This window comes from Croceitalea marina, assembly GCF_042684265.1.
Classification (GTDB): domain Bacteria; phylum Bacteroidota; class Bacteroidia; order Flavobacteriales; family Flavobacteriaceae; genus Croceitalea; species Croceitalea marina.
In genome coordinates this window covers 115,343-219,743 of record NZ_JBHULB010000082.1, presented here as the reverse complement: position 1 = coordinate 219,743, position 104,401 = coordinate 115,343, and the positions used below count along the sequence as shown (strand labels likewise).

At 35.8% G+C, this 104,401-nt stretch carries 107 protein-coding genes and 1 tRNA gene (1 of these 108 only partly in view); 58 read left to right on the top strand and 50 right to left on the bottom strand.

The window, feature by feature from the left end:
* Window positions 1-181: 181 nt before the first annotated feature.
* From ACFSQJ_RS18785 to ACFSQJ_RS18740, 10 genes are all read right to left on the bottom strand, one after another.
* Entirely contained in the window at window positions 182-937 is a 756-nt protein-coding gene (locus tag ACFSQJ_RS18785; RefSeq protein WP_377768453.1) for a hypothetical protein, read from the bottom strand.
* Window positions 938-1,139: 202 nt separating this feature from the next.
* Entirely contained in the window at window positions 1,140-1,991 is an 852-nt protein-coding gene (lgt, locus tag ACFSQJ_RS18780) for a prolipoprotein diacylglyceryl transferase (RefSeq protein WP_377768451.1), read from the bottom strand.
* A gap of 180 nt (window positions 1,992-2,171) precedes the next feature.
* Window positions 2,172-3,116: a hypothetical protein gene (locus ACFSQJ_RS18775; protein WP_377768450.1), complete on the bottom strand. Its 945-nt coding sequence runs from the start codon at window positions 3,114-3,116 to the stop codon at window positions 2,172-2,174.
* Window positions 3,117-3,261: 145 nt separating this feature from the next.
* On the bottom strand, window positions 3,262-3,822 hold the full coding sequence (gene hemG, locus ACFSQJ_RS18770; protein ID WP_377768449.1) for a menaquinone-dependent protoporphyrinogen IX dehydrogenase: 561 nt from the start codon (window positions 3,820-3,822) through the stop codon (window positions 3,262-3,264).
* Window positions 3,819-4,472, bottom strand: coding sequence for an NAD(P)-dependent oxidoreductase (locus ACFSQJ_RS18765; protein WP_377768448.1), 654 nt, complete (start codon window positions 4,470-4,472; stop codon window positions 3,819-3,821). The genes hemG and ACFSQJ_RS18765 overlap by 4 nt, the downstream gene beginning before the upstream one ends.
* A 615-nt stretch (window positions 4,473-5,087) precedes the next feature.
* Entirely contained in the window at window positions 5,088-5,771 is a 684-nt protein-coding gene (locus ACFSQJ_RS18760; RefSeq protein ID WP_377768447.1) for an HNH endonuclease, read from the bottom strand.
* 294 nt (window positions 5,772-6,065) lie between these two features.
* Window positions 6,066-6,431 carry a hypothetical protein gene (locus tag ACFSQJ_RS18755; protein ID WP_449257572.1) on the bottom strand — a complete coding sequence of 122 codons (366 nt, stop codon included), beginning with the start codon at window positions 6,429-6,431 and terminating at the stop codon, window positions 6,066-6,068.
* Window positions 6,395-6,925 (bottom strand): MerC domain-containing protein, encoded by a 531-nt coding sequence (locus ACFSQJ_RS18750; RefSeq protein WP_377768446.1) that lies wholly within the window; start codon window positions 6,923-6,925, stop codon window positions 6,395-6,397. The genes ACFSQJ_RS18755 and ACFSQJ_RS18750 overlap by 37 nt, the downstream gene beginning before the upstream one ends.
* A 12-nt stretch (window positions 6,926-6,937) precedes the next feature.
* Entirely contained in the window at window positions 6,938-7,705 is a 768-nt protein-coding gene (locus ACFSQJ_RS18745) for a hypothetical protein (RefSeq protein ID WP_377768445.1), read from the bottom strand.
* Window positions 7,706-7,737: 32 nt separating this feature from the next.
* Entirely contained in the window at window positions 7,738-8,118 is a 381-nt protein-coding gene (locus ACFSQJ_RS18740) for an ArsR/SmtB family transcription factor (RefSeq protein ID WP_377768443.1), read from the bottom strand.
* Between the two features lie 350 nt (window positions 8,119-8,468).
* Between ACFSQJ_RS18740 and ACFSQJ_RS18735 the strand changes: the two genes are divergently transcribed.
* Window positions 8,469-9,536: a tyrosine-type recombinase/integrase gene (locus ACFSQJ_RS18735; protein ID WP_377768442.1), complete on the top strand. Its 1,068-nt coding sequence runs from the start codon at window positions 8,469-8,471 to the stop codon at window positions 9,534-9,536.
* On the opposite strand, the gene ACFSQJ_RS18730 is transcribed toward ACFSQJ_RS18735, so the two are convergent.
* Window positions 9,537-11,810, bottom strand: coding sequence for a TonB-dependent receptor (locus tag ACFSQJ_RS18730; protein WP_377768441.1), 2,274 nt, complete (start codon window positions 11,808-11,810; stop codon window positions 9,537-9,539). It lies immediately after the preceding gene.
* Between the two features lie 168 nt (window positions 11,811-11,978).
* Between ACFSQJ_RS18730 and ACFSQJ_RS18725 the strand changes: the two genes are divergently transcribed.
* From ACFSQJ_RS18725 to ACFSQJ_RS18715, 3 genes are read left to right on the top strand one after another with little or no spacing between them, the layout of a single operon-like run.
* The gene (locus ACFSQJ_RS18725) at window positions 11,979-12,635 is read left to right on the top strand and encodes a metal-dependent transcriptional regulator (protein ID WP_377768439.1); all 657 of its coding nucleotides are present in this window, start codon (window positions 11,979-11,981) and stop codon (window positions 12,633-12,635) included.
* Window positions 12,635-13,456: a ZIP family metal transporter gene (locus ACFSQJ_RS18720; RefSeq protein ID WP_377768438.1), complete on the top strand. Its 822-nt coding sequence runs from the start codon at window positions 12,635-12,637 to the stop codon at window positions 13,454-13,456. The genes ACFSQJ_RS18725 and ACFSQJ_RS18720 overlap by 1 nt, the downstream gene beginning before the upstream one ends.
* Before the next feature lie 24 nt (window positions 13,457-13,480).
* Window positions 13,481-13,990: a nuclear transport factor 2 family protein gene (locus ACFSQJ_RS18715; protein WP_377768437.1), complete on the top strand. Its 510-nt coding sequence runs from the start codon at window positions 13,481-13,483 to the stop codon at window positions 13,988-13,990.
* Here the strand turns inward: ACFSQJ_RS18715 and ACFSQJ_RS18710 are convergent.
* From ACFSQJ_RS18710 to ACFSQJ_RS18690, 5 genes are all read right to left on the bottom strand, one after another.
* A complete protein-coding gene (locus ACFSQJ_RS18710) occupies window positions 13,979-14,455 on the bottom strand; it encodes a hypothetical protein (RefSeq protein WP_377768436.1) in 477 nt (158 codons plus the stop codon). The genes ACFSQJ_RS18715 and ACFSQJ_RS18710 overlap by 12 nt on opposite strands.
* A gap of 136 nt (window positions 14,456-14,591) precedes the next feature.
* Window positions 14,592-15,350, bottom strand: a complete 759-nt coding sequence (locus ACFSQJ_RS18705) for an SDR family NAD(P)-dependent oxidoreductase (RefSeq protein WP_377768435.1) — start codon at window positions 15,348-15,350, stop codon at window positions 14,592-14,594.
* Window positions 15,340-16,080: a DUF6090 family protein gene (locus ACFSQJ_RS18700; RefSeq protein ID WP_377768434.1), complete on the bottom strand. Its 741-nt coding sequence runs from the start codon at window positions 16,078-16,080 to the stop codon at window positions 15,340-15,342. The genes ACFSQJ_RS18705 and ACFSQJ_RS18700 overlap by 11 nt, the downstream gene beginning before the upstream one ends.
* 19 nt (window positions 16,081-16,099) lie before the next feature.
* Window positions 16,100-17,653, bottom strand: a complete 1,554-nt coding sequence (locus ACFSQJ_RS18695) for an NAD(P)/FAD-dependent oxidoreductase (RefSeq protein ID WP_377768432.1) — start codon at window positions 17,651-17,653, stop codon at window positions 16,100-16,102.
* A gap of 258 nt (window positions 17,654-17,911) precedes the next feature.
* The gene (locus ACFSQJ_RS18690) at window positions 17,912-18,259 is read right to left on the bottom strand and encodes a hypothetical protein (RefSeq protein ID WP_377768431.1); all 348 of its coding nucleotides are present in this window, start codon (window positions 18,257-18,259) and stop codon (window positions 17,912-17,914) included.
* A gap of 112 nt (window positions 18,260-18,371) precedes the next feature.
* On the opposite strand from ACFSQJ_RS18690, the gene ACFSQJ_RS18685 reads away from it, so the two are divergent.
* The 4 genes from ACFSQJ_RS18685 (at window position 18,372) to ACFSQJ_RS18670 (ending at window position 22,064) form a co-directional block, all read left to right on the top strand.
* Entirely contained in the window at window positions 18,372-20,420 is a 2,049-nt protein-coding gene (locus ACFSQJ_RS18685) for a S9 family peptidase (protein WP_377768430.1), read from the top strand.
* On the top strand, window positions 20,404-20,829 hold the full coding sequence (locus tag ACFSQJ_RS18680; RefSeq protein ID WP_377768429.1) for a hypothetical protein: 426 nt from the start codon (window positions 20,404-20,406) through the stop codon (window positions 20,827-20,829). The genes ACFSQJ_RS18685 and ACFSQJ_RS18680 overlap by 17 nt, the downstream gene beginning before the upstream one ends.
* Window positions 20,830-21,017: 188 nt before the next feature.
* A complete protein-coding gene (locus tag ACFSQJ_RS18675) occupies window positions 21,018-21,425 on the top strand; it encodes a DUF2141 domain-containing protein (RefSeq protein ID WP_377768428.1) in 408 nt (135 codons plus the stop codon).
* A gap of 126 nt (window positions 21,426-21,551) precedes the next feature.
* Complete coding sequence (locus ACFSQJ_RS18670) at window positions 21,552-22,064, top strand: hypothetical protein (RefSeq protein ID WP_377768426.1); 513 nt, start codon at window positions 21,552-21,554, stop codon at window positions 22,062-22,064.
* A gap of 52 nt (window positions 22,065-22,116) precedes the next feature.
* On the opposite strand, the gene ACFSQJ_RS18665 is transcribed toward ACFSQJ_RS18670, so the two are convergent.
* From ACFSQJ_RS18665 to ACFSQJ_RS18640, 6 genes are all read right to left on the bottom strand, one after another.
* On the bottom strand, window positions 22,117-22,827 hold the full coding sequence (locus ACFSQJ_RS18665; protein WP_377768425.1) for a hypothetical protein: 711 nt from the start codon (window positions 22,825-22,827) through the stop codon (window positions 22,117-22,119).
* A 45-nt stretch (window positions 22,828-22,872) separates the two neighbouring features.
* Window positions 22,873-23,625 (bottom strand): DUF4097 family beta strand repeat-containing protein, encoded by a 753-nt coding sequence (locus ACFSQJ_RS18660; RefSeq protein WP_377768424.1) that lies wholly within the window; start codon window positions 23,623-23,625, stop codon window positions 22,873-22,875.
* Window positions 23,626-23,668: 43 nt separating this feature from the next.
* The gene (locus ACFSQJ_RS18655; RefSeq protein WP_377768423.1) at window positions 23,669-24,463 is read right to left on the bottom strand and encodes a zf-HC2 domain-containing protein; all 795 of its coding nucleotides are present in this window, start codon (window positions 24,461-24,463) and stop codon (window positions 23,669-23,671) included.
* A 3-nt stretch (window positions 24,464-24,466) separates the two neighbouring features.
* The gene (locus ACFSQJ_RS18650) at window positions 24,467-24,991 is read right to left on the bottom strand and encodes an RNA polymerase sigma factor (protein ID WP_377768422.1); all 525 of its coding nucleotides are present in this window, start codon (window positions 24,989-24,991) and stop codon (window positions 24,467-24,469) included.
* Window positions 24,992-25,249: 258 nt separating this feature from the next.
* Window positions 25,250-27,403, bottom strand: coding sequence for a ferrous iron transport protein B (feoB, locus tag ACFSQJ_RS18645; protein ID WP_377768421.1), 2,154 nt, complete (start codon window positions 27,401-27,403; stop codon window positions 25,250-25,252).
* Complete coding sequence (locus ACFSQJ_RS18640; RefSeq protein ID WP_377768420.1) at window positions 27,400-27,639, bottom strand: FeoA family protein; 240 nt, start codon at window positions 27,637-27,639, stop codon at window positions 27,400-27,402. Before ACFSQJ_RS18640 ends, feoB begins: the two co-directional genes overlap by 4 nt.
* Window positions 27,640-27,841: 202 nt before the next feature.
* Between ACFSQJ_RS18640 and ACFSQJ_RS18635 the strand changes: the two genes are divergently transcribed.
* Entirely contained in the window at window positions 27,842-28,942 is a 1,101-nt protein-coding gene (locus ACFSQJ_RS18635) for a hypothetical protein (RefSeq protein ID WP_377768419.1), read from the top strand.
* 14 nt (window positions 28,943-28,956) lie between these two features.
* Window positions 28,957-30,618, top strand: a complete 1,662-nt coding sequence (locus ACFSQJ_RS18630) for a hypothetical protein (protein ID WP_377768418.1) — start codon at window positions 28,957-28,959, stop codon at window positions 30,616-30,618.
* A gap of 76 nt (window positions 30,619-30,694) precedes the next feature.
* Here the strand turns inward: ACFSQJ_RS18630 and ACFSQJ_RS18625 are convergent, their stop codons facing one another.
* Entirely contained in the window at window positions 30,695-31,363 is a 669-nt protein-coding gene (locus tag ACFSQJ_RS18625) for an SCO family protein (protein WP_377768417.1), read from the bottom strand.
* A 158-nt stretch (window positions 31,364-31,521) separates the two neighbouring features.
* Between ACFSQJ_RS18625 and rseP the strand changes: the two genes are divergently transcribed.
* The 28 genes from rseP (at window position 31,522) to ACFSQJ_RS18485 (ending at window position 55,665) form a co-directional block, all read left to right on the top strand.
* On the top strand, window positions 31,522-32,838 hold the full coding sequence (rseP, locus tag ACFSQJ_RS18620; RefSeq protein ID WP_377768416.1) for an RIP metalloprotease RseP: 1,317 nt from the start codon (window positions 31,522-31,524) through the stop codon (window positions 32,836-32,838).
* A 137-nt stretch (window positions 32,839-32,975) separates the two neighbouring features.
* Window positions 32,976-33,260 carry a GIY-YIG nuclease family protein gene (locus ACFSQJ_RS18615; RefSeq protein ID WP_377768415.1) on the top strand — a complete coding sequence of 95 codons (285 nt, stop codon included), beginning with the start codon at window positions 32,976-32,978 and terminating at the stop codon, window positions 33,258-33,260.
* Between the two features lie 6 nt (window positions 33,261-33,266).
* Window positions 33,267-33,340 (top strand) — tRNA-Asn (locus tag ACFSQJ_RS18610).
* Window positions 33,341-33,903: 563 nt separating this feature from the next.
* Window positions 33,904-34,149 (top strand): helix-turn-helix transcriptional regulator, encoded by a 246-nt coding sequence (locus tag ACFSQJ_RS18605; protein WP_377768414.1) that lies wholly within the window; start codon window positions 33,904-33,906, stop codon window positions 34,147-34,149.
* 60 nt (window positions 34,150-34,209) lie between these two features.
* Window positions 34,210-35,415 carry a primase-helicase family protein gene (locus ACFSQJ_RS18600; RefSeq protein WP_377768413.1) on the top strand — a complete coding sequence of 402 codons (1,206 nt, stop codon included), beginning with the start codon at window positions 34,210-34,212 and terminating at the stop codon, window positions 35,413-35,415.
* A gap of 208 nt (window positions 35,416-35,623) precedes the next feature.
* On the top strand, window positions 35,624-36,583 hold the full coding sequence (locus ACFSQJ_RS18595; RefSeq protein ID WP_377768412.1) for a toprim domain-containing protein: 960 nt from the start codon (window positions 35,624-35,626) through the stop codon (window positions 36,581-36,583).
* On the top strand, window positions 36,580-36,876 hold the full coding sequence (gene mbpA, locus ACFSQJ_RS18590; protein ID WP_377768410.1) for a mobilization protein MbpA: 297 nt from the start codon (window positions 36,580-36,582) through the stop codon (window positions 36,874-36,876). The genes ACFSQJ_RS18595 and mbpA (ACFSQJ_RS18590) overlap by 4 nt, the downstream gene beginning before the upstream one ends.
* Window positions 36,873-37,742: a relaxase/mobilization nuclease domain-containing protein gene (locus tag ACFSQJ_RS18585; protein ID WP_377768408.1), complete on the top strand. Its 870-nt coding sequence runs from the start codon at window positions 36,873-36,875 to the stop codon at window positions 37,740-37,742. Before mbpA (ACFSQJ_RS18590) ends, ACFSQJ_RS18585 begins: the two co-directional genes overlap by 4 nt.
* A gap of 11 nt (window positions 37,743-37,753) precedes the next feature.
* On the top strand, window positions 37,754-38,227 hold the full coding sequence (locus ACFSQJ_RS18580; RefSeq protein WP_377768407.1) for a DUF6730 family protein: 474 nt from the start codon (window positions 37,754-37,756) through the stop codon (window positions 38,225-38,227).
* A gap of 182 nt (window positions 38,228-38,409) precedes the next feature.
* On the top strand, window positions 38,410-39,924 hold the full coding sequence (locus ACFSQJ_RS18575) for a PcfJ domain-containing protein (protein ID WP_377768405.1): 1,515 nt from the start codon (window positions 38,410-38,412) through the stop codon (window positions 39,922-39,924).
* Between the two features lie 82 nt (window positions 39,925-40,006).
* A complete protein-coding gene (locus ACFSQJ_RS18570) occupies window positions 40,007-40,840 on the top strand; it encodes a M48 family metallopeptidase (RefSeq protein ID WP_377768404.1) in 834 nt (277 codons plus the stop codon).
* Between the two features lie 5 nt (window positions 40,841-40,845).
* On the top strand, window positions 40,846-43,155 hold the full coding sequence (locus ACFSQJ_RS18565; protein WP_377768402.1) for an FHA domain-containing protein: 2,310 nt from the start codon (window positions 40,846-40,848) through the stop codon (window positions 43,153-43,155).
* A gap of 11 nt (window positions 43,156-43,166) precedes the next feature.
* A complete protein-coding gene (locus ACFSQJ_RS18560) occupies window positions 43,167-44,021 on the top strand; it encodes a hypothetical protein (protein ID WP_377768401.1) in 855 nt (284 codons plus the stop codon).
* A gap of 22 nt (window positions 44,022-44,043) precedes the next feature.
* Window positions 44,044-44,595 carry an RNA polymerase sigma factor gene (locus ACFSQJ_RS18555; RefSeq protein WP_377768400.1) on the top strand — a complete coding sequence of 184 codons (552 nt, stop codon included), beginning with the start codon at window positions 44,044-44,046 and terminating at the stop codon, window positions 44,593-44,595.
* Window positions 44,596-44,598: 3 nt separating this feature from the next.
* On the top strand, window positions 44,599-45,813 hold the full coding sequence (locus ACFSQJ_RS18550; protein WP_377768399.1) for a hypothetical protein: 1,215 nt from the start codon (window positions 44,599-44,601) through the stop codon (window positions 45,811-45,813).
* A 311-nt stretch (window positions 45,814-46,124) separates the two neighbouring features.
* Entirely contained in the window at window positions 46,125-46,787 is a 663-nt protein-coding gene (locus ACFSQJ_RS18545) for a hypothetical protein (protein ID WP_377768397.1), read from the top strand.
* A complete protein-coding gene (locus ACFSQJ_RS18540; protein ID WP_377768396.1) occupies window positions 46,771-47,181 on the top strand; it encodes a hypothetical protein in 411 nt (136 codons plus the stop codon). Before ACFSQJ_RS18545 ends, ACFSQJ_RS18540 begins: the two co-directional genes overlap by 17 nt.
* A 12-nt stretch (window positions 47,182-47,193) precedes the next feature.
* Window positions 47,194-47,601 carry a hypothetical protein gene (locus ACFSQJ_RS18535; RefSeq protein ID WP_377768394.1) on the top strand — a complete coding sequence of 136 codons (408 nt, stop codon included), beginning with the start codon at window positions 47,194-47,196 and terminating at the stop codon, window positions 47,599-47,601.
* Window positions 47,602-47,612: 11 nt separating this feature from the next.
* Window positions 47,613-48,299 carry a hypothetical protein gene (locus ACFSQJ_RS18530; protein ID WP_377768393.1) on the top strand — a complete coding sequence of 229 codons (687 nt, stop codon included), beginning with the start codon at window positions 47,613-47,615 and terminating at the stop codon, window positions 48,297-48,299.
* Window positions 48,283-48,663, top strand: a complete 381-nt coding sequence (locus tag ACFSQJ_RS18525) for a hypothetical protein (protein WP_377768392.1) — start codon at window positions 48,283-48,285, stop codon at window positions 48,661-48,663. The genes ACFSQJ_RS18530 and ACFSQJ_RS18525 overlap by 17 nt, the downstream gene beginning before the upstream one ends.
* A 197-nt stretch (window positions 48,664-48,860) precedes the next feature.
* Window positions 48,861-51,719: a serine/threonine-protein kinase gene (locus tag ACFSQJ_RS18520; protein WP_377768391.1), complete on the top strand. Its 2,859-nt coding sequence runs from the start codon at window positions 48,861-48,863 to the stop codon at window positions 51,717-51,719.
* A 9-nt stretch (window positions 51,720-51,728) separates the two neighbouring features.
* A complete protein-coding gene (locus tag ACFSQJ_RS18515) occupies window positions 51,729-51,881 on the top strand; it encodes a hypothetical protein (protein WP_377768389.1) in 153 nt (50 codons plus the stop codon).
* Between the two features lie 121 nt (window positions 51,882-52,002).
* Window positions 52,003-52,512, top strand: coding sequence for a hypothetical protein (locus ACFSQJ_RS18510; RefSeq protein WP_377768388.1), 510 nt, complete (start codon window positions 52,003-52,005; stop codon window positions 52,510-52,512).
* Window positions 52,513-52,535: 23 nt separating this feature from the next.
* Window positions 52,536-53,072, top strand: a complete 537-nt coding sequence (locus tag ACFSQJ_RS18505; RefSeq protein WP_377768386.1) for a hypothetical protein — start codon at window positions 52,536-52,538, stop codon at window positions 53,070-53,072.
* 32 nt (window positions 53,073-53,104) lie between these two features.
* Window positions 53,105-53,557: a hypothetical protein gene (locus ACFSQJ_RS18500; RefSeq protein ID WP_377768385.1), complete on the top strand. Its 453-nt coding sequence runs from the start codon at window positions 53,105-53,107 to the stop codon at window positions 53,555-53,557.
* A 3-nt stretch (window positions 53,558-53,560) separates the two neighbouring features.
* A complete protein-coding gene (locus ACFSQJ_RS18495) occupies window positions 53,561-54,091 on the top strand; it encodes an STM3941 family protein (protein ID WP_377768384.1) in 531 nt (176 codons plus the stop codon).
* Window positions 54,091-54,867 (top strand): PP2C family protein-serine/threonine phosphatase, encoded by a 777-nt coding sequence (locus tag ACFSQJ_RS18490; RefSeq protein WP_377768383.1) that lies wholly within the window; start codon window positions 54,091-54,093, stop codon window positions 54,865-54,867. The genes ACFSQJ_RS18495 and ACFSQJ_RS18490 overlap by 1 nt, the downstream gene beginning before the upstream one ends.
* A gap of 27 nt (window positions 54,868-54,894) precedes the next feature.
* Window positions 54,895-55,665: a tetratricopeptide repeat protein gene (locus ACFSQJ_RS18485; RefSeq protein ID WP_377768382.1), complete on the top strand. Its 771-nt coding sequence runs from the start codon at window positions 54,895-54,897 to the stop codon at window positions 55,663-55,665.
* Between the two features lie 10 nt (window positions 55,666-55,675).
* On the opposite strand, the gene ACFSQJ_RS18480 is transcribed toward ACFSQJ_RS18485, so the two are convergent.
* A complete protein-coding gene (locus ACFSQJ_RS18480) occupies window positions 55,676-56,896 on the bottom strand; it encodes a site-specific integrase (RefSeq protein ID WP_377768381.1) in 1,221 nt (406 codons plus the stop codon).
* Between the two features lie 408 nt (window positions 56,897-57,304).
* Between ACFSQJ_RS18480 and ACFSQJ_RS18475 the strand changes: the two genes are divergently transcribed.
* The 7 genes from ACFSQJ_RS18475 to ACFSQJ_RS18445 all read left to right on the top strand — a co-directional run bounded on the left by ACFSQJ_RS18475 (window position 57,305) and on the right by ACFSQJ_RS18445 (window position 61,370).
* Window positions 57,305-57,961 carry a hypothetical protein gene (locus ACFSQJ_RS18475; protein WP_377768380.1) on the top strand — a complete coding sequence of 219 codons (657 nt, stop codon included), beginning with the start codon at window positions 57,305-57,307 and terminating at the stop codon, window positions 57,959-57,961.
* A gap of 136 nt (window positions 57,962-58,097) precedes the next feature.
* Entirely contained in the window at window positions 58,098-58,409 is a 312-nt protein-coding gene (locus tag ACFSQJ_RS18470) for a DNA-binding protein (protein ID WP_377768379.1), read from the top strand.
* 8 nt (window positions 58,410-58,417) lie between these two features.
* The gene (locus ACFSQJ_RS18465; protein ID WP_377768378.1) at window positions 58,418-58,870 is read left to right on the top strand and encodes a helix-turn-helix domain-containing protein; all 453 of its coding nucleotides are present in this window, start codon (window positions 58,418-58,420) and stop codon (window positions 58,868-58,870) included.
* A 5-nt stretch (window positions 58,871-58,875) separates the two neighbouring features.
* The gene (locus ACFSQJ_RS18460; RefSeq protein WP_377768377.1) at window positions 58,876-59,538 is read left to right on the top strand and encodes a hypothetical protein; all 663 of its coding nucleotides are present in this window, start codon (window positions 58,876-58,878) and stop codon (window positions 59,536-59,538) included.
* Window positions 59,539-59,727: 189 nt separating this feature from the next.
* A complete protein-coding gene (gene mbpA, locus ACFSQJ_RS18455) occupies window positions 59,728-60,024 on the top strand; it encodes a mobilization protein MbpA (RefSeq protein WP_377768376.1) in 297 nt (98 codons plus the stop codon).
* Window positions 60,021-60,890 (top strand): relaxase/mobilization nuclease domain-containing protein, encoded by an 870-nt coding sequence (locus ACFSQJ_RS18450; protein WP_377768375.1) that lies wholly within the window; start codon window positions 60,021-60,023, stop codon window positions 60,888-60,890. The genes mbpA (ACFSQJ_RS18455) and ACFSQJ_RS18450 overlap by 4 nt, the downstream gene beginning before the upstream one ends.
* 12 nt (window positions 60,891-60,902) lie before the next feature.
* Entirely contained in the window at window positions 60,903-61,370 is a 468-nt protein-coding gene (locus ACFSQJ_RS18445; RefSeq protein WP_377768374.1) for a DUF6730 family protein, read from the top strand.
* A gap of 191 nt (window positions 61,371-61,561) precedes the next feature.
* On the opposite strand, the gene pckA is transcribed toward ACFSQJ_RS18445, so the two are convergent.
* The 5 genes from pckA to ACFSQJ_RS18420 all read right to left on the bottom strand — a co-directional run bounded on the left by pckA (window position 61,562) and on the right by ACFSQJ_RS18420 (window position 70,100).
* A complete protein-coding gene (pckA, locus tag ACFSQJ_RS18440; protein WP_377768373.1) occupies window positions 61,562-63,175 on the bottom strand; it encodes a phosphoenolpyruvate carboxykinase (ATP) in 1,614 nt (537 codons plus the stop codon).
* A gap of 134 nt (window positions 63,176-63,309) precedes the next feature.
* Window positions 63,310-64,797 carry an SLC13 family permease gene (locus ACFSQJ_RS18435; protein WP_377768372.1) on the bottom strand — a complete coding sequence of 496 codons (1,488 nt, stop codon included), beginning with the start codon at window positions 64,795-64,797 and terminating at the stop codon, window positions 63,310-63,312.
* Between the two features lies 1 nt (window position 64,798).
* Window positions 64,799-65,704: an AEC family transporter gene (locus ACFSQJ_RS18430; RefSeq protein WP_377768371.1), complete on the bottom strand. Its 906-nt coding sequence runs from the start codon at window positions 65,702-65,704 to the stop codon at window positions 64,799-64,801.
* A gap of 77 nt (window positions 65,705-65,781) precedes the next feature.
* Entirely contained in the window at window positions 65,782-68,841 is a 3,060-nt protein-coding gene (locus tag ACFSQJ_RS18425) for a TonB-dependent receptor domain-containing protein (RefSeq protein WP_377768370.1), read from the bottom strand.
* Between the two features lie 86 nt (window positions 68,842-68,927).
* Window positions 68,928-70,100 (bottom strand): FecR family protein, encoded by a 1,173-nt coding sequence (locus ACFSQJ_RS18420; RefSeq protein ID WP_377768369.1) that lies wholly within the window; start codon window positions 70,098-70,100, stop codon window positions 68,928-68,930.
* A 94-nt stretch (window positions 70,101-70,194) separates the two neighbouring features.
* On the opposite strand from ACFSQJ_RS18420, the gene ACFSQJ_RS18415 reads away from it, so the two are divergent.
* A complete protein-coding gene (locus ACFSQJ_RS18415; protein ID WP_377768368.1) occupies window positions 70,195-70,725 on the top strand; it encodes an RNA polymerase sigma factor in 531 nt (176 codons plus the stop codon).
* A 489-nt stretch (window positions 70,726-71,214) separates the two neighbouring features.
* Here the strand turns inward: ACFSQJ_RS18415 and ACFSQJ_RS18410 are convergent, their stop codons facing one another.
* From ACFSQJ_RS18410 to ACFSQJ_RS18400, 3 genes are all read right to left on the bottom strand, one after another.
* A complete protein-coding gene (locus ACFSQJ_RS18410) occupies window positions 71,215-72,447 on the bottom strand; it encodes a type II toxin-antitoxin system HipA family toxin (RefSeq protein WP_377768367.1) in 1,233 nt (410 codons plus the stop codon).
* The gene (locus ACFSQJ_RS18405; RefSeq protein WP_377768366.1) at window positions 72,447-72,737 is read right to left on the bottom strand and encodes a helix-turn-helix domain-containing protein; all 291 of its coding nucleotides are present in this window, start codon (window positions 72,735-72,737) and stop codon (window positions 72,447-72,449) included. Before ACFSQJ_RS18405 ends, ACFSQJ_RS18410 begins: the two co-directional genes overlap by 1 nt.
* Window positions 72,738-72,818: 81 nt before the next feature.
* The gene (locus ACFSQJ_RS18400) at window positions 72,819-74,030 is read right to left on the bottom strand and encodes a phage integrase SAM-like domain-containing protein (protein WP_377768365.1); all 1,212 of its coding nucleotides are present in this window, start codon (window positions 74,028-74,030) and stop codon (window positions 72,819-72,821) included.
* Window positions 74,031-75,325: 1,295 nt separating this feature from the next.
* Between ACFSQJ_RS18400 and ACFSQJ_RS18395 the strand changes: the two genes are divergently transcribed.
* Window positions 75,326-78,070 carry a CHAT domain-containing protein gene (locus tag ACFSQJ_RS18395; protein WP_377768364.1) on the top strand — a complete coding sequence of 915 codons (2,745 nt, stop codon included), beginning with the start codon at window positions 75,326-75,328 and terminating at the stop codon, window positions 78,068-78,070.
* Between the two features lie 5 nt (window positions 78,071-78,075).
* Here the strand turns inward: ACFSQJ_RS18395 and ACFSQJ_RS18390 are convergent, their stop codons facing one another.
* The 8 genes from ACFSQJ_RS18390 to ACFSQJ_RS18355 form a co-directional block, all read right to left on the bottom strand.
* Window positions 78,076-81,156, bottom strand: coding sequence for a hypothetical protein (locus tag ACFSQJ_RS18390; protein ID WP_377768363.1), 3,081 nt, complete (start codon window positions 81,154-81,156; stop codon window positions 78,076-78,078).
* Window positions 81,156-81,914 carry a hypothetical protein gene (locus ACFSQJ_RS18385; RefSeq protein ID WP_377768362.1) on the bottom strand — a complete coding sequence of 253 codons (759 nt, stop codon included), beginning with the start codon at window positions 81,912-81,914 and terminating at the stop codon, window positions 81,156-81,158. Before ACFSQJ_RS18385 ends, ACFSQJ_RS18390 begins: the two co-directional genes overlap by 1 nt.
* Before the next feature lie 83 nt (window positions 81,915-81,997).
* Window positions 81,998-83,284, bottom strand: coding sequence for a tectonin domain-containing protein (locus ACFSQJ_RS18380; RefSeq protein WP_377768361.1), 1,287 nt, complete (start codon window positions 83,282-83,284; stop codon window positions 81,998-82,000).
* Between the two features lie 14 nt (window positions 83,285-83,298).
* Complete coding sequence (locus tag ACFSQJ_RS18375; RefSeq protein WP_377768360.1) at window positions 83,299-84,192, bottom strand: hypothetical protein; 894 nt, start codon at window positions 84,190-84,192, stop codon at window positions 83,299-83,301.
* Window positions 84,193-84,196: 4 nt separating this feature from the next.
* Entirely contained in the window at window positions 84,197-84,736 is a 540-nt protein-coding gene (locus ACFSQJ_RS18370; protein ID WP_377768359.1) for a hypothetical protein, read from the bottom strand.
* A gap of 27 nt (window positions 84,737-84,763) precedes the next feature.
* Entirely contained in the window at window positions 84,764-85,330 is a 567-nt protein-coding gene (locus tag ACFSQJ_RS18365; RefSeq protein WP_377768358.1) for a hypothetical protein, read from the bottom strand.
* Window positions 85,331-85,334: 4 nt separating this feature from the next.
* A complete protein-coding gene (locus tag ACFSQJ_RS18360) occupies window positions 85,335-85,994 on the bottom strand; it encodes a hypothetical protein (RefSeq protein ID WP_377768357.1) in 660 nt (219 codons plus the stop codon).
* 4 nt (window positions 85,995-85,998) lie between these two features.
* Window positions 85,999-87,348, bottom strand: coding sequence for a hypothetical protein (locus ACFSQJ_RS18355; protein ID WP_377768356.1), 1,350 nt, complete (start codon window positions 87,346-87,348; stop codon window positions 85,999-86,001).
* A gap of 107 nt (window positions 87,349-87,455) precedes the next feature.
* On the opposite strand from ACFSQJ_RS18355, the gene ACFSQJ_RS18350 reads away from it, so the two are divergent.
* A complete protein-coding gene (locus ACFSQJ_RS18350; RefSeq protein ID WP_377768354.1) occupies window positions 87,456-87,986 on the top strand; it encodes an RNA polymerase sigma factor in 531 nt (176 codons plus the stop codon).
* Window positions 87,976-88,704 carry a tetratricopeptide repeat protein gene (locus tag ACFSQJ_RS18345; RefSeq protein ID WP_377768353.1) on the top strand — a complete coding sequence of 243 codons (729 nt, stop codon included), beginning with the start codon at window positions 87,976-87,978 and terminating at the stop codon, window positions 88,702-88,704. The genes ACFSQJ_RS18350 and ACFSQJ_RS18345 overlap by 11 nt, the downstream gene beginning before the upstream one ends.
* A gap of 77 nt (window positions 88,705-88,781) precedes the next feature.
* Here ACFSQJ_RS18345 and ACFSQJ_RS18340 read toward each other — a convergent pair whose 3' ends face one another.
* Window positions 88,782-90,002 (bottom strand): site-specific integrase, encoded by a 1,221-nt coding sequence (locus ACFSQJ_RS18340; RefSeq protein WP_377768352.1) that lies wholly within the window; start codon window positions 90,000-90,002, stop codon window positions 88,782-88,784.
* Window positions 90,003-90,383: 381 nt separating this feature from the next.
* Here ACFSQJ_RS18340 and ACFSQJ_RS18335 point away from each other — a divergent pair, with 381 nt between their 5' ends.
* Entirely contained in the window at window positions 90,384-90,860 is a 477-nt protein-coding gene (locus ACFSQJ_RS18335; RefSeq protein WP_377768351.1) for a cupin domain-containing protein, read from the top strand.
* A 110-nt stretch (window positions 90,861-90,970) separates the two neighbouring features.
* Window positions 90,971-91,132, top strand: coding sequence for a hypothetical protein (locus ACFSQJ_RS18330; RefSeq protein ID WP_377768350.1), 162 nt, complete (start codon window positions 90,971-90,973; stop codon window positions 91,130-91,132).
* Here the strand turns inward: ACFSQJ_RS18330 and ACFSQJ_RS18325 are convergent.
* The 7 genes from ACFSQJ_RS18325 to ACFSQJ_RS18295 all read right to left on the bottom strand — a co-directional run bounded on the left by ACFSQJ_RS18325 (window position 91,129) and on the right by ACFSQJ_RS18295 (window position 97,614).
* Entirely contained in the window at window positions 91,129-91,698 is a 570-nt protein-coding gene (locus ACFSQJ_RS18325) for a phosphatase PAP2 family protein (RefSeq protein WP_377768348.1), read from the bottom strand. The two genes, ACFSQJ_RS18330 and ACFSQJ_RS18325, sit on opposite strands and share 4 nt — an antisense overlap.
* A 34-nt stretch (window positions 91,699-91,732) precedes the next feature.
* A complete protein-coding gene (locus ACFSQJ_RS18320) occupies window positions 91,733-92,626 on the bottom strand; it encodes a phosphatase PAP2 family protein (RefSeq protein ID WP_377768347.1) in 894 nt (297 codons plus the stop codon).
* 9 nt (window positions 92,627-92,635) lie between these two features.
* Window positions 92,636-93,520: a sterol desaturase family protein gene (locus ACFSQJ_RS18315; protein ID WP_377768345.1), complete on the bottom strand. Its 885-nt coding sequence runs from the start codon at window positions 93,518-93,520 to the stop codon at window positions 92,636-92,638.
* A gap of 2 nt (window positions 93,521-93,522) precedes the next feature.
* Window positions 93,523-94,482, bottom strand: a complete 960-nt coding sequence (locus tag ACFSQJ_RS18310) for a sulfurtransferase (protein WP_377768344.1) — start codon at window positions 94,480-94,482, stop codon at window positions 93,523-93,525.
* The gene (locus tag ACFSQJ_RS18305) at window positions 94,466-94,960 is read right to left on the bottom strand and encodes a monoheme cytochrome C (protein ID WP_377768343.1); all 495 of its coding nucleotides are present in this window, start codon (window positions 94,958-94,960) and stop codon (window positions 94,466-94,468) included. Before ACFSQJ_RS18305 ends, ACFSQJ_RS18310 begins: the two co-directional genes overlap by 17 nt.
* Window positions 94,960-96,180 (bottom strand): sulfite oxidase, encoded by a 1,221-nt coding sequence (locus ACFSQJ_RS18300; protein ID WP_377768342.1) that lies wholly within the window; start codon window positions 96,178-96,180, stop codon window positions 94,960-94,962. The genes ACFSQJ_RS18305 and ACFSQJ_RS18300 overlap by 1 nt, the downstream gene beginning before the upstream one ends.
* Before the next feature lie 63 nt (window positions 96,181-96,243).
* Window positions 96,244-97,614 carry an aldehyde dehydrogenase gene (locus tag ACFSQJ_RS18295; RefSeq protein ID WP_377768341.1) on the bottom strand — a complete coding sequence of 457 codons (1,371 nt, stop codon included), beginning with the start codon at window positions 97,612-97,614 and terminating at the stop codon, window positions 96,244-96,246.
* 51 nt (window positions 97,615-97,665) lie between these two features.
* On the opposite strand from ACFSQJ_RS18295, the gene ACFSQJ_RS18290 reads away from it, so the two are divergent.
* The 7 genes from ACFSQJ_RS18290 (at window position 97,666) to ACFSQJ_RS18260 (ending at window position 103,480) form a co-directional block, all read left to right on the top strand.
* Window positions 97,666-98,298, top strand: a complete 633-nt coding sequence (locus ACFSQJ_RS18290) for a Crp/Fnr family transcriptional regulator (protein ID WP_377768340.1) — start codon at window positions 97,666-97,668, stop codon at window positions 98,296-98,298.
* Between the two features lie 33 nt (window positions 98,299-98,331).
* A complete protein-coding gene (locus ACFSQJ_RS18285) occupies window positions 98,332-100,071 on the top strand; it encodes a SulP family inorganic anion transporter (protein WP_377768339.1) in 1,740 nt (579 codons plus the stop codon).
* A gap of 71 nt (window positions 100,072-100,142) precedes the next feature.
* On the top strand, window positions 100,143-101,552 hold the full coding sequence (locus tag ACFSQJ_RS18280; RefSeq protein ID WP_377768338.1) for an MBL fold metallo-hydrolase: 1,410 nt from the start codon (window positions 100,143-100,145) through the stop codon (window positions 101,550-101,552).
* A gap of 5 nt (window positions 101,553-101,557) precedes the next feature.
* The gene (locus ACFSQJ_RS18275) at window positions 101,558-101,932 is read left to right on the top strand and encodes a rhodanese-like domain-containing protein (RefSeq protein ID WP_377768337.1); all 375 of its coding nucleotides are present in this window, start codon (window positions 101,558-101,560) and stop codon (window positions 101,930-101,932) included.
* A gap of 26 nt (window positions 101,933-101,958) precedes the next feature.
* Complete coding sequence (locus ACFSQJ_RS18270; protein ID WP_377768335.1) at window positions 101,959-102,516, top strand: YeeE/YedE family protein; 558 nt, start codon at window positions 101,959-101,961, stop codon at window positions 102,514-102,516.
* Between the two features lie 4 nt (window positions 102,517-102,520).
* Entirely contained in the window at window positions 102,521-102,934 is a 414-nt protein-coding gene (locus tag ACFSQJ_RS18265; RefSeq protein WP_377768333.1) for a DUF6691 family protein, read from the top strand.
* Window positions 102,935-103,084: 150 nt separating this feature from the next.
* Complete coding sequence (locus ACFSQJ_RS18260) at window positions 103,085-103,480, top strand: response regulator (protein ID WP_377768332.1); 396 nt, start codon at window positions 103,085-103,087, stop codon at window positions 103,478-103,480.
* 35 nt (window positions 103,481-103,515) lie between these two features.
* Here the strand turns inward: ACFSQJ_RS18260 and ACFSQJ_RS18255 are convergent, their stop codons facing one another.
* Entirely contained in the window at window positions 103,516-103,938 is a 423-nt protein-coding gene (locus ACFSQJ_RS18255) for a LytR/AlgR family response regulator transcription factor (RefSeq protein WP_377768331.1), read from the bottom strand.
* Window positions 103,939-104,272: 334 nt separating this feature from the next.
* Window positions 104,273-104,401, bottom strand: partial view of a hypothetical protein gene (locus ACFSQJ_RS18250; RefSeq protein WP_377768330.1) — the end only. 951 nt of this gene lie beyond the right edge of the window; 129 of the gene's 1,080 nt are visible here — the last part of the coding sequence; its start codon lies off the right edge, out of view; it ends in the stop codon at window positions 104,273-104,275.

The following is a 104,401-nucleotide window of genomic DNA, read 5'->3' as shown; positions in this document are numbered from 1 at the left end:
AGTTTTCCGGTTGTAAGTTCGTCCAGAATTTTGAGTTTGAAAGATTCGGAATACCGTCTGATTACTTTGTCATTTTTGTACATAATTGTAAGAATTATGTAGCCTTTATTCAGGACGGGTCATAATGTTTTACAACGGTTAGTATAACAATCGTAGCCTGCCGATAGGCGGCTATGATTTGTTATACAGTGTTAAGTGTATTTTTTATTTGGTTGTCTATTGTTTCTGAATTAGTGTATAAGAATTGATAAGTCTTTTTCATTACTAATTCTTCCATTTCTTCAATTTTGTTGTCAATCCGAACATATTCTTCTGAGGATTTCAATTGGTTTCTCAGCTCGATATATTTCTCTAAATTCTCTTTGTCGTTGTCCTGATTGAATTTATCCATAATAACTTTTAGATACTGTAAGTCCTTGGCAAATTCAATCAATTCGAGTTTGTAATCGAGAATTCTGATTACTTCTTTCGTTATGGTTTGCTCTACAGAAACACCTTCATAATCAAAGTATGAATACCATTGCCAAATAATTAAAATATCTCTAATTAGCTCTGGCAATTGTTGAAACCCTTCTTCATTAATCCACTCACCATATTTCACTTCTGAACCCAAACATCTTGATATATACAGCCAAAAATTCGCTAATACTTGTTCCTCTTTCTTTGAAGACTCAAGAATTTTTTCGACATCCGTTGTATTTCGTTCCCTATACAGAGACAAAGCTTTGGAAAATTCAAATTTAACATATTGCAACAGCTCGCTAGCTTCTTCCGGCTTAACAGAAATCTTTTCTGCCAAAGTATTTACCTGATTCATTTTCCATATAGATTCAGCTTCTTGAATATCATATTTTGTTCTTTCAAGTAGCTTTTGAGCTGTTGTCAATCCAACAGGAATTCTATTTCGAAGTTCTAATATGGATTCTTTGTTCTTCAATTTTCAATTACACTTAACGGTATTGTATATGATTTGTAGCGGTGTGGCGGCTGAATCGGCAGTGAGCGAGTGCGCCAGCGCGAGGCTGGAGCAGAGCTTGTCTCTGCGTGCGATTCAGCAGCGTTGGAGCCGCTAGTTCGGAATATTCCGAGTAACTAAATTAAACTTTTTTTTGATGACTTTGAAGCGAGTTCAGATACCGTTATAAATTATATACGTTGTTGTGTGTAGTGCTTTTCCAACTTCTAAGTCCATAAATCAAAAATCCAATTCCGATTGCAATGTAAGGCAGGCTTAAAATTTGCCCCATATTTATAGACATTTCATCTTCAAATCCTACTTGGTTTTCTTTTACAAACTCAATTATAAATCTTGCGATAAATATCAATATAAGTACAAGACCAAAGAAAAATCCATTTTTGAACTTTTCTTTTGCTTTTATGTAAAGAAAAATCATAACCGTAAAAATTATAAGATAAGAAATTGACTCATATAATTGTGCTGGGTGTCTTGGTATATTATCTATTCGTTCAAAAATTACACCCCAAGGTTTTGTTGTTGGAATACCTATAATTTCTGAATTCATAAAGTTTCCAAGTCTGATGAATACTCCTAATAAACCCGCTGCAACTGCAATTAAATCTAACGTTGCAAGCATAGGTTGTTTGGTTTTTCGAGAATAGAAATACAATGCAATTAAAAATCCTAAAACTCCGCCGTGACTTGCTAAACCTTGAAAACCAGTAAATTCAATTCCACCATTATCAAGGAATTTGACAGGAAGTATTATCTCAAGTGGATGAGCCAAATAATAAGAAGGCTCATAAAACAAACAATGCCCAAGTCTCATTCCAAGAACCATTCCAATGATTGCATACATTGTTAGCTTATCGAGATTTTCTGGGGGAAGTCCCTCTTTTTTAAAAATCCACTTTAAAATAATAATTGTCGAGATTAGTCCTGTTACAAACAGTAGACTATAATATCGAAGTGAAAATCCGAAAATATTTATTATTTCAGGGTCAAGATTCCAATGAATATAGTTTAAAATCATATTGTTATTTTCAATGATAGTAATGTTGTTGTTGCATTACACACAACGTGTTTGTATATGGTTTGTTGCGTGTTTTAAGCACCTAATTTAGCAAATACAAACCGAATAGAAAATCCGCGAGGATTTTCGTAAGTAGGCTAGAACTAGCAATAAACTATATACGGTGTTACCACACGTTTTTTATTTTCCAAAAGTAACAGGTTCAGAATCTTTTCCCTCGTACATTGTCCAATATGTATATTCATCTGCTCCCTTGTACCATCTATATCTTGCTTGCTTAAATCTGAAAATTGTTAAAATTTCATTCAGCTGATTATGGAAATCTTGCTTGTTTTTATTTGCAGCAAATATTCCGCCTGAAAAGTTTATATATTTATTTCCAGAACCATTTGAGTAAACATCAATATCATTTTCCCACATTTTGTTTGCAACAACTTTAGCATATTCTTTTCTTAAAATTGGAAATTCTCGAACTTGCATATTTGCAACTTTGCTTTTTAAAGACTTGTTCAATTTTGATATTTCCGAATTTTCAAATTCATCACTTTCCTTGATTAGATTTGCCCAAGTTCCAAAAAGTACAAGTTCCAATTGTAGAGCATCGATTGTTCCTCTATATGTAGAAAAATCCACACCTTTATTTATGGATTCCAACTCTCGTTTTAATTGCTCAATTTGAGATTCAGTTTTGGATTCACGTTCCTTTTTTTCTGCAAGTTCTGAAGCTATTCTTTTTTCTTCTTCAGCTTTTTCCCTTGCAATTCTGTCATTTTCTTCTTTTACTATTTTTAGACTGTCAGCCTGTTTTATTAAATATTGGGCTTTTACATATAAAGTATCATCTGGTTTGATATTCTTTAATGCAGATTCAACATATTCATATTTTCCATCTTTGATAAAGTTTTCGGCAGTTTCAATTCCTGATTGAGTAAAATCTTCGCTCGTTGTAATTCCAACAATTGCTAAAATCCAAAGTCCAATAGATGAGATTATCCAAAGTCCAAAAACTTTTAATCTAGTTGGGTTTTTACTCCATTTCATAATTGAAGCTGGTTTGACCATTCCAATAATGAATACAATAAAGACTGCAAATAGTAAAACGAAGGAAATAAATGCTAAAATCATAATTTTGGTTTTTCGGTTTGTTGTTTCTCAAATGTGTGGTAACGGTCTCGGCTATTAGTAGTTGCTTGGGTTAGCACTTAACTTTTCAAGTACACACCCAACTGAAAATTTGCGAGTATTTTCAGTAGTAGGCGAGAACAAGCAATTACTTATAGCCAATGTTGTGTTTAGTATTTTTATAGTTCTCAATTATTTTTATTCCAAAATCATTTACCCTTTCCCATTCAGTAAATTCAATTGGTTCTTTCGATTTTGTTGGTCCATTCGTAATGAGCATAATCAATTTTATCATTATTCTATCCAAAAAGGAATATGAGTTGTAATCCAATTTTCCAGCAAAGACTTGCAAAAAATCTGCTTTCCATTCAATCTTATCTAAAAATTTAATCATATAAGGATTTGTACTTGCTGAGTTCTTATCTTTTTTTCTTGCAACAAGGTTTACAGAAAAAAAAGCTGTTTGAATTTGATTGAGCTTATTCAAATTATCCAAAATAAATTCTGACACCTTATTGTTATGTTTCCCATACCTAATACTTGCTCCGATGATAAGTGTATGGTATTTCAATAAATCATCGCTAAAATTATCAATTGAGTGTAATTCTGTTTTAATTTGTTGTTTTTCGAAAATTAAGCTCAATTCTTGACAAATCTTTTTGGTTTGTCCATCTACGGATGAATAAATTATTGCAATCTTTTTTCTCATTCTTTAGAGATTACTACTCGTTTCTTTATCAAAGCATCTTTTTCTAAACTTTCTAACAAATATTCCGCAACGCTTTTTCTGCTTATTAGAATACTTGGTTTAGGTTTATTATCAAAAGTTTCCTTTATTGGGTCTTCTCGTTTTGAATTCGTTAACCCAACAGGTCTTACAATTGTCCAGTCAATATTTGAGTTGGAAAGTATTTCTTCTTGTCTCTCGTGGTCTTTATAAGCAACTCCAATATTACTGTTGTTAATGAACCATTTAAACCATTTCGGAATATCATTTTTTGTTTCAGCAACGCCCCAAGCCGAACATATGCAAATTCGTTTTATGTTATGTTCTTTAGCAATTGGAACGAGCTTGGTTATTACATCAGAAAGGTACGTTTTTGGTGTTCTTAAACTCGCCCAAGGAAAGTCAGATTTTCTTGAAATATTTAGAACACTAATTATTTTATCACAATCAGAAATTGCCATATTCAAATCACTTTCATTATTAGGGTTTCCCTCAAAGATTGTTAATCCTTTGCTTTTTTGAATACGTTCAGGTTTTCTTGATAAACAATTCACTTGATATCCTTTATCTAGTGCTTTCTTCAGCACTAATTTTCCAGTTCTTCCCGTGGCTCCAAGTAATAATAGTTTCATTTTTCAATATTAAACACAACGGTCTAGTGTATGATTTCGTTACGGAAAAATGGGCACCATTTTTCCGATTAAACCGAAAGATAGCAAAAGTGCAGGAATTTTCCAGTGGAAAATTCCACCGTAATGAATTATACGCTGTGTTAACTGCTGTGGCATTAAGAGTTTGGTTTTTCAGTTTAGTATTCAGTTCGGTTTAGAATTCAGATTTCTTGGGACTTTCCAGCTTAAATTTCAGTTCAGGTTTTGATAGAAAATTTGCTGGCTTTTTTCGGGTTATTTTCAGTTCGGTTTTCAGGTTTTATTGAGTTCAGATTTTACGCATTTATTCAGCCGTTTGTAATTTAGGCGCAATTCAGTTCGGCAGTATTTTTTTAGAGTAAATTCCGCCGTGTTCAGTTCAGGTTTGGCCAGCGAATTTTTAGAGGTTTTGATTCAAAATCAGTTCAGATTGAAGTTCTGATTGCGGTGCTGAGCCATTGCAGTTAACGTGTTTGTGTATGATTAGTTGCGTGGTTAAGCAACTAAGTTAGCAAACTTTTACGAACCCGTGAAAATTCCGCAGGAATTTTCGCAAGTAGGCAAGAACAAAGCAATTAATTATACACGGTGTTGCCATTAGTACTTTTTCCGCAATATTTTTTTCAATTCCGATATTTTGTATGCTGGTCTTTTCTTATGTAACATAGAATGACAATTTGGACAAACAGGAATTAAATCAGTTTTGGGATTGACAACATATTCTTTTCCTAAAGTGCTAATTTCCTTTAAGTGATGAACGTGAATAAATCCTTGTCCTATTTCGCCAAAGGTTTTCTCAAAATCAAATTCGCAAACTTGACAACTCAATCCAAAATGCTCGATACATTCCGCTCGTGCTTTTGGATTTCGTTCATAAATATTCACTTGTACAGTTTTAAAATTCCCTTCTGTTAATTCGCTAGTCAATTCAGTTGGATAAAAATCCGTTTCCAAATTCGGACTATTTTTTCGGATTAGCAATTCCTTTATTTTGGAAGCTCTGTTTTTAATTTCTTTTCCGTTCGGGATATTTCCAGTCTTTTTGACATACAAAATATGGTCAATAGCTTCTAATTCTCGATTTAACGTGAAAATTTTTAGTCCAGCGTTTATTTTGGTTGTAATTGAACCGTCAGTCCAAGGTTCTGAATTTGCGCCAAACAATTCCGATATTTTAGATTTTGTTGAGCGTCCTTTTTTCAAATCGGAAAACTCTTTGAAGTATTTGATAAATGTTGCAACTCCAACACTATCTACTAATCTATCAATCGGTTTTTCCATTCAGTTCTGGTGTTTTTGGGTATTAATGGCAACGGTTTCGTGTATGAGCAGTAGCGGATTTGAAAGTACAAACCTTTCAGTTTAGCACAAAGCTTATTAAAAGCACAGACCTTGATTTTACCACTTCACCCGCTATTGCTTATACACAATGTTGTGCGTTCGCCCTTTATTTTCAGTCGGTTTAGTCAATTTTCAAAGGTAGGATTTTTTGGGGTAGGGAAGGCACTCTCTCTTGCAAGTTTTGGTCAAGCGTTGGCTGGTGCGACTTACAAGAGTGTGTGCCTTTGGGGCGGATTAACTGGCACAGCAACTTAATTTTGATACGTCTTTTCCGAAAGTTATTGCTGCTAATTTTATGCCTTCTCCCAGAGTCAAATAAGGGTAGAAACTGTCTGCTAAGTCTTTCACTGTTATTCTGTATTTGATTGCCATACTTAATTGTTGGATGAGTTCTCCACCTTCGGGTGCGACTACTCTTGCGCCTATAAGTTTGTCAGTTTCCGAGTTACGAATGAGTTTGATGAAACCCCTTGTGTCGTTGGCTGCTATGGCTCTCGGTACGTCTTTCAATTCCAATTTTGACACTTCAAACGGAATGCCTTTTGATTCTGCCTGTGCTTCATCTAAACCTGCCCCTGCAATTTGTGGGTCAGTAAACACCACCCAAGGTAAAGAAGAATAATCGGCATTATTTCTGTTTTTTTGTGTCCACAGTTTGGGCAAGTAATTGTAGATTGCAGTTCAACGGTCTTGCCATTGTATGTTGCACAAGTATTACAACTGCCGTGCATTTTATTTCGTCTGTAATTCCAAATGGTAGCTATTAAAAGTCCGAACATACCTGCATAAAGAAAATATGGCCAGTAGTCGCTGTCGTTAAAGTGATAAGCGTAAAAAATGAAAAGTCCGCTTGGAATTGCAGTCATTAGCGGATACATACAACGGTGTCTGCGATACGAAATGTACAGTCCGCCAACTGAAATAAAAACCATTGCTTGAAAAACCCACATTGTCCAACCGCCAAAAAGTTCGGCACTACCAAGTCCGAGTGCCGATGCTGCAAATGCAAACAGTGGAAAACAGCAAGGTGAAAATATTGCAGTCAGGAAAAGTCCAGCCGTTCCTAATTTGTCTATGTTATTGGGTATTTTCATTGCAGGTATTTTCTATTTTTTACAACATTTATCTTTATTCTTTTTTTCGCAAGATTTTAATTCTTTGTTTTCATCTTCAGTAGGTGTTAAACCGTTTGCAATAGCATCTTTTAGTGCTATCATTTCGGTTTCGTTCAGGTATTTTTTTCCTATTTCTAAAATTTCAGTTTCAAATTTTTGTTTATAGGTTTCCATCGCTTTTTTCTCGTCCGTATTGATATTTAAAGTTGAGTTAATAGCTTTAAAAGTGGTTTTAAAATTATTAGTAATAGCTTGTTGTAGTACTCCTGATTTTTCCTTTGTTAAAGGTGTTTTTGCATTAATGCGTTTAACCAATCGTTCAGCGATTATGGCTGCTTCTTCCATACTCAATTTATCTACTTCCGCACCACGATACCAATTTTTCTTTTGTTCAAAATCGATTAACATTTTTCTATGTTCATTTTCCGAAAGCAATGTTACATCCATCTTGTTCTCTTTAAAAATGGCATCAGAAGTTTTTGTTTTTAATTCGGCAGAAACATTTTCATTCCAAACAATAGCAATCACAGTTCCTTCACGGTTCAGCCACGCTTCTTTTACAACATCATTTTTTTTCTCTAAACCAAGCAAAATAGGTTTTGCTTTACTCCCGCAACCAATATGCGATGCGGCACCGCACACAAGCGGCACATCATAGAAGTTGACCACTTCGTTTTGTGCTGTTCCTGAATTGCTATTGTTACAAGCATTGAATGTAATTGCAGATAGTGCAATTAGTGAGAAAAGGATTTTTTTCATTTTTAATGAATTTTATTGTGAATAATTAGGATTTATACTGTTTGCGTTTTTAATGATTGTTTTGAAATGTGTTTGAAAAATGGTTTGAGTATTTCAAGGTGTTCGGGTTTTAAAGAATAAAAAATGGTTTGTCCCGAACGCCTTGTTTGAACAATGTTACCGTCTTTCATTTTTCGCAAGTGCTGAGATACCGCAGGAATACTCATACCCAGAATATCGCTTAGGTCGCAAGGGTATAATTCGTTTTCTTCTTCCAAAAGAAACAGGATTTTTAAACGCACTTCGTTTCCTGCTAATGCCAACAATCCACTCAATTGACTGAACGCTTTATCATTGGTTTGTAGAATTTTTCGACAATTGTCTATCTGCACTTTGTCAGCAAACACTCTGATACACGATTGATTGTTTTCCATAATCTTCCTGTTTAGGATTTAATAACGCAGCAAAGATACAAATAGTTTTCTTATTTAAGCAAATACTTAAATAAAGTTTTCAACAATTCGTCTTTGTCAGCGGTGGGTGATTTAGCTCTTTTGGTTTTTTAGCGTTGGCTTTGAGTGTCGGAAAAACCAAATGTGCTAAATGTGCGGTGGGTTTTTAGGGTGACGCACAACACATAAATATATGCGTATTTATGTTGTTTTCCTCTAAAATAATGTTTTATTCCTAGACCCCGCAAATAGTAGAAATATAAAAAATACACGTACAGGTATTTTGTATATCTAAATTGTATCTTTATATTTTTGATATACAAAATGCACGTATGAATTTTTCAAAATACAGATTTACTCCCGATACACATAGAAGTCAAAAAGTTATTCTCATTTCTTTTAAACGTGATGATGATTTGATCAAAGCACTTAGAAAAAGATTTCCCTCCGCTAAATGGAGTCGAACAAAAAAATCTTGGTACCTGCCAGATTTGCCAGTAGTTAGGGAACAACTTAAAATGGTGCCAAATTCCATTAAACCAAAAAAGGCAAATAATATTCACGTACAAAATGAACACGCCTATTTAGCCATGGAGCAACACCTGAATTTAAAAGCATATAGTGAACATACCAAAAGAATATATTTGGCAGAATTTGCGCATTTACTAAGGTTACTTCATGATTTTCCTGTAGAGCATCTAACCCCCAACAGACTAAAAGATTATTTTCTCTATTGCTTAAAGCAAGAGAAAATGAAAGAGGCCAAACTTAATGGAAAGATTAACGCCATTAAATTCTATTTTGAACAGGTACTGCACCGACCAAAAATGTTATTTGACATCCCTAGGCCTAAAAAACCGCTTAAATTACCTAAAATGTTAAGCAAGCATGAGGTAAAAAGAGTAATAGATCAAACCAATAATAGTAAGCACAATATTGCCTTACAAATGTGCTATGGTATGGGCTTAAGAGTTTCTGAGGTAGTTAGAATAAAACTTGACCACATAGACAGTAGCAGAATGGTAGTGCGCATTGTTGGGGCCAAAGGTAAAAAAGATAGGTATGTGCCCTTGCCAAAGTCTATTCTTCCAAAGTTGAGAGAATATTATCTACAATATAAACCAAAAGAATACCTTTTAGAAGGTCAATATGGTGGTGCTTATGCTATCTCTAGTTTACAACAGGTTTTTAAAAGAGCGATGAAGGGGGCGGGCATACATAAAAAAATAGGCATTCATGGATTACGCCATAGTTATGCCACCCATTTGTTAGAAGCAGGAGCGGATATGCGTTTTATTCAAGAATTATTGGGTCATAATTCCATTAAAACCACCCAAATTTATACCAAGGTAAGCCCAAGAAGTATTTCTAAAATACAAAGCCCCTTAGACTCTTTGTAATTAAAATATAGTATAACGCATCCCTAAAAATGCCCGAATACCTTGGTTGGGCCCATAAACGTAACTCGGGTCAAAAGTGAGCGCAAAAGGATTGTCGGGCGTGGCGACCACGTCTCCTTGATCATTAAACTGAACATTTTGATCAAAAGGGTCATTGGCCCTGGCTATAATGAACGGATTGTTGCGGTTAGGTGTCCAGTTTAGTAAGTTCTTTATGCCGCCATAAAACTCGAAATTTGTAATGCCTTTGTAAGTGAACTGAATATTTTGAATGCTCCAGGTAGGTGAAAATTCGCTTCTTGGATCTAAATCGCTAATTAAGGGCAAGCGCATGGGGCCATATAAATTACCGGTATAGTCAATACTTAAATCTATGGCGCGAAGGTTGTATGAAACATTCCAAGTTCCGGTAAAGCGTTCGGTCAGTATTTGTTGGGTAGTAATTCCGTTTTCGGTTTGGCTCACATCTTGGTAAGTGGCACCAAGCAAAAATCGTAACCCATTGGGTAATACCGTTTCCAAATTTGCAGAAAGCCCTTTAGAAACTGATTTTCCGTTTAAATTATCATAGATAATCTGGTTGGGGTCGGTATCATAATCGGGTAAAATCTGATTGGAAAAGTTGGTATAAAATGCCGAAGCATCAATACTGACAAAGGTGCCGTTATCTGCATATATTTTTTTGAGATAGTTGAGGTTGAGGTTGACAGAACGTTCAGGGTTTAAGGCTTCCGTAATTACCACATCTCGTGCCCCGGTAAGTGCGGCATGGTCTTCGGTAAAGAGGTTGACAACTCTAAAACCGGTTCCAAAATTCACCCTAAAAATATCATTGTCAGAGAATTTAAAACGGTAGGCCGCCCTTGGTGTAAAAATATTGCCATGACGACTATTATAATCGTACCGAAGTCCGGCAAGTAACGCGTGCTTTTTGTTGAATTTAAATTCGTCTTGTACAAAAAGACTGGGAATTACAATTTCATCGGCTTGGTTTCCACGTAAATCTTGCGTAGCTGCAGTATCGTCATCATAGTAATTATAGCGTAGGGCGCTACCGAACAACAGATCATGTTTGCCGATAGCTTTATGCCAAGTTAATTGGCCAAAACCTATTCGCTGGTCGGCCAAGTAGGGCAGGTCCCCATAAACCGAATTTTGGCTATGGTCATTGTATGAAAAAGAAAGCATTACTTTTTCGTCAAGGGGTAGCTGGTATTGCCCCAAAAGCTCCCATCGTCGTGTATAAATACTCTCACCATAAACTTCATCACCTCCCCTAAATTCTGGGGTCCATTGCAATTCACCGCCCCAGCGGTCTTCATAGAAAAAGCGACCGGCAAGAGAAAATAAGCGCGATTTCGTACGTTTAAAACTCCATTTTTGAAAGATAGAAATACGGTCTTGTAAAGTAAGGTCGGTAAAATTATCGCCATTATTATCGATAAGTTGGTCGTACTTAAAGTAATTGACCCCAAGCAGCATTGCCGTTTTTTTACCTAATTCAACTTTGGCACCAACATCGAGATTATATTCGCCCCAGCCAGTTACAAAGGCATCGGCGAAAAACTCAGGGGCTTCTAAAGTATTTTTTGTGATAATGTTAATGAGCCCGCCAACGGCTTCACTTCCATACAGGGTAGAAGCTGGTCCTTTTACAATCTCTATTTGGTCTATTAAAGAATTGGGTATGCCCGAGAGACCGTATACCGTGCCCAAACCACTAACTATAGGCATACCGTCGATTAAAACAAGGGTATAGGGCCCTTCCAATCCGTTGATATGAATATCACCTGTGTTACAAACATTACAGTTAATTTGTGGCCGCACCCCGTTCACATTCTGTAAGGCTTCAAAAATACTTGGGGTCGGGTTCTTTTTTAAAAAAGTAGGGGAATATACTTCTACCGGCACGGCACTCTCTAATCTGTTGACCGCTTTAAGGGTACCCGTAACCACCATTTCGTCCAAGGCTTCGGCAGAAGGTTCAAGTTTGATATCAAGGGTAATAGTAGCATCTTTTCCAATTAAAAAGGACCTTCTTTTGGTTTCATAACCTATGGCGGATATGAGTAACACATAATTACCTAAAGCGAGGTTGGTAATGCTGTAAGTACCATTCTCATCTGTAGCTGTGCCGTTTTTAGTTTCTTTTAAATATACATTTGCAAAAGGTACTCCTATTCCATCTGAAGTAACCACACCTTTTAGGGTAGCGTTTTGCGCCCATCCAACAAAAGAGAATAAAATACTTAAAATAAATAGGCTACGATTCAATTTATATGAATTGAAATTAAAATTTAGACAAATCTAAAAATTTGTTTTTATAAATAAAAATGTATTTTTGACAAAGCCTAATAAACAGGTTTTTAAAAAGTCACCTCGAGCGCAGTCGAGAGGTCTTTTTTAGTTTTCGACTGCGCTTAAAATGACAAATACCTTTTTTTGACACGGGCAGAAGAAAATTATATCAAGACCATTTTTCATTTAGGGGGAAACCGCTCGCAATTGATATCTACAAACGCGATTGCCGAACAAATGCAGACCAAACCCTCTTCGGTAACCGATATGGCCAAGAAACTGGCCGAAAAAAACCTACTGAATTATATCCGCTATCAGGGCGTTTCTCTAACCGATTTAGGTATAAAGACGGCACTCGCTATTATTAGAAAACATCGTCTTTGGGAGGTTTTTTTGGTCAAAAAGTTAGATTTCACCTGGGATGAGGTGCACGAGGTGGCCGAACAATTAGAGCATATCAAAAGTGAAAAACTGATCGATAAAATTGACGAGTTGCTCGATTTTCCCAAGTACGACCCCCATGGAGACCCTATTCCCAGTAAAAATGGCGATTTTCAAGAGCGAGATAAACAATTGTTGAGCGAACTTAACATTGGCACCCAAGGTATTTGCGTAGGTGTTAAAGACACATCGGCAACCTTTTTAAAGTTTTTAGATAAGAATAATATTGCTTTAGGTGATGAAATCAGGGTTTTGGAAAAAGAGGCTTTTGATGATTCGCTTAAAATTCAAATTGCTGAAAAGCAGCTTCAAATTTCAAACCAAATTGCTACCAACCTTTACGTTAAAGTAGATATCTAATGGAACAAGTAATCGATTATTTTGAATCTATAAATCCAATTTTAGCGGCCTTTTATGCCACACTTTTTACATGGGGTTTAACGGCCGCCGGAGCAGGACTAGTTTTTTTGTTTAAAAACCCCAAACGGTCCGTTATGGACGGTATGCTTGGGTTTACCGGCGGTGTAATGGTGGCCGCCAGTTTTTGGAGCCTTTTGGCGCCAGGTATTGAAATGAGCCCGGGCGAAGGATTTGTAAAAGTAATTCCGGCTGCGGTCGGATTTTTACTTGGTGCACTATTTCTGTTCGGATTGGATAAGGTGTTACCTCATTTACACATCAACTTTAAAGAGAGCGAAGCGGAAGGTGTAAAAACGCCATGGCACAGAACCACCCTGTTGACATTGGCAATTACATTACATAATATACCCGAAGGCTTGGCGGTTGGTGTTCTTTTTGGCGGGGTAGCGGCTGGTTTTGATGGTGCAACCATTGGTGGAGCAGTTGCTTTGGCTTTAGGTATTGGCTTACAAAATTTTCCCGAAGGGTTCGCGGTAGCGATGCCTTTGCGCAGACAGGGACTATCTAGAAGAAAAAGTTTTATGTACGGCCAGGCCTCTGCCATAGTTGAACCGATTGCGGCAGTTATTGGGGCTTGGGCGGTAATTACCTTTGAACCTATTTTACCATATGCACTAGCCTTTGCCGCTGGGGCGATGATTTTTGTTGTGGTAGAAGAGGTAATACCGGAAACCCAACAAGATAAGCATTCGGATATTGCCGTTATGGGCTTTATTGGGGGCTTTATAGTAATGATGACTTTGGATGTTGGGCTAGGGTAGTCGCGGATAATTAAGTAAAGAAATATGAAAAAGTATATGCTTTTTGGCTTCTTGTGTTTTTCCTTGTTTAGCTTTTCACAAGCTGAAGTTGAAGCCATTCAAAATGAAATTGATAACGAAGTTTGGAAGCCTTTTCAAAAAGCATTCGAAACTTTAGATGGCGAAGCGTTGAACGCTACCTATGCGGCAGAGGTATTACGTGCAACCCCAAACGGAATCGATACGGATAACACTTTTAAAGCAGCCAACCTAAAGCGCTTTGAGCAGAACAAAAAAGATGGGGTTTCCATTGAATTAGAATTTTGGTTCGACAGTCGAAGAACCAACGAACATACTTCTTATGAGGTAGGCTTTTATCGCATTGCGTTTACCAATAGCAATAATGAAACGAACTTTAGCTTTGGGCAGTTTCATATTGTGCTAAAGAAGGTGAATGGTCCTTGGAAGATTACCCAAGATTGGGACACCGATACTATCAATGGCAAGAAAATTTCTTCGGTAGATTTTGAAAAACATAAACCATTAGAGTTTTAATTCTTCCAAAAGCAATCCATAATCATATTGTAAATCTTCGTGGAGTAAAGTAATCTTCTTGGCAATAAAAACCAATTGCCTATCATATAGATTCATGAGCGTTGTATTTCTTTTAATGGAAGGATTGAAATTCTTTAATCGCTCACAGAAATAGAGCAGCAAGGCCACTTCAGTTTCTTTATTTCCAGAATATCGAATATATTTTTTAAGGGTCCTTAGAATCTTACGAACGCTTTTTTTAATATAGAAATAACTGTTGGTATTGATGAGTTCGAACTGTTCATCAATTTCAGCTTTAACCGTTTCAATATAGCCTTCCTCGCTATCAGATTCAAATAAAAGGTAGGTTAGTAGCTCTTTGTTTTCTTTTTTGAATCGCGCTAAACGTAAACATAATTGCAAAAGTTCATCGGTATCTCGATGTTGCAATTCCTTTTTCAGTTGCGATACGGTTGCTGCTTTCATAAAGGCAAAATACGTCACTTCGAGTGAAATTCTGCAAGAATTTTGTATCGATAAGTATTTTAAAGGGTTTTTACTTTCTTGTTTTCAAAAATCAAATTAGTAATTTGATACTCAAACCGTTTAAATAAGCTGCTTTTCAACTTCTTAAATAAGAAGCCCCATTAACATCAATAATGGTCCCTGAGGAATAGGCGGCCCCCTCGGAAGCCAAAAAGAGCACGGCATGGGCAACTTCTTTAGGTTGTGCCATACGTTTAAAGGGAGATTCGCGCAACAGATTTTCTCTTTCTGCCGGGGTAAGGGTAACTGCGGCCATCTCGGTCTCTGTAAAGCCAGGGGCAACAACACCAATATAAATTTTATGTGGTGCCAAAGCTTTGGCCAATGATTGGCTCATGGCATTCAGAGCGGCCTTGCTTGCCCCATAAGCTGGCTTTGTTGGTTCACCACGAAATGCTCCACGGGAAGAAATATTTACAATGTTGCCCCCACCAGTTTTCATCATGGCTTTTGCGCCCCAATAGCACATATTTGATACTGCAAAAAGGTTGGTTTTAAAAGTGTCTTCCCATGCATTAGTCCAATGGTCAAAATCAACTTCATCAATTTTATGAAATATTGAAATACCGGCATTGTTGACTAAAACATCCAACTGTCCATAATGCGCAACAAAGTCTTCGACAAGTGCTTTTGTATCTTCTTTTTTAGAGACATCGTATTGGAAAAGACGATGTTCTTCACCTGTTAATTCAACTAACGTTTTTTCTGCTTCTTCCGTATTACTTCTATAGTTAATTCCAACGCTTGCTCCTTTTTCAGCAAAGGCAATTGCTGTTGCTTTACCTATGCCTCTTGAAGCCCCTGTAATTAAAACATTTTTATTCTTAAAATTCATTTTTGAGTTCTTTATCAATTAGAATAATCAAAGTGTCGGTTTTTGCCTCCAAGTTTTTTAAATCTTTTAAAAGATCATCCAATTGCCAATGTCTATTCACATAATCGTTGCTTAATTGCCTGTCATTTAAAAGACCTGTATAATCTGACTTAAATGAATCACTACCATCTAACATTTCAGATAATGAAATGTATTGCTCACCTCTAGGGCGAATACGTTCAATCACAATACTTCTTACAACAGTCTCTAGATCTTTATATTTGTTGATAGACAATGGGTATTCAATTAAACCTTGTTTCAGTTTTGTGTTATTCACAAGGTCTAATTTTTCACTATTTATCACATTGTTTAATGATGCATCTATAAAATCAATAACCTTGTATTCTGGACCCCAAAAAAGAAGACTATCTAGAAAAGGGTTTTTTTGAACATTAAGGGTATCCTTTCGCAATAATTTTATCCATGTTAGCCCCAAATCTTTATGATATCTATGTTTTTCTATTCCTTCTTGAATTAACTTCTTATTTGCTACAAAATCAGTGTACAGTGCTTTGAGAACTACTTTTTGTTGTTGCTTAAGTTTTCTCTCTTCGTTACAATTATTAATCTGCAAGGCTATTAAAATACCTATAACAACCAAGAAAATTTCCCCAATGGCATATAAAAGATATTTTGAGAATTTATTCTCTGAAAGTAGTTGTTGTCGAATTTTCCGAAAGAATTTAATCATAACATCAATATAAGTAATTTCAAAGGCCTACAACGGCAGCTTCCGCACAACGTTCCCCATCCATAGCTGCAGATACAATCCCCCCTGCATAACCCCCTCCTTCACCACAGGGGAATAATCCTTTAATTTCGTGATGTTCCAATTTTTCATTTCTAGGTATGGTAATGGGCGATGAGGTTCTAGATTCGACTCCTACGATGTTTGCTTCTTCTGTGTAATAGCCTTTCATTTTTTTACCAAATTGCGCAAAGCCTTTTCGTAAACGCCCACCGATTAGTTTAGGAAATAAAGAATGCAAGGGCGCCGAATTTAAACCCGGTTGGTATGAAGTGGGGTTCAAATCTTGTGAAGTTTTCCCTTCCACAAAATCGGTCAAACGCTGGGCTGGTGCGACTTGACTTCTCCCCCCTGCGGTAAATGCCAATCGCTCTAAAGTTTTTTGATATTCCAGTCCTTTTAAAACACCATACTTTTCATAAGTGGGCAAATCTTCATCAACATTAATTTCAACTACGATACCCGAATTGGCATAAAGATTATTTCGCTTCGAAGGCGACATTCCATTTACGACTACCTCGCCATTCGCTGTTGCCGCTGGAACAATAAATCCACCTGGGCACATACAAAAAGAGTATACCCCACGATTTTTCACTTGTTGAACCAAGCTGTAAGCTGCTGCTGGTAAAAGTTCGTTGCGTTCCCCATTGCAATGGTATTGAATAGAATCTATAATATGCTGTGGATGCTCAACGCGAACGCCCATGGCAAAAGATTTGGCTTTTAGGGCAATATTTTTTTTATGCAATAACTCAAAAATATCGCGGGCAGAATGACCCGTTGCTAAAATTACACGTTGTGTTTCTAATTCTTTCTCATTGTTTATAACAATGGAGTTGATGGTATTATCACGTAGGTTAAAATCGGTCACTTTGGTATTAAAGTGCACTTCGCCACCGCATTTTATGATGGTCTCCCTAATATTCTCAACAATTTTGGGCAGTTTGTTGGTGCCGATGTGGGGGTGGGCATCTATCAAAATTTCTTCGGTTGCTCCATGAAAAACCAAACTCTCAAAAACACGGCGAACATCACCGCGCTTTAAGCTACGGGTATACAATTTACCATCGGAATAAGTACCTGCCCCACCTTCGCCGAAGCAGTAGTTGCTATCAGAATTTACCACATGGTCTTGATTAATGGCTTTAAGGTCTCGGCGTCGTTCTCTAACATCTTTTCCTCGCTCTAAAACGATAGGTTTATAGCCTAGTTCTAAACAGCGTAACGCGGCCCACATCCCAGCTGGGCCAAAACCGATAATATGAATGGGTTTTGCTTGGGAAACATCTTTATAATCGAAATGATAGGTTGTTTCTTTCGGTGCAGGTTCGTTAATATAAACCTCTAACTTATAATTAAAATAGATAGTTGGCTTACGAGCATCAATGGACTTGCGTTGTACTTTAAATTCAAAGTCATCTTCCGAAATTCCTAAATACTTAGCGGTTTTAGCTTTTAATCCACCTGGTTGTCCTTCTTCTTTTAAACTTATCCGTATTTGGATGTTTCTGACCATTGGGTAAAATTAACGCAAATAAGTATATGGTCTTTTCTCAAAAAATTTGAGCATCATTTCACTTTAGTTGGTTGACTATTATTGCTATTTACCAGCCAAAATTCATCCTCGTAAATAGAGGTATACAATACCTCTACCGGAAATGGATGGTTATCTTCCTCAGACATATTTAAATGCGATAAAATACTATCGTAGTATATTATTGGTATATGGTAAGTAAATATTGGTTGTTCTTCATTTGGACTCAACGTAGTACCTTTACCTAATGTTGCATGTTGAGATAGGTAACCCCATTTTAGGATTTTTCGGAAATTTTTGTTTAAGGAATTTCTCCGTATCGACCTCATATGAGTCCTCTTTATATTTAAAATAAATTGAATCGATAATTGCGGGCCCCAATCCTTTATTTTGCACTACTTCTTGAAGTATTAGTGTAGTATCTTGTATACTACTATTCAGGGTAAAATCTAATCTTGGTTTAACCGAGAGCTTACTTTGTTCGCGCATAATATTGGTCTGGTAAATAAATATGATAAGTGTAAGTAAACTTATTACCATTGCCGAAACACCAATAAGCCGATCGGTGCTTATTCTTTTTAATTTCATAAAGCAATAAAGTATGGTTGTTGCTTTAAAGATAAGAGATATTACAAAAGAATATGGGTTTTGAAGAACCTTCAGTTTAAGTTACCTTTAAATACTTCTAAAAAGCAATGCAATGCAAAGATTTTTTTTACTTTTTTTTTTAGGGCTTTCAGCACAGTTCAGTAATGGGCAAAAAACGAATTTTTCGTACTTAGATGTTTTTAATTTGCAATATGTGTCTGACCCCCAAATTTCACCCAATGGTGATTGGGTAGTATATCGCCGAATGGGTTTTGATGTTATGAAAGACAGAGCCTGGGGTAATCTTTGGATGCTAAAAACAGATGGAAGCCAACACCAAAAGTTAACCTCTAGAGAGGTTTCTGAAAATAATCCCAAATGGTCACCTTCTGGTGATAGAATTGTTTTTAGCAGCAGTACGGATGAAGGGTCAGAAATTTACCTGTATTGGGTAAAGACAGGCAAGATTGCTAAGTTATCGCAACTACCGTTCTCACCAAGTGCTATTACTTGGTCGCCAGATGGCACCCAATTGGCATTTTCTATGAACGTTGCTGCAAAAGCACCCGTGCTGGCAAAAATGCCCAGAAAGCCAAAGGGGGCAAAATGGGCGGAAGCACCAAGAATTACAGATAGGGTGTATCATGAAGCAGATGGTCGCGGTTACATAAAACCCGGATTTAATCATATTTTTACGATACCTGCAAATGGAGGTGCCCCAAGGCAGATTACTTCAGGAGATTGGCATCATAGAGGCACACTTTCATGGTCAAAAGATGCTACTGCGATTTATTTTTCGGCAAATAGGATAGAAGACTGGGAGTACCGTTTTAGAAATAGTGAAATTTACTCGGTCAACCTGAAAAATGGTGATATCATCGCGTTGACCGATAGAAACGGGCCAGATTATGAGCCCCAAGTATCACCAGATGGAAAATATATTGCCTATTTGGGTTATGAAGACAAGGTGCAAGCGTATCAAATACGTAAGGTACACATTATGAATATGGATGGTAGCGATAAAAAGGTAATTTCTAAAGCCTTGGACCGCTCTATTTCAGGCATAAAATGGGACAGTAACAGTGAAGGACTTTATTTTAATTACGATGATAAAGGCAATGGAAAAATAGGGCATGTTTCTCTTTTTGGAAAAGTAACCAAACTAGCGGATAATAGAGGTGGAACTACCTTAGGACGACCTTATGGGAGCGGCTCATATAGCATATCAAAAAATGGAACAATTGCATATACACATTCACGGCCAGATTATCCCGCAGAGTTGGCTATCCTAAAAGCAAAGCAAAAAACACCAAGAAAGATTACGAAACTCAACAAAGCCTTGTTCGATTATAAGACCTTGGGCAGGGTAGAAGAAGTTTGGTATAAATCGTCTTTCGATGGTCGTGATATACAAGGTTGGGTGGTCTATCCACCAAATTATGATGCTACCAAAAAATATCCCTTTATGGTAGAAAATCATGGGGGACCAATTTTAAATTATGGAGACCGGTTTTCTATAGAAATGCAGCTATATGCTTCCGAAGGGTATATTGTTTTTTATCCTAACGCTAGAGGAAGTACTAGTTACGGAGAGGAATTTGGAAATCTGTTATATAATAATTATCCAGGACAAGATTACGATGATACCATGGATGGTGTAGACCATTGTATAAAAATGGGAATCGCGCATGAAGATCAATTATTTGTTACAGGCGGCAGCGCTGGTGGTATTATGTCCGCTTGGATGATAGGGAAAAACAACCGTTTTGAAGCCGCCGTGGTTGCAAAGCCTGTAATGAACTGGATAAGTAAAACCCTAGTGGCCGATAATTATTTCGGCTATGCAAACTCCCGTTACCCTGGGCAACCCTGGGAAAATTTCGAAGGATATTGGAAATTTTCTCCGCTTTCGCTCGTTGGCAATATAAAGACCCCAACTATGGTTATGGTAGGTATGAACGATTTAAGAACGCCACCAAGCGAAGCCAAACAATTATACCACGCTTTAAAGCTTAGAAAAATTGAAACCGTTTTAGTTGAAATACCAGGGGCTAGTCATGGTATTGCAAGCAGGCCTAGTAATCTTATTACCAAAATTGCGCATACGGTAGCCTGGTTCGATACGTATAGAAAGAACAAAGAGAATGAAAAAGAAGAATAAAAACTGGTTTTGGAACATCGTTATCGTACTGACACTAATAGTTTGTGTTTTAGCCTTTGTTTTGCACTATAAAAACTGGTCTAAATTCGAAGATGGCCACTTTCAGGTGGTTTCGGGCATATACAAACAAAGAATATTACTTTCAGATATTGACAGTATTGGTTTTGTAGAGAAATTACCCGAGATGGAACGTAGTAATGGCTTTTCGTGGCTAGCAAAAGAAAAGGGTGTATTTAAAGACTCTTTAACCGAATCTAAAGTATATGTTTTTGTCGATGATTTGCGACAGCAAAAAATAAGGATAGTCCATCACGATTCTTTAAAACTGTTTCTTAACTTTTCTGATAGTTTAGAAATTGACCAAGTGTATACAAGATTAAAAGAAGTGTTGAAAAATAGCAATGAATAGATGGCCGAGGGAAGACGATATAAAGTATCTAAAATGGATATTTTTCTTTTTGTTGATTGTCTTATTTATAGCCTTCATGATAAAGCAATAAGAATTATGGTAAAGTTGAAAAATCTAAAATTACTTTTTAAGCGTATACTTTTTAGTAGAAAATTAAGTTTAGCATAGTTGTTGTAAGTTAACTAGGTATGAAAAAGTTATTCTTTCTGTTTTTGTTGCTTCCCGTGCTAGCCTTGTCACAGAACCAGATTTCAGTAGATGTTCATGAGGTGCCTTCTTCTAAAGGAAAAATCAGTGTTGCCGTTTATAATACCAAAGAAGGATTTTTAAAGTTTGACAAAGTTTTTAAATGCGATAGTATTTTAGCTCAAAAAGGAATTACACATATCTCGATAAAAGACTTGCCAGAAGGCGAGTATGCCTTGGCTATTTTTCATGATGAAAACGGAAACGACAAGTTAGATACCAATTGGTTGGGCATTCCTAAAGAAAAAGTTGCCTTCTCTAATGCCAAAATGAAGACTTTTGGCCCCCCGGCATTTAAAGAGTGTGCTTTTAGAGTTGACAAAGACACACAAATCGCTATTTCATTTTAAAGATTTCTTTCACCACTTCTTTCTTTATAAAAAGTTAAAATACAGGCTATTAGAAATAATAGTTAGAATTCTTCGTTTTTAAATAAGGACACTCACAGAACCATTTTCACCAAAGCCAAAACCAAAATGAAAATTAGATTGTTCTTACTGTGTCTTTTCGCTTCCTGTTTTACTTTAACATCTCAAGAGACCGTAGATATTGATGGTCGCCTTCAACCGCTACTCAATGATTTTTTTCGATACTGCGATACCTACGGTATTGAATATCATGATAAATTATTTCAATTAAAAAATATTGATATTACGAATAATCTGCCGGTTGAAGAGGGAAATACCGTTATGGGTATGGTTACTAGAGATAAAAATGGCGCAATAGAGAATATACTGATCAATTGGGTCGCTTTAGTGGATCCAGAAATAACCAAAGTAGTGGCCTTTCATGAGTTTGCGCACCACTTCTTAGACTATAAACACACCTGCCCTGATTGTGATGAGATTATGGCAGTGAACAATTCGAGCTATTTTAATGTTGTTCGAGATTGGGATAGTCAGGTTAAAAAACTTTTTATTACCTCACCAGTATATATAGCTAAACAGGCAAAAGTATCCTTTGTGGAACCTCAAGATTCAGAATACTAAAAAAGGCCTACTTTTAAAGCACGCCTTTTAATTTACTTTGGAAATCTATTTGTTATCTTAAATACATATTGCCATTTATAGTATTTAGTTTCAATCTGTTTTTGGCGCCGGAATCTTCGCTCCAAACCTTTCGGCCAACATGTTTATCTTGACTCACTATGTCTAACGCTTCGTTAGCATAAATATCTCCATGTATCGTTTCTGCGACAAAACTGGTGCTCGTTATCTTTAAATCTATTTCACCGTTAATAGTGCTTAAATTCAATGCCCCAGAGTACTTTTTAATATCAATGTTACCATTGATGAGTTCTGCGGTAAAATTGCCTTCAATCAGGTCTGATTTTAAGTCTCCATTAATACTACTAATTTTAAATTTAGCATTCTTGGGTACATACAGGGTGTATTTAAATTCGGTTAAATCGCCAGTATTATAGCAGTTTCTTTTTTTGCTAGGATTTTTTTCCAAACAGTCTTTGCGATATGCCTTAAAAACCCCTTCTGCCTCTGAGGTGATGGCAATGATGTCATTGTTTTCTTCAACGTTTAATCGATAAAAATCTTGAAACTGAGAATCTTCGGTATAGATACTTGCTTTAAAATATACCGTGGTTTTGTCCCAAGTTTTTACATCAATATTCTCAGCGAACTTCACATCTAAATAAATAGATTGATTTTCATATGGGATGTTTTTCTCAATTATTTTTTGAGCAAAGACGGTTGTAACAGATAATAGGCCATATACTAAAAATGATAATGTTTTCATGATTGTTCGTTTTTTGATTGATATTTTGACCATGCTAAGCATGGGTTATTCTTTTCTTAGATAAATGGTGCCGTTGGTAGATTTTAATTTGATATTTACACCGCCACCATTAATTGCTCCCTTTACATTTTTACCAGAGACAGATTTTAGTCCGTCTTTATCGGGTCTTTTTAAGTCAAAATTGGTGTAGATGTCCCCATTCCATGAACTAAGTTCTAAATCTGCCGAGGTGCTCTCTGGTAGCGTTACATCTATTTCGCCATTAGTAGTGCGAATTACAATAGGTGCATCTTGGCTAACTTTATCAAACCCTACCTGTATGCCTTGGTTTAAAGAATACGCCGTTACCGGGCCTGAAAGGTTTTTCATTTTTAATCCGCCATTTAGATTGGCATTGGCTTCTACCTCACCGGAAAAACCTTCAATATAGATATCTCCGTTCCATGAATTGGTAACAGAAAGATTTTGGGTTTTGGGCAGAAAGATTTCTGCTCTTTCAGACCTTCTAAGATTTTTAACTAACATAGTATTACCATCTTGTACTACATAAAAACCTACATCGGTGTTGTCTGTGCCTCCAGCGCCTACTAATTTTAATCCCTTGGCTTTTTCAGACCTTTTTTTCATTCCAGAAACTTTGATTAAGAGTTCCTTCTTGTCGTGTGTCTTAACGCTTACTCCAGATTTTGTTTCAATTTTAACCCATTCTACTCCACTCAAAGATTTGGTGTAGTCTGTTTGTGCATTTGCACTTAGTACAAATAAGCACGTAAATAAAATAGTAGTGATTAATTTCATGATTTTCGTTTTTTGATGCTTCGACTTCGCTCAGCAAAGGTTATTATATAATTTCTGATAATATTTGATTTATCTCTTCTTTAATAAAAGGTTGGGTGTCTTCTTGTTCTAATAATTTCTGCATAGATTTTACCGCTTTCTTTTCTTGTGTTTTCACTAAATTTTGAATAATCGCAATTTGAACACTAGGGTCTTTTTCTGTCTCTAGAGCTTCTATAAACGCGAGTTTTACTAACTCTGAATTGCTAAATTTTGATAGTGCCTCTGCAGCAATCAAGCGAACATTGGTGTTCTCGTCATTAAGCATTCTATTGGCTAATGCTTTTACAATTGCTTCATCTGGTTTTTCGAACTCTTCAATAAATTGCACCCCTTGAATACGTTTGCTGGCCGATTGGTTTTCCATTAATGAAATCATTGTCGTCTGCTTTAATTCTAAGCTCTCGTTTTCAATAGAAGCCAAATCTTCTTGAGAAGCTTCTGATTGAAAATACCTGCCGCCGACAAAAGCGGCAATTAAAAGGGCAATACTCGCTGCAACTTTTATACTGCTATAAAACCAATTGCCATTTTTATTTTTAGCGTTGTCAATAGCAACTACTTTTACGCCATTCTCTTTTTCATTAGCAAGCATTTTTTGAAAGTTTATACCAAGATTTGGTGATGGTTGCACCATTTTTTCTTCCGTAAACCTTTTAAAAAGCGATTTATACTCTTCAAATTCTTTGGTACATAAAGCACAGGTTTTAAGATGTACTTCAACCGTATTTTTTTGAGTTTTTGACAACATATCATCTATGTAATTCGGCAGTAAATCTATAATATGATCTGTATCCATAACTTATATGCTTTCTAAGTAGATTGTTTTTAATTTTTTCAATGCTCTACTTACTTTAGTTTTAATAGCACCTGGGGTACTATCCATAATTTCCGCTAATTCGTTATACTTTATTTCATGAAATCGATGCATTAACAATACTTCTCTATCAGAACTTTCAAGTTTACCCAATGCCCTTTGTAATTGCGAGTATTCGTCTTGCTTTTCATTCTCATTTTCCGCTAATCGATAACGCACGGTTTCTAAATCATCATGCATTTCTTTGTTTCGTGTGAAATGTGTTTTTAGGCTATTTCTGGCGATTGTAAAAATCCATGATACAAACTTTCCATTTTTATAGGATGAACGATACTTGATTACTTTATAAAAAACATCTTGTGTTAAGTCTTCGCTTAACATTTTATCACCGCACATTTTGTATAAAAAATTAAATATGTGAAGATGATGCCGGTCAAAAAGTACTTTAAGCAAGTCTAAGTTGCCTTTAGCTACTTGAGCCATTAATAGTTCATCTGTTTCTGTTTTCAACAATGGTTGGTTTTGTTGGTGTTTACCTTATATAGTCAGAAAAGTACAAAAGGTTACATCATCAGATAAAAAAAATAAATTTTAGCTATTGAAAAAACTAGAAACTTGTTATTAGGAGCAACCACAGGAATCATTACCACAGGCCTTTGAAGATTTTTTGGTTGAGGCGAACAATGATTTTGGTAAAATAAATTTTTTGACCAAGTAACCAATCGCGGTAAGTAAAATAACATATGCCAAAATTTCTTGCATGGTCTCTTATTTTAGAATTTGATAGGCGGCCAATGCTACAATATACGCAAATACACTCATAAAAATAAGTTGATACAGCGGCCATTTCCAACTATTGGTCTCACGTTTTACTATGGCTAAAGTACTCATGCACTGCATGGCAAAAGCATAAAAAAGCATTAACGATATGCCCGATGCCAAATTGAAAAGCGGTTTGGTGCCTGCACTATTCAATTCAGCGGCCATTCTGCTTTTTATGGTTTCTTCTTCATCGTTACCTACACTATATATGGTGGCCAAAGTGCCTACAAATACTTCCCTTGCCGCGAAAGAGGTTAAAACGGCGATTCCTATTTTCCAGTCATAACCCAAAGGCTTAACTATAGGTTCAATGGCCTTTCCGGCATAGCCAATATAAGAATGCTCTAATTTATAGCTGGCAATCTCTTGGGCTACAGCTCTATTCTTTGCATCTGGATACGTGTCTAGATTATTGGCGATATAATTTTGACTATAACTATTAAGGCCTTCAAGTTTGATACGTTCTTTAACAATACTTTCCGCATTTTTAAATTCATCAGAAAAACCATTAGATCCCAAAAACCAAAGAATAATGGAAATGGCAAGTATAATTTTACCTGCGCCAAAAACAAAACTCTTCGTTTTTTCGACTACCGTATAAAATACGTTTTTGAATAATGGAAGACGATAGGTTGGCATCTCAACCATAAACATAGACCTGCTTTTGATTTTTAAAATTTTATTCAATACCATTGCCGACAAAATAGCCATTCCGAAACCTAGAATGTACAATAGCATAAGGGTCAATGCCTGATAACTCAACCCAAGAAAATATCCTTTAGGAATTACTAAAGAGATTAAAATGAGGTAAACGGGTAATCTAGCCGAACAAGTAGTAAAGGGTACTACCAGTATAGTAATTAATCGTTCTTTCCAGTTCTCAATAGTTCGTGTTGCCATTACGGCCGGTATGGCGCATGCGGTACCTGAAATCAACGGAACAACACTTTTGCCACTTAAGCCGAAGGGTCGCATTAGTTTGTCCATTAAAAAGACGACACGACTCATATATCCAGATTCTTCTAACAAAGCGATAAAAAGGAATAGAAAAGCAATCTGGGGTATAAATACAAGTATACCAGCTATACCTGCAAAAATTCCTTCTGCCAATAAATTTGTTAGTATTCCTGGGGGAAGGCTAGTCTTGATCCATTCGCCCGCCATTGCCATTTTTTCATCGATAAAATCTGATGGATAACCGCTCCAATCAAATATTGCTTGAAATATTAAAAACAGAATTGCCAAGAATATTAGATATCCAAAAATTCTATGGGTCAAAACCTTATCTAAAGATGCCCTAAGTCCTTTCGCGGCTTGCATATCTACTTTGTAAGTTTCTTTTAGAATACCATTTATAAATTGGTAGCGTAATACGGTTTCTCTGTGTTGAAGCTTTTTTAATTCTGTTTTAGATTTTGTAGAAAAAGCAGTGGCATCTTCGATTCTTTTTTTCTCCAACGGCATAAAGTTTACGTCTTGCGTAATCACTAACCATAATTTATATAAGTCTTCTTTGGGGAAAGTATTTTTCAACCGCTCAAAATAATCTGGAGCTATAACCGTCGTATCTATATTAGGTTTTTCAGATAGCTGTCTATAGTTGGTGATGAGTTCTTTAATGCGTTCGATACCTTCACCTTTTCGAGTACTTACCAAGGCGATTTTGGTATCCAGTTTTTGTTCAAGTAACTCAATATCCAAAGAGATTCCTTTTCGAGACATTCTGTCCGACATATTAATAACCAATATGGAAGGAATTTTTAGGTCTTTTATTTGCGTAAAAAGAAGAAGGTTGCGTTTTAGGTTTTCTACATCAGTAATAACTACAGCAACATCAGGATAATCTTTATCATTCTTGTTGAGCAGTAGTTCTACCACAACACTCTCATCGAGAGAGGTAGTGTTAAGACTATAGGTGCCTGGTAAATCTAAGATGTGAGCTTTAATACCTCTTTCTAGTTTGCAGATTCCTTGTTTCTTCTCTACCGTGATGCCGGGGTAATTACCAACCTTTTGGTTAAGACCGGTAAGTTGATTAAAGACAGAGGTTTTTCCAGTATTGGGGTTGCCGATTAAGGCAACATTAATGTTTTTACTCATAGAGCAGGGGTGTCTACAATATCGAGTTCTATTTGCGATGCCAAAGCACGTCTTATGGCAATATGCGAACCGTTTACATTAATATAAATGGGATCTTTTAAAGGTGCTACCTGAACCAGTTCAACACTATTACCGGGCAAACAACCCAATTCTAATAGTTTTATGGGAAGAATACTACCAGAAAATTCCTTTATTATCCCTTTCTGCCCATGTTTAAGTTCTGCAACCGTAGCCACTTATGTTTATTTAGATTGATTATAATTAACAAAAGTATGAAATAATAGGTGGAATCTCAGTTTTGAAATAAAAATTATCGGGGACATCATTTTTAAGTTTTAGTAAGGATCAAAAGACCTACATAATTTAGTTGTTCACAACAAAATTTAGTCTAAGTGAAATCTAATATTGATTTTCGCCCTTCGACCAAACCAAGCTTAAATGAGAGGTGTTCTTTTAGCCCTAACAATCTTTTCGATCACTGCAAATTGCGATGCTCAAAAGGTGACCAGTTTTTATGAAAAACTGCATCAATTCAGTTATCCTGAAAATCCTTTGCCCGTTTCTTGTCAAGTTTATGGGGTATCTGCAGAAGTTTCGAATAAGTCCATAGTTACAATAGACTATAGAGGTGATAGGCTAAATCTTCATGATTTAAAAGTGTTATGGGGGGGATTTAATCCAAATAATGGTGCCCTCATACCAAAATTACGTACGTTTAAAAAGTATGGAAAAAGTAAACTGCCCTTTGAAAACGGATTTCTTCTTTCAATTACTATGGACGATGTTGAGGTATACCACAAATACACTGGCGCAGATAATACATATGAGCTAATTGCTGCTTACGAGTATAAACTTTCTGTGAAGCATAAAGACCAAATAGTAGTAAGTGACACCGTAAAGTATGCGGATGTACTAGATACTTTTGTGTCTGAACTACCTGAAGAAGATATACACATAATAGCTACAAATAAAGCAAGAAATCTGGCAGTTAACTTAAATGAAATCATCTTAAAAAACTCGGTAAGCACCTTTCAAAGGTTTGCAAAAAACAATGTTGATCTTGTTTTTGAAAAAGACTACATCAAGTTTTACGGCATTACAAAGCATAAAAAACTGAGCTCAGGCGAAAAATTAAAATTACTCAATGAGCGATTACATAATATAAAAAAACTCGATCAAGATAGAACCAATCGTGATGCCTTTACGAATGAATTGGACGACCTTATAACTTCATTCGAAGAATTAAAGCAGTCTAACGATTACAATAATAATAGATCATTTGTGTTATATGTAAGTTCGAATTTGGCCAGTCTTTATGCCTTAAAAGAATATTTTGGCTTGGCCGAAAAACACTATAAAGAAGCAGAACAACAAGTTGAACGAGAGCGCTTTCGCGGAATTCTAAAGGATGAAATGCTAAAAATGATCAGACGTAAAAAGAATAAATCAAAAATGTTCGATACCGATGGTAATTTTAAACAAGAGCTTAGTACAGAATATCTAAATTATTATACCACCAAAATTAAAATTATTAATTAATTATTACCCCCAAAATGAATTTAAGAAAACCTTTACCATTAGCACTTTTACTTGTTGGAAGTTTGTCTTTATCGGCACAATCGTTGAAAAACGATATGGTCGATATTGCCGTACCCAACTACCCTGAAAACGTAAAACCAAAAGACATTACCACCTATATGGGCGCATTTGCCCAGACTGAAGGTGCCGTATTACCATTTACTGAAACTGAATTTCAGAATGCCCTTAATTTTCAAGATTTTGAAAAGGTCTCCGGCGAGACTTCTGTGCCAAATTTAATGGTTATGATGAATGGTATTTCAGAAAAAGACCTTGATGTTACCTTTTCGAGAAGTAAGGCCAAAGAGACCTGGTCAGTAAGCATATTACCAAAAGAATCAGCTGCTTTGGGCACTTTGATTATGGTAAAAGGAGAAGGTGTACATTACCATTCTTATCCAGTTTTGGCAAGTAAAGATGATAATGATAAGCCTGTCGCAGAAGTTTTTGATTTTACCTTCAAGGAACAAGACAAATACTTGACCTTATTAAGCGAAGATCAAGCTAAAGCAAGTCCGTATTTAGTTCAAGAATACCTTAAAAAGAGATTAGGAGATACCTATTTAACAAGGGTTATTTTGCCTGATTTGTATGATAAATATGATTTAAGGGTCAATTTAAAAAGCGAGAAGTTTTACTATATAAAAGATAAGAAGACTGCCGGTCTAGAAGATGAGACCAGAAAAATGGTTGCAGATTTAGGCTCTTTAGTTTCAAGTGCCGAAACCTTAGATGATTTAAGAAATAATAAGGGCCAATTTCAGCCCTTTGTAGACTTTTGGAATGCAAAATTGGCCAACTATGATTTGTCTGATAAAACAGAAAAGAAAGTAGCTTGGGGCCTTTTGATGAACTTATACAAGGTTTCGTTGTTTACTGAAGATTTTGATAACGCTCAAAAGTACCTTGATAAGGTTATCGCCTGCGACCATAAAAAATGGGCTACCAATTCTGCGAAATCCCTTTTAAAAAGAACCAAGGAAAGCTTTAACCAGCAGTACAATGGAGCTACTTCAAACCGTAAATATGCACCTGCGTATGAGGTTGATAGTAAGATGAAAAATGTAAACAATAAAATGGCCGCTAAGAATAATAATATCAATAAGGCTGATGGATATGTAATAACTACCGAGGGCGAAAAATTTGAAGGTAAAATATCTATACGATTTTCAGATGAAGAGCCATCTGCGGGCACTATGATCGATTTAGATGGTGACACTAAAGCCAAACGCGCAGTGGTTACCTATATTAACGAAAAAGGAAAATCAAAGAATAAGGTATTCAAATGTAAAGGGGTTAAAGAAATAGTTGTAGATGATAAGGTATTTGAGCCTGTTAATCCGAAAACTAGTTTGGTCAAGGTTAGTGATAATGCTTTATCTGGGTTTAACCTGAATAATACAGTTTTTATGCAACGTCTTTTTCAGTCTGAAAAAGTTGGTTTGTATAAGGATTTAACCGTATCGGAAGATTACTTTTTTACGTTACCTGGAGTTAAAAAAGCAGAGAAAGCTAGTGCAGAATTTTTTGCGAGCTGTAACGATTTAGCAACAAAAATTGGGAATGGTGAATTTGAAAACACGGCTGAAGGGCAACTAAAGATTGCCAAAGCGTATATCTCTGATTGCAATAACTAGCAGTTAACCATAAAATAAGCATAACCGCTTTTCCTATGCACAGGAAAGCGGTTTTTTGGTTTTTAAGAGCTAGCTTTTAATATGATTTTTTTAAAATCTCAATATCACCAAGTAGTTTAGCTACTTCTTCAGAACTCGTACCATCATAAGTGCCTCGTATTCTACCTTCTTTATCAATTAAGATAAAGTTTTCGGTATGTATCATATCATACTCACCGCCGTCACCATCATTTAATACGGCGAAATACGATTTTCTGGCTAGTTCATAGATTTTCTTTTTATCACCGGTAACCAAGTTCCATTTGGTATCTATCACCCCTTTTTCTAGGGCATATTTTTTAAGTTGAGGTACTGAGTCGATTTTTGGGGTGACAGAGTGCGAAAGTAGTAGAATATCATCGTCATCTAATGTATTGCGCTGTATTGCGCCCATGTTCTTTGTCATAATAGGGCAAATACTAGGGCAAGTCGTAAAGAAGAAATCGGCTACATAGATTTTTCCTTCATAATCTTTTTGGGTTATGGTATCGCCGTTCTGGTTTATTAGTTCAAAATCGGCAATGGTGTGGTATTTTTTCTTGTAGTGCAAGCTGCTGTCGACCAATTCAGGATTTATCATTGAAGGTTGATAAATCGGCAGGCGCTCTTTAGGTTTTAACGCGTTGTAAATGAGGTAAATAATTACAATAGATAAGAGCGATAATACGATTCCGAAGAACTTGTATTTAGCAAAGAATTTTCGCATAGAGTGCAAAAGTACGGCTGAAAAGTACCTTTTTCAAGTAAAATAAACCTCATTTGCTCCCAAAAAACTCTTAAATACGTCTAATAGCATAGGTAATCCTTTTCAAACATTTGCTAAAAGTTTACTTTTGTCAGCCTAGATAAAAACAAAACTTGCCGATGGGACTTTTTACGCAGATTGTGATGTTCGTTTTGATTATTTCCATACTCGTTATTTTACATGAGTTAGGTCACTTTATTCCCGCTAAATATTTTAAGACCAAAGTTGAAAAGTTCTACCTCTTTTTTGATGTAAAGTTTTCGCTTTTAAAGAAAAAGATAGGAGAAACAGAGTATGGTATTGGGTGGTTGCCACTAGGGGGCTATGTTAAAATAGCCGGTATGATAGACGAAAGTATGGACACCGACCAAATGAAGGAAGAGCCTAAGCCATGGGAGTTTCGCAGCAAGCCAGCTTGGCAGCGCCTTATTATAATGCTTGGTGGGGTTATCGTAAATTTTTTATTGGCTTGGTTGATTTATACGTTCTTGCTTTTTAATAATGGAGACACATATATTCCTTCCGATAGTTTAAAATACGGTATAGTTGTAGATTCCATTGGTGAAAAATTAGGTTTACGTACGGGGGATAAAATTCTTAAAGTAGATGGTAAAAAAGCCACTCGTTTTAACGATGCTATTTTAGATATTATTCTTGGTGATGATATTACGGTAGATAGAGAGGGACAAGAAATAACTTTTCCAATTACGGACGAAGGCAAAAAAGAAGTTTTTCAGACTCAAGGACGCAATTTTATGGCATATCGTTCCAAGGCTGTTATTGCCTTAGTAGCTGATTCTTCGGTAGCAAAAAAAGCCGGTATTATGGCTGGTGATGAAATTATTTCGGTCGATGGTAAAAGTGTTGTTTTTTGGGACGAGTTTAGAAATACGATAGGTAACTCTGCAAATGAAAATCTTGATATTTCGGTGCGCAGAGACGGTCGCGTTGAAAACTTGAATTTAACGGTGCCCAATGAAGGTGCAATTGGCATTCAGTTAGATATCCAAGATTTGCGTAAAACGGATACTTATGATTTTTTCGGCGCAATACCGGCAGGGTTTACGAGAACTATTAAAGTATTAACAGATCAAATACGCCAATTCAAAGTAATTTTCAACTCTAAAACAGAAGCATATAAACAAGTAAAAGGACCTATAGGTATTGTTGAAATGATGCCAAAATCTTGGGATTGGACTTTCTTCTGGTCTTTTATGGCTATGTTTTCCGTTTGGTTGGCCTTTTTGAATATCTTACCGATACCGGCTTTAGACGGCGGGCATGTAATGTTCTTGCTTTATGAAATGATTAGTGGAAGACCTCCGAGCGAAAAAGTTTTAGAGAAAGGCCAGATTATAGGTTTTGTGATTTTAATGGGATTAATGGTCGTTATTTTTGGTAATGATATCTGGAATATTATAAAACGATTTTTTTAATTAAAAACCTGCAATAATTGTTTGTGGTGTTTTAAAGAAAAAATTATATTTGCACCCGCTTAAGGTGAAATATTCCTCCTTAGCTCATCCCGATAGCTATCGGGAGGTTAGAGCGGAAAGTTCTTTTAAAACTTGAAATGAGTTCTATTTATGTTTTATTTTCAGAAAAGCTTGGGAAATATTACATAGGAGAAACGGTCGATGTAAAATCAAGATTGATTCAACATAACACAGGTTATTTTGATAAATCTTTTACTTCAGTTGCAAACCACTGGTCACTTTTTATAGTTTTCGAATGTGAATCAAGAAAACAGGCCAGACAAATAGAAACTCACATTAAGAATATGAAGAGTAAAGAGTATATCGAGAACTTAAAAAAGTATCCCGAGATAATTTTAAAGCTCAAAGAAAAATATAAATAGTAATATTCCTCCTTAGCTCAGTTGGTTAGAGCATCTGACTGTTAATCAGAGGGTCCTTGGTTCGAGCCCAAGAGGGGGAGCTAGCATTAGCAAGGCTTCAGAGAGTTTACACTCCTGAAGCCTTTTTTATTTGCACATAATTTGCACATAAAGTAAATTTTTTTCGAAAAGAATCTGATTTTATATCATTTCGCTACAAATGATATCAATGCAGTCTTAAAATGATAATATAATCATTGTAGCACTGTACAATTTACAAGTATCCCTTGATTTATTCTAATCATTGAAAATCATAAGTTTTGGATAGAATAAGATGATAATTTGCTTTTTTGAGAATCTGAATTGCCTAATTCTACTTTTTCAACTGTTGATAACCCCGATTTTTTCATTAAAAGCACCAATAGGTCAATATATATTTTGATTTCATTTTACACCAAATGAAACCAAATAAAATAAATGATTTGTAACGGTCGTATATTTTGGGGTGTTATGGTTTAATATATTATATATCAGTTATTTGTGCATAACTTTTTCAAATGAGCACCTACCTGTATTCACCTATTTCCATACATTTATCCAGTAACAATATTGAAAGAAAACAAAAGCGCTTTTGTTCATTTCGTAACCCTAAAAAAGGAAAACAATGGACAATTTTTTAATTCTCGAACGGCTAGACCGTTTGGAAAAACTTCTGATAGCGAACAAAAAGGTACTGACCTTTGAGGAAACCTGTGACTATACCGGAATTTCCCGCAGCTATCTGTACAAACTTACCGCGGCGGGCATTATCCCGCACTCCAAACCCAACGGAAAACTGATTTTCTTTGAACGTAAGAAAATTGTCCATTGGCTGCTCCAGAACGAACGGAAATCCGTTCAGGCAATCTAATTCGGCCCATAGAACAATCAATGAGTCAAAGGCATGCCTTTGCCGGTCAATACATTTTTTATGAAAATAATACCATATTTACGAGTAGGCACTTCGTACTATAAACTGGTGCAGGCCCCTACCATCGCAGGACATTTCAACGAAATCTTGGTGCATTGGAACATCGAGACCATTCGCCAGGACCACGGCAAGGATTTTCTGGGTAATGTCCCCAAGTACGATGGTTTTACGTGTATACCCAATCACATCGATTTCAACCAGGAATATAAAATGTTCTATAACACGTATTCTCCCTTGCCGGTAACCCCCAAGGAAGGGGAATGTAAGGCCTCCTTGGACTTTATGAAACATATTTTTGGCAAGCACTATGAATTAGGTTTGGATTACCTACAATTGCTCTATATCAGACCGGTTCAGGTATTACCTATTCTATGTTTAGTCTCGAAGGAACGCTCCACGGGCAAGAGCACCTTTCTAAAATGGATGAAGGCCATATTCGATAACAATATGACCTACTTGACCAACGACAGCTTTAGCAGTCAGTTCAATGCCGACTGGGCGAACAAGCTCCTCATCTGTATAGACGAGGTACTGTTCAACAAGGAGGAACTTACCGAACGCATCAAGTATCTGAGCACGACCAACATCAATAAACTGGAGGCCAAGGGCAAGGACAAACGGGAGGTGGAGTTCTTCGGCAAGTTTATCCTCTGCAGCAACAACGAGGACAGCTTTATAAAGATAGACGGGAACGAGACCCGCTTTTGGGTATTGAAGATACCGGTACTGGAAAAAGAACGGACGGACTTCCTACATGAACTGGTAGCGGAAATACCAGCCCTACTCTACTATTTGAGCCAACGAAAGCTATCGAGCAAACACAGCACACGGATGTGGTTCACCCCGCAGCAGATACGGACAAAGGCACTGAACAAATTGGTACGGAACAACAGGAACAGGGTGGAAAAGGAACTGGCCACGATTCTGCTGGGCGCTATGGAGCAGTTTGAACTGGACGAGATACATCTCTGCCCTTTGGATGCCCTGCAGCTATTGAACAGGACCCGGATAAAGACCGACCTGACACAGCTAAGGCGTTTGTTGAAGCGGGACTGGAAACTGGAAAACAGGGACAATACGCTCAGCTATCAAAAATTGGTAATCTGGCAGGACGCTTCCATGCAGCTATTGGATTCGAAGGGGCGCTATTTTACCGTGATGAAATCCTTTTTGCTCGAAAATTTCGATGAAGCGATGACGGATTGAGCCGAAACCTTTATCTATCGATGCCGAGGCTGTCATCATACTATCATCATTTGCTCATCAAAAAATAAAACGATGACAGATAATGCTTAAAAAAATAGCAAAATGATGAACCGATGAACAAAACGATGAAGGACAAAACCCTATAAATACAAACCCTAAGAAAGGAATTCATCAAATCATCAAAAAAAACACCAAAAGTAATCTGCTCATGAAAAGAAAAAGAACAAATGGACTAACGTGCGAAAGAGCCCGAGCTTTTCCCATCGAAAGGGCGCTGGCAAAACTAGGGCACTTCCCTACAAGGACAACCCACAAAGAAGCTTGGTTCCTGAGCCCGTTCCGCTCAGAAACCCAAGCCTCTTTCAAGGTATGCAAGAAACTCAATAGATGGTACGACCATGGAGCAGGAAAAGGCGGAAATGTTATCGACCTGATATACCAGGTAACAAATGGAACCGTAAAGGAGACGTTGGAATTTATAGCAAATGAGAACAGTCTTTTTTCTTTTCAGCAGCAACCGATTTTAAAGAAGGAAAACCAAGTCGATGACAAAGTGGTTATCGCAAAAGTTAAGACCCTTGGACATCCCGCATTGTTGGGTTATATGAAATCAAGAGCGATCAATATTCGAAACGCAAAGAAATACGTGAAGGAAGTCCATTATACGTTTAAGGGAAAACCGTATTTCGCTATCGGACTGAAGAACGGTTCCGGAGGATGGGAGCTTCGTAACAAGTATCTGAAAAACTGTACTGCGCCCAAAGATGTCACCCATATTCAAACCGGCCACCAAAAACTTACCGTAACGGAGGGGATGTTCGATTTTCTGTCCATCCTAGGCTATAAAGGGGCTATGGAACAAGAATCGGATTTTTTAGTAATGAATTCCACGGTTTTAATCCAAAAAGTGATGTCGGTTTCAAAGGGATATGCAACTCTCGAACTCTATCTGGACAACGATTCCAATGGAAGGTCGGTAACGAAAACATTAATGGAACATAGGGGTGCGAAAGATTTGTCATCAGTTTATAAGGGTTATAAGGACATGAACGAATGGCAATGTGAAAATGTGAAAGATGCTGTCGGGCAGGGAATTCAAGATGTGTTTTTGTTGCCACAAAAACAAACTTGCTTTACTCCCGATGGTCGCAAAGAAGAAATAAAATGAAAAGGACCTATATCAAATTCAGGTGTACCATCTACGAAAAAAAGTTGCTTATAAAAAGAGCGGAACGTGCCGGGATATCCCTATCGGAATATTGCAGGAACACGGCCTTTGGCCGCAATGTCATCGAAAGGCTTTCTGCGGAACAATTGGAATGCTATAAAACCTTGGTGGACTTTAAGAACAGTTTCACCCGCATCGGGAACATGTTCAGGAAACGGAATCCCCGTCTGGAATCTGAAGTCCAAAAATTGGCAAGGGAGATAGGCGAACACCTTAAAAACTTCAGAAAATGATAGGCATGGGAAAGTCCATAGCACATACCGGAGCTTCCATGGTATACGGATGGAACAAGGGGAAGGACGCCGAAGTGGTGCTCAGCCAATATGTGGCAGGGGACAACGCAAAGGAGGTAACAGAGGAATTCAGAATCGCTCAGGAGATGAACGCACGTTGTAAGAAGAACACCCTGAGCTTTGTCCTAAGCCCTACCGTGGAGGACGGCAAAAAACTGGACAATGAAAAACTCCGTGAGCTAACGGAACGCTTCTTAAAGGAAATGCAGCTAAAGGAACGGCAGGCCATTGCGTTCGTACATAGGAACAAGGAACATACCCATGTGCATCTTTATGTGAACCGTATCGATTTTGAAGGCAAGGCCTACAACGACAGTTTTATTGGAAAGAGCAGCCAATTGGCCGCCGAAAACGTGGCCAAGGAAATGGGGCTCACCACGGTTAAGGAGGTACAGATGGAGCAACAATTACAGTCTGTTGCCATACGCAACGAAATACGGAGGATACACGAAAGGATATTAGCCAATGAAAGGCTGAAGACCTTGGATGCCTATATAAAGGCGATGGGCGCGCAGAACGTGGAAGTCTTACCAAGCATTAACAAAGCGAATAAATTACAGGGGTTTCGGTTCGTGTACAAAGGCGAAAATTTCAAGGCGAGCGAGGTAAGCCGCTCTATGTCCGGTGGAAGAATTATAGCGCAACTTTCCCAAAATATGGGCATCACAAAACCATTGGAGGTAGGAAAGTCAGCTGAGCTACTAGGGAAGACTTTGGAAATGAGTACCAATCTAGCCGCTAGTATCGCCAAGAATATCATCAAAAAAACTATTAAAAGGACAATCGATACAGGAATCGGATTCTAAAACAAAGAGCAATGGGATATAAAAAATTGGACGAGGTAATGGAACTGCTTACCGATGAACTGGATGGGTTTAAAATATCTATCAACAGACTGGAACGGTTGACTAAAAATACCGATAACATCAAAATAGAACCGGATACTACTGAAATCGAGAGAATGCTCCTTGAGCACTTAGCGATAGAGAAACAGAATAATTCGAGATTTCAAGAATCTGTTCATTTTGTTGAGGAACTGATTGAAAAATCAAGATTGGTTTCTAAAGTACAGCTATGGCTGCATTATTCGATTTGGTTCGTTACATTGATAATTGTTGGCTATCTAGCTTTTCAGGTTTCCCGAACACCCGAAATTAGGGAACAGGCATTGGCTGAAGGTGAGCAGCAGGTGATTTCAAACCTTAAAGGATATTTTCATAACAATCCAGAGCAGTATCAAGCCTATCTAAAATGGGTTAAGGAAAAAGATAGCGTTCCAAATCAAAAATAGTGTGCGCCCTATTTCGATTTTACTTTACGCTTATCTGCCGGAACACTATAAAATCGAAACAGGATCCGTGCGCAGGTAAGTTATGGTAAGATTTGGGTAATTAATTAAATAGATGACTTTTGATATATTTGGTTATACACTATTGAACTTATTCTAAAAAGGGATAAAAATCATTAAGGAGTATGGGCAGAAAATTCTATAAGAAACCTCATAACTGGCGTTGGCAAAAATTCTATGCACTAAAGAATTCAAAGATTTCTTTGGAGGATGGGATTGAGGAATATGATAGGGAGAAACTAGGTTATGACTATGATGAATATTGGGATTTTTTGCGAGATCCCTTAGCGGACATTAGCCAATATATAGTAGGCACCCATTGTTGTTTGGATTGCTATTACAGTTGGATAGGATTGGCATCCGAAGAGGATATCTGCGAGTACAATTATCATAGGTTATATGAAAATGTATTGAATCCTGGTAATACTGTTCTAAATATTATAACAGGAAATAACCCTGATTTTTTATATGAAGCAAACCTGCAAGAATTAAAGATTTCGGCAATTCCAGGAAATGATATAGAAAAAAAGTTGGAGAACTATATTAGAAGCTTGGACAATCTCCAGTTCTCTATGGATTTTAACGTAAACAGGATAAGAAAAACTATTGGAGATTTTTCAAATATTGAAATCATAAAAAATTCAATCGATTCAGAGCATAGTGACTTCATTACAAAATGGGCATGCATATTATCACCTTTTTGGCTAAGAAGTCCAAAAACATGGAATAAAGCTAGTGGCATACATATTTTAAACCATTTATTCACTTTATATGAAACACCAAACGTTCTTTTACAACAATGGTTTATAAGCAGGAGATATGATAGACAGCCAATGCCTTTTAAATGGATATGTTGGTATATTATCATAGGACAAGGGGGTAGTCTAAAAAAAGCTGCTAAGTTTTTCAAGTGGAATATTCCAAATAAGTTTCAACACTACTTAATGAAAGCCCCTGATACCATATATCCAATGGAGGCCAATATTTATGCAGAAATACATAGATTGGGTGGTAACCATCAAGATTTTGTTCGCGTAATGTATAATCAAGTTTTAGTGATTGACCCTACGGAGAAAAACTATGACGAATCATTTTTAAAGTTTTGGAAAGATACTGTTTCATGGCTGATTAAGCATAGAGGTGCTTTAAGTGATGATGAAAGTAGTATGGTTGCTGCTTGGGCAATTCACAGATATACAGAGAGTAATCGTGATGAAAATATTGCCGATTTCAGCTGGAAAGGGAGGGCAGTGGTCAATGTACTTGCTCAGAGTTTGGAATATGTCACGAGTGTAACCATGGTATCTTGGATAGGATACGAATGGGAAAAGCATGATTGGGACTGGAGTTTAAAGGACGAGAATGAAAATAAATGGGATTTTACGGAGTTGATCAACGGAGAACAGTTATTTGAAGAGGGTATGTATATGAGTCATTGTGTAGGTTCTTATTCTGGAAGGTGTGCCTCTGGGGCATCAGCAATTTTTTCTTTAAAGAAAAACGACAACCGAATGATTACGATTGAAGTAAACCCAAAATCAAAAATGTTGGTGCAGTCCTTGGGAAAAGGTAATAGAAGGCCATCACCTTCTGAAATTAACATTATTAAGCTTTGGATGAGAACCAAACTTGAAATGTAATCTTCTATTATATTTTCCAACATAAAAGATGACATTGATTAAATTTGGCTATATATCATAAATAACACTATATCAAAGGAATATGAAACGAACATTTATAATATTTTTTGCCTTAGTATTTGCAATCAGTTTTGGAACCGCGCAAGAATTACCTCAAGATAAATTAGAAGAGGTGTTCGGTGAGTATCAATCTAAAATTGAAAGTGCAGCAATATTGAAAGATTGTGGTCATGCACTCGATGGACCAGCATATATAACAAAGCAATTGGAAAACAACTGGTTGGATTTTATGCTATATGTAACTCCAGAAGCACGGGTAAATATTGGTCGTCAAATGTATAATAGATATCTTTTTTTAGGTAAAATAGATAACACCAATAGCTCGTACTCAAAGGTGCAGGAAATTCTAAGTAAACTTATAAAGTTTGCAAATAGTAAAAATGTTTCATACCACTTGAATATCTTAAAATCAGATGATATAAATGCTTTTGCTACTTTGGGAGGCTATCTATATATCACTACGGGCCTAATTAATTTTGTGGAGAGTTATGACGAACTTGCTTTTATCATAGGACATGAGATAGCACATGAAGACAAGCTTCACACGCAACGTAAGATAACCAAACTTACCCTTTCTTCGAATTTGTTGGACATGACCAGAATGGATGGTTTCAAGGAAATTGCCAAGAATATAAATAATACCTTATCTGCACCCTTTGACCAAATTGATGAATATGAATCGGATAGTTATGGCTTTGAAATGGCAAAAAAAGCAGGCTATGATGTAAATAGGTTTGCCGATTTTTTTAAAAAATTAGAGAAATATGAGAAGCAAGATCTTTTAGAAAAATTGACCAGAACACATCCATTTTCTGAGCATCGTAAAAACTGTATTGAGCAGAAAATAAACAACTAACAACAATGGAAGAGCTGTTAATAAAGTTAGATGGTGAACCATTCACGTTCCCCAAAAATGGGAAAATGACTATTGGTAGAATTGGACATGGCGCCGACCTCGAAATAGATGATAAAAAAGTATCCAGACAGCACGGAATTATCGAAAGAGTAGAAGGAGTTTTTTTTATTAAGGATTTAGATAGTTCTAATGGTATTTATTTGAATGGAAATAGAATACCCTCTATGGAACCAGTTCAAATTTCAAATAACGACATTTTCAACATTGCTTCTAAAACTTTGGTTTTTGAATTATCGGATATATCACCTAAAAGCACAAAAGGGGTATTGAAATTTAAAGATAAAATCGTAAAAAAAGGATTTTTGCATATTGGTAGATTGCCAACGAATGATATTGTTTTTGATGATCCGACTGTTACCCGAATACATGCCAAAATCAGCCATGAAAACAATGTTTTTTGGATAGAAGACCTTGGTTCCGTTAATCATACCTATTTGAATGGTAAAAAAATTAAGACCAAGACCAAGCTACGGGACAGTGATATTGTAACAATTTCTTTTTATGCTATTAATCTTCTTGAAGGCACAAAAGACCTTCGTGAAGAATCTATTGCAATAAACGCTGTTGGAATACAAAAAATTTATCCGAATAATAAAATAGGGCTTCAAAGTCTCTCGATAGAAATTCCCCATTCTAATTTTGTGGCTCTAATGGGACCGTCTGGATGTGGAAAATCTACATTATTGAAATGTTTAAATGGAGACAATCCGGCTACAGCAGGTGAGGTATTTATACATGGCTTATCGCTACGAGAAAATTTTAACCTTATAAAAAAGAAAATTGGATATGTACCGCAGGATGACATCATTCACAAGGAACTCACAGTTTATAAAACGCTATTTTATGCAGCTAAACTGAGGCTGCCAGACGATACATCTAACCAAGAAATCGATAAAAGAATCGATAAGGTTATTTCAGATTTGAACCTGAACCAAGATAAAGAGAAAGATATTAGAAACATTAAGGTTAGGGATTTATCAGGCGGACAACGAAAAAGAATATCTATTGCCGTTGAACTATTAACCGAACCAACAATTCTCTTTTTGGACGAACCAACTTCGCCTTTGGATCCTGAGACCATTGAAAGTTTTTTAACAAGTATTAAAAGGTTAGCTTCAAATGGGACCACTATCATTATGGTAACCCACAAACCTGAAGATTTAAACTATGTAGACCAAGTTATTTTTCTTGGAGTACAAGGTCATCTGGTATTTAAAGGACCAGCTGTCGAAATGGTTCCTTCTTTTAAAGTAGATAACATTGTCGAGGTATACAGTGAAATGAGTCATGTTGATAAGGTGAAGGATAGATATATTAAACCAACTGCTTTGGGGTATCACAAGTATGCCGATACCGAAATAAAAAGAGAAAAACCGGACTCTTTGTGGCTCCAATTATATTGGTTGATTTCAAGGTATCTGAATATTAAATTGAACGATAAGGAAAATCTTTTTCTTTTATTGGCACAACCTATTATTATTGGAGGACTTGTGTGTTTGGTTTTTAACCAGTTTAGAGTAAGCGTACTTTTTTTAATGACCATTTCTGCAATTTGGTTTGGAGTAAGTAATGCGGCCAAGGAGATAGTAGGAGAACTTCCCGTTTATCGCAGGGAACGAATGTTCAATTTGAACATCAATATGTATATTTTATCTAAATGGTCAGTACTCTCTTTAATAGCACTGGTACAGTCCATACTTTTTGTAACTATTGTATACTTAAATTTCAAGTACAATACATATGCTGATTTTGATGAGGTATATCTGAGGTCATTTTGGAAAAGTATTGGTTTTATGTTTTTTCTTTCCTTTTCAGGATCATTAATTGGTTTATGGCTTTCGGCATCATTAAATACAACAGAAAAAGTAATGACTGTAGTGCCTATTATTCTTATGCCCCAGATTATGTTAGCTGGAGTCATGACAAAAATCAATACAACACTAGTGGAGATACTTAGTTTTTTTACTTTGGGTAGATGGGGGACGGAAGGATTTTCAAGACTACAGGACGAAGCATCGCCCGTACATCCTGTGAACGTGTCCGAAACTCAAAGTGTAATTGTAGGTCAATTTGAAGAAGCTACTATGTCTGCAATGAACGTATTGAACTTATATGATAAAAACTTGACCAATGAAGGAATTCTTATAGGGGGTGTATTTAATGGATTCGATGAAAATATCATGGCAATTTTGATTTTAAATATGCTCTTTTACATTTTAATCTATTATGCCTTAAAGAAAAAGGATAGTATCTAAAGAATAATATTATGAAAAAGTTATGCTACATTCTTATACTAGTATTGGTAATTACATCATGCAGCCAAAAACCCAAGTTTGTAAGAATAGGCAACGTAGTCGTTGCAGGACTAAAAGACAGTCTGCTTATGGTAAACATGGACTATGTGGTATATAACCCTAATAATGTAAAAAGTAAACTGAAGCAATCCAGTATGGATATTTTCTATAGGGATTCTCTTGTGGGTAAAGGTTTTTTGGATAAACAAATAAGTTTGGCGGCAAATGATACGGTTAAGGTGCCAGTACGTTGCGAAATTACTTTAGAGCGATTACATCAGTACTACCCAGAACTTTTAGAATCGGAATCTTCTATTTTTATGGTAAAGGGAAATAGTAAAGTAAGTTTTCTTTTAAATTCCTTTGTGATTAATGTGGATGATGAGATTCAACTTGATACCAAAGAAATTATCCTAAGGCAAGTAAAGAAAAATATTTCACATACCAATAATTTTAAAATTCGTTCTATAGGAGCCAGTAAACTACCCACTTTTAGTCGGACCGAATTGAATTTAAAGGTTTTAACTAAAAATAATTTGCCATTGGATTATACCATTGAGCGAATGGAACTTCAGTTTTTTATAGACAAGGACAAAGCTTCAATTGCACAATGGACATTGTTCGAACCTCATTTCCAAGGTGCTTTAGATTCTGTAAGTATCCCTATAAATGCAAGTCTAAGCAATATCGGGATTTTAAAAAATGCTAAACTCTCTTGGTTGACACAGAAAAAAGTTAAATTTAATATTTTAGGAAAAGCAGAGATTCAAATTAAAGGATATCAATTTAATGTGCCGATTAAAGACACACTAAGTATAGCCATGTAAAAACCCTTAATAGGGGAGTTTAATGACCGATCAAGAAATAATCAATCAACTTAAAAAAGGAAATGAATCCTGTTTAAAGCATTTGTACCAGCATTTGAACATGGTTAAGAGCCTAGTTTTAAAGAATAGTGGTACAGAGGATGATGCTTTGGATATTTTTCAAGAAGCTATAATTGTATTTTATAAAAATGTAATGTCCGGAGATTATGAACTAAGGGGCAAGATAAGCTCTTATTTATACGAGGTTTCCAGAAGGTTATGGCTCAACCAATTAAATAGAAGAAAAAAGTATGAACGTCACAATGATAGTATATTTTTCTTAGATCGAGCCGAAGATGAGAACAAAGAACATAACCCTACGGCGCTACAGGGATATATAAGAAACGCTTTGGAGAAATTAGGTGATCCTTGTAAATCCCTTCTGGAAGCAGCTATTTTTTTAAGTATGAGAATGGAGGATATTGCTAAAAAATTTAATTACTCTGGTGCGCGTTCGGCAAGCCAACAAAAATTAAGATGTCTAAAAAAGTTAAGGGACAATATTTCTTATGATGACATTATAGCCTTGGGATAGTGTATGCAGGAGGATTTAAAACATATAGAACTAATAGATAAATACCTTAGCGGTACGTTAAGCCAATCTGAAAAAAATCAGGTTGAAAATTTGATGCTTAATGATTCTGATTTTGTAAAAGAAGTAGCTGTCTATAGAAAAATATATGAAGGAATAACACAAAAAGAAGAAGCGGATTTAAAGCAACGTTTAGAGGGTTATTTTAAAGAGTATGAAGAAGACCAAAAAACTGTAGTTGGTCATAGACCTAAAGGGAAGTATCGTAGGTTGTTCGTATATGGTGGAGCTTTAGCAGCATGTTTGGTTATTGGTGGGGCTATTTTATTTTTCAATAAATATGACAGGACAATATCAAACCCTAAACCTAATATTGTAGATGTGGATACTACCACTATAAAAAAGTCCGATTCTATATTTGATTTAAATGAGGAAAAACTAGCCGAAGAAGAGAAACAAGATAAATCAAGAATTGATCAAAGTCGTGATGATAACCTAGTTAATCAAGAAAAAGATAGTATACAACTACCAGGCAATATAGACGATGTGCAGTTGGCACTCGGAGGCTACAAGATACTTCCACAAAACTTAGTAAGGAACTATAATTATTCAAAAACTTTGTCCTATACTTTTTATAACGGCGTTTTTAAATTATATGGAGACCCATTAATAGGGAGGTTGGATTTGCTGTCATTAAAGATTATAAAAAATGAAGAATCTAAATACCTTCTAAGCTTTAAAAATAACTACTATTCAATAGAAGAAACAGAACGTAGAAAACGATTACGGGAGGTTGAAAACGCACAGGATAATAATGGCTTTAATACACTTTTTAATAAGCCCCCAAAATTGACTCCATCACAAGAAGAAATAAGTATAGCCGTTGCCGCTATTGAAAACACTTCAGTGGTTTTGTCGGAATTGGTAGTAAGATTTGAAGATGGAGCGAGTATGGATAAAACATATTTCTTTACTAAAAATAAAGAGAATCTAGAGCTTATTATTAATGATGACTTAAACTTAGAAAAAGTAAGGGTATATAGAATAAAAGAATCTGGACAAAACTATTACTATTTAGTTCAAGAAAATGAGATTTTTGTTTTGGATGAAAAGGCTAGAGAGCCAACGCTTTTAAATATAGTTGATATTACTACTAACAAATTGGCGCGGCTTTTTATAGCGCGGGAGCCTATAAAAACAGTAGTCTACAAAGAAAAATAAATGGATTTCCTTAAAGAATATAAAATCCTCTCACCTGTTCAAAAAGAAGGGCTTTATTGAAGGTTATAAAAATATGAATAGGCTAGATGAGCATTTTTGGACATTCGTTGCTAAATATCCGTATCGAAGATTTAGCGAAAATTAATCATCACAAAAAAATATGGCATCGATCAGAGTTCAAATGAAAGCTGGATATATCATGACGATATCGGGTAGAAATCTTGATATATTTGATTTCTTAGGAAATAAAATGATGGCTGTTAAAAAGCATAAAGCCCGCATTGTAAATTATGATCTTGTTCTTTTAAATAATGAAACAAAAAAGTGACCGTACACAGTTTGAAATTGAAGAAAAGACGCTTTCTATTCTTTTAGACACGCTTTGCTTTATGTCTAAAAACTATCATGTAGCAAGCGTTATTGATCATGCCGCTTGGATTATTAGCAAAGAGGACGTTGATCATACGATTTCACAGCTTGAACCTTATGTTGGGGCTAAGAAGGAGATAATATCTATCACAATGAATTTAAAGGATTGGGATAGATATACGCGAATGGTTGATTATGCAGGGTATTGCGCTTCAGAACAAAAGAACCGCGCCATATTAGAAAAGCTTTATGATAGCTATTCGGATAGCGAAATATTCATCCATGTAGAACTTCATAGGCACGAGCTGAATATCGTGACCAATGTTTTTTTGCAGATGATTGAACAACGCGATGAAATTGATTTTGGGATGATGGATTTAGAGCCTTTTGAAAAGTTTGAGGCGTTGATAGATAAAATGAAGCCATATCAAAATAGTGAAGATTCTGTCTCTATCATTCCGATGACACGTGATGAATGGTCTACTTACACGCCATACGTTAAACATGCCAATGACTTAGTTTTGGATGACTATGAGGGTGATATTATGGCAGATCTTAGTATGAAATATAAAAGAGTTAATACAAACTATGGAGGAAACAAATAAAACAAACATTTCGGAACCTCAGCCAACATCTTTGCCCTGGCATATTCATATTGATAAAATCCCAAAGCAGGGGGCCAAGAAATCAGGACGATTTATCCATGTTGAAGAACCGCTTTATGAGTGTTTATTTTATGTCGCAGATGAACAGATAGAAGTTAAAGGCTTCTCAACACATGACATTCAAAACGGTGTACAGCTCTATGATGTGACTTTGCCTGAAGGCAAAGAGCTCATAGATGATATTAAAGGCATTAGCGCATCGATGAAAGACGGAGCGCACTTTCTTTTTAATATATTGTACCCACCATTTTTTAGAGAAATGTCCAATAAAGAAAAAGTGACACGCTCTATTGATGATCATAAAGGAACGATTGATAAACTAGCTGATATGTAAGACTCAAAAACAATGACTAATAAATTCAAAGCGAAACATATAATACTCGAACTAGATAGGAATGTATATAACATCGTTTTTAAGATCCTCACCTATCTTACAGATAATATTGGTAATCATGCTATTGTTGATAGTAATAGACTATGCATGGGCAAACAGGCAGCCGAGAGTATTGTAAAACTCTTAGAAGCTGCCAATTGTGATGATAAGAGTTCAATTATATTGAATATGAATACGAGTGATTGGGCTAGTTTTATGATTATGATTAACTATTCGGCATGTGTTCTTCCTCTACCACATTATTGTAATAAAGAAACTGAAGATTTTTTAGAGTCATATTTACGCCACCTAGAAAAAGAAGAAGATCAGCCTAATTTTTATGATGAGACCATTATAAAAAGAGTAGCTTCTTTCACATAGAGCATTGCAATTTGAAGTTTATAAAAAACATAAAAGAGATTGTTTATTTTGACGCAAATGCGGCAGAAAAATCTGCGCTTTTGTTATTCATTGAAGCCAGCATTCGGGACTTTGACACATACACCATTGGTATTAGTAAATTTGGTACAAGCAAACAGAACCTTGAAGAAATGCACTGCGTGATTTCTGATCAAGTAGAGAATGATAGCCCGGTTCAAATGTCTGTGCATCTTTTTGGGCAAATGGGACTTGTGGCAGGGGCATGGCAAACATATTGGTTTGAACATGTTTTGCCCGAAGACCAAAACACATTGGAAGCTGATAAAGACACCGTATATGCTGTGCGTGGAATGTTTAATGAGTGCTACAAAACGGAGTATAGGAAGATGGAACAAAGAGGCTACATTACTATTGAGTTAGAGCAGTTACAATTAGACGCAATTGTAAGATCATTTGATTATGTTTTAAGCAATCCTCATGATATTGACTTTTCTATGGCAAGTTTTTCTGCGTTATCATATTTGGAAGGGTTAAATGACAAATTCAAAACCTTTCAAAACCAAAAGAAGTCTGTTCAAATTCGTTTAGATATTGATGATTGGGCAACATTTTTTCCATATTTAGAGCATGCTAAAAGTACAGTTTTTAATATACGAGATGCCGAAATGTTAGATGGTATATATGAGAAATATATTTAAAATAATCGCTGACAAAGACCCGATCCAGTTAGAAGTCGGGCGACCTGTTCTTGATATGGCCATAAGAATTGGAAGCTATATAAAGAATAACTTCGATGAGTCTGATTTTTTTACAATCGGACATACCCGCGAACATGTGGTGACCCACTTCCTTGAAATATTACAAGAGGCACATGAACGAATGAAGCCCGAAGACGATAGAGTCCTGTTGAGCTTTAAAAGAGACATGTCGGGTCATTATGATAGCGATCATTATCATATGCTTAAAAGAGTTCTGTGGTATGGCAGTAATTTTGGTGATGATATCCCAGAGCTTGAACCTTATCACGATCAAATTTGGGACGTATATCATGGATGCTTTTGATATCTAAATTTACAGCCTTACTTAATCGTTTACGAGTGACTAGTAAATCTTTAAAAAAAGATGACATTCTTAATTCTGTGGTATATACAGGAAAGCAAATAGATTAGAAAAGTTAGTTAATTGACTATAAAATCAATACAAACCTAAAAATCATTAGATTTAACAAACGACTTTTCCAATCAAAATATTGACCACCAATGAAATTAAACCAATACGAATGGGATCCCGAAAAGGATAAATTGGGCGAAGGAACTTTTGCTGAAGTCTTTAAAGCTAAGGATATCAACGCTAATAGATTTGTAGCGTTAAAAATCTATAAAACATCAGTAAAAGGAAATACTTCGGGTAGTACTGAACAATCGAAATATAGCTTAGAACAAGAGTTTCAAAATATAGAGGCGGTATCACATACCAATATTATTACATACCATGGTTTAAATTATATAAAACATACAGATGCCATGGGACGTGAGGGTAGTTACCCTGTAATAATCATGGAGTACGCCAATCAAGGTACTTTAACCCAGTTTTTGAAGACAAATCCCCAAAAAATAATATCGAACAAACTGATAAAGGATATTATCAAGGGAATAGGGCATTTGCACGAGGAAGGGATTATACATAGAGACCTAAAGCCGGGTAATATTTTAGTAAGCAAAAATAAAAGAGGGGTATATACAGCAAAAATCACTGACTTTGGGATTAGCAAAGACACTCTTTCTTCCGATGCCGATACTACATCGCATACAGAACTTGTAGGCACACCTCATTATATGGCTCCAGAACAGATATATCAAAAAAGATTTGGGCTAGAAGGTAGCATAAGTTCTAGAACTGATCTTTGGGCTCTTGGGGTTATAATTTTTAAAATATTTACTGGAAAGCTTCCTTTTGGAAATGGAGTACAGGATATTGAATTGGTACATGAAGCTATAACCAAAGGAGAAATAGATTTGACAGGAGTACCTCAGGATTACCATAAACTATTAATTCATTGTTTTAAAAAGAATGCAGTAGACAGAGTTTCCAGTGCTAATGAAATGCTAAGCTTCATAGGCCAGGAAGAAACTATAATTCCAGAAATAGAAAAAGATAACGATTTAGAAAGAACTGTTGTTCTTCCTGAAAATGATGGTCTAGGAGAAGGCACTATTGGTATTTACAGTATTAATAGGGACAACAAAGATGAAAATCAAGAAAGTCTATTTGTAACACCAACCAAAATTCAAAAAATACTATTAGGCATTTTTGGCATTGTCAATTTATTATGGTTTGGATACTATTGGCTTACAGAAGAGAAATCACCTAATGTTTATCTTATATATCCTCTACTAATTATATTATTTGCCATTTTCTATTTAAAATCTAATAAAAAGCTCGAAAGCCTTAAACTCTCAGTGTATGGACTAATGATGTATTGCAACATCATTTTTTTAATGCTAGTATACTCTGCGTTTTACCAGGGAATCTTAGAGGGTAAAATAATTTTAAGTATAGTTTTTATCCTAACATTTCAAGTTGGATTATCCATTTGGTTAATTTTTAGTCAAAAAAATAAGATAGATAAAATTAGAAGAGATATTAATTTATCAAGCTATCTTTTAGCTACTAGTATATTATTATACCTAGTTTCTTATGCGCTGTACATCTATGATGACGTTATCGGGGCATCCACATTTGTTTTATTAACGGATAGCATGGCGGTTCTGACACTGTTGCCTAACGTGTTTTTTACAACTGCTTTGTTGTTTTTTGTATTTGATGTCCATAAAAAATTCCCTTTAAGTTTGATTGGATTTTTCATTGCTAGTATCGTTGTAGCGTCCATATGGTGGCTTTTATTGGATTATGACAATGGATATAAGATATCGTTAATTAGTTCATATATGCAAGAGCTAAAAGCCGGGTATTATCTATGGCTCTTATCAATATTCATAGGTTTTTCGGTAGTGGTATATGATGCCTTAAAAACAACAAGACTCAAAAATTTTTATTGGCCAATTTTAGGTTTTATTCTTTTAATACTTGGGGTGACATTTAATGCTAAATGGTCTACCTCTAAAAGTGTATATGATTATAATCGAGGTTTTGAAAATGTGAATTACAGCCAATTTAAACAGGCATTTAAAAATGGGAAGCCTTTAAAAGTTTCCTCTTATAAACTCAAGAACTTTATAAAGAATATACTTGTTAAGTATGACGACGAAAATGCGAATACAGTAAAGCGCATGCTCAAACTTTTTGTTAACAGCAATGGTTTGGTTACCAATATAGGAGATGCAGATTTAGCGAGCGCTATTACCAAAGAAGATCCAGAACTAGTAAAAATATTACTAAGCCCTACAGGAAGCACTAAACTTGAAGATGTGGACTTTGTACATGATGATAAAAGTTTGCTACAACAGGCTCGTGACTTAGAAAATCAAGAAATAGAAAAACTTTTAATTAATGCAGGAGCAAAACTGACAGATCAAGAAAAATTAGTGCTTGACTTAAAAGAAATGAAAGCATTAAGAGCAAAGAAGTATAATTACCTTGAAGATTTCTCTAATGGTTCAGTGAAGTTTCTGGAAGAGTCCAGTAAGGACGCAACTTGGTCACATCAATATAGTGCATATAAACTTAATATAAAAAATGACAAGCTAAGTTATTATAAAACAGCTCCTTTCGACTTAGATACTAAAAAACCGTATACAGTAAGTGTCAAAGTAACTAGAGGTACAAAAGCTGGAACAGCTGGAGTTGTTTTTGACTCTAATAATTCAGATTATCATATTGCTGTAGTGGGAGATAATAGTTTAATCATTTACAAAAATATGAGTGGTAAATGGATTAAAATTAAAGAAGCTGCTGTTACTTCAAATAAATCGATTAATATAATATCAGTCACAAAAAATGGAAATTATATTTCTTGTTATCTTAACAATAAGTTGGTGATTTCAAACGAACTAATTGATAGTACTGGAGGAAATTATTTTGGCTTTATAAACTCTAACCCGAATGGTAGCGTAACTACATATTTTGATGATTTTAGGATAACAGGAACAAAAAAATAAAAACTGGCTATGGCCTACACTAAAGGAACAAAAGATAACCAACTATGTGTATATATGAATGGTAAACTCATATATAAAAAGCGGTTAGATACTGGACAGTCTTTCGTATTTGATAAAATGAACTATACCAAATACACTTTAAAATCTATTAGGGAAGATTAATAGTAGAAATACCCCTTATAATTATAGTACGTCTCAAGTTCAAAAATAATTATTAAAAAATAAGATGACATTTTAAAATGTTGGTTATACACGTATGAATGTTTAACCAAATAGTTGAAAAATGAAATCAAAAACAAAAATTACTACGTTAACGCTACTCTTGGTAGCTGCCTTTACTTTTTCACAAAGTAACAATGAAAAGGATAATCGAAGAATTCACAATAAGGCTGAAAAAGCAGAAAAAACGGTAGAAGAAACCAACGAGCAAATAGATAGTGCTGTTGCCAGTATAGACAACACTATTGAAGGCGCAAAAGAGACGGCCACAAAAGTAGGCGATATTTTTTTTGGTAAAAAAGACAAAAAGAAAATATCTAAAAATACTGTTGTCATTACCATAGCTTCTGTCTCTTATGACGACAAAGACGTTAATCAGCTTTATCATGAAATCTCCAAATCCAAAGGTGCCAAAAACATAATCAAGACCTACTCCAATGGTCAAATGATTATACAAATGGAAAGTAAATCTTCTGCAGATGCAATATGGCAAAACGTATTGCAGACCACCCGTACAAGTTTTAATATCGATAAGATAAGTGAGAAATCTATAGTACTTAAACTTAAAAAGTAAATAATAAAGCAAAAAACAAACCAATGAAAACAATACAAATAATGCCTGCCCTTTTTGTTATAACAATGACAATGATTAATTGCTCTACAGAATCTAACAACGAAACAAATGAAGAAAAAAATGCCAAAGGAATAATCAACTTATCAGGTGATGATACCTCGGCTGTAGGAACCTCACTAGAAGTTGGCGACATTGAATATGGTAGAGTAGATCTTACTGGATTAGAAGATTCAATAGTTATAGTACCCAAAGGTGCTACCATATCCGAGGATTCGCCTACGCTATCGCCAGGAGATCCAGGTTATGTAGAATCGATAATAGATTTCCAGGATAGCGAAAATGGTTTTATTATAGTTGCCGGGGAAGAAGTGATTTCCATGACTATAGTTGTCGATGGAGTACAACGACAATATGGATGCGAATCAAATTTTGGTACGTTTACCGTTTGCGGTGAAATCAGCATAGATAAAAATTCTAGAGAAGCTGTATTTACAGATACCACGGTTCTTAATATCGACACTGGCACTATATTAACCATGAATGGGACCGTACAGTGGTAATGAATAATCATTTATGGCACAATAATCGTTGGATGAAAAAAATTATAACCCTATTTTTAGTAGTACTATTTACTGTAACATGTAGAGTTTCTGCACAAAATCAAGAAGGTGGTATGATAGGATTTTCATGCTCATTTATTGGTAAACCATCTCTGTTGGTTAGAAAAATGTCTAAAATCTCTTTGCCTTCTCAGTATAAAGACTTGAAAAAGCTATTAATTTACGGTGATAATGCAGAACGATATTTATCGGTTGTTTTGTTTGAAGCTTTGATTGCCAAGAACAAAATTGTGATATCGGAAGCTGAAAAAGATACAATCACTATATTATATCAATCCAAAGCTATGCTATCTATCTGTTCTGGATGCGCCTTATTTAAAAGGGTTACCATATCCGAATTATTAAATGGCAATTATATTGATAAGCAAGCACGAGAATGGGCCAAAAGAATTGTAGATGATAAGTATAACTTTAAACCAAATTAGAAAATGAAAAAAAGTAAAGTAGATGTTCCACTTAGTAAAGCAAAAATGACTCTTATTATACTTGGATGCTTACTTTTTGTTGCGCTAGGGGTTTTTATGCTCTTTAATGCGGAAGAAATGCAAACAAGAAAGTTTTCACCATTATGGATTATGGGATTTGGAGGTATCGCAGTACTCTTCTTTGGAGGTATATGTATTTCGGTCATCAAAAAAATGTTTGACAAGAAACCTGGACTTAGTATAGCTGAAAATGGGATATGGGATAATTCTAGTGGAGTTAGTGTAGGTCTTATAGAATGGGCGGATGTTTTAGGAATACGGAAAGTGAATAGTTCAGGAACACGCTTTCTGTTAATTGATGTAAACAATCCAGAAGAGTATATAAATAATGCCAAAGGAGCAATAAAAAGACAGGCGATGAAAGCAAACAATAAAAAATACGGGACACCTGTTTCTATTTCTGCTAATGGGTTAAGTATTAAATTTACTGCTCTTGAAGAATTGATTTTAGAAGCGTTTGAAACTCATAAATAATGATATTATTTCAGCCAGAATATCTGAATGAATTAGGTGACCGTGACAGGAATGAAGATAGTATATTCCCAATTTTTCCACAAAAAAATAATACTGTTTTTCTGGTTTGCGATGGTGTAGGTGGACAAGCTAAAGGAGAAATAGCTTCCAAACTGATATGTGAACATTTTCCGGTTTTCTTAGACAAAAAGAAAAACGAAATCGAGGATGTGTGCATATTTGAAAAAGGGCTGAAGTATGTTGAAAAAAAATTGCAGGACTACACAAAAAAGAACCCTGATGCTCATAATATGGCAAGCACACTTACAATAATGTGTTTGTCAAAAAAAGAAAATAAAGCAGCACTGGGTTGGGTTGGAGACAGCAGAATATATCATGTGAGGGATGGGAAAATATTATTTCAGACCAAAGACCATTCAGAAGTACAGAATCTATTGGAAATGGGCGAAATCTCAGAGAGTGAAGCTAAAATTCACCACAGAAGAAATGTGATTACTAGAGCTGTAAATGGAAAAACATCTACAAGGATAGATTATCATAAATCGGACAGTATTTTGGAGAACGACTTCTTTTTACTTTGTTCCGACGGCATTATGGAAAATCTGGATAACGAAAAAATTGAAAACTGGTTCAAAGCGGATGTTCAACCAGAAACCTTAAAAAACCAAATATTGGAAAACGCCAAAGGCAAAACAAAAGATAACTACTCCATGTTATTGATTAAAATTAAAGAAACTAACAAAAGTTTGTCCACGGGCAAAAATTGGTTTTGGTAAAATTTTATAAACCTAATAACTTAATAAATGAAAAATATAACACTCATTTTGGCATTTGCCATTTTGGTTCCAAACCTTGCTTCTGCAAGAAGAATAGGTGGCCTTTTCGGTAAAAGTGAAAATATTGAAGAAATTATAGATTTGGATGCCAAAGGTCCTAATGGAGAAGATGTATACTTAGCCTATAAAACAAGTGGTTATTATTTTTTTATGGGAGCTTACATGGCCGATGAAGGATATGTATTAGGCATAAGGGGTAAAACTTCATATTATCCTTTGGACAAAAACCAAATAATAGCATACCAAGAAAATGGGTTTCTGCCCAAACCTTTACCAGAATATAAAATCCCTTTTAAAGATTGGCTCTGGGGGTTTGCATTGTGGATTTTACTATCGGTACTTGGGCTCATATGGTTTTTTCCAAATAGGGGATCTCCATTTGAAAAAGGCTGTAAGTTTTATTTTGGTAAAAATGTTCCTGTAGATTATATGAAAGCCCATGACTATTTTAAAAAGTCAGCCAATAAAGATTTTGCACCTGCACAATATAACCTCGGAATCATGTACTTAAAAGGTCAAGGAGTAGAAAAGAATGTCCAAAAAGCTATACCCTATTTTATGTTGGCTTCTGATCAAGAATATGCAAACGCTCAAGTTCAATTAGGGAACCTTTATTTTGATGGGGAAGAAATACCTAAAAACTTAGATAGGGCATTATCTTTTTATAAGTCTAGTTGTGAAAATGGACATCAAGATGGTTGTAAAATGATGAATCACATACTGGAAAATAAAAAATAGCAAATCAATCTTAAAGGATGCTTAACTCCTCTTGATAGGTATCAAGGACATTGCTAGGGAGAGATTTCAGATAAATCTGGGTGGTGGATAGTTTGCTATGACCAAGCATTGCCGAAATAGCGGATAAAGGAATATTTTTAAACAGCGCATGGGTGGCGAAACTATGTCTCGACACATACGATGTCAACCTTTCTTCAATGTCGCACAATTCTGCAATTTTTTTAAGACCTTTGTTGTAATTCTTTAAACCCCATTGTGCATCTTTATATTGAAGTTCAAGGGATTCTCTTTTTAGAATAGGTAATATAAAATCATCGCGTTTCTTATCGGAAATATAATATTTCAAAATCGCTGACATTTGCTCAGTAACCTTGATATCATATATTTTTGAGGTTTTTTTTCGCTGAAATTTTATGCGCCCATCTACAATATTTCCCTTTTGAAGGAATGCCATATCGATGAAAGACATTCCCATTGTCATATAGGAAAGAAGAAAATAGTTTCTATAATTGAAAAGGGAATTATCTTCTTCAAAATCAAGCTCCAAAATTCTCTTGATGTAGACTACTTTTATAGCTCTTTTTTCAGTTGGAACAGTACGTATTTGATAATTGTGAAATGGATAATTTTCCCTTTCAATAACACCATCCTTGATGCCCTTATTATAAATGGCCTTGATGGTTCGCATGTAGGAAGCAAGACCGTTTTGAGTATTCCCTTGCTTAGACAAATGAAATCTATCGAACCGTTCTAGAAAATTGAGATTCAGTTCGTTGAATTTTAAATCTTTGCCTTTATTAAATACTTTAAGAATATTTAAAACTCCTTCATAATTTCTTGCTGTTCCAAACCGTTTGGATTCCCTTAATTCTTTTGCCTTAGCCAAGCCGTACACGAAGAAAGAATCGTATTTGGATTTGCTAACTATTTTATCTTTCAGTTGTGTGACTGACAGAAAATCGAGCTCACCTTTATAGTGTAGTCGGTTGATAATTTCCTGAGCTTTTGTCAATTCTGAACGGAGTAGATTATTTAAAAATTGCACAGATTGAACGCCTTTATAGGAGCGTCGTACTAGTTTTTTTGAATCATCCCAGTACATTTCTTGAACGGATTGACCGGTAGCTATTGAAGTTGTTTTTTGAAAATGACCAAGCCGTATTATAATTGGAAACGAACTATCTTTTCTTATTCGGCGAGTATCTAAACTTAAATTTAGGCTTGTCTGCATACTTTAAAGGTAGATAAAAATTTGCACATAATTTGCACATAAATAGTTGGTGTTAAATGAGTCCAAAGGAAATCAAAATGTATTAAAATGATTATAATCAATTAATTATGATTAATTTTGAATCTTCATGAATCCGTAATCCGACCGCTGTTAATCAGAGGGTCCTTGGTTCGAGCCCAAGAGGGGGAGCTTCCAGCAGCAAAGGCTTCGCAGAAATGCGAGGCCTTTCTTTTTTGGCAGGGGTGAAACAAGGGTGAAACAAATACTTTTTGCATATATCTTCTTATCTTCATAATCGGCTTTCATGCGGTTATGAAATCTTCTACTAAAAATACAATTCTTTTGCTTTTCCGACGAATCGACAAAGCAGTTTTCGATGTTTATCGGAAAGGATTGCTATTGCGTTCTATGGAAATTCCGAGATGGGTGCTGTTTGTTTTGATAACATTTACTTTTGCCCTTATTATTTTTAGCCTATTTGTTCCATTATTTCAATCTGGTATAGTATTCTTCTTTTATGTGGGAGTAATTGGTGCCATAATTACGACTTTGTTTTATTTGATGTTCTTAAAGGCTTTTGTAGCACAACTACTAAACTATAAGAATACATATCCTATTCAACTAAGTCGAGAAAATCTCATTCCTACTGAGAAACAGTTGCCCTTTCGTTTTGTATATTTCGTCAATAGCATAAACTATAATAACTCAAGAATTTTTCAAGATTACCTAAGAACTAGCGAAAACAATTTTAAACAGTTTTTAATGGGTGAGAAACTGACCGAAAAAATAATCTGGTTACCGGTTACGGATAGAAAACTTTCCAACTTTAGACTTTTGTTTGAATTTCTGAATCATGTCTCCGAAGAGAACTTGGAAGGGTACTATGGGGAAAATCTTTTATTTCTTTGCAAGTATATCACCAAAAATTTTAAATCGAAGGACAATGATTGGTCAGTGAAACAACTTCAAAAGGCACATTCGGGTTGGAAAAACTGTAATCCAAAACGACGTATGGATCTGAAAATCGATATCGAAAACCATTTTATCCATTCGGGCAAATCATAAAATGAAATGGAAAGTAAAGAAAAACAGTGGAAGCCTGTCCTTTACTTGATTTCATGGGTAATCCGACCCAAATTACTTTCAAATATTTCCATTAGCTAATCATGGAAAAAATGTGAAAACTTAATTTGAAAGTATTATGGACAAACAAAATTCTTCCCTGGTAAAATTACTCCTTGAAAAAATCGACCATCTTGACGAAGCTGCTTTGGTCAAGAAAAAGGTGTTTAACGTTGCGAACTTACAAATGTATACCGGTTGGAGCCTTTCCAAAATCTATAAGCTTACCTCGGCACGGTTGATTCCATTTTCAAAGCCAACCAATGGCTCCCTTTTTTTTGAAAGGGAGAAAATAGAGGAATGGCTACTTCAGAACCCTTCCTATGCCGAAGAGGAACTCGGTGAAAAAATAAACACTCATTTAAAAAAACATTTTAGGGGTAATCCATAAGAATCATTATGAAAGCTACAGATAGAAACTTTCAGGGTATTTGGATTCCCAAACTGATTTATTTGAATACCGAGGTTAATTGGTATGCTAAAATCCTATTTCTAGAGATTCACAGCTTTACAGAGCACGGTAAGGAGTGTTATATGTCCAACAAATACATTTCCTCATTTTTAAAAATCTCTGAAAGACAGGTTTCCCGGTACATATCGGAACTAAAGGCGTTGGGATGGATTGAAGAAGTGTCTTTTGATGGAAGAAAGCGATACTTAAGAAGTATGCTCCAATTTAGTTTTAAAGCGGTCGATTCAGAGTTGACAGTTCTGTCTAGGCAGCATGGAAATTCTTATCGTAACAGTATTGACAATAATGACCACCATAATAAACCAATTACAAAACAACCTAAAAATTCAATTACTTCTTTAAAAGTAAATATTGAAAATAGAAGTCCAATTCTAGAATAGAAACCATGAAAAAGGAACTATCAGGGCTGTTGAAAAAAGAAAAAGAAATAAAGGGTCCGCTTTGCGAGCCTGATGTTTTTAAAAAAGTGTTTTTCAAAATGGCACAGGATTTTTATGCCAATACTAATCTGGACTTTGAGGTGGATGGTTCGAACAAAAGTTTCTTGCAACACTTCTGTAAATATTGGAATCGGGACATGGCCTTTGAAGTTTTGGAAAACATTTCCTTGGGGAAAGGGCTATTGGTATTTGGTTCGTACGGTACAGGGAAGACCTCAAGTTTTCAAATCATCCAAAATCTGGCTAAACATTATCAGGTTCGTGAATTATGGTTCCCTACTATCTCGACCCAGGAAGTGGTGGCCAAGTTCAATCTGGAAAAGAACAAAGAGGAAGTGATACAATATTATTCGAAGGGCGTATTTATGTTCGATGACCTGGGAGCTGAAACGGAAGGAAACAATATTTATCAATATGGGAAGGAGGAAGTGTTCGTACGTATTCTACTGAACCGTTATCGCAATTTCGAGAGTCTGGGTACCAAGACGCACATTACCACAAATTTGAACTTAAGTCAAATTGAACAACGGTATGGCAAGCAACTGGCCGACCGGTTTATTAAAATGTTTAACCTATTAAAATTGGATGGGCCAAGTAGAAGGAAATGAGAGTGAACGGTAATGCAAAAATATCTATGAATCTCATCCTTTCTTTATTAAACCGAAAAGGTATTCTTTCACGAACTGCTAAAAAAAAAGGAAAGCATGAAAATGGCGTTGCGAAAGGAAGGCAAGATGTGTTTTTGTAGCTACAAAAACGATCTTGCTTTGCTCCCGTAGGGTCGCAAAGTGAAAAAAATGAAAAGTAAAACGGTACGTTTCAGGTGCTCGACCTTCGAGCGGAACTGGCTTCGGGTGAAGGCCAAGAGGTCTGGCCTTTCCGTGAGCGAGTACTGCAGACGTGCCGCTTTTGACGACCGTATCATCGAACGCCTTTCAGAGGACCAGATAGGAATGTACAAGATGCTGACGGACTATCGGAACAACTTTATACGCATCGGGAACATGTACAAGAAGAAGGACCCTAAACTCTCCGCAGAAGTCCGGCAACTGGCCCGGGAGATACGGGACCATATCCAAAACTTCAGGAAATGATAGGCAAGGGAAAAGCGATAACACATGTAAGGGCAAGCATCGAATATGGGTGGAACCAGGAGAAGGGCGCGGAGATCGTCCATATCCAGTTTGTGTCCGGGGAGAACCCCAAGGAGATAAGCGACGAGTTCAAGATGGTACAGGAACAGAATACCAGGTGCAGGAAGAACACCCTGAGCTTCATCCTTAGCCCTACCGTCGAGGACGGGAAAAGCCTGTCAAAGGAAAAATTAGGGGAAATGACACAAAGGTTCATCAAGGAGATGAAGCTAAAGGAACGTCAGGCCATCGCATTCGTGCACCGGGACAAAGAACATACCCATGTGCATCTCTATGTCAACCGTATCGGTTTTGATGGCAAGGCCTATAACGATAGCTTCATCGGTAAGCAGAGCCAGCTCGCTGCTGAACGGGTCGCCAAGCAAATGGGACTGACCACGGTCCGGGAGGTACAACAGGAAAAGCTGAACGAGATCAAGAACGTCCGACAACAGATCAAAGAAATCCATGAAAAGGTAATGGAAAAATACAGACCCAAGGACTTCGACCAATATATCGAACAGATGAAAAAGAACGGGGTAAAGGTCATTCCGAGCATCAACAAAGCGGGGAAGCTCCAGGGATTCCGTTTCGAGTATAAGGGCCATAACCTGAAGGGAAGCGAGGTCCACCGTTCCATGTCGGGCGCCAGACTGGGAATTGGAATATCTAAAAACACTGAAAAGGGACTGACACTGAAGCAGGGAACGGCCGTAAAACTTATGGGAAAAGTGACCGACCTGAGTGCCAATATAGCCCTGAAGCTGACCAAACAGGTTATCAAACAGACCATCAAAAAATCGATAGGATTTGAAATAGGTTATTAAAACAACATCATTATGGCGAAACTGGACGAAATCACGGAACTGTTGACAGACGAACTGGAAGGCTTCAGAACAGCGATCGCACAACTCAATAAAATTTCAGGGGAACTGAAAAGCTCGGAAGTGGTCAGGTATATCTACACCATTAAACAGCAAATATCGGACCTTGATCAAAAACAGGATACCCATTTCCAAAGAAGTGTTAGGGAATCTGGAAAGTTGAGCGAAAAAATGGCCGATGCAAAACTGACCCCGAGATGGTTGTTGGCATTGTTCTGTATTGCATTCACCTTTAACGTACTTGCCTTGGGCTATTTCGGGTGCCATTTTATCCAATTAGAGGATTACAGAGCGGAGTCTTTTGAAAATGGAAAAGAACAGGTCATTTTAGATCTGAAAGGCTACTTCGATGAACATCCCGAAGTTTACAACGATTTTCAAGCTTGGTCAAAAGAGCAGGAGCGTGTTCCGAATCAAAAGTAGGGTGCGCCCTATGGAATTTTTGCTTGACGCTTATCTACCGGAACACTACAAAAATTCCATAGGATCCGTGCGCAGTTAAGTTATGGTAAGATTTGGGACGAGTCTTATTTTTAATAAGTACCATAAATGGTCGGTCTTATAAGGCTAAGATTTTTTCAGTAGATTTTTTGAGTGCAACAAAGAAAATAATGTTAATAAGCATACCGCTGTGGTCCTCCACGTCTTATTTCTTCGCTAGCATGTTCCTCAAATTTTTTGAAGTTATCTCTAAACGCATTCGCCAGCTTAAAAGCCGTTTTATAATACTTTTCATCATTGTCCCAAGTCGCTCTAGGGCTTAATACGTTAGTAGGAACCCCTGGACAATTTCTTGGTTGAGCGACTCCAAATACAGAATGAATATGATACTTATCATAACTATAAAGACCAAGTTCACCATCTAAGGCAGCGGTAATCATTGCTCTGGTATACTTTAATTTCATTCGAGAACCTACTCCGTAAGGACCACCTGTCCAACCTGTATTCACAAGCCAAACATCAACCCCAGACTCAATCATTTTTTTACTGAGCATTTCCCCATATTTTGCGGGATGCAATGGCATAAAGGGAGCACCAAAACATGCAGAAAAAGAGGGTTGTGGTTCTAAAATACCAGCTTCGGTACCAGCAACTTTTGCCGTATAGCCAGACATGAAATGGTAAGCGGCTTGCGCCGGAGTCAATTTTGAGATAGGAGGTAGCACACCAAAAGCATCGGCAGTTAAAAAGAATACATTTTTTACGTTCTTACCTATTGAAGGTACTTGAATATTGTCAATATGATGTATGGGGTAACTTACCCTTGTATTCTGCGTAATGGATGTATCTTCAAAATCTACTACTCCATTATCGTCCATAATGACATTTTCTAAAATGGCACCTTTTTTTATAGCACCATAAATCTCTGGTTCTTGCTCTTGCGAAAGATTAATGACTTTTGCGTAACAACCGCCTTCAAAATTGAAAACACTATTTTCCGAAGTCCATCCATGTTCATCGTCACCGATTAGTTTTCGGTTAGGATCTGTAGAAAGGGTCGTTTTTCCAGTACCTGAAAGACCGAAAAAAATTGCGGTATCACCATCCTTGCCAACATTTGCAGAGCAATGCATAGGAAGTGTATTTCTATAGACCGGTAAAATAAAATTCAATGCTGAGAAAATACCTTTTTTAATTTCACCGGTATATCCTGTTCCACCTATAAGCGCAATTTTTCTCGAGAAATTTAATACGGCGAAATTATGCTGCCGGGTACCGTCTACTTCAGGATTGGCCATGAATCCTGGAGCATTGATTACCGTCCATTCAGGTTCAAAATCTTTTAGTTCTTCACCCGTTGGTCTTAAAAACATATTGTAAGCAAACATATTAGACCATGGGTATTCATTAATTATTCTAATATTCAACTTATATTCTTTCTCTGCGCAAGCATATGCATCACGAACATAAAGTTCTTTCTCGTTTAAATATTGAATTACCTTATCGTGTAGCGTATCAAAAGCTGCACTATCAAACGGAATGTTAATATTGCCCCACCACACCTTGTCCGCCGTTATGTCATCTTTTACAATAAATCTGTCCATGGGTGAACGCCCTGTAAATTCGCCTGTATTAACAGCCAATGCACCTAAATCCGATGGTTTACCCATATTTTTATCAATAGTGATGTCATGCAACTCTTCCGGTGTTAATTGGTAATGGACGTTTGTATTTGTAATACCATGGCCTATTAATGATTTTGATTTTTTGAAGTTGGTGTTAATCATAATATCGATTTTAAGTTATTTAATGCTAATCAGCCATGCTGAAGTTTTAACATTTAAAAAATGATTCCAGATTTTTAAACCTGGCTGTTAAATTCAAAGAGTTACTTTTAGGATACACTTTATCAGAAATACCCCTATTTTTTTGGTAACGAATTTTGATTTAAGTGAATAGGAAATTTATCTGCAATTAAGTCCCACATTACTGGAAGAACGAAATAAACAAAGAGGGTAAGCAGAATTATTGATATAATGTTCATAAAAAAACCTTTATTCACCATATCCGGTATTCGAAGATAACCCGATCCAAATACCACCGCATTAGGTGGTGTAGCAACGGGCAACATAAACGCACAGGAAGCTGCAACGGCAGCGCCTACCATTAAAACAAATGGATGTACATCTATATTTAAGGCCATGGGTGCCAAAACGGGTAACAGCATTGCCGTAGTGGCCAGGTTTGAAGTGATTTCGGTTAAAAAATTAACTGATGCTATTAAGATGAGTAAAAGTAAAAATAGATGAAGGCCTGCTAATCCACCCATTTGACCGCCTATCCAAACCGCCAGACCACTGGTCTCAAAACCCTTAGCTAAAGCCATACCACCACCAAAAAGTAATATAATGCCCCATGGCATTTTAACAGCTTCCTCCCAATTGACCAAAGCTCTTTTTTTATCTTTTGTTGGTAGTAGAAATAGTACTATGGAAAAGAATACCGCAATAATGGTATCATCTAAAGCGGGAAAAATACGTTGTAATAAATAAGATCTTGTAATCCAACAAAAAGCGGTCAATCCAAAGACAATAGCTACCACTTTTTCTTCATAACTGATTTTTCCCAATAAAGTTAACAGCCGTTTAATCTCTGCCTTTCCTCCCGGGAACTCGGTCTGTTTAAATTTAAATGCGAACCTGGTTAAGTATAACCAACAAATAGACAGTAATATAAGGGATATTGGCAAGCCAAATATGAACCATTGCATAAATGTAATCTCATAACCATATGTATCTAAAATTACCCCAGCAAGCACTAGATTAGGCGGTGTTCCAATTAAAGTGGCCATGCCTCCTATTGAAGCACTATATGCAATGGCGAGCATTAAAGCCTTACCAAATATTTTATTTTCATCTTCTACCGTATTAGGATTGTCATGTAATTGCTTAATTATGGCAACACCAATGGGTAACATCATAACGGAGGTTGCCGTATTGGAAATCCACATGGAAAGGAAAGCCGTAGCGGCCATGAAGCCCAGAATAATCATTCTCACATCTGAACCAATGATATTAATGATGTTTAAGGCTATTCTTTTATGTAAATTCCATTTTTCAATAGCAATGGCAATAATGAATCCACCCATGTACAAAAAAATATATTTGTGCCCAAATGAGGCAGCCGTGGTATTCAAATCCAAACCGCCGGCTAATGGAAACAGTACCAGTGGAAGTAATGCCGTTATGGAAATGGGTATAGCCTCAGTAATCCACCAAATAGCTATCCATGCAGTGGATGCCAGTATAGCAACTGCCTCTTTTGAAAGTCCTTCTGGTTGAACAAAAAAGTAAATTAGGAAAAATGCAATTGGTCCTAAAACTAGGCCTAGTTTTTTTTGTGTCTGCATATCAAAAAAATAATATATAAATTAAAAGTACGGTAATCATAGAGATTGGTATGCCCAAACCAGGCATTAAAAAAGCTAAATCCGGTTTTAGTTTTAGCTCTGCAGCAACTATAGCAATTGTGTTCATTGAACCCAGGCCTGCACCCAGTACACATATTCTAGCTAAAGTCGATTCATGTTCTCCTATAAGGTAAAGTATTATGAATATTAAACTTGGAGCTAAAACTAGCTTATAACATTGCCCTAATAAAAAGTAATTTTTATTCTTTTTAATGGCATCCTTCTTAATACCCAAACCTATTGTAAATAAGGCCAAGTAAGAAAATGGCTTACCCATAACTGTAAGAACATCACTAATAATTTCCGTATGCTTATAGTTAAAAGCTAACAGTACAAATGATAGTAGCATGGCTATAAATGGAGGGAAAGTAAAAATATTCTTAAGTAATTTCAGGAAATTTGTTTGCTTTTGGGCAAACCAAAATCCAGTAAAAACACCCAATGTGTTACAAACCACAAAGGTACCTGCTAATGACAAAATAATCCCCATGGCTAAACCCTCTTGGCCGTATAACATTTCAAATATGGGAAAACCTGCAAACGAAATGCTTCCTATCCCAGAAGTCATTATTAGAACAGCCCTCGTTTTTCTAGGAATTGGTTTTGCTACATTAACCGCTTCAAAAAAAAGCATGGACCCCAGATAGACTATCCAAGGCGATAGCACAAGCCAGATATGCTTTTCAGAAAATTGCATTTCGGGTAAATATCGAAGCGTTAAAACAGGTATGAAAAAATTAATAAGTAGTTTGTTCAGTTTTTTAGCATAACCGTTAGGTACGTAACCGCTGTACCTACCTATTATACCCAATATTAAAAAAGAAAAAAGAAAAATAGTTTTCTCCATATACCTCTAAAAAAGTGGCTCCATAAGGAGCCACATAATTCAACAAACTTAAACTAAACAACTACTTATGAGAACTCTTAAAATGTTACGTTCAATCCTGTGTAATAATAAGCTCCATTAAAACCAAACTGATTTGAATTTCTAGAATAAGGAATCTGACCGCTTGAATAGTTAGAGGCTTGACCTACAAAACCATCTCTTGTATTGTTCCACTTATCTGGATAAACATCAAAAATGTTGTTACTACCTATAGACCAAGTGAAGTTGTCGCTGAAACGAAAAGACACTGATAAATCTACCAAAGCTTTTGGACTAAATACCTGTACCAACCTAGCTCCAGATTCACTTTCGATTACATTGGAATCTTCTAGAGATAAACCACCACTAGCTGCCTGAACTTCTCCAAAATGAGTCATACGGCCAGTAAATCCAAATTTACCAGTATTGTAATTAAGATTGGCCAAAAGCTTGTATCTAGGTTGTGCTACTTCTATTAGCTGTGTTGCAACTTCCCCAAGTAATTTGAAATCTGGATCACCACCAGCGGTAAGTTCTGCAGGTGCATCTTTTTGACTTACTACCTCAGTTTTGTTCAAGGTTAAAGCTAAACTTCCAGAAAAGTTGCTTTTCTCTGAAAATACCTCTTTATAGGCAGCTACAATGTCCAATCCCGTGGTTTTGGTACTAATCGCATTTGTAAAGAAACGTATCTCTCTTGCTTCAGGAAAAAGTGCAGCAACTGCAGGGAAATTACCCGTATTTAATCTTTCCGTAATTACGATACGATTATCAATATCAATTCGGAAAGCATCTGCGGTAAACAATAACTTTCCATCAAACAATTTAGCGGTTACCCCTAAATTATAATTATTAGAAATTTCTGCTTGTGGATCTTCAACACCTAACTGAGCCAGTCTTTCATCATCACTGGATACTTGCTTGGTAATAACGATTACATCATTCTGAACCGTCGAAGTATTTACCCTATTGCCAATCTGCGCTACAGAAGGGGCTCTAAAACCTCTATTGTAAGAACCTCTAATTGCGAAATTATCAGTCAACTTATAACGACCTGCCAATTTACCAGATATATTACCTCCGAAATCGCTGTAATTCTCATAACGTAGAGCTGCTCCTAAAAGAAATTTTTCGGAAAAATCCTTTTCAACATCAATATATACGGCAGTATTACTTCTAGACAAGTCATTTTCATCTAGATCAGCAATACCAGGTCTTCCGCTAGATCCAATATCTTTACCCTCACTAGCTAAAGGTCCTACAAGAAATGATTCTGGTGAACCTTGTCCCAATAAAAATCTATCCGTACGATATTGTGTACCAAAAGCTAAATTGAATGTTTCACTAAGCGCTTTTGACATATTGAATTCGCCAATTGTTTGTCTAAAATCATATCTACCAACAACAAACTCAGTAGGTGAAGTAGAACCCATGGAAGGGTTTACGGTTTGGTTCGCAAACAAATCTAAATAGTTTCTACCGTAACTAAGGCTTACGTCATAGTTCCAGCCATCTTGAGTAATTCTGTCCATTCCTACAACAGTTGATACATCAACAGAAGATCCTGGTAATTCTGGCACATAACCATCAGGAAAAATATTTCTTACCGCTCTAGCTTCATTGGCAGGATTTCTGAAAAATCCAAATGCCAAGATATCTTTTCTAGAAACTCCCCCGAAACTATATATCTTCCAATCTTTGCTTCCAACAGGTAAACCGGCGTTGTAAAATGCTTGATACGTTTCATTTTCATTCGAACCATAATTACCAACAATTATATCTCCCTGTGGGTAAAAACCTCTATCTTCTCTTGGTGTAGCAGTATCATAAGGAAATTCTGCCGTTGGACCGGTGATAGCATAATCATCTGGTGCTGCAGGATATATTGTACCTGTATAAGTATCAGACCTGTTAGTTCCAGAAAAGGTAAAAGTTTCTAACGTTACGTTGAAATAACTATTTTCCTTACCTAAACCAAAACCATAGTTGAAGCTGTGCTTAAACGTTACTCCGTCTCCCTCTTTATGAATACCTGCAGTACCATTATAAGTACCCTCTCCTACAGATTTGTTCAAGTTTAAATTAATAATACCGGATATAGCATCTGAGCCATACTGTGCGGCCGCACCGTCACGTAGTACCTCAATCCTGCTAAGTGCACCGGTTGGTATAGAGTTTAAATCTGTAACAATGGTACCTAAACCTGGGGAAACGTTTAAATTCAAAGTTGAAAACTGATGTCTTCTTTTACCATTGATCAACACCAAAGATTGATCTGGCGACATTCCTTTTAACGTAGCCGGTTCTGCATAATTCGTAGTACCATTAACTCCATACTTGGCAGAGTTGAACGAAGGAGAAGAGAATTGGATCTGCTGACCTAAATCTGTTTGACCGGTGGCCGCTAATTCCTTTGCCTGAACCACATCTACAGGAACTGCCCTATCTACATCTGTTCTTGGCTTTCCTCTAGAACCAATGATCACCATTTCCTCCAATTGAGCTGCAGAAGGCTCTAAATTCAAAACGATTGAATCCTTACCTGTTATGTCTACTTCTACCGTTTTAAAGCCTATGAACGATATGGAAATTATAGTGGCATCATCTGGTACTTCTAATGTAAAATTACCATCAAAATCTGTTTGTGTTCCTATTGTTGTTCCCTTAACAACTACACTGGCTCCAGGTAACGGATTACCTTGGTCATCATTAATAGTTCCTGTGATCTCCTTTTCTAATGGACTCGATTTAGAAATCTTTTTTTTGGTCAAGACGATTTGATTTCCACTAATCTTATAATCAAAATTCGCTTTTTCGGAAAGTCTTTTTAAAATCTCTTGGGTAGTCTCTGAGTTAGCTTTCAAACTCATTGTTTGGTTATCGTTAATTTCATTTACATTATAAAAGAAATGATAGCCCGTTTGGCCTTTTATCTCATTAAGAATCTGCTTTAATGGAACGTTTTCATAATTAAATTCGACTTTCCTCTGCGACATAACCGTATTAGCGGATAATTGAAACAACATAAAAGTGGTAATGAGAAGACAAATTTTCATTTTAAACCCCATGGTTATGGAACGTTCTCTAAAAAGAACATTACCCTCGTTACTTTTTTTCATAATTTTGAATGTCTTTAATTGTTAGTAATTAAGTTATTAATGGTTAATTTAAGATTGGGGAGTGCTCCAACACTTCCCTTTCTTTTTTATTTAGTTATAATAATAGTGCTCTGGTCTTTTTCGAAATTAAAAGGCGTGCTTAAAGAAATGGTCTTTAATATTGATTCGATATCTTCATTTTCAAATTCTCCCTTGTAAGTCGCATCATTCAACCTTTCCACATTATTGATAATTTTGACATGATGCCTTCTTTCTAATTTTACCAGAATTTGAGAAAATGTAAGGTTGTTTATTACTAATCTATTATGCATCCAAGCCGTATAATCATTTGTGTCAACAATTTTTTTACTTAGCTTATTTCCAAATTTGTCATAGTTGGCCTGGTAACTTGGCGTCAATAAAATAGCGTTATCAGGAGTTCTGGCTTCGTAAACGCTTACCGAGCCTTCAACCAATGTTGTAGAGATATATTTATCGTCCTTATAAGACGAAACATTGAATTCCGTTCCCAAAACCTTAATATCTATCTCTTGGGTGTTTACTATAAAAGGCAGCTCTTTATTTGAGCTAACATCAAAAAAAGCTTCTCCTTCCAAGTATACCATTCTATGTTTTTTTGATGGACTGAATTTTTGCGGAAAACGTAATTTAGAGCCAGAATTCAACCAAACTTTTGTCCCATCAGATAATTTTAATTCAAACTTTTGACCAAAAGGAATATAAACCTCATTGTACCGTTCTTCTAAATCTGTCTTACTATCGTTATTATCCTCAAAACTTAAAGAGTTACTTTCCTTATCTGCTATAACGTTTCCATCTGCATCCTTTATCAATTCATTACCGTCTGCAGTTATTGTTTTAATGCTACCATCAGACAACTTAATGACAATATTATTTCCTGTAGGAGCAGTGTTTTCAGTTTCTACCAGCTCTATACCAGTATTGGATTCACTTTGGTCAAATCGATTCTTGGTCAAAATACCAATAGATAATAAAACAATTAGAATGGCCGCATACCTTAAAAACCTAATATAGCCTCGTTTCGATTTTTCCTGCGACCTCACAGTGGTCATAAACTTCTTAAAAGCCAAATCCGAATCATAATCCTGTATTTTATCTTCATAAAAATCTTTAACAGAATTCTTGAACAAATTCATGTGCTCATCACTTTCCGACACCCAAGACCGTAATTCATCTCTTTCCTGAGTTGAAATTTTCTTTTCAAGAAACTTGTTTATTAACAAACTATATTTTGTCATTATACATGTTAGTTTAACTCTAAGATGTCATTTTCGTAAAAAACCCCTATGTATTTTTAATTTTTTTTAAATTTGCTTGTAATAATTAAGAAATATGAATGAAGGCGTACTTATAGAGAAGCTTCGAAAGGGTAAGCCTACTGCCTATAAATATTTATTTTCTGAATATTACCAGTGGTTATGCAACTACATATATAACTTGTCTGGAAATCGTTCGCTTTCCGAGGATATAGTGCAAGAGGCACTTATTAGTTTTTGGGAGAAACGTGAAAGAATTATAATTACGACCTCGCTTAAAAGTTACCTTTTTAAAACATGCCACAATCAATTCCTTCAACACCTTAGAACCCAAAAAATTAAATTCGACGAGCTTGATAAAATAAAGTGGGAGGCATTAACTGAAGCTGCAGTGGAAGAAGAAACAGAATTTAAACTGGCAAAACTGAACATACTCATAGATCAGTTACCCCCACGTTGTAAAGAAATTTTTATTCAAAGTAAATTAGAAAAAAAGAAATACAAAGAAATTGCATTGGACTTGGGTATATCTGTTAAAACTGTTGAAAACCAAATGTCCAAAGCATTGCATTTTTTAAAGACAAACGCTACTTTATTCTTATTATAACCTTACAAATTCCTCAACAGCCAATTGGCATAGCAAGCAGATATTGAATTTAACTTTATGTTTTCATTATCAGTAGGACTCCGTAAAAATAAAGAATATATAATTTAACTGAGATCATACCTTAATTAAAATGGCTTTGCTAATTTGCAAAATTACGATTTGAGTATTTAGATTATTTATTCCCCGAAAACGGCCGTTTTACGGGACTAATATTGATGGTTTTATGCTCAAAACAACAATAGTCCTATTTTTCGTCTTTTTTAATAGTTTCGTAAAGTGTCCTTTTACGGAACTTTTTTTTGGCAGAAATTGATACAAACAATTTTGCAAATAGAGAGTAACGTCCTTCCCCACCTCCAGCACTTATCTTTTCCCTCATTCCGCGCGCGACATTCACTCAAAAATAAGAGCTTCCGGTTCCGCCCAATACAGGTTGTTGTTATCGACCCTTATACTACCGATTAAACAAACGCTACCACAACCCGTATTTTATCCCTTGCCTATCTCCGTAATAGCCTTGGTAATTAATTTTTTGGAATCATCACTAACGCCTGTATCATCGGCATAAATATTCCAGTCAGCAATGGCACTCCTTACTTCGTTGATAATAGTTTTGGGTTTCTTTATTCCGAAGGTATTTGCCAATTCCATTAAATGTTGTTCGCCAGGCGATTTGCTTTCACCGGCAATCATGGTACTATGCATACCGTGCGATGAGTTTGAAAAGGTAAGGTCATAGGCCGGGGCCAACTTCCATTCTCCGGCTGCGTTCATGAGAAAGGATATATTCTTACTATGATCGTCCCGATTATGGCTAAATACATTGAAAGCAGCCAACCGAAGTACTTTTGAATAGGCGGCCACATGATTTTCAAGACGAAAAGCGCAATCCATAACGTTACCATAGTCCAGATTGCTATATCGAAAATTATCATGCAAAAGTCCGCTTGCAGAATGTAAATGTAAACGCTTATTCTTTATTCTATCAAATCTTTTAGTTGCAAAATATTTTGCCCCGGACGGACCTTTAAATAACTTACATTCTGACATTTCGATTCCTGCAGCCAAAGCCATTTTATAATACGCATATTCTATTTGAGCAATATCAGGCAGATCGGTTGACGACGGGAACTTTATTATCCAATGTTCGTAGTCTTTAGGGAGTGAGGAATGCCCATGTATGAGGTGATCGGTTTTAGGATTATAACCCACAAAAATTTTCGGTCTTGCTCCTCCGGAAGAACCTCCGAGATTGAACAGTTCTTCTATTACACTGGAAGGAGTGCCCGACAGCACCTTATTCATCTCTTGGTAAATTTCGTCCAACTCCATAAGGGTATCAGACTGAACTTTGGAGTTTAGGGATGGTTTATAGGTTAATGCACCCATGCCACTTGAACCCACATAGGCCAAACGGTCCATGGGTGTCATTTGATTTAAGGATATTCCCTTTGACATTAACGTTCTGTCCAATAACAATCTACCCCAACCATCGGGCAGCGAATCATTGAACACTCCGAAGAGCCCATCAAAAATAGGAGTTTCAGGAGTTAAAATAGTATCGGAAAGTTTCAGTTTAAAAGGAGATAACTCTAATCCCTTTTTTATAAAAGTATCATCATACTTGAAAAAAATGGTTCTATTGTCGGTGACCATTTGACCAACGACCATCGGGGTGTCTGTAATACGAAGGTAAACTTCCAGTTTTTCAATGGGTTCCATTAGCTTTTCTTTTTTGAATCAAATAATTTCTCAATATGTTTAAGGTTTTTATCAGGCTCCAGTACTCTTTCAAAATCGGATAATCGACCTAGAACAAACACCAACTTTAAAAGTGATTCCAAAGAAACTAACCCTTTGGTTTCGAAACGTTTTAAGCTGCCTAGGGATACTCCCGAACGTTCTGCTAGTTCATTTTGGGATAGTCCCTTCTGTTTCCGAAGATTTTTATGCTTCAGCGCTAGTTCTAAACGGACATCCCCAGGAAGTTTGTCAATACTATACTTATTCATAAATTGGATAATATATTAGCTAATAATACTCTAATATACAATAAATAGATAATATATTATCTATTTATTGTATATAGTATTTCACCATAGTAATACTTCTACAGCCTCATCCAACACTTCAACGCCGAACTCACGGACATAGGCTTTTGTAGTCAGAACACTTTGGTGACCAAGCGTCTCTCCGATTACATCAATGCTAACACCTTTCTCGCGCAAACACATAGCAAAACTATGGCGTGCAACATAGCTGGTCACATTCTTTGTTATACCAGCTTTCTGTGCCAATATTTTAAGTGCTTTATTGTATTGTGATAGGATCTTATGCTTTCGATTTTCAATTTGCATTGGAGTTAGAGCATCATGCAGTAAAATTGGAAAAACGTAGTTGGTATCCCTCCTGTTTTCATTGTAATATTCTAAAATCTCTCTTACTGGTGGTACAATCTTTAGTGAGAAATTACCCTGGGTTTTCGCTCGTGCATACGTGATTCGCGTTTGGGTTATATCAGACCATCTTAAGCGCATCATGTCGGCAAAGTTCATGCCTCTGGCATAGAAGCTAAATAGAAAATAGTTCTTCGCATTAAGGAGTTGAACATCTCCTTCACAGTCAATATTTCTGAAAGATTCAATTTCTGCCATTGTCAATGCGTGCTTAATACGTTTGCCACGAAGCTTTGATATTTTATATTTATGGAAAGGGTAGAGGTTTTGCTTTATCATATCGCGACGAATGGCCAAATTAAAGATAGTTCGTAGACTTCTCATGCGCACGGCAATACCACCATTTGAACCACCCCGACTCCTAAGAAATACCTCGTACTTATCAAGAAAGGTCACGTTAATTTCCCGCATGTGCAAAACGGGTTTTTTATGAAATTTTCTTAGGGAACGAATAGTATCGCGATTGTTTCGGGCATAACCTGTCCTTCCGGAGAGTTCTAAATCCTTAACCACTGAGTTCCAGAATTCGAATAAATCAATTTTGCTACGTTTAGAACCAAAGCGAAAACGGTTTTCAAATTCATTGAGGGTAAAATCAACATCGTCTATTTCAAATTCAGAAATAATATTTCTTGCTTTTATTTTAATGGTATCCAACAAACGATTATTTTGCATCGAATTCGAATGTCTTGTTTTGAAGCAATGTTCTTTGTTGTCCCATTGTTCTTTTTTAACCAGAAGTCCAGTGGCGATAATTTTCTTTTGACGGTCTTTTAATACTTGCAAAACGATAGAATGTTCGCCATCAACATTTGCTTTTGTCTTTAGTTTTAGCTTAATACTTACCATGCTTTTTTATTAAGGGGTGAAACATAGGTGAAACAAATACCACCTTTTTTGAAAACGCATGAAAACAAGTAAAAACAAAAACCCAGTAAATACAAGGGTTTCCAGCGATTGAAGAAAAATGAAAATAAATGAAAGGGCAAATATTCGCGCTGTTAATCAGAGGGTCCTTGGTTCGAGCCCAAGAGGAGGAGCTTTAATAGCAAGGCTTCAGAGAAATTAAACTCTGAAGCCTTTTTTATTTGCACGCAATTTGCACGCAGATTGAGAAAAATTTTATTTGAGTCAAACTTTAACATTTCAATCTAAAATTTTCTAGAATTACTTGCGATTTGTCCCAAATCCTTACCCCTGAACTTTGCGCATGGATCCTGTTTCGATTTTGTAGTGTTCCGATAGAAAAGCGTGAAGTAAAATCGAAATAGGGCGCACTTGCTATGCCCTGACATTTATTTTTCCTTTCCAAAATCAACTTAAGCTACCTGCTTTAAATTACAATAATAAGCTTCAAATAAAATCCATGAAAAATGCTAGCTCAAATCGCAACATTTAGTAGCGAATAATATTTTTTGCGCCAAAAACTTTCAGTGCTTACTGGGGTTCCCAAGGTTTTTGGCGCAAATACCATTTTTCACGAAATTTAAAGTCTCAACAACTATCTAAAAATCAATAAACTAAAAATCATAACATCGCTTTAGCGTGTTACCCTCTTGCTTTACAATCTTCGTCCTGCAAGCAGGACAAAAACTGTAAACACAAAGTGCCTTTTCCATAAATCATATTAAACCAATGCAATTCAAATTTCATTGATTCATAATATTTAGAGAAAATCAGATTATTAGAAATATTATATAAACCTATTTAGTATAAATTGAAATTAAAATATGATGATAAACAGAATATGAGTATCGAACAATTCTATAAAAGGTGAACTAAAAAAACGAAGGATTGGACACTTTAGCAAAAGAAAAACGATTTTCTCATCGCCATCCTTTAAAACAGGCGTTTTTTTATCCTGCCAGAATATGATAATACCCAAAAAAGTAGAAGCTTACAGATTAATTTCACAATTTAATTAACCCGCTCAAGTAAATATGAACCCTTCAAGTCCTTGAAGAGTCTATTGTTTTCTTTATCAGCATAAAATCTGTACTACATTTTGATACAGATACAATTATTCATGACGTTTTTTTGATTTTTATTGGATATTAAATTATCTTTATTAACATAGTATTTAGTAATTCAAAATCAACCTCATAAAACCAAAGACAGTACTAAGATTTAAAAGAATTACTCTCTTGGTATTTTTCTTGCCAGTAATTCTAATATCCCAGGGAACCAAGCCCATAGCTAATAAATCGTTAATAGAAATAAATAAAGAAGCTTTAGTTCTACTTAAAAATTTTGAGTACGAAAGACTAAAGGGTTACTGCGAAGCCTACCTTCCTACGGTATTAAAATCTATCTCTGATGACAACTACAATTTAACATTATTTTACTACTACCAAACAGAAGCGCAACATTTTACTGAGAATCACACAGATGCTTATGAGAGTTGTAAAAAGGCGCTTAGCTATGCAGAGAAGGTAAAAGAAAATAAAGAATTAAAAGGAGTCTTATTTTATAAAAAAGGAAATATTGAAGGTGATCTTCAGCTACTAGATTACGAGTTAAATTATAAAAAGGCAGCAGATTTTTTATCTGAAACAAGTAAACTTAATATACAATATTCAATAGCGAATTATAGTGCATTAGCTAGAGTTCGAGCCTTCAACGGTGATATTAAAAGCGCTATGCGTTACTTTAGATTAGGCGAAAAAAAATTTAAGGATAATCAAGATTATAGTTTAAGAGACTCCCCTTTTCTTCCGATAAAAGATGCCAGAGATGCTTTCCTTTACGATAAAATATACATACTCTTACAACAAAAACCCGACGCTATTGATAGTACTGCTGTCTTAAACACTTTAAAACAATTAGAGCGCTTGGATAAAGTATCTAAAAAAACAACAATCTACTATACTACATCTTTAAGCCATGTTGCCAATTGGTTAATTAGAAGTGAAGAAAAAAATGTTTCATTTAACAATAAAAGACTTGAACTAGGATCTCGTTTACTGGATAAAGCTTTGTATCTAATAAAAAATAAGGGATACCGAGGCGACTATTTTCAATTTGCATACACTAAATCCAAAGCCCTAAACTATTCTAATTCTTTAAAAGAGGCCAATGCATTAATAAATCATTTACTAGATTCTATTCCAAAAAAAGATGCTCGAATTCCTTTTTTTTATGCACAAAAAGGATTGATAAATGCAAAGTTAAATGAAAAGAAAATTGCTTTAGCTAGCTTTTATAATGCCGTAAAAAGTTGTAATCCATTAAATATAAATTTAACCCAAGATTATAAAAACTATAAACCAACAACCAAGTATAATGAAACTGCCTTGTTACTTCGTATAGGTGAAAAAATAGATGAATATTTTAACGAAGATGCGGAATCCTTAGAAATTTTAGCAAACCTTTACTATGCAGCATTTAGGCAATTTGAGAACAGTTATAATTCCTCAATAGTATCATCAATTCAAAATACGGAAGTCCGTTCTATACTTCGCGAATTATTGATATTAAAGAAAAAAGGATTTGGTAAAGATATTGATATTAGGAGTATAATTGCCCGTCTAGAATTGGTCTTTAATACTATAGAGACTACCCGTTCTTTACCTAAAAAAAATACAAAATTAGACTCCCTAAACCAAAGAAATCTTAAACTAAGAATGCAGTTAGTTAATGCAAAAATTGAAGATACCGTTACCAAGATAGATTCTTTACAAGAGCTTATAGACAAACACAAAAGGTTTACTGGCCGGCAATTTCCAGATAAAAAATTTTTAAATACTACGGAGTTTTCTATTAAAAATCTTCAGGAGAATCTAAAACCATCTGAAGTTGTAATTAAGTATCTTTTTTTAGGAAATAAATTAGCAATATTTCAAATTACAAATGAACAGTTTTTTTGGCAACTTAAATCTTGGGAAGAGGAAGAAAAAAAGCTACTTAAAGAATTTAATACTTCAATAGTTAGTGGAACTTACGAAGCAAATAAAGCAAATAAATTAAGGGAACATTTGTTACCAAAAAGTGACTTAAATAAAGATATCTATATCATAAATCCCGAGGGAGCCTTAGCAAAATTACCATTTGAGCTTTTACAAACCGAAGAAGACTATCTTATCAAGAAAAAGAAAGTTCGTTACACTTCTAATCTGCTCTTATTGAATAATTTAAATCATAATAATAAAAGTTCAGAAATGGTTGCGATTTATGCACCTACTTATCCAAAAACTGATAAAAAATTAAAAACCAGAAGTGAGCCTTATTATTTAGAAGGTGCCAAAGAAGAAGCCCAGAATATCGCTAAGATGTTCCCTTCTACTATTTTTACGATGGCAGATTTACCTAAAGAAACATTTTTAAAAACGGCTCCAGAAGCTGCGGTTTTGCATTTAGCTATGCATGCGGTTGTGAATAATAAAGAGCCAGCACTTAGCCACCTTTTGTTCGGCGATGACACCAAACTTGACAATAATTTGTATTTAGAAGAATTAAATGCTCTTAGTTTTAATGCACAAATGGTAGTTCTTAGTGCCTGCAATACTGGAATTGGAAAAGAAAATAATACCGGAGGCATTGCTTCTTTACAAAGAGCATTTTCTAATGCAGGTGCACCCGCTACTGTTGCCAGCTTATGGGAGGTACCAGATTTAACTACTCAAAAAGTAATGGAAGCTTTCTATAAAAACCTCAAAAAAGGTTTGGGAAAATCGGAGGCCTTGCAACAAGCAAAACTTGATTACTTAGAGAGAACTAGTAATCCCAAATTAAGAGCTCCCTATTATTGGGCGGGTTTTGTACTTTACGGAAATGATGCACCTATTATTCTTAACCCTAAAAATGAATATTTGAAATGGTGGCCATTAATTGCTGTCGTTCTTCTCATAGCTGTATTTTTCTTTTTTCTAAAAAGGAAGCGGGTTGCTTAACCTTATTAAGTACAACTAAATGGGTTTTTAGTATTTGGTGAAAGCATCATAATTAGGCTTTCTAAACCAGCAAATACGGCCCCTGCATTACCAAACATTCCAAAAACTATTTCTCTATAAACCTCGCAGGCCAATACTTGAAGTTCTTTCTTAATCCTATCATCCATACCTGTTGCATCCATAACTACAATGGTCTGTGTTACAATACCATATAGTTTTGCTAACGTAACACCATATTTTGCTATTATTGCCAGAGATACTCCGGCAGCAGGATTAGCTAACATGGCAACCCGACCAGCAGATGCTATAAGTACTACTTTCTCTAAAATTGCCACGATATTTAAAAGTATAGAAACCCCATCTTCTAGGCTAGGATCAATAGGAATTGGTGTATTACCACCACCAGACCCATCTGGCAGCATACCATAAAGTTCTCCAGTCTTTCCGTCTATCTTCCAAAAAGCTAGAGATTCTAAACTTTCATTAAAAACGGTATAATCTTTATTATCTAAGATTTTATAACGCAGTCCTTTTTTATAGACCAAATCCCATATTCGTTTATACGAATCAGATTCAGTTTCTAATTTTAAAAACTGGTTTGAGGTAAGTTTAAGCTTAGCTAATAAAGATAGCGTACTCTCTTCAAAAAGTTGACTTTCCCTAACGGCAAGTTGCGCGGTTATTTTAGCATTATTTTTAAAATTAACCAAAGGCGAACCTCCAATAGTGGTATATTTTGAAGTTTGAAAAAAGTCAAAACTATTGCTCCCAAACTGTTCCTCAATAGGCCAAATGGTTTTTGCCAATGCCAAACGATATCCTTTAACGTGGGTAAGACTTCTTTTGGTTACCATATCTTTAGGCTGCGTTAAAAGAGAAAGTATAGTGCCAGATAGTTTTGTTGTGCCTTTTTCAAAATGAGTTTTAGCCTCCTCTAATTTTTCTTCTAAAAATGCCTCTCCCCATTTCCTATTAGTCAGCTGTGCCTTTAAAACATCAGACATGGCAACTGCAAAGGTTGGTCCATCAGTTTCTATATAAAGTTGTGCTCCGCCATGTAGAAATCCTCTAACCTCATTTTTGTACTTTCTATAATTTACATCTTTTACTTTTCGATATATGAGAGACTCATATTCTCTTACATTAAAACCTGCAAGGCTTTTTGTAACAACATCTCGACCAATAGACATCTTTAAGTGCAGGGCTATTAAACCTGCTTCATTTTTGTTTTTGTCTGGGAAATTGTAGGTGTCTTCAGCTTTAATTTGAGTTTCAAAAAGTTGAACTTCAACCTTATGTTTTGCCCTACTTCTACTATTATACTCCAAGATATATGGAGGTATTTCCATAGCATCCATAAAATTAAACACTTCTTTGAGCACCAACTCTTGGTCTTTGGCAGGTAGTACTTTACCACCTGTTAACTTTGCCATTATTTCAAATGATTCCCATGGTTCTTCATTAACATCTAAAATAAAGGCAGGTGGTCCTTGGGCATATAAGTCTGCATCTTCATCATTTAGTTTATCGTCATTATGGCCATCAGTTGCATAAAGAATTAAATCTGCAGATGCTTGTGAGGCTTTCAAAAGTGAAGAGTAAAGTGCACTTGGCGTTATCCAAAATTCTATGATTGCTGATGGATATTTAGCTTTTATGGTACTTTCCAGCATCTTATTAAACGTTTCCATTCCTTCTCCGCGGTAAGCAGCAGGCATACTTAAAGAACCATCCGACAAAATTAAGATTTTGGGACTCTGTTTATTGCTTATTAATCTAGCAGGAATAAGGTTTTCGTCTTCTTTGATTAAAAAAGATTTAGGTAATAGCCCTTCAACCATTTTACCACTACTGTCTTTTGGGGTTACAGCCAATTTCACCCTAGGGAAGCTACCTGTTTTTGCTTTGCAGGACATTGATGTAACAACATCAGTAGTTATATTTTTTTCATACGCTAACTGGGTTAATATACTTTTTCCATTTTCATCATCTAATTTAATTGTTTCACCTTCTTGGGTTATGGGTTCGCCTAAATAAGAATTTTCTTCTAGTACCGAAAGTTCAGCATCTACACCTTGTAATGAGAAAGAAGGGGTGAAAAATTGCACTTGGTTCAGACTTTTTAAAGAAAGTTCTCCAATTTCTAAATTTTTTAAGAATGAAATATTTAGTTGTTTGCCTAATACATCTTTAATATTCCACTCCCCACTAAGAAAATCTATTTTTTGCTTAACATCTCTAGAGTGATACCCGTATAGTTCTAATTTTAGTATTGTCTTATTTTCCCTGGCTTTAGGTGCAATTAAAACAGGACTGTTTGAAGAACGTAGTCTTCCAAAGGGTACTTCTGGGTCTATTAGATGTGCAAATTTTTCTTCTCCATTTATCTTAAATCTAACTGAAGGTGTTTGCTTATTTGCCCATTTAATTTTTGTTTTAGCGATTAACTCTTCATTAATACTAAACTTTGAAAATAGGTTCTCTGTAAGTTTTTGAGCTTGGCTATCAATATCCTCATTTAGGGAAACTTCCGAATCTTCTAATTGTAGCTCTTTCTTCCATTGTTTAAATTGTTTATCACTAATAGGAGGGTTAAATTCATTTTTATACGTTCTTAGATAGCAACCTAGAATAGTAGTTTCGGTAAAATCTGTTTCTTCCCATACAACTTCAGCCTCAAAACCGGCTTGTTGGTACATTTTTGCCAAGAGTTCTGATTTTTCTCTTGCAGATGCCACTCCTGTTCTTGTTATACTTTCTAAACCTCTATGAAGATTTTTTCCTTCTCTGGATAAGTCTTCAGAAGCTGGCACTAAAACAATACTGTCGCGCAAATAATTAAACATGGCTTCAGGGTTTTTGGTGGCTATTAGCTTTTCTATTTGTGCTGGATGAAAATCTGGACTCTCTTTAAGAGCCATTAAAAGCTCTTCCCAAATTTTAAAAGGGACTAGCCCAGTACCTTTAAAAAGAGGTTTTTCTTCTCCACAGCTTAAAAAACTTAGGGGCATTCCAGTTGCAATACCGCCTAAAATTAGTTTAACAAAAAAATCACGCCTATTCTTAGAAAAAGTAGTCTTATCCATTAGTCTGGTAGTTGAATATGGTATTCCGTGGCCATTATACTTTTTAACTCAAAACCTACGCTAGTACCTTCTTTAGTTTTAAATATTTCTTTTACAACAAGGTGATTGTTAGGTAAAGAATAACCGTAATCCCATTTTACGGGCATATCTAATTCTTCAAAAACTGTTTCTACCAAGTATAATGCAGTGGTTGGTATATTAATTGGTGCTATATAAACTTGAACTTTATCTGGAGATTTTACATAGGTTCGTTCATACTTTTCTGCTATTAAAGCTTTCGCATAATACTGATTGGTACCAAATTCTGCAGTCTCTTGTTTTGATTTAAAAAAACGTTCAAAATCTTCTTGAACGTTTTTAAGATTTTCGGACACACCATCAGTTTTAAAAACATTTTTTTGAATTGTTCTAAGTTTTCCAAATTCATCGTCATAACCAAGAATGTAATTTCCATTGGGTTTTATGATGATGTAGTTGGTCATTTCATCAAAAAAATGGGTGATGTTTTTTTCTAAAAGAACAGTGCCTGTTTCAGGGTCTAGGTAAAAACCAAAATTTCCAGAGCTTATACCTTGGGTATCTTCCCAAGCATTACTATACCTAAAAGTAAATTCTTCAGAGAAATAGTATTGTCCTTTATCAGGATTCCAGTTTTGGTTGCGGTATGTGTTTATACTGTCAGGTTGAACAATATTCTGTTCTTCAATTTTATTTTTTTGAATTGAGTTTACAGTAGAAGAGGTTTGTTCTACCGTCACTACTTTAGTTGCTTTTTGTTCTTTACATCCTAAGCAAAAAATTATAAAAATTAGCCCAACTAATATAATTTGAGAAAACTTCATTAATTCGTTTTCTCAATTTTGAAACCAATACATATTTCTGGAGAACTATTCATAAAGAAATACTCTTTATTAAGTTCTAAGTTTTTAATATTTATTTTTTGACTATGGTATCCACCTTTATCGCCAAACAAGCCACCTCCTGTAACACCCCAAGATTTCATGTTAAATTGCAAACTAAAATCAGCTTTATTATTTGCAGCTTCTCCTAAAAGTCTAAATTCTCTTATCTTATTAATATCAACAAAATAATTGTAAACTACATTTCTAGAGGTTCTTGAATTTATAAATTTAGGAACCGTCACTTTTTTCCTTTTAGCTTTTAATGATGAAGAACGTGGTATATCATACAATCTATTTGGCAGATTATTTAAAGGTTTAATTGGCACCTTGCCAGATTTAATAGATGCATCTAAATACGCTCCAATAGTTCCGTAATATCTTTCTTCATCTACTGATAATAGTTTGGTTACGGTAACTCTGTATGTTCCTGCATAATTTTCTTCATTAGAGCCTGTATTTGTTTCCCGAGTATCGTAATAGTAAATTGTTTTGTTTGTAGATACTGCCCATATTTTACCATCATGTACTGCCATGGCCACAAAATCTTTTCGAGTGCCAGGGAGCAATACCCATTTTTGTGTTTGCTTTAACCATTTATAGATACCTTTATTACGGCCAACAGCATAAATCTTTTCTGCTTTCTGGTCCAAGGCAATTTGGTTGGGCTGGCCATTTAAATCTCTCCATCTTCCCTGTTTCCATTGCTTAAATTTTCCGCCTGAATCACGCGCATACTGTTCTTTGGAGGTAATTATATTAACTTGGTTAAAGTCTGAAATAGTTCTATTATAATTAGGATTTGGTGCTAGATTCCATTTCCCACTTTTCAAGAACCTCATTTTGTTCCTATCATCAATTGCAGCTATAGTTCCATTTTTACCACAGATAACCTCATCTGTTTTTATTCCTGGAACTTTAATCCACCTTCCATTAACATCTAGAGATACTTCTCCAGATGTATTTACCATGTAAACAACCCCATCTTTGGTTACAGATACCGATTTTGCATTTTTAAGTTGAGCGCCAAAAGGCAAGAATTTTTTAGTTCTAGTGTTGTATTTTTTTATATTCTTTTGAGCATTAACCACATAAACACTACCATCTTTGGCGCTCATGGCAATATCAGTAGCTTGCCCACCAACTTTTACAAATGTTTGTGCATTTACATTTTGGTTAACTGTAATCGTTAGCAAGACTACAATTATTATATATTTAAATATTTTCATAATTATATTTTGTGTTAATTTCTATTATCCAAAAAATCTGTAAAAACCGTATTTATTTTTATGCTTGTATTTTCTATTCTTAATACTTTATGCTCTGGATATAAGCCAGTTTCCACTTTTTCGCAAGGCTTGGAAACGTCGTTTGCTCTGGAAACATCTGTACATTCTACATAATGTACACCAGTAAAATACGCAACCAGTCGTTTTGAATTAAATTCGACAATATGTAGCGTGCCTTCATATGGTGTGCTTTGAGCATTACTGGGTGAGTCCCCAAATAATAAACTATATGTAGGTTTATTATTTTTATACTCAGAGGTTTCTTGGTTCATCATAGCGCTACTATCCAACTTATCAATCATCGGTTGTGTAAGTGCTTCAATTTGTTTCATAGCCTCATCTGGAGATAACTTTCCTTCTTGCATTAATTTTGAAATTCTTTGTGCCTCTTGCTCTATAGCTACTTTTTGGTCTTTTAGTCCACTTATATCGGTATTTGCCATAGACACATTCATTTTATTCATTTCAACTTTGTTGAAACTCTCTTCTTCAATACCTTCTTTTATAGATGAAAAGCTCACGTAAACACTATCTTTTGGAGTAATAGGAAACTTAAAAGCTCTTTTAAAATCTACGGAAAGGTTTAACGACAATGGTCTTGGTCTTTCATCAGGATGAGGTTCTTTTCCTAGACGCCTTAGTGCATTTAACCGTTTAGCCCAAGCCCCATTTGGGCTCATATCTATTTCTGAAATGTACAAGCTAAATGTCTCTCCGGTATTACCAATCTGGGTTTCTATAACCTCTGCTGGCTTAAATGTTTTTCCGTTATAGCTTACATTTTGTTGTGCATAGATTGATGCTTTTGCGCACAAAAGAAGAACTGCTATGTTTACGATAGTTCTCATTATTTTAAAGTTTAGTTCTTCCTGGTCTTTTTCTTAGTAAAAAACTAAACTCAACAGGTTTAATTTCACCTTTGACACCAAGGGGTTTAACAGATAACTCTACAGTATAATTACCTTTTGGCATGGTGCCCAAAAGTTCATTTAGGGCTGGAACTACGGTAGCTGATGCCTCTTCATCCGCACCTGCTAAAACACCTATAAAATCGAAAGCTTCTGCTGGAAGAAACATTTCACCAGGAAAATATGGAATTGGTTGTTTTCGTATTACATTTTTAACCAATTTACCGTCCTTTTTTATCGAAGTGATAAATTCAAAAAAGATAATTTTTTCTTTATATATATTGTTTGGTAACTCTTTACCATCAAAACTGAATTTCAATTGATATTTGCCTGTTTTAAATTCTTTAAACAGTTGAACTGCAGAATTCGTTTCTAACTTCAGTTCAGTTTTTGATTTCTCATTTAGGGTAAGCTTACCACTTACAGATTGTGCAGTTACAGAAAAACTAGAAATAAGGGCAATTATTAAAATTGATATTCTCATGATTAAGTTATTAGAATTGTTATTTGATTAAATTTTATAGTGTTTTGCCATTTCTATGGCAATTTCTTTGTTCTCTTTACCCGTATCTGTAGTTTTTCCTCTACTGGGTGGTGCAATATTGTATAAAATACCTTCCTTTAGAATAAGAAGTTGATTGGTAGTACCAATAAAAACAGCTTTCTCGCCAAAGCCATCTACTTTAAAATAGATAGAGGGGCTTCTTTCTGGATTATATTGCCAAAGCGGGTCTTTAGTTTTTGGTGCCGTAGCACCTACCTGCCCTTCATAAAATTCATACTCTTTTTTACCATAAAAGAGTTTTATTTTACAGTAACTAAGTTGACCTGGAATTAGTTCTATAGGCTCATTTTCTATTCTAAGAAAACTAGGGTTATGCTGCATGATAAGACTTTCAGGAAACTCCTGACAAAGTTTCTTGGTAATCTTTTCGGCATCTAAATCGGTTTTAAAAGATGTTGAGATTTCTGTTTCGACCTTGGTAGAAGTCTTATTTTGAGTATCTTTTTTATTACCTGTGCATGATATCATGATTATAGCCAACAAGGCTATCAAAAAAAGGTTTGTTCTTTTCATTTTTCTAGTTTATAAAGCCACAAGATTTGGCCATTTCTATGGCAATTTCTTTGTAATCCCTATTCTTGGCTGTCTCTTCTTTATTAAGTATATTTTTTGGAGGATTGATCAACAAGTTGTAGCCATCAAACTTTATTTCTAAAGTTTTCTTTCTAGCATTCCATAATGCTGCTTTTCCCATATTAGGAATCCATTCTGCAGACTTAGATATGGATTTTTTTAAGCTCCAGGCTTCTTCCCAGTTTTTACCTGCGCCTACAGCTTCTGCAACATCACCCATGACCTCGTCTTTATCAATTTCACGATTAACTGCTATGGAACCACGTAGCCATTCAAAATCAGAGGCTCCAGATTTTATAAAAAACATACATGCTGGCTCTGGGTCTTTATAGCGATCAGATTTTGTAGGATCTTCTATCACTATAAAATCCGCTCCAACATTATATAAACCTGCAATTGCACTTGCACTAACATTATCACAAGCACTCATCCCCTTTACATAATTTATATTATTGCCTTTAAAAAATTTGTTTATAAAAGATGTATCGCCGATGTCATCTGTATTTATAGGCTTTTTATCACCTATACATGAGCTCATTACCAGTAGCGTAATTAAACTCAAAACCATAAAATTAATATTGGTTGATATAGCTTTAGTTTTCATAGTATTAAAACATTTTTTTGTAGTCACTTGCGTTAATTTCTAATTTGTAATTGTCATTTATGCCCGTTACCTTACTTGTAGTCGTCCCTTGTTTATCAGTAGCTGTAAATTCCAACACAAAGCCAAGTACTCCGGTTTGTTCTACAGCATCTTTACTACCAAACATCCAATTGGGAATAACTACATCCGGTGCTGCCCAAAAACTAACTTTACCTCCATCTTGTTCTACTATATATTCGTAGCAAGTATAGTTTAGTATAGTCTTGGTATTTCCTGTTTTAATGGGTTTGCTGTAATTATAATTCCCCATTTCGGGCATTTCTTGCCCCTGTTGGCCTCCCATATTCTGTGACATTTGCATTTTCATCATTGGAGTGTCTACAAATATCCTTGTTTCACCATTTTGCATCACAATTACAGAACTGCCCTCCACATCACCATCTCCATAAGCGCTCATATCTGCTTTCATTCCAAAATAGTCTGCCTCTTTATTTAAGACATATGAAATAGGATAGCTCTCACCGTCAGAACTTATTACAAGGGTTTCTATCTCATAATTGAACTGATAGAAACCAGGTTTTCCTGGTTTTAAGGTAAAAGCAGGCTCATTCTCAACAACCTTTGTAGTCTTTTGTTTGACTTTTTCAACTATTATTAATTCAGGATCATTAACAAGAACAGAGCCACTGAATCCATCTGTATCAAAGGTAAATTCAATGATATTCTCGTTATAGGAAGAAAGGATAACAGTGCCCGTAAGTTCTGGCGCGTTATACACCAATTCAAATTCTGGGTCTTCTTCACGCATACTATCCGACCCTAAATAAGCTCCTAAAAGTCCATCATAATACAGTAATAAACTAGCATCATCCGGAAGGTTCAAAGAAATAGGTAAGTCACTATCAAAATTAATCTCTTTATGTATACTCAAATCAAACATATCATAAGCATCAGTGCCATGAGTAACCCACCATGCTGAAATTCTTGTAGTATTATTGCTATTATCCAATGTGATTTTTGGTTTTGCAATATCAGTAATCTCAGTAGGCCCATGATTTGGACCTGATATGATTGCATTACCATACGTTTCACTTACTTCTTTCTCATCTTTACTCCTTTGGTTTTCTTTTTTAGGACTTCTTTTTTTGTTCCTTTTTTTTCCATTACCTATTGAAAAAATACTGTCTATGGCTTGATCTGTTTTTTGCTCTGCTTTTTCTTCTACTTTTATTTCTACTGTTCTTTCAGCCGCTTCTTTAGCTCTATCTTTTAGTTTTTTAAAAAACTGTGCATTTACTGATTGAAATCCGCTAAGAAGGATAAGAAATACCAATAATTTTAGTGAACGATTCATTTTGTTTGGTGTTAAATTCGTTAATTGGTTAAAAAAAGAATCAAAAGGTTAACAAAAGGGCAAATTTTTTTGAAAAGCTGTTAACCTTGGCAGTATTTACATTACTAATGAACAAAGAAGAGGCATTACAACAGAGACTAAGAGCTGGTGATAAAAAAACATTAGAGGAACTTTATTTAACACATAAGGATTCTTTCATTGTTTTTTTTAAATCTAGAGCAAATGCTAGTATTGATATAGAAGACCTATTTCAAGATAGTATAATAGCTCTCTTTCAAAGTTTTGTTTTGAAAAAGACTGAACTAAAAAAAAGTACAGTAAAGACTTATCTTTTTGCAATTGGAAAAAATAAGTTAGCGCAAAAGTTTAATGGCCCCGTTTTGGTTGATGAAAAAGAAGATGTTATTGAAACACATTATGAAATTGATGATAATGGTTTAAGCACTGAGCAAAAAATGCTTATTAAATCTTTTAAACTTTTAGGAAATAAGTGTAAAGAGCTTATAAAAATGTACTATTACAGAGGACTCACTAATAAAGAAATTGTAATGCTAACTTCTTATAAAGATGAAAATACTGTGAAGAGTTATCGTTCAAGATGCTTAAAACAATTAAAGAATTCCATTCATGGAAGATGAGAAACAACATCAAAAATTCAGGGATTATATCTTAGATGAACTCTCCTCAGTTGAGAAGATTGAATTTGAGAAACGGTTAAAAGTGGATAAAGCCTTAGCACTTAAATTTAAAGGATATAAAGAAATTTTTGAAGCTTCATATCTAGAGGAAAGAGCGCAATTAAAAGAGAAATTAGCAAGCATTAATAACTCTAATAAAAAGGCCAGAATTAAATTGCGTTCATGGATGACAGCAGCAATTTTTATTTTAATGGTTGGCACTATTACATGGTTTACTCTATCTGAAGACACTGATTTGTATAATGATTATTATGAGTCCTACCCTAATCTTCTTAAACCTTCAACTAGAGGAGCACAGATGAGCAACCTTATTTTAGAGCAAGCATTTTATTATTATGATGATACGAATTTTGTAAAGTCTTTGCCACTTTTTATTTCCTATTTAGAGGATAATAAAGACAATGACGTTTCTTTTTATTTAGCTATGAATTATTTGGAATTAGAAGATGGAGAAAAGGCCGCTAAAATTTTTAAAGACCTTATCAAAGCGGAAACAAAGACAGATTATAAAGAGGAAGCATATTGGTATTTAGGCTTATATAATCTTAAAAAAGATGATACGGAAAATGCTTTAGAATTATTTAAGCAAATGAAGTTGCTGAATCAGCAGTTCAAAAGACAACAAGTTGAAATATTAATTTCCAAATTAGAAAGCTAATTTTAGCTTTTTAAAGATTTTTTAATTTTGTAGATAATAATTTAAAGAAGCTCTTAATTTTTGCACGTTAAGTGTTTTCAAAGAATATTTAGTTCTTCTTGATAGGTATCAAGGACTTCACTCGGCAATGATTTTAAGTAGATTTGGGTTGTACTTAGTTTATTGTGACCCATCATAGCAGAAATTGCCTCCAAAGGAACTTTTTTGAACATAGCATGGGTTGCGAAACTATGTCTGGATACGTAGGAGGTCAAACGTTCTTCAATACCACACTTTTTAGCTATTTCTTTTAGCCCAACATTATATCTTCTTAGTTCCCATTGAGCATCTTTGTACTGTAACTCTATTGTGTCTCTATAAATTATGGGTAATAAAAAACCAGATGGATTAGGATGTTCCAGATAGTAATCAATGATTGGTTTAATCTGATTTGTTATGATTATATCATAGCGTTTTCCTGTTTTCCTTCTTTGGAATTTAACACGACCATCAATGATATTATCTCTTTTTAGAAATGCCATATCAATAAAGGACATGCCCAACATAAGATAGGATAGAATAAAGTAATTGCGATAATGAAAATGATTGGAACCTATCTCGGTTTTCATTTCAAGTATTTTCTTGATACTTTCAATCTTAATGGCTCTTTTTTCAGTTGGCTTAGTTTTGATGGTATAGTATCTAAAAGGGTATAGAGCTTCATCCACCGCGCCTTCCTTGATGCCCTTGTTGTAAATTGCCTTTATCGTTCTCATGTAAGATGCAATTCCATTGACGGTATTGCCTGGTTTTGATAAATGGTGCCTTTCAAACCGTTTTAGAAATTCAAGATTGAGTTCATTGAATTTTAAATCTCGGTTGTTGGTAAACACCTTTAGTCTTCCTATTATTCCGGAATAGTTTCTGGCGGTGCCAATCCTTTTTTCTCTTATAAGCTCTTCAGCCTTTTGAAGACCGAACTCATAGAAGGAATTGAATCGCTTTCGGTTAACTATTTTATCAGCAATATCTTTTGCGGTAAGTCTGTCCAATTGGTCATTATCGGCCAGTCTATTGATTACTTCTTGTGCTTTGAGTTGTTTTTTTAATAAAAGGGTATTCATCAAGTGAACCGAATTAACATCTGGAAAATTTCTTTTTACTTTGCATCTGTGATTATCCCAAAATTCCTCTGGCACATAATGGCCCGTTTTTATCGAAGTGGTTTTTCTAAAATGGGTTAGTCTCAAAATAATGGGAAAACATCCATTTTGGGTCATTCTACGGGTGTCCAAACTTAGTTTTATACTCGTGTTCATGAACATAAGTTATAAAAAAATTTGCACGCAATTTGCACGCAGAAAGTTGGTTTCAATTGATTTGGTTTGACAACAAATTTTATTAAATAACTGATATTCAATAAAATATGCGATTTTTAAGATTTGCTTGAACCCCATTCGGTGACGCTGTTAATCAGAGGGTCCTTGGTTCGAGCCCAAGAGGAGGAGCAAATTAAAAAACCTTGCCAGAAATGGCAGGGTTTTTTGCATTCAGGGATTTCTGGGCGAGAAGTTTATCCCGAGCGCAGTTGAAGGGAGCCCAAGCGTCGTGCTGAGTTTGTCAAAGTTATAATGAGTGTTAAAACTTATTATGAACCTATTGCAGGCTTTTTCATACTTTAACCTTCAAAAATCTTAGAGATGAAAAGAATCACATTTTTAATTATTGTAATCTTACCCTTTGTCGGTCTAACCCAGAGTGCGGAGTACAAAATCATTTCTTATAAAGAAGCAGGCACAAAAGCACCCAATACGCACTATATGGGTGAAGCTTGGCTAAACCGTCTATTTAGTGCAGATGAAACTTTAGATTATAACATCACCAAAGCAACTTTTAAAGCCAATTCTACTTTAAATTGGCATAAACATGACACACCACAAATATTAATTGTGGTTGAAGGTATAGGCTATTATCAAGAAAGGGGCAAAGCCCCCAAATTAATACGCGAGGGTGATGTAATTAAGTGTGAGAAAGATACCGAACATTGGCATTCCTCATCAAAGAAAAATGATGTTACTTATTTGGCAATATATGGTGGAGGCAAACCTACAGAATGGACGGAAGTGTTATCTCAAAAACACTATGATAGCGTAGCCGAGAAATTAAATGAAGATTAAAAAGGGGAAACGTAGTTTTTCAAGTTCCTTTCGCTATCGTTACTTTCTCTAAGCATATATAATTGTTATTTTTTTCGTGATTTTTTGTAATTTTAAGTAAAATCATAACAATGAAATTTTTAACACTTTTATGCTGTTGTATTTTATTGACAGGTTGCGTAAGCACCAAATCTTCTGTTACCACAACAGCAAAAGATGAAAACAAGCTGGTCTTGCCACCAGATGTTCCCTCCAATAAGTATTCTAAAACAAGGCAAGGAGGCAGAAATTAAATTTTTTCTAGGGTCGATTCGCATAACTTGGCAAAAAGCCAACCAAAAAGAATACCGACACCAATGCCGGTAATGACGTCTAAGGGAAAATGTACCCCAATATAGATACGGCTGTAACTTACCAATGCTGCCCAAATCAATAGTGCAAAACCTAATACTTTCGTTTCCTTTTTGTACAGAATTGAGAAGAAACTCGCAAGTGCAAAAGAGTTTGCTGCATGCGCCGAAAAGTAGCTGTATCTGCCACCGCAATAACTTCTTACCATACGCATGAGCTCTTGAATTTCATTATCATAGCATGGCCTAAGTCTTTGTGTACCTTGTTTGATAAATACCGAAAGTTGGTCTGTACATAAGAGTAATAGACCTACGGTAATAATTGCAACAACCGCTTTTTTAAACCCTAATTTCAAGTACAGATAATAGATTAGAAATAGAAAAATGGGAATAGTAACAAAACTTAAAGTTTTTGATAGATACAGCCAAAAACTGTCCCAAAACGGGACTCCCATTCCGTTTAAATATATAAAAAGCTGTTTATCAAGTTCAATGAGGTCTTCGAACATTAGTTTTTAAAATACGATGATGAGTTTAATAAAGTTAAAAACGTCCGACGAGGCCAACCCGCCCCGGACCAATATTTAGATTCCAACTTATCTTTTTCTCTTGCTGTTGATCATTGTACTTCTCATCATACTTACGGTCAAGATATCTATCAATTGATTCTACCGTAAATATGCTTATTGCAACGCCTAAAGCAACATCTGAAAGCCAGTGCTCTCCATCCCAAAGTCTTGAAACTCCGGGCACAAGACCAATAGCATAGATGCCACCTTTAAGCCAAGGGCTTTTAAACTGTTTGGCGATGGCGTAGGCATTGGTAAAGGCAAGTATGGTATGGCCTGAAGGGAAAGAGTGAAACTTTCGACTAGAATTAAAGGGGTCAAAGGTGTCTTTACCCTTATTGCTAACAGGTCGTGCCCTACCGACAACAGATTTTGTTACCTGCTGTAATAAACCTGCGGAAGATGCCGAAGCTATCAAGAGTACCCCCGTTCGTCTTAACTTTTCGTCTTTTGTAAATAGGCCGGTTAAGTAAACACCACCAGTCAACATATAGTTGTATTGGGGGCTGCCGTATTTTGTGCCATAATCTCTAATAAATCTTGGAATACCTAGTTGTTGACGTCTTATAAATTCTGATGTTTGCTCGTCAAAAACATACAGCAATCCGGTGCCAGCGACAATAGTACCGAAAGTACCCCATTGTTTGCCCTCCCAGTGAAGAGGTCTGGTATAAGAGTGTCCAACACCTTTAAATACATTGCCTATATCGTATTTGAACAGCTGCCAAGTTGTTTTATCTGAAAAAGTAGATTCAGAATCGGTTTGTGCGCATAACTGTATTGTAAAAAAGAGGTACAGTAAAATAAACACGGAAATTTTCACAAAAAAGGGATTGTACTTAAAATAGGGCTCAAATTTTAGCAGCATAACTTGGTATTATGGAGTATTCTTTCTTTGCTTTACGAAACCGTGTACTACTTGACCAAAAAAGTTCTTTGGTAGTTCTTCGTCACCGGGAAAACCTAAGCGTATTTTGCCACCGTCTTCAGGAATATAGTTTGTTTTAAACAGATAATCCCAAAGGCTGAGGCTAATCCCGAAATTCACCCCGAATTTCCCTTTCGGAAGTTCGTAAGAGTGATGGTACAAATGCATCACCGGATTATTTACCAGATACTTTAAAGGCCCCCATGTAATCTTTATATTAGAATGATTAAAGTGGCCAATGGTAATTGCTATAAAGTGTACTATATAGGCCTGTTCAGGCTCAAACCCTCCAAGTAACATTACGCCAAAAGTTTTAAGAGGTTTGTATAGAATATTTTCCATCCAATGATAACGAAGGTGCGCAGCAAAGCCCATTTCTTTTACGCTATGGTGTACTTTATGAAATTGCCATAGAAATGGAAATTTATGTAGCAAGATGTGGGTGAACCATTGTACAAAATCCAATACTATAAAAAACACCAATAATTGCACCCAAACGGGCCATGATGACGGGTCTATCAACGCTAGACTTTTGGCGGTTATACCAATATCATTGAATAATACACCAAGCATTTTATAGATACCGCTTATGGCAATAGCAAAGAGAAAGAAATTGAAAAACATGTAAAAGCCATCTAACCAAAAGTCTTTTCTAAAAATGGATTGCTCTTTACGCCAAGGGAAAACAATCTCTAAAATCCATACAAAAAGGGATATAACGATTAGGCCCCAAAAATAATTGGTATACCAAGGTACTTCAAATAGTATGGACTTCCAGGTCCAACTTACCGTACCGTTAAATGCATTTACAAAGGCGTCAACGTATTTTTCCATAGCTATTGTAAAGTTACGGTAATACTATCTTTTTCAAAAGACAAGTCTTTATAATAGCTCCATTCTGACCAAGAGCCGTCATAATTTTTGACGTTTTTGTAACCCAACAACTCGGTAAGAACAAATGTGGTATGCGCAGAACGCACACCGGTGTGGCAATAGGTAACGATGGTATCGTTTTTACCAATTCCGAATGCAGCATATAAACTTTCAAGTTCAGATACGGGTTTAAACTTCATGGTATTGTCATAATCAATAGCCTCTGCCCAGTCTAAAAATTCGCTTTTTGGAATTCTGCCTGCTCGAGCTGCCCCTAGTTTTTGTCTTTTTCCGGTATACTCGTCATAAGTTCTTGTATCTATCAATAGTGGAGGGCTGTTAGTTGCTAGAAGCTCGTATAATTCATTTTTTAAAATCAAAAGTTCAGAACTTACCGAGGGCAGTGTAAAAACGGTCTCTTGGTGAACAGTGGCTTTCTGAGTTGTTGTTCCGCCAAAAGCCAACCACGCTTGCAGACCCCCATTTAATATCTTGCTATTATTAAAACCGTAACTTTTGAGCACCCACCAAAGGCGGGCAGCATCACATGAACCCTTGTCATCATAGAGTACAAGGATGTCTGTATTGTTAATTCCTAGTTTTGAAAATAGCTTTTCAACTTCTTCTTTTTTTGCCATCATACCTTTATAAGGAAATGAGGCATCTTCTATATCATCTCTCCATAGTTGAATTGCACCAGAAATATGACCTTGTGAATAATGTTCTTTTCTTCTAAAATCAATTATTTTTAGACCAGTGAGGTCTAGCGTTTCGCTAAGTAATTCAGTTTCTATAAGCGATGAGTTTTCAAGTTGGGTCAGAATAGTGTTTAGGGGGTCTTCAGGAATAGCGGGAGTATGTTGTTTCTTGCATGAAAGACAACAAATTAGCAGTACCAGAATAAAACTATTCCTCCAACTCATACCACTCGATATCAGTTAAATTCTGGCGTCTTCCTTTTTTGGAGGGGGCATAATTCGTGGCCAAATAATTCACAATAATTTCTTCGTTTTTACCTAAATCCCATAAATTTTGGGTTTCTTGCATCCATCGAATTGTGGCCAACCAACGCTCTTTAGACATTCTATTTTGGGTTACCAATTTGGCGGAATGGCAATTGGTGCAATTGTTTACCACAAGCATGAGCCCATCACTATCTACAAAACCTGTACGAACATGAATACCGTTTTCTATTTTATCGTAATCGGCCTCGTCCATTTCCGATACAACTTCATAATCGCTAACTGTAATTTCGTTTTTATTAGATTTAAAGGAAGACAAACTCGGGTCTACCATAATATAAAGAAGAACGGCTGCCATTGCCATAAAAAAGACCACAATTACTATTGTTAAATGGCGAATTTGTTTAAAACTGTTTTTAAGTCTCTCTGAACTATCCATTAGCTAACTTTTACGGCAATTCTATGGCAAGCGTTGTTTAAGTATCCTTTGGGGTTCCAACCTGGTAAAATCATCGGTTGTTTTAGGTTGTTGCTATCCGTAGCTCTCGCCCAAACCTCATAATAGCCTTTCTTTGGAAAGCTTATAGTTGCACTAAAATGTTGCCATGCCAATCTGTTCTTTGGTACTTCTAATCTGCAAGTTTGCCAGCTACTCCCAAAATCTATGGAATATTCCATGGTCTTCACTTGAAGCTCTCCGGCCCAAGCATGGCCTCTAATGGTCAAGCTGTTCTTATTTTTTAGTACAGCTCCAGATTTTGGATAGGTAATTAAAGATTTCACGGGCATTGATTCGATAATGCACATGTCTTCATCTTTTACTTTTTCGCCAGGGGCGACCGCTTCACAGGGGACACGGTAGGCAGAACCTGTCATCTTTGTACCATCATGTATTTTGTTGCGAATACTGATGCCATTGAGCCATTTACCGGATGCGGATGCGGGCCAGCCCCCGGCAATCAACCGTAAGGGGTATCCATGCGCCAGCGGAATGTCTCCTCCATTCATTTTAAAGGCAAGTAAGGTTTCGTCTTGTAGCGCTTTGGCCATGGGCACACCTCTTGATATTGGCTCTTTACTTGGGTCTCCACTTAGGTGGGTATCCGCGGCATGGTAACCAATATAAACAGCATCTTTTTTATAGCCTGCATCTTCTAAAACATCCTTCAAACGAACTCCGGTCCAGGTGGCACAAGAAACAGCGCCCACGGTCCATTGATTGCCTTTTGCCGGCGGATTAAATTCACTTCTTCCGTTACCGCCGCATTCCAGTGTGAGTTGATAGGTATATTGTTTGAATTTTGATTTAAGCTCTTTGAGGGAATAGGTTTTTTTAGTTTCTAAAGATTCGCCATCAAAGGTAATTTTCCAATTGGCTGCATCTATGTTCGCGGGTATTTTTCCATTGTTTCTTATGAACATGAACCTATTGGGTGTTACCCTATCATCCAATAAATGTGCCTGTGCTTCCATATTCCAGGGCTTATCGTTCAAAACGACCATTTGGGGGTCTTTTTGGAACAATTTAAAAGGGTCTGGGTCTTGTAATCCTAATAACTGGTATCCTTCACGAATATTTTTTCCAAAAACAATTTCAGTGCCCAGGGCAGTTGCAAGCGTAAGTAGACTTCCCTTTTTTAAAAACTTTCTTCTTTGCATGTATAATCCATTTTCATAAGTTGATGATTAAATAATCAACAGAATAACACTCCTCTAAAATAATCAAAATAGATGCTTCATTTTTTTTACCCAGTTTATTGGAATGCTATATGGCGGATATCGTAGTGGCACGTCTAACCAATTACCACGCTTCAAAATTGATTTTTTATGTGAGAATAGGTCAAAGGAGTATTTGCCATGATAACCACCAATACCAGAATTGCCAACCCCACCAAAGGGAATACTCTTATTGGTAATCTGCATTACGGTATCATTGATGACCCCGCCACCAAAACTGTATCTATTGATAATTTTCTTTTGGAAGGTTTTGTTTGTCGAAAAAATATACAAACCTAAAGGCTTGCCATAGCTACTGATATATTTTTCAATGTCTCTCTCTGTTTCATAGGATATTATGGGAAGAATAGGGCCAAAAATTTCATCTTCCATTACCTTACTTTTATCGCTTGGTGAATCTATAAGTGTAGGACCGATAAAACGGTCTTCATCATTACTGTCACCTCCAAAAAGTATATTTTCTCCTTCAAGCATTTCTTTTAGCCGTTGGTAATGTTCAACGGTGGCAATTCTCGCAAAATCTTTTGAATGTGCTATGTCTTTTCCGAAGGCTTTTGAAATATTATGCTGTAGTGCCGAAATAAGCTTGTCTTTAACTTTTTTATGTACCAAAACATAGTCAGAAGCAATACAAGTTTGCCCGGCATTTAGAAACTTGCCCCAGACAATTCTTTTTGCGGCCAGTTTCACTTTTGCAGAGCTATCAACAATGCATGGGTTTTTACCACTTAGCTCTAAGGTTACAGGGGTCAGATGTTCTGCGGCGCTCTTATAAACTATTTTACCAACTCTTGAACTACCGGTAAAAAAGATATAATTCCATTTTTGTTTTAAAAGCTCTTGTGAAACCGCTACACCACCTTCAACTACGGTAACATATTCTTTGGGAAAAGTATTGGCTATAATTTTGGTTATAACTTTTGAGGTATTCGGGGTGAGTTCCGAAGGTTTTACTACCGCTGTGTTTCCTGCAGCGATGGCACCGATTAAAGGAGACATGGAAAGCAGAAAAGGGTAGTTCCAAGGCGAAATAATCAAAACAGTGCCATAAGGTTCTGAATATATATGGCTAGTAGAAGGGAAATTTACCAGATTCGATGAGGTCCTCTGGGGTTTGCTCCAAATAGCAATGTTGTTTAGCACATATTGCAGCTCAGAAAGTACAAACTGGGTTTCCGTTGCTAGACTTTCGAACTTAGGTTTTTTAAAATCTTCATACAAGGCATCGCAAATAACGTCTTCAAACTTTAAAATTTCCTTTTTTAGTTTTTGTAATGCTTGTTTACGGAAATTAACGTCTTTGGTCTTTTGGCCTGCAAAGAAAATTGATTGATCTTCTACAATTTTATTTATCATTGGTAACTTTTTGTTAAGCTGTATAATAGGATAAATATATAATTTAGTTGGATGGCGAATGATTTAAAATTGATTTTTGGGGACATTTTGGAGCTTGATCTCATGTATGAAATTGCTAAAGAGGGGAAATTAGTTCAATTTGAGCAAGGTGAAATAATAATTGATATAGGGGATTTTATTAAGAAAATACCCCTGCTGCTTTCTGGAGCAATTAAAATACTTAGAGAAGATGATAATGGGGATGAATTGTTGTTGTACTATTTAGAAAGAGGTGATACTTGCAGTATAACAATGACTTGCTGCTTAGGGGCGACAAAAAGCGAAATTACAGCAATAGCCGAAACCAATGTTGAATTGATTATGGTTCCTATTAGTAAAATGGAGGAATGGACAGGAAAATATAAATCTTGGCGTAAGTTTATTTTTGATAACTACCATAGCCGTTTAAATGAATTATTGGCAACAGTAGATAGTATTGCTTTTATGAACATGGACCAACGATTAATTTCTTATTTAAAGGAAAAGTGCCGAATTGCCAAATCAAACACAATCATAAGTACACATCAAGATATTGCTTTTGACCTTCATAGTTCCAGAGTTGTCATATCTAGACTTTTGAAAAAGTTAGAACGTCTAGGTACAATAAAACTGCATCGAAATCAGATTGAAATAATCAAACTGTAGCCTTTGTGACTTAGGATACATATCATCCTATAAATGCATAGTATCTTTGTAGTAATGTTAAAGCTTTTTTTTCCAATATTAGAATGGTTGCCAAAGTATAAAAAGGCCTATTTGGCAGGAGACTTTTCTGCTGGCATTACTGTTGGTATTATGCTAATTCCGCAAGGAATGGCGTATGCCTTAATTGCAGGATTACCTCCAATTTATGGGCTTTATGCTGCTTTAATACCAAACCTGATTTATGTTTTTACGGGCTCTAGTCGAAAATTAGCAGTAGGCCCAGTGGCCTTAGATTCCTTAATTGTTGCTTCAAGTTTGGCGGCAATGAAATTGGCCAATATTGACGATTACATCAGTATGGCTATTTTCTTGGCATTTTTTGTTGGGGTGATTCAATTGGTAATGGGCTTTATGCGTTTGGGTTTTTTATCTAACTTTTTATCGAGGCCTGTGGTAGGCGGTTTTACTTCTGCGGCGGCATTGGTTATTGGTATTAGCCAATTAAAACATTTCTTCGGCCTAGAAATTAATACAAACAACACCTTAAAAACGATTCGAGCCATTATTGGTCAGATTTCCGAGACTAATTTTTATGATTTAGCAATTGGCATAGCAGCCATCTTGGTGATTTTGGGACTGAAAAAATTACATCGAAAATTACCGGCTGCAATGGTTGTGGTGGTCTTGTCCATTATAGGCATTTACTTTTTTATGGTCAACGAAACCGATGTTCATATTGTAGGTCAAATCCCCAAGGGTTTACCTGGCTTTTTATTGCCACAATTTAATATGGACTTAATCGTAAAAGCTTTTCCGACCGCCATGGCATTGGCTTTTATTGCTTTTGCCGAAGCAATGACCATTGCAAAGGCCGTTGAAGATAAAAGTGACGAATACCACACTGATGCCAATCAAGAATTACGAGCATTGGGTACTTCAAATATTGTAGGGTCTCTATTTCAATCGTTTCCGACCAATGCCGGTTTGTCAAGAACAGCGGTCAATGTTGATGAAGGGGCGAAAACAGGCATTGCCTCTTTAATCAGTGTAGTTGTAGTTGGTATTACCTTATTATTTCTTACCCCTTTCTTTTACTATTTGCCGAAATCTGTTTTAGGTGCAATTATTTTGGTGGCAGTTTACGGTCTTATTGATTTGAAGTATCCCAAACAACTATGGCGTCAAGGTAAAGATGAGTTTTACCTTTTTGTAGTAACTTTTATGACGACGCTGTTAATAGGCATTTCACAGGGAATTATTTTTGGGGTATTATTTTCATTACTACTCTTGGTCAACAGAACCTCAAGACCGCATATCGCCATCTTGGGTAAGATAAAGGGAATGGAGTATTTTAAAAACTTAAAACGCTTTCCTGAAGATGTTGAGGTGCATGATGAAATTTTAATGATCAGGTTCGATGCACAACTGTTTTTTGCCAATGTGTACTATTTTAAAAGGGCACTTTTAAATGAGGTTGAAAAAAAGGGGGAAACGCTAAAATATGTTATCCTTAATGCCGAACCCATAAACTATATTGATAATACTGCCGTAAATCAGCTTAAGAAGATTGTAGAAAAACTTAGGGAGAACGATATTACCTTTAAAATTGCAGGGGCCATTGGCCCGACAAGGGATATCCTTCATAAAAGCGGATTGGTAGAGTTTATAGGAAAAGAAAATATTTACGTAAGAACGGCAGAGGCCTACTCCGATAGTTTAAAGAAAATTGGAAAATCACAAATTCAAGAAAAAGTTTCATTACAGTATCGATGATGGAAGTTAATTTGACATAAGTCATAATAAGAAAGTTTTACTTTCAATAAATTTGTTAGAAAGCGATAAAAATGAATATAGAACAGATATATACCGGATGTTTGGCGCAAGGGGCCTATTATATCGAGAGTGAAGGAGAAGTTGCCATCATAGACCCGCTAAGAGAGGTAAAACCCTATTTAGAGCGTGCAAAAAGAGACAATGCAAAGATCAAATATATTTTTGAAACCCACTTTCATGCAGATTTTGTAAGTGGCCATGTTACTTTATCCAAAGAAACCGGAGCACCTATTATTTATGGCCCAAACGCAAATCCTTCTTTTGAGGCTACAATTGCTGAAGATAATCAAGAATTCAAACTAGGTAAAATTACCATTAAGACCTTGCATACGCCCGGTCATACCATGGAAAGCACGACCTATTTGTTGAAAGATGAAAACGGAAGAGACCATGCTATTTTTAGTGGGGATACTTTGTTTTTGGGTGACGTAGGTCGGCCCGATTTGGCTCAAAAAGCAGCGACTATGACGCAAGAAGATTTGGCCGGTATGCTTTTCGATAGCTTGCGTAGCAAAATTATGCCGCTTGCCGATGATGTCATTGTGTATCCTGCCCATGGAGCTGGATCCGCCTGTGGTAAAAATATGATGAAAGAGACCGTGGATACTTTAGGGAATCAAAAGCAAATGAATTATGCATTGCGGGCCAATATGACCAAAGAAGAGTTTGTCAAGGAAGTTACGGATGGTCTTTTACCGCCGCCGCAATATTTTCCCCTTAATGTAAAAATGAATAAAGAGGGGTACGAAGATATTCATGAAGTTATCGAACGAGGAGCTACAGCATTGTCACCTGATGCTTTTGAAACCGCTGCCAATGAAACTGGGGCAATTGTGTTAGACGTGCGCCATCAAGATGACTTTGCGAAAGGCCATATACCACGTTCCATTTTTATAGGTTTAAAAGGAGGTTTTGCTCCCTGGGTCGGTGCCTTGATTGCAGATGTAAAACAACCGCTGCTTTTAGTGACGGATAAAGGCTCGGAAGAAGAGGCCATTACTAGACTGTCCAGAGTTGGTTTTGATGGTACTTTAGGGTACTTGAATGGAGGAATCGAATCTTGGAAAAAAGCAGGTAAGGAGATTGACACCGTCGAAAGTATTTCTGCGGAAAGCTTCAAAGAAAAACTTAAGAACGATGTTCCTGTTTTTGATGTGAGAAAAGAATCGGAGTATAGTGCTGAGCATGTAGATGCTGCCAATTTAACCCCACTTGATTTTTTGAACGATCATTTGTCTGAATTTCCTGAAGAAGAAACTTTTTATGTGCACTGCGCAGGAGGATATAGAAGTATGATTGCCGCTTCTATCTTAAAAAGTAGGGGCATTCATAATTTGATCGATGTAGCTGGCGGAATGGCCTCCATAAAAAAGGTTGGTATTCCGGTAACAGATTTTGTTTGTCCGACCACATTAAAATAACTCAAATGAACACCTCTAGATTCACCTTTCTTTTCTTGGCATTAGTTTTTATTGCTTGTCAAAACAACGAAGGCCAAGAAATCGTAATTGTAGATAAAGCGGCGATTAAAACGGCTATCACTGGTAAAAAAGTACAACTTATCGATGTTAGAACTTCTGAAGAATATGACGCTGGACATATTGCCAATGCTGTTAACTTCAATATAATTAATCGCGATACTTTTCTTATACAAGTACAAGAGCTCGATAAACAACAGCCAGTTTATCTGTATTGCAAAATGGGTGGTAGAAGTAATAGAGCTGCACAATTACTAAAAGAAAAGGGATTTAAGAAAATATTCGATTATTCCGGCGGCTATAATGATTGGGTTTTGGAATAACTATAGCTTCTTTTTAAATTTTAAGAATGGATAAAATACTTCAGCCATGGCCATGGTACGTTTCAGGGCCTTTAATTGCCCTGATAATGGCAATTTTGATTCTTTTGGGTAAACGTTTCGGAATGTCTTCAAACCTGCGAACAATATGTGCCATAGGTGGTGCGGGTAAAGTTGCAGATTTTTTTAGGTTTGATTGGAAAGCACAACGTTGGAATCTAATTGTAGCTATAGGTGCAGTTTTAGGAGGCTATATCGCCATAAACTTTTTATCAAACGATGCTGCGGTGACCATTAGTCAAGATTCTATTGAAGCTTTAAAAGAACTTGGAATTACAGATGGTGGCAGTGCCTACATGCCCGCACTCTTGTTTGGAGAAGGGGTGTTTTCTAGTACAAAGACCATCCTCTTGTTACTGGTTGGCGGATTCTTGGTAGGTTTCGGGGCCAGATATGCGGGTGGATGCACTTCAGGGCATGCTATCTCTGGTTTGAGCAATCTGCAGTTACCATCTTTAATTGCGGTTATTGGTTTTTTTGCCGGTGGATTGCTTATGGTCCATTTTATTTTTCCCTTAATATTTTAAGATTATGCGGAGTTTAAGTTATTTATTGGTAGGTATATTTTTCGGAATCGTAATGTTCAAATCTGAAGCAGCTTCATGGTTCAGAATCTATGAGATGTTCAGGTTTGAGGCCTTTCATATGTATGGTATCATAAGTTCGGCACTGCTTTTAGGTATTGTTTTTACCCAATGGGTAAAGCGAAAGGGCGTAAAATCGGTTTACGGTGAAAAAATTAGCATTGTAGATAAGAAAATGTCATTTGCTCGATATGCAATAGGTGGTGTGCTGTTTGGACTCGGTTGGGGGCTTGCTGGTGCCTGCCCAGGGCCTATGTATACCTTGTTAGGGGCTGGGTTTTTGCCAATTCTTCTTGTAATTTTTGGGGCATTACTTGGCACATTGGTTTATGGTCTGCTAAAAAATCGACTACCTCATTAAGTACGTTTATACTTTTGACCTAAAAAAGGCGTTTTTTACATCATAAAGATACTTTGCGACCTTAAAACGAGTATTTAATTAGCAATAGCAAGTATAATTTTACCTTTGTAGGTTAACAGATATCTCCCCCAGATTATCGAATACGAACTTATGCAACGTAATATCTGTATTATTGATGATGATTTAGTGTCTCAATTCGCCACACGTTATGTTATTGAACAACATAGTGGAGATTTTTCTATTTCTACCTGCGCGAATGCCGAAGAAGCCTTGGTAAAGCTCTCTTATCTAATTACCGAAGACAAAGAACTTCCTGACATTGTTTTTTTAGATTTAATCATGGGCGATATGAATGGTTGGGAGTTTATAGAAAATCTTCAAAGCCTTGCTAAAGGAAAAAGACTTCCAGAAATCTATATACTTTCTGGCTTTTCAAATTCTAAAGATCGTGCTATCGCAAAAGAACATGCCCTTATAGATGGGTATTTTGATAAACCTCTTTCAAGAAATAGTTTGGATAAGATTTTTTCAAAGAAAACGGTTTAATTTTTCTTTTATTAATTTACTATTGTGATTGATTGTTAGCTAGCCCTAACAAAATCTGTTCTTTGTAAACATAAACTAGCAAAATTTCCTTCATATCTTTTGAATAAAGAATTGCTTACTAGTTTTGATACCGAGTGATTAAGTTCGGTCTTATTAATAGGTTTTGTCAAAAAATCTTCGACCTGATTAAATTGGGTTGCTTTAAAAGCGTATTGTTTTTGTGTAGAGTACATTATCACTTGGCAATCATGCTCTAGGTTTTGAAGCACATCGAAGCCATTTAAATCAGGCATTTCAACATCTAAAATCAATAGATCTGGTTTTAGTTTATTAACTGCGGCCAAACCTTTTTTAGCATCTGTATAAGAACCTAAAAAGTCTAAGTTTCGATTATTCTTTACCAAAGTACTTGTGGTCAGGTTCTGCATTTTACAGTCATCAATGACAATGGTCTTCATGAAATTTAGGTTGTTAGTTTACACCTATAAAACAGTTGATTTAACCTATCTCCTGATGGGTTTAGATGAAACGTCAACTTTTTCGATGACCTTCAAATATGTCGATGAAAAGCAAAAAGTCTAGAACATATGAAGTGACATGGAAAGTAAAACGGATCTAAAAGAGATTTAGATTTGCCGTTTTGTTACCGCAATAAAATTTCTATATAGCTGGGTAATGGTAATATCCCTTAGCGTTAGGTTAGGATTAAAATCGAACCTAAGAACACCCATTTCGAAGGCATGGTGTTTAGCTAGCCATAGTTTTTTTAAAACTATGGCTGAAATTCGGTTATTAATTGGAACAATTGTTTGCAAAACGCAATCTATCATTGCCAGCAAGTAAATTTACTTTTCCTTGACTATTGACTAAGGCAACCTCATTCACATCCCAAACACCATTAAAGTCCTCAAGCCCGGGAAC

Coding starts and splice junctions, on each gene's coding strand:
- lgt (WP_377768451.1), bottom strand. CDS start 1,991: ATGATTTTAAACTATATTCATTGGAATCTTGACCCTGAAATAATAAAT.
- ACFSQJ_RS18775 (WP_377768450.1), bottom strand. CDS start 3,116: ATGATTTTAGCATTTATTTCCTTCGTTTTACTATTTGCAGTCTTTATT.
- hemG (WP_377768449.1), bottom strand. CDS start 3,822: ATGAGAAAAAAGATTGCAATAATTTATTCATCCGTAGATGGACAAACC.
- ACFSQJ_RS18765 (WP_377768448.1), bottom strand. CDS start 4,472: ATGAAACTATTATTACTTGGAGCCACGGGAAGAACTGGAAAATTAGTG.
- ACFSQJ_RS18760 (WP_377768447.1), bottom strand. CDS start 5,771: ATGGAAAAACCGATTGATAGATTAGTAGATAGTGTTGGAGTTGCAACA.
- ACFSQJ_RS18750 (WP_377768446.1), bottom strand. CDS start 6,925: ATGAAAATACCCAATAACATAGACAAATTAGGAACGGCTGGACTTTTC.
- ACFSQJ_RS18745 (WP_377768445.1), bottom strand. CDS start 7,705: ATGAAAAAAATCCTTTTCTCACTAATTGCACTATCTGCAATTACATTC.
- ACFSQJ_RS18740 (WP_377768443.1), bottom strand. CDS start 8,118: ATGGAAAACAATCAATCGTGTATCAGAGTGTTTGCTGACAAAGTGCAG.
- ACFSQJ_RS18735 (WP_377768442.1), top strand. CDS start 8,469: ATGAATTTTTCAAAATACAGATTTACTCCCGATACACATAGAAGTCAA.
- ACFSQJ_RS18720 (WP_377768438.1), top strand. CDS start 12,635: ATGGAACAAGTAATCGATTATTTTGAATCTATAAATCCAATTTTAGCG.
- ACFSQJ_RS18715 (WP_377768437.1), top strand. CDS start 13,481: ATGAAAAAGTATATGCTTTTTGGCTTCTTGTGTTTTTCCTTGTTTAGC.
- ACFSQJ_RS18710 (WP_377768436.1), bottom strand. CDS start 14,455: ATGAAAGCAGCAACCGTATCGCAACTGAAAAAGGAATTGCAACATCGA.
- ACFSQJ_RS18705 (WP_377768435.1), bottom strand. CDS start 15,350: ATGAATTTTAAGAATAAAAATGTTTTAATTACAGGGGCTTCAAGAGGC.
- ACFSQJ_RS18700 (WP_377768434.1), bottom strand. CDS start 16,080: ATGATTAAATTCTTTCGGAAAATTCGACAACAACTACTTTCAGAGAAT.
- ACFSQJ_RS18695 (WP_377768432.1), bottom strand. CDS start 17,653: ATGGTCAGAAACATCCAAATACGGATAAGTTTAAAAGAAGAAGGACAA.
- ACFSQJ_RS18690 (WP_377768431.1), bottom strand. CDS start 18,259: ATGAAATTAAAAAGAATAAGCACCGATCGGCTTATTGGTGTTTCGGCA.
- ACFSQJ_RS18685 (WP_377768430.1), top strand. CDS start 18,372: ATGCAAAGATTTTTTTTACTTTTTTTTTTAGGGCTTTCAGCACAGTTC.
- ACFSQJ_RS18680 (WP_377768429.1), top strand. CDS start 20,404: ATGAAAAAGAAGAATAAAAACTGGTTTTGGAACATCGTTATCGTACTG.
- ACFSQJ_RS18675 (WP_377768428.1), top strand. CDS start 21,018: ATGAAAAAGTTATTCTTTCTGTTTTTGTTGCTTCCCGTGCTAGCCTTG.
- ACFSQJ_RS18670 (WP_377768426.1), top strand. CDS start 21,552: ATGAAAATTAGATTGTTCTTACTGTGTCTTTTCGCTTCCTGTTTTACT.
- ACFSQJ_RS18665 (WP_377768425.1), bottom strand. CDS start 22,827: ATGAAAACATTATCATTTTTAGTATATGGCCTATTATCTGTTACAACC.
- ACFSQJ_RS18660 (WP_377768424.1), bottom strand. CDS start 23,625: ATGAAATTAATCACTACTATTTTATTTACGTGCTTATTTGTACTAAGT.
- ACFSQJ_RS18655 (WP_377768423.1), bottom strand. CDS start 24,463: ATGGATACAGATCATATTATAGATTTACTGCCGAATTACATAGATGAT.
- feoB (WP_377768421.1), bottom strand. CDS start 27,403: ATGAGTAAAAACATTAATGTTGCCTTAATCGGCAACCCCAATACTGGA.
- ACFSQJ_RS18635 (WP_377768419.1), top strand. CDS start 27,842: ATGAGAGGTGTTCTTTTAGCCCTAACAATCTTTTCGATCACTGCAAAT.
- ACFSQJ_RS18630 (WP_377768418.1), top strand. CDS start 28,957: ATGAATTTAAGAAAACCTTTACCATTAGCACTTTTACTTGTTGGAAGT.
- ACFSQJ_RS18625 (WP_377768417.1), bottom strand. CDS start 31,363: ATGCGAAAATTCTTTGCTAAATACAAGTTCTTCGGAATCGTATTATCG.
- rseP (WP_377768416.1), top strand. CDS start 31,522: ATGGGACTTTTTACGCAGATTGTGATGTTCGTTTTGATTATTTCCATA.
- ACFSQJ_RS18615 (WP_377768415.1), top strand. CDS start 32,976: ATGAGTTCTATTTATGTTTTATTTTCAGAAAAGCTTGGGAAATATTAC.
- ACFSQJ_RS18605 (WP_377768414.1), top strand. CDS start 33,904: ATGGACAATTTTTTAATTCTCGAACGGCTAGACCGTTTGGAAAAACTT.
- ACFSQJ_RS18600 (WP_377768413.1), top strand. CDS start 34,210: ATGAAAATAATACCATATTTACGAGTAGGCACTTCGTACTATAAACTG.
- ACFSQJ_RS18595 (WP_377768412.1), top strand. CDS start 35,624: ATGAAAAGAAAAAGAACAAATGGACTAACGTGCGAAAGAGCCCGAGCT.
- mbpA (WP_377768410.1), top strand. CDS start 36,580: ATGAAAAGGACCTATATCAAATTCAGGTGTACCATCTACGAAAAAAAG.
- ACFSQJ_RS18585 (WP_377768408.1), top strand. CDS start 36,873: ATGATAGGCATGGGAAAGTCCATAGCACATACCGGAGCTTCCATGGTA.
- ACFSQJ_RS18580 (WP_377768407.1), top strand. CDS start 37,754: ATGGGATATAAAAAATTGGACGAGGTAATGGAACTGCTTACCGATGAA.
- ACFSQJ_RS18575 (WP_377768405.1), top strand. CDS start 38,410: ATGGGCAGAAAATTCTATAAGAAACCTCATAACTGGCGTTGGCAAAAA.
- ACFSQJ_RS18570 (WP_377768404.1), top strand. CDS start 40,007: ATGAAACGAACATTTATAATATTTTTTGCCTTAGTATTTGCAATCAGT.
- ACFSQJ_RS18565 (WP_377768402.1), top strand. CDS start 40,846: ATGGAAGAGCTGTTAATAAAGTTAGATGGTGAACCATTCACGTTCCCC.
- ACFSQJ_RS18560 (WP_377768401.1), top strand. CDS start 43,167: ATGAAAAAGTTATGCTACATTCTTATACTAGTATTGGTAATTACATCA.
- ACFSQJ_RS18555 (WP_377768400.1), top strand. CDS start 44,044: ATGACCGATCAAGAAATAATCAATCAACTTAAAAAAGGAAATGAATCC.
- ACFSQJ_RS18550 (WP_377768399.1), top strand. CDS start 44,599: ATGCAGGAGGATTTAAAACATATAGAACTAATAGATAAATACCTTAGC.
- ACFSQJ_RS18545 (WP_377768397.1), top strand. CDS start 46,125: ATGAAACAAAAAAGTGACCGTACACAGTTTGAAATTGAAGAAAAGACG.
- ACFSQJ_RS18540 (WP_377768396.1), top strand. CDS start 46,771: ATGGAGGAAACAAATAAAACAAACATTTCGGAACCTCAGCCAACATCT.
- ACFSQJ_RS18535 (WP_377768394.1), top strand. CDS start 47,194: ATGACTAATAAATTCAAAGCGAAACATATAATACTCGAACTAGATAGG.
- ACFSQJ_RS18525 (WP_377768392.1), top strand. CDS start 48,283: ATGAGAAATATATTTAAAATAATCGCTGACAAAGACCCGATCCAGTTA.
- ACFSQJ_RS18520 (WP_377768391.1), top strand. CDS start 48,861: ATGAAATTAAACCAATACGAATGGGATCCCGAAAAGGATAAATTGGGC.
- ACFSQJ_RS18515 (WP_377768389.1), top strand. CDS start 51,729: ATGGCCTACACTAAAGGAACAAAAGATAACCAACTATGTGTATATATG.
- ACFSQJ_RS18510 (WP_377768388.1), top strand. CDS start 52,003: ATGAAATCAAAAACAAAAATTACTACGTTAACGCTACTCTTGGTAGCT.
- ACFSQJ_RS18505 (WP_377768386.1), top strand. CDS start 52,536: ATGAAAACAATACAAATAATGCCTGCCCTTTTTGTTATAACAATGACA.
- ACFSQJ_RS18500 (WP_377768385.1), top strand. CDS start 53,105: ATGAAAAAAATTATAACCCTATTTTTAGTAGTACTATTTACTGTAACA.
- ACFSQJ_RS18495 (WP_377768384.1), top strand. CDS start 53,561: ATGAAAAAAAGTAAAGTAGATGTTCCACTTAGTAAAGCAAAAATGACT.
- ACFSQJ_RS18490 (WP_377768383.1), top strand. CDS start 54,091: ATGATATTATTTCAGCCAGAATATCTGAATGAATTAGGTGACCGTGAC.
- ACFSQJ_RS18485 (WP_377768382.1), top strand. CDS start 54,895: ATGAAAAATATAACACTCATTTTGGCATTTGCCATTTTGGTTCCAAAC.
- ACFSQJ_RS18480 (WP_377768381.1), bottom strand. CDS start 56,896: ATGCAGACAAGCCTAAATTTAAGTTTAGATACTCGCCGAATAAGAAAA.
- ACFSQJ_RS18475 (WP_377768380.1), top strand. CDS start 57,305: ATGGAAATTCCGAGATGGGTGCTGTTTGTTTTGATAACATTTACTTTT.
- ACFSQJ_RS18470 (WP_377768379.1), top strand. CDS start 58,098: ATGGACAAACAAAATTCTTCCCTGGTAAAATTACTCCTTGAAAAAATC.
- ACFSQJ_RS18465 (WP_377768378.1), top strand. CDS start 58,418: ATGAAAGCTACAGATAGAAACTTTCAGGGTATTTGGATTCCCAAACTG.
- ACFSQJ_RS18460 (WP_377768377.1), top strand. CDS start 58,876: ATGAAAAAGGAACTATCAGGGCTGTTGAAAAAAGAAAAAGAAATAAAG.
- mbpA (WP_377768376.1), top strand. CDS start 59,728: ATGAAAAGTAAAACGGTACGTTTCAGGTGCTCGACCTTCGAGCGGAAC.
- ACFSQJ_RS18450 (WP_377768375.1), top strand. CDS start 60,021: ATGATAGGCAAGGGAAAAGCGATAACACATGTAAGGGCAAGCATCGAA.
- ACFSQJ_RS18445 (WP_377768374.1), top strand. CDS start 60,903: ATGGCGAAACTGGACGAAATCACGGAACTGTTGACAGACGAACTGGAA.
- pckA (WP_377768373.1), bottom strand. CDS start 63,175: ATGATTAACACCAACTTCAAAAAATCAAAATCATTAATAGGCCATGGT.
- ACFSQJ_RS18435 (WP_377768372.1), bottom strand. CDS start 64,797: ATGCAGACACAAAAAAAACTAGGCCTAGTTTTAGGACCAATTGCATTT.
- ACFSQJ_RS18430 (WP_377768371.1), bottom strand. CDS start 65,704: ATGGAGAAAACTATTTTTCTTTTTTCTTTTTTAATATTGGGTATAATA.
- ACFSQJ_RS18425 (WP_377768370.1), bottom strand. CDS start 68,841: ATGAAAAAAAGTAACGAGGGTAATGTTCTTTTTAGAGAACGTTCCATA.
- ACFSQJ_RS18420 (WP_377768369.1), bottom strand. CDS start 70,100: ATGACAAAATATAGTTTGTTAATAAACAAGTTTCTTGAAAAGAAAATT.
- ACFSQJ_RS18415 (WP_377768368.1), top strand. CDS start 70,195: ATGAATGAAGGCGTACTTATAGAGAAGCTTCGAAAGGGTAAGCCTACT.
- ACFSQJ_RS18410 (WP_377768367.1), bottom strand. CDS start 72,447: ATGGAACCCATTGAAAAACTGGAAGTTTACCTTCGTATTACAGACACC.
- ACFSQJ_RS18405 (WP_377768366.1), bottom strand. CDS start 72,737: ATGAATAAGTATAGTATTGACAAACTTCCTGGGGATGTCCGTTTAGAA.
- ACFSQJ_RS18400 (WP_377768365.1), bottom strand. CDS start 74,030: ATGGTAAGTATTAAGCTAAAACTAAAGACAAAAGCAAATGTTGATGGC.
- ACFSQJ_RS18390 (WP_377768363.1), bottom strand. CDS start 81,156: ATGGATAAGACTACTTTTTCTAAGAATAGGCGTGATTTTTTTGTTAAA.
- ACFSQJ_RS18380 (WP_377768361.1), bottom strand. CDS start 83,284: ATGAAAATATTTAAATATATAATAATTGTAGTCTTGCTAACGATTACA.
- ACFSQJ_RS18375 (WP_377768360.1), bottom strand. CDS start 84,192: ATGAGAACTATCGTAAACATAGCAGTTCTTCTTTTGTGCGCAAAAGCA.
- ACFSQJ_RS18370 (WP_377768359.1), bottom strand. CDS start 84,736: ATGAGAATATCAATTTTAATAATTGCCCTTATTTCTAGTTTTTCTGTA.
- ACFSQJ_RS18365 (WP_377768358.1), bottom strand. CDS start 85,330: ATGAAAAGAACAAACCTTTTTTTGATAGCCTTGTTGGCTATAATCATG.
- ACFSQJ_RS18360 (WP_377768357.1), bottom strand. CDS start 85,994: ATGAAAACTAAAGCTATATCAACCAATATTAATTTTATGGTTTTGAGT.
- ACFSQJ_RS18355 (WP_377768356.1), bottom strand. CDS start 87,348: ATGAATCGTTCACTAAAATTATTGGTATTTCTTATCCTTCTTAGCGGA.
- ACFSQJ_RS18350 (WP_377768354.1), top strand. CDS start 87,456: ATGAACAAAGAAGAGGCATTACAACAGAGACTAAGAGCTGGTGATAAA.
- ACFSQJ_RS18345 (WP_377768353.1), top strand. CDS start 87,976: ATGGAAGATGAGAAACAACATCAAAAATTCAGGGATTATATCTTAGAT.
- ACFSQJ_RS18340 (WP_377768352.1), bottom strand. CDS start 90,002: ATGAACACGAGTATAAAACTAAGTTTGGACACCCGTAGAATGACCCAA.
- ACFSQJ_RS18335 (WP_377768351.1), top strand. CDS start 90,384: ATGAAAAGAATCACATTTTTAATTATTGTAATCTTACCCTTTGTCGGT.
- ACFSQJ_RS18330 (WP_377768350.1), top strand. CDS start 90,971: ATGAAATTTTTAACACTTTTATGCTGTTGTATTTTATTGACAGGTTGC.
- ACFSQJ_RS18325 (WP_377768348.1), bottom strand. CDS start 91,698: ATGTTCGAAGACCTCATTGAACTTGATAAACAGCTTTTTATATATTTA.
- ACFSQJ_RS18320 (WP_377768347.1), bottom strand. CDS start 92,626: ATGCTGCTAAAATTTGAGCCCTATTTTAAGTACAATCCCTTTTTTGTG.
- ACFSQJ_RS18315 (WP_377768345.1), bottom strand. CDS start 93,520: ATGGAAAAATACGTTGACGCCTTTGTAAATGCATTTAACGGTACGGTA.
- ACFSQJ_RS18310 (WP_377768344.1), bottom strand. CDS start 94,482: ATGAGTTGGAGGAATAGTTTTATTCTGGTACTGCTAATTTGTTGTCTT.
- ACFSQJ_RS18305 (WP_377768343.1), bottom strand. CDS start 94,960: ATGGATAGTTCAGAGAGACTTAAAAACAGTTTTAAACAAATTCGCCAT.
- ACFSQJ_RS18300 (WP_377768342.1), bottom strand. CDS start 96,180: ATGCAAAGAAGAAAGTTTTTAAAAAAGGGAAGTCTACTTACGCTTGCA.
- ACFSQJ_RS18295 (WP_377768341.1), bottom strand. CDS start 97,614: ATGATAAATAAAATTGTAGAAGATCAATCAATTTTCTTTGCAGGCCAA.
- ACFSQJ_RS18290 (WP_377768340.1), top strand. CDS start 97,666: ATGGCGAATGATTTAAAATTGATTTTTGGGGACATTTTGGAGCTTGAT.
- ACFSQJ_RS18285 (WP_377768339.1), top strand. CDS start 98,332: ATGCATAGTATCTTTGTAGTAATGTTAAAGCTTTTTTTTCCAATATTA.
- ACFSQJ_RS18280 (WP_377768338.1), top strand. CDS start 100,143: ATGAATATAGAACAGATATATACCGGATGTTTGGCGCAAGGGGCCTAT.
- ACFSQJ_RS18275 (WP_377768337.1), top strand. CDS start 101,558: ATGAACACCTCTAGATTCACCTTTCTTTTCTTGGCATTAGTTTTTATT.
- ACFSQJ_RS18270 (WP_377768335.1), top strand. CDS start 101,959: ATGGATAAAATACTTCAGCCATGGCCATGGTACGTTTCAGGGCCTTTA.
- ACFSQJ_RS18265 (WP_377768333.1), top strand. CDS start 102,521: ATGCGGAGTTTAAGTTATTTATTGGTAGGTATATTTTTCGGAATCGTA.
- ACFSQJ_RS18260 (WP_377768332.1), top strand. CDS start 103,085: ATGCAACGTAATATCTGTATTATTGATGATGATTTAGTGTCTCAATTC.
- ACFSQJ_RS18255 (WP_377768331.1), bottom strand. CDS start 103,938: ATGAAGACCATTGTCATTGATGACTGTAAAATGCAGAACCTGACCACA.